This window comes from Labrenzia sp. 5N, from assembly GCF_012395805.1.
In the GTDB taxonomy this organism is placed as follows: domain Bacteria; phylum Pseudomonadota; class Alphaproteobacteria; order Rhizobiales; family Stappiaceae; genus Roseibium; species Roseibium algicola.
Window position 1 is genome coordinate 1,090,842 of sequence record NZ_JAAZTM010000020.1, and the last position, 114,093, is coordinate 1,204,934.

Sequence of the window (114,093 nt, forward strand, 5' to 3'; positions counted from 1 at the left end):
CTACATCGTCCGGCCGGTAGTACCGGCGACCTCCCCCACGCTTCAGCGGCTTGATCTGCGAGAAGCGTGTTTCCCAGAACCGCAGCACGTGCTGCGGCAGGTCAAGATCTTCTGCGACTTCGCTGATAGTACGAAAGGCGTCGGGGCTTTTTTCCTGCGAGCTCATCCGGTCTTAAAATTTTCTGGCTATTTGCTGGCCTGTCCTGTCAGCGCATCATTGATCCGCTGTTTCAATACGTTAGACGGTTTGAACACCATCACCCGGCGCGGTGAAATAGGTACTTCCTCGCCGGTCTTCGGATTGCGGCCGATGCGCTCCCCCTTGGAGCGGACCACGAAAGACCCGAAGCTTGATAATTTTACTGATTCTCCGGTCACAAGACAGTCGGAAATTTCAGAAAGTACGCGTTCGACCAATTCAGAAGACTCGGTCCGGGACAGACCAACTTTCTGATAAACGGCCTCACACAGATCAGCGCGGGTAATAGTCCGATTGCCCATAACCCCTCCTCAACGACGCCATCATCTGGCTGATTTTGCACAAGAACTCCGATGCAAGGCCATACGGTACGGCCTTGCGGCGAGCCGGTCAACCGGAACTCTTGGTGGAAATCAGATTTGTCGTAGGAAGTTAGACAGGACTTACCAGCGCAGCAGAACGGAGCCCCAGGTGAATCCGCCGCCCATTGCTTCCAGCATCACGAGATCGTTCTTTTTGACACGTCCGTCCCTGACGGCCGTATCCAGCGCAAGCGGAATGGACGCGGCAGAGGTGTTGCCGTGATGCTGGACCGTGGTCACGACCTTCTCAGGTGCGATACCGAGTTTCTTGGCGCTGGCATCGATGATGCGCTTGTTGGCCTGATGCGGAATGAACCAGTCGAGATCTTCCGATGTGGTGCCCGTTGCCTTGTAGGCATCTTCAATCACGTCGGTGATCATGCCGACCGCATGCTTGTAGACTTCACGGCCTTCCATCCGGAGATGCCCAACGGTCCCGGTCGAGGACGGTCCACCGTCGACGAAGAGCTTTTCCTTGTGTCGGCCGTCGGAGCGAAGGTGCGATGTAAGGACACCCCGGTCGGCCGTCGTGCCTTCGCCTTCCGCTGCTTCCACCACGACAGCACCAGCGCCGTCGCCGAAGAGAACGCAGGTCGTCCGGTCGGTCCAGTCCAGAATGCGTGAGAACGTCTCTGCACCGATAACCAGGCAACGCTTCGCCAAGCCTGCCCGAATATAGGCATCGGCCGTCGTAAGGGCATAGACAAAGCCCGAGCAAACGGCGTGCACATCGAATGCGGCACCGTGATAGATGCCCAGGTTGGCCTGGACGGTGACAGCCGTTGCCGGAAAGGTGTTGTCCGGTGTGGCGGTTGCTAGAATGATTGTGTCGATCTCCTGAGCATCCCGGCCGGCGCTTTGCAGCGCCCGCTTGGCAGCTTCCAGAGCAAGATCCGAGGTCATCTGGCCTTCGGCAGCAACATGGCGCTGCTGGATGCCGGTGCGCTGAACGATCCATTCGTCAGACGTGTCGACCATCTTGGAGAGATCGTCGTTGGTCAGGATTTTTTCCGGCAGGAAACTTCCGCAGCCGGTTACGGTCGAACGGATTACGCTCACAAATCACCTTCCGATGTCGGCGCGGCTTCAGCGAAGCGGCCACGATGATAATGCACAAGATCCTGGGCGATCTTGTGTGTCAGTTCGTTTTTGACCATGTCGTAGGCAAGGTCGACCGCCGAGGCATAACCCTCGGCATCCGTCCCGCCGTGACTTTTGATCACAATGCCATTCAGTCCCAGGAACACGCCGCCGTTGACCTTGCGCGGATCCATTTTCTCGCGCAGCAGATCAAAGGCGCCTTTGGCGAAGAGATAGCCGATTTTGGACATAAAGGTCCGATTCATGGCCGAACGCAAGTAACTGCCGATCTGCTTGGCTGTGCCTTCCGCGGTTTTGAGCGCGATGTTACCGGCAAAGCCTTCGGTCACGACGACATCGACAGTGCCTTTTCCAAGGTCGTCACCCTCGACGAAACCGGCGTAATGCAGCGAGCGCAGCGGCGTTTCGCGCAGAAGCCGGCCGGCGGTGCGAACCTCTTCCAGTCCCTTGACCTCTTCCACGCCGATGTTCAGCAGGCCGACGCTCGGCTTCTGGACACCGAACAGGGCCCGCGCCATGGCGCCACCGAGAATGGCGAAATCGATAAGCTGCTGTGCGTCGGCGCCAATCGTTGCACCGACATCAAGCACCACGGACTCGCCGCGCATGGTCGGCCAGATGGCCGCGATCGCCGGACGTTCGATATTGGCCATTGTCCGCAGGCAGAACTTGGACATGGCCATGAGCGCGCCCGTGTTGCCGGCAGAGACCGCAACGGATGCATCGCCTGTCTTTACCGCCTCGATGGACCGCCACATGGACGAGCGCCAGCGACCCTGACGCAGGGCCTGACTGGGCTTGGTGTCCATCGCAATGGAGACGTCGCAATGATGGAACGTCGAAGCATCGCGAACCCTTGGATACTTTTCCAGGAGTGGCAGCACGACCTTTTCATTGCCGAACAGCAGGAAACGGATGTCAGGATGGCGGACAAGCGCAATTTCCGCCCCGGGAATGACGACGTCAGCCCCATGATCGCCGCCCATGGCATCCAGAGAAATCGGAATAGTTTTCGCCATCTAGAAGGTCTTTTGACGTTTCGCTACCAAGAACAGCACCGAGTGGTGCTTCCAGACAAAGTCCTGCAGGTCCGGCAAGGGCCTAGAACGGGCGCGAACATAACGGTTTTGGCAAGACTGACAACCGTTTTCCTGATCGCGGAGAGTTCTGACGTTGAAAACCTGCATGAAGACCCAGTCCAAATCGTTCCGGCACCTGTGAATACAATGGATATCAGTTATCCGGCTGTTCCTTGAGTGCCTTCAAGGCGGCGAAGGGGGACGGTTTAGCCTCAGGCTCTTCATCGGCGCTGTCGTCGTCGCCATCGCCACCCTCGAACTCCACTCCCGGCTTGCGGGGGAACGGGTCGAGCGTAAGTGCAAGTTCCTCGCAGATCACGGCACCAAGGTCGAGAACACCGTCCAGAATGACATCGGGCGGGTCGAGCGTTTCCAGGTCGATTTCAATCTCGCCGTCCTCATTGAGATCGCTGACCTTGCGCGGCCGGCTGGACTGGGGCTCGAAGGTGCGATCGACATCGATCTTCAGCTGGCTTTCGAATGGTTCCAGTGAAACCACACAGGTCTGTTCCAGCGTTGCCGTCAGCGGACCGACCACGCGCAGTCCCGCCTTGCGATACGGTTTCAGAAGGAAATCCGCCTTGAGGTCGCGAATGCCATCGAGCTCATAGGTCTTGGCTATGGCCTTGAGCGCGGCTTCGTCCGGACTGACAGTGACGCGTTCGTCCTTGTCGACAACGCGGGCGGCGTTGAACTTGTACGAATAGGGGAAAGTTTCTTTTGTCATTTTTGTTTTTACCTTGGCACCTTTGTCGCGGTCTCTTGCACCGCCGGCTTGGCTCTCAGACCGGCAATGCCTTGAATTTTTCAGGGTCGGACCAGACGATGCTCCCGTTCATCAGTGCTTCCACCGTCTGCCCCTCGAGGCTTTCGGCAACTTCCAGCATATAGTACGCCAAACGCTTCTGTGCGACCGGCTCCGGTGCATCCGGATAGATGTTGCGGCCGAGCGCCTCTGCCAGCTCCTCAACGTTTTTTGTTTCAATCGCCGGAATATAGGCATCGGCACGACCATAAAAGGCTTCGCCCATGACTTTCACCTTCTTGGGCACGCGCGTGTCGCTGACACCCATTTCACGCAGCGATGCATCCATGTCCAGAAAGAACAGGTCAAAGACGTTCTGCGTAAACTCCGAGACCGACTTCCCCTCCCCGCGCATTCGGCGGAAATACAGCACTGCATGGGCCACGATCATGTCAAAACGGCCGTCGACACTATCGGGCACGTGAAAGTCGGTGTAAAAGACTGGCTGCCGTGCTTGAGCCACGATTTCACAATAGACCTTGTGCTCGGCATCGCGGGTCCGACGGCGGAACAGGCCAAACAGCATGGCATCTCCTTTTAAGTCAGGTGTTGCCTTGTGCCCTATCCCACGATAGTGACTTTGCCAAGCAACGAAATTCAAGAGCAGCCAGACCGGTCTGGCGAAACGGGAATTCTTAGATGAACTTCAAGGCAAGCGCCCTGATCCTTCCGCTTCTGGTCACCTTACCGCTCGGCGGCTGTTTTACCTCCACCTATACGCACGGGCACGTGATCACCAGCGACATGCTGAACCAGGTTCAGGTCGGCTCCAGCCGCGAACAGGTTGAGCTGGTCCTGGGAACCCCGTCGACAACGTCCAGCCTCAACGGCGATGCCTACTATTACATTTCGCAGAAAACCGCCACGACCGCCTTCATGGCTCCGGATATCGTCGAGCAGCGCGTCGTCGCGGTTTACTTCGATAAGGACGGCTACGTCCAGGACCTCGGCAACTACTCGCTTGAAGACGGCAAAATCGTCGACATCGTCACCCGCAAGACCCGTACGGGCGGTGCCGACTATGGCTTCCTGACGCAGATCCTGCGCGGTGCGACCAACCCGAGCCTTGGTCTCTGAGGCAAAAGTCTCAACCCTATGCAAAAAGCCCCGGCCATCGGCCGGGGCTTTCTTTTTCCGGGGCGTCAGTGCGCCAGGATCGCCAACAGCAGCAAGGCCACGATGTTGGTGATCTTGATCATCGGGTTCACGGCCGGACCGGCGGTATCCTTGTAGGGATCTCCAACCGTATCGCCTGTCACCGAGGCCTTGTGCGCCTCGCTGCCTTTCTGGTGGGTCACACCGTCCTTGTCGGTGAAACCGTCCTCGAAGGACTTCTTGGCGTTATCCCAGGCACCGCCACCGGCGGTCATGGAAATGGCCACGAAGAGCCCAGTCACGATCACGCCCAGCAGCATCGCACCAAGCGCTGCGAAGGCGTCGGCCGGAGTTGCCACGGCCTTGACCAGAAAGAACACCACGATGGGCGACAGCACCGGCAGCAGCGAGGGGATGATCATCTCCCGGATCGCCGCCTTTGTTAGCATGTCCACCGCACGGCCGTAATCCGGCCGTTCCGTGCCCTGCATGATGCCCGGCTTTTCCTTGAACTGGCGGCGGACTTCCTCCACCACCGCACCGGCAGCCCTGCCGACGGCGGTCATTGAAATGCCGCCGAAGAGATAGGGCAACAGACCGCCGAACAGGAGACCTGCAACCACATAGGGATTGGACAATGTGAACAGGGTGCCGACGTCGATGCCATAGAAGATCGACCCTTCCGCAGCATTGCTGGAGAAGAACTTCAGGTCTTCCGTATAGGCAGCAAAGAGCACCAGCGCACCTAGCCCTGCGGAGCCGATGGCATAGCCCTTGGTGACCGCCTTGGTGGTGTTCCCCACCGCATCGAGGGCGTCCGTCGTGGTACGCACTTCCGCCGGAAGATCCGCCATTTCGGCAATCCCCCCGGCGTTATCGGTCACCGGACCAAAGGCGTCGAGCGCTACCACCATGCCTGCGAGCGCCAGCATGGTCGTTACGGCAATCGCAATCCCGAAGAGGCCCGCGAAAGCGTAGGTGACCAGAATGCCCGCGATGATGATCAGCGCCGGCAGGGCCGTTGCTTCCAGTGACACGGCCAGACCCTGGATCACGTTGGTGCCATGACCGGTCACCGACGCCTGGGCGATGGATCTCACCGGACGATACTCCGTGCCGGTGTAATATTCGGTCACCCAGATGATCAGCCCGGTCACTACGAGACCTACGAGACCACAGACGAACAGATCGAACCCGGTAAAGGTCGTGCCGCCCGATGTAGTGAACTCGGTGCCGGCACCGATCCAGCCGAAGATGATGATCGCGAGGGCAACCGCGGACAGAACTGCCGTGGCAATGAAGCCCTTGTAGAGCGCCCCCATGATCGAGTTGTTGCTGCCGAGCTTGACGAAGAACGTGCCGATGATGGACGTCACCACGCAGCTAGCTCCGATCAGCAACGGCAGGTGCATCAGGTCGATGGCCTGGCTGCTCGTGAAGAAGATCGAGGCCAGAACCATCGTGGCAACGACCGTCACCGCGTAGGTTTCGAACAAATCGGCCGCCATGCCCGCACAGTCGCCGACATTGTCGCCGACGTTGTCGGCGATAGTCGCCGGGTTGCGTGGATCATCCTCCGGAATTCCGGCTTCAACCTTGCCGACCAGATCACCGCCGACGTCAGCCCCCTTGGTGAAGATACCGCCGCCGAGACGGGCGAAGATAGATATCAGGGAGGCACCGAAGCCGAGCGCGACCAGCGCGTCGATCACTGTACGGTCCGTCGGGTCGTACCCCATCATTCCGGTGAGGATGGCGAAATAGACTGCCACGCCAAGCAACGCGAGCCCGGCAACCAAAAGGCCGGTGACGGCACCGGCCTTGAACGCGATTTCCAGCCCTGCCCCGAGGCTTTGGCTGGCCGCCTGGGCGGTGCGCACATTGGCCCGGACGGAAACCATCATGCCGATGTAACCGGCAGCTCCCGAGAGGACGGCGCCGATGGCAAATCCGATTGCCGCGGTGCCGGAAAGCAATAGCCAGGCGAGCACGAAAACAACGGCCCCCACAATGGCAATAGTCGTATATTGACGATTGAGATAAGCGCTAGCCCCTTCCTGGATCGCCTCGGCGATCTCCTGCATGCGCGCGTTCCCTGCATCCGCTGCCATAACGGACTGGATGGCCCACGCCCCATAGGCAATGGACAAGAGGCCACAAATGATGACGACAAGCTCGATCATACTTCCTCCCAAAGCTGCGGCGGACTGATTTTCTTGTCGTTTTTTGCCGCCTGACGGCCCTTCACATCAATTCCTCGACGTGAGGGAGGGTAACGATAGCAGCAAAGCGGCGCGCCTCGTCAAGCTCTCACATTGTTTAATTCAAAACTTCCGTTACGGTATTGTTTGATGCAGCGCAGTAATTATGCTGCGCTGACGAAATGGAATTTCGAAGGTACTTTAAGCGGTTGTATCCGCTCTTCTTTCCGCAACTGCAAGCCAGATAAGCAAGCCGATGCAGAGCACCACAAACGGAAACACCAGAAGGGTGACCGTGTTCCAGCCGTAGACATTCAGCAAAGCACCGGACGAGAACGATGCGGCAGCAACAAAGCCGAACACCAGGAAATCGTTGACCGCCTGCACCAGGTTCCGTTCTTCGGGCCGGTAGGTATCCGTCAGCATGGCGGTGGCTCCGATGAAGCCGAAGTTCCAGCCAAGGCCGAGCAGGATCAGCGCGATCCAGAAGTTGGCAAGGTCGACCCCCATCAACGCGACCACGGAACATCCGGCCAGCAGCAGCAGGCCAATCGAGACGATCCGCTCCTTGCCGAAGCGACCGATGAGATTACCCGTGAAGAAACTCGGACCGAACATGGCAAGCACATGCCACTGAATGCCAAGCGTGGCGTCATTCTGCGACAGGCCGCAGCCGATCATGGCCAGCGGCGTGGCCGTCATCACCATGCTCATGAGTGCATAGGAGCAGATACCGCAGGCTGCCGCGACGATGAAACGGCGTTGCGACATGATCTGGCGCAGTGGACGTCCACCCGCCTGGGTATGGCTGTGCCGCTGCGGCTTTGGAATTCGGAGAAAAGCCACGAGGAAAAAGGCAATCAGGGACAAGCCCGCCTGCGCCAGATAGGTTCCGGCGAACAGGATTGGCGAGAACAGGTCCTTGGTGGCGATAACCGTTTGCGGACCAACCACCCCTGCCAGAACACCACCGGCAAGCACCCATGAGATGGCCTTCGGCTTAAAGGCGTCACTTGCCGTGTCTGCTGCAGCAAAGCGATATTGCTGCACGAATGCGCCTGCAAAACCGCTGATGCAGCACCCGAGGGCAAACATCAGAAACTCGTCCTGGAAAACCGCGAATGCCGCCAGCAGCCCGGCGATGGCCCCAAGCAAAGCTGCCCCCATGAAACCGGTCCTGCGGCCGTATCGGCGCATGATCATGCCGGCGGGAATGGTCCCGAAAGCTGTTCCCAGGACCATCGCCGACACGGGCAAGGTCGCCAGAGACTTGTCCGTATCCAGCATCGAATACCCGACCAGCGGCGCCGTTGCGATCACGATCGACGCCGAAGCCCCACCAATTGCCTGAGCCAGAGCCAATAGCAGCGCGTTTCGTTTTGCCAGACTGTCGTCGACAAAGCTATCGGGGGTCGTCACGGTCATTTGGATACTTTCAGGAAGGCAGAAGTTTGCATGGCACATAACACGCCAACAGCCGACCGCGAAAGACCAGAAGTTTCATTTGCAACTGGAGACCAGCCGAGAGCTGTAACGTGCGACACGTCACGGCCAAGCGGCAAGAAAGCGCAACACCATCGGAGGCGGGCATTCGGGCGATGGATCCGGCCTGGTAAAATTCCGGCACCTGCCCTTTGCGACAGCTAGAAGTGACTGAAGCCCGCAAAGCGACCGTAGTCGACAGGTTGCCCGGCTTCCTCAAGCCGAATTCGGCCCTCACCTGCCCGGGCATGACCGATTTGCGTGACGGCACAGCCGGCAAGATGAGCAACCCGGCAGAAGGTACCAGAAACGTCTTCCGGCACCGCCATCAGGATTTCGTAATCGTCGCCACCGTTCAGGCACCGGGCAAAGTCCTCTGGTGACTTGATCTTGAGATGGGCGAGCGCCTGTGAAAGCGGCACCTGATCCAGGTCAATCGTGAGGTCCAACGCCGAAGCGCTGGCCATATGCGCGCAGTCGGCAAACAGGCCATCTGACACGTCCATGGCAGCCGAAGCATAATCGGTCACTGCCCCGGCAAGCCTCGTGCGCGGCCTCGGCAGCAGGTAACGGTCGAGAATATGGGCTTCTTCGCTCTCTGTCAGATCATGATCGCGGCAGAAGTCGGGATTGAGGCGCGCCTGAAGACCGGCAGCGGCGTCGCCAATGGTTCCGGTAACAAACAGAAGATCGCCCGGCCGTGCCCCGGACCGCCGAACTGCGCTGCCGGTTTCAACCTCGCCTATTGCCGTAATCGACACCTGCAGACCATTGCCGGAACGAACCGTGTCACCGCCCAGAAGATGGAAATCATAGGCCGCTTGGTCAGCCGCCAGGCCGTTGCAGAACCGCTCAAGCCAGTCGACCGTCCAGTCGGACGGCAACGACAGGCCCATCAGATAGCCACGCGGACGTGCGCCCTTCGCCGCAAGGTCGGAGAGGTTGACCCTCAGTGCCTTGGCGGCTATCGCTTCCGGTGCATCTTCAGCAAAGAAATGTATATCGGCCGCCAGCACGTCCTTGGTCAGAACGAGGTCATGGCCTTCCCGTGGTGTCAGCACCGCGGCATCGTCGGTCAGACCGAGGCTGCCCGGGTCTTTTGCCAAAGGGGCAAAGAAACGCCGGATCAGCTCGAATTCGCCTGGCCGGTCAGCGCCCATGATCAGGAGGCGCCGTCCGTTTTCTTTTCCTCGAGTTCGCCGCTGCGCAGTTCATGCGCAAGACGGTCGAGCACGCCGTTGACAAGGCCGGGCTCATCATCATCGAAGAAGGCCTTGGTGACGTCGATATACTCGGAAATGATCACCTTGGCCGGAACATCCTTGCGGCGCAGCAGCTCATAGGAGCCGGAGCGGAGGATAGCCCGCAGCAGGCTGTCGATACGCTTCAGGGGCCAGTCTTCGGCCAACGCAGTGTGAATGTAGGGATCCAGAAACTTCTGGTCCTCCACAACGCCGGCAAGGATCTGCTTGAACCATTGTTCGTCGGCTTCGCGGTACTGCGCACCGTCGATTTCCTTGCCGAGGCGAAAGGCAGTGAATTCGCTGACGACACTGGTCAGCGGCGCACCGCCGACGTCCATCTGATAAAGGGCCTGAACAGCAGCAAGGCGAGCCACGCCGCGTTTGTTTGCAGGGCGCACAGTTTTTCCAGCCGGTTTTTCCGGGTCGGCCTTTCCGGTCATTCTTCTTATACTCCAAGCCGCTCGCGCAGGGCGATCATGTCGAGGGCAGCACGGGCAGCCGCGCCGCCTTTGTCCTTGTCGTCCACCTTCGCGCGGGCCCATGCCTGCTCACCGTTTTCAACGGTCAGGATACCATTTCCGACAGCCAGATCCGCATCGACGATCAAATCCATGATCACCCGGTTCGATTCATTGGCAACAATATCGTAATGGGTGGTCTCGCCGCGAATGACGACACCCAGCAGAACGAAGCCGTCGTAAAGCTCGCCGTCGTTTTCCATTGCCGTCAGAGCCATGGACAGGGCAGCCGGAATTTCCAGGACACCCGGAACAGCGATCCGGTCATAGCTTGCGCCGGCAGCCTCAATGGTCTTGATCGCGCCTTCTGCGAGAGCATCGGCCAGATCTTCGTAGAAACGGGCTTCGATGATCAGAAGTTTCGGTGCAGCGCTCATGGGTTTTCGTTCCTATGTAAGGCCGCGACAGGAACCACGTCTGCCCCGGTTTGTCCAGTCTCATTCGTAAAGGACCACGATATCCCGGTGACGAGTTCGTCCCGTGGTTAAGGCGGTAAATGATATTAGCTCTTTTCGAAGGTGTTGGGACCGTCCCCTACCCGGTCTTGGAGAATTCCGCAAGACGGGCGGCGTAGCGGGCCATCATATCCACTTCCAGGTTGATCTTGTCACCGACCTGCCGATCAGACCAGGTCGTGACTTCGAGCGTATGCGGGATCAGGAAGACGGAGAAGAGCAACCCGTCGACCTCGTTCACCGTCAGGGACGTGCCATCGAGCGCAACCGAACCTTTCTTGGCAATAAAGGGGGCTGCTTCCGCCGGTGCTTCGAACTGGAAATAGACCGAATCCGGATGGTCTTCACGCTTTGTCACCGTTGCAAGTCCATCGACATGGCCAAGCACCAGGTGCCCGCCCAGCTCCGCACCCATCGTCAGCGAGCGTTCCAGATTGAGTTTCTGCCCCACTTTCCAGGATGCGACGTTGGTCAGCGCCAGGGTTTCGGCGGCCGATTCCACTTCAAACCAGTTGCCATTGGAGCCGTTGTCCTTGGCTGTCACCGTGTGGCAGACGCCAGAACAGGAAATCGAAGCCCCGATGTCGAAGCCATTCGTATCGTAGGCGGTGCGGATCCGCGTCCGCATTCCGGCAGGGATCTTGTCGATAGCGAGGATCTCGCCGAGGTCGGTCACAATTCCGGTGAACATGTCAGGCTCCGCGCCGTCTGAGATAAACAAAACTGTCCGGACCGAAACGGCCCGCATCGACCCGCTCGAATTTGGGGTCTTTGAGAACATCTGCAAGGTCAAGACCGTGCAGAGCAGGTATGCCGCCTTCGCCGATTACGATATCCCCGGTAACGACACAAAGATCATCCACAAGGTCCGCCGCCAGGAAAGACGACGCCAGACGGGAACCACCTTCAACCATCACCCGCGTTATGCCGCGTGTTGCCAGCGCACTCAGGATGACAGAGGGCTTGATGCCGGTTTCTTCAGCGGGCACCCGGATGACATTGACACCAGCAGCCGCCAGGTCCGCCAGCTTGTCAGCATCCGCCGCATTGCCACACACAAGCCAGACAGGCACGTCAACGCAGGTTTGCACCAGTTTGGAAGTCAATGGCAGCCGGGCACACCGGTCGATGATGACCCGCACAGGAGAGCGACCAGCGAGGCCTGGAAGTCTGCAGGTCAGTTGCGGGTCATCGGCAAGCGCCGTACCTGAACCGACCAGGATGGCGTCGCATTCGGCGCGAAACCCATGGACCTTGCGCATCGACAGGGCACCGGAGATCTTGACCTGACCTTCGCCTACCCGGCCGATAAATCCATCCCTGGAAACAGCTAGCTTCAGGAACACCACCGGACGCTGTTTCAGTTGCCTGTAGGTGAACCCTCGGTACAGCGCATGCATGGCCTTTTCGCGCACACCCACTTCCACCTCGATGCCCGCATCGCGCAGCATGGCGACACCACGACCAGCGACACGCGGGTTCGGGTCCAGCATGCCGACGACCACGCGTTTCACGCCCGCCTCGATCAGAGCCTTGGCGCAAGGCGGGGTTCGGCCGTAGTGAGAACATGGCTCCAGGGTGACGTAACAGGTCGCCCCTTTCGCCCTGTCCCCTGCCTGGTTCAAGGCATTGACTTCCGCATGCGCCATGCCGGGACGGGACGTGACGCCTCTGCCCACGAGAACAGCGGCACCTGCGTCGAAACGGACGATGAGCGCAGCCACGGAAGGATTGGGCCACACACGGCCGAGACCACGACGGGCAAGGCGTTCGGCGGCCGCCATGAAACGGGCATCAAGATTGGAAAGCTCGGACATCAAGAACCGGATACTGCAGGTCAGGAGTTTTTGAGCGGCTGTCCGTCCGGATCGCTCAGCTCATCCAGAAGGGCTTCGAAATCCTTTGCCTCGCGGAAGTTCTTGTAAACGGAGGCAAAGCGGACATAGGCAACGTCATCGATGCCCTTCAGGCCTTCCATGACGTGGTTGCCGATGGTTTCCGCGGTGATTTCGGTTTCGCCCGAACTTTCGAGCTGGCGAACGATGCCGGAGACCATGCGTTCGATCTTGTCAGGATCCACGGGACGCTTGCGCACCGCGATCTGCACGGACCGCATCAGTTTTTCCCTGTCGAAGGGAACGCGGCGCCCGGAGCGTTTGAGCACCAGGAGTTCGCGCAGCTGCACGCGCTCGAAGGTGGTGAACCGGCCGCCGCAGGTATTGCAGATCCTGCGGCGGCGGATGGCTGTATTGTCCTCGGTCGGGCGGGAATCCTTGACCTGGGTTTCCTCACCCCCGCAAAACGGACATCTCATGTCTTAAAGCTCCTGAGCGAGCCCGCGATTAGCCCCCGTAGATCGGGAACCGGGCCGTCAGTGCTTCTACCTTGGCTTTGACCGCCGCTTCAACTGCCGCGTTGCCCTCTTCACTGTTTGCGGCCTTCAAACCGTCCAACACTTCCGTGATCAGCAGACCGACTTCGCGGAATTCCGCAACACCGAAGCCGCGTGTGGTCGCTGCCGGGGTGCCGAGACGAACGCCAGACGTGACAAACGGCTTTTCCGGGTCGAAGGGGATACCGTTCTTGTTGCAGGTGATGTTGGCGCGGCCGAGAGATTTTTCAGCCACCTTGCCGGTGGCGTTCTTCGGACGCAGGTCCACCAGCATCAGGTGGTTGTCGGTGCCGCCGGAAACGATATCCAGACCCTGTTCCTTCAGGACTTCAGCCAGAACCTTGGCATTTTCCTGAACGGCGCGGGCATAAGCCTTGAATTCCGGCTGCAGTGCTTCCTTGAAGGCAACGGCCTTGGCAGCAATCACATGCATCAGCGGACCACCCTGAAGACCCGGGAAGACGGCCGAATTGATCTTCTTGGCGATCGCTTCGTCGTTGCTCAGGATCATGCCGCCGCGCGGACCGCGCAGGGACTTGTGGGTGGTGGTGGTGACGACGTGGGCGTGCGGAACCGGCGACGGATGGACCCCACCTGCAACCAGACCGGCGATATGCGCCATGTCGACCATGAGATAGGCACCAATGCTGTCGGCGATTTCGCGGAAACGCTTCCAGTCCCAGATACGGGAATAGGCGGTGCCGCCGGCCAGGATCAGCTTGGGCTTGTGTTCGTTGGCAAGGCGCTCGACCTCATCCATGTCGAGAAGATGGTCGTCCTCACGCACGCCATAGGAGACGACGTTGAACCACTTGCCGGACATGTTGACCGGGGAACCGTGGGTCAGGTGACCACCGGAGTTGAGATCCAGGCCCATGAAGGTGTCGCCAGGCTGCAGAAGAGCCAGGAACACTGCCTGGTTCATCTGGCTGCCGGAGTTCGGCTGAACGTTGGCAAACTGGCAGCCGAACAGTTCCTTCGCGCGCTCGATTGCCAGCGTTTCGGCAATGTCGGCGAACTCACAACCGCCATAGTAGCGCTTGCCCGGATAACCTTCGGCATATTTGTTGGTGAAGATCGAGCCCTGTGCTTCCAGCACTGCGCGGGAAACGATGTTTTCCGAAGCAATCAGCTCGATTTCATGCTGCTGACGGCCGAGTTCCTTGCCGATCGTGTCGAAGATATCCGGATCGGCTTCAGCAAGGCTGCGGGTGAAGAAACCGGACTGCAGGGACTGATCGGAGCTTTCCATCAAAGACATAGCGCCATCCTTGTGTTCTTTTGATAGATCAGGAGCATCGGCGGCCAATGTCCGGAAGGACGCTTTCGACCGTCATGCCTGTGTGAGGCGAGGAATTAACACACCCCCCGACCAGAACCAAGGGGCATACCGACGCGTCCAGTTTGGAAAACGACACAGCTGCCAAATCTTGAACGAAACAAGTTTTCGCAACCTTGGGCCAAATCTAAACTGACAACCCAACAAGTTACACTTGCAACAGATCCGACCTTCAGCGCCGATCATTTGACCGGCACCAAAACAATACCCGGGCACAATTCAAATCTGCTCTCGCAAACCGATCTGGTGCGCCGTTCTTCTCAAAACGATTTAAATTGCTTGTTGTTTTATCGAAACCTGTTGCGGAAGCAGAGACTTAAGACAAACCATCAATAAAGGGTCGGGTCAGGCCTGTTCTGCGCAGTCAAGGCTTCCTGTTCAAGGCGGCGGCGAAGTTTTCGAACGGCAATCCGCTTCAGATCTTCCTGAGCTGCTGAAGCCGGCCCGAAGACCGACACTTCAAAACCGGTCGCCGCGTCAATGGCAGTGACCTTGACCTGCTGACCGATCGGCCGAAACTCAAGATAAATTTCACCAGGCCGCTCTTCGCGACTCATTGCCGTTCTCCTGATCCAGCACCCCATTGTCGAACAAGCATGCGAATGGAGCTAGAATCCATGAAACGCCGGCCTGATCAAGGCCGACGTTTCTGGACAGGAAACAATTGTTTGACGTTTGGCGACACCTACAGGCGTGCTTGCTCACCCGTTCCGTAGAGATCGTCCCGGTCGTAGATATCATCACGGAAATGCACCACACCGTCGGCGTTTGCCCAGGCGGTGATGTAGGTGAGATAAAGCGGAATCTGCGATTTCAGTTTCACGTCTTCACGATCACCTGTGCGGATGACACCATCGACGCGCCCCCGATCCCAGTCAGGAGTTGTCGACTGCAACAGCCAGGTCACCAGCTCTCGCACATTCTGAACGCGCACGCAGCCCGAAGAATGGAACCGGTTGGCTTCGCCAAACAGGGTCTTGGACGGCGTATCGTGCAGATAGACCTGGTGTTTGTTGTGGAAGTTGATGCGCACCGACCCGAGCGAGTTTTCCGAGCCCGGATCCTGGGTGAAGCGATACTGGGTCGCCTCATCCGTGTTCCAGTCGATCTGTTGCCAGTTCAGCTCGTTGTTGCTCCAGTCGAAGATGCGGATATTGTTCTTCGCAAGATACTGCGGATCCTCTTTCATCTTGGGGATCAGGTCCTTGCGGATGATCGACTTCGGCACCGTCCAGTACGGATTGAAGTTCAACTCGTAGATCTTGCTGTTGAGGATCGGCGTCTGGCGGTCGATCTTGCCTACAACGGCCGTGTGGCGCGAACGGACCATGCCGTTTTCAACCGCCTCGATCTCTGCTGCCGGAATGTTGACCATCACGTAGCGGTCGCCCAGGAAACCGGACATGGACCGCATACGGATCATGTTGGTTTCGAGCTGGCGCAGACGCACGTCGGCCGAAATGTTCAGCGCGGTCACGGTGCCGTCGCCCATCACACCGTCCGGAATAAGACCGTGACGAAGCTGAAAACGACGCAGGCCTGCATCCACGTAAGAATCGAAGGTGTCAGAGAGGCCGGCCTGCTGTTCAAGATCGCCGGAAACGATCAAGCGGCGGCGAAGTTCCACGACGCGCGGATCCTTGGCACCAATGCGAAGCGCCTTGCCACCAGCAGACACTGTTCCCCAGCCACCGGCCTGGACAATGCGCTGATAACGGTCGATCGCTGCCGCGATATAGTCGGCCGTCTGCGGCGACAACGTCGGAGCAGAGGATTTCACTTCCGTGATGTGATCCGTCGCGATGTCAAAGTTATCCGCCCATTCAACCTGCTGGTTCTGTGCGAATGTCATTGGGGCCGTCTGTGCCTGCGCACCAGTTGCGATCATCACTGGAGTTACGGCGCCCAGCATCATCATGCTCTTGAGCGTTTTTCCAGCAGTCCACTTCCAGTGACGCTTTATCCCGAACGGTCCGGATAAAAGGTTCATCGCCGACCCCATGTTGCAGCGCCATTCGGCGCAAATGTTCTTCAAATACGCGGGATTGAGACCAACAAAACAGGCCACCCCGGCGGTTCCTGCTCCCAGTCCTAACGGAAGGGAGTTAACAAATCGCTTGATTTTTTAACCATCTCGGATTCAGGAGCACTGCACAAAGCCATTCCAATGTGACCACAAGATGTCAACTTTGCCGCAGCAGTTAAAACTGCCTGCACCATAGCTTTGTTTCTCCGCCGTTCGAGAATTCTGGCTGTGCAAATTTGCGTGAGGTCGGCAACTTGAGGCTGAAAAACAGAAAGCACCGCCCAATGGGCGGTGCCTTGTCATCTGAATGTTCCGCGAATGTCTTACAGGCGGTAAAGGATCTGGTCGGTCCAGAACCGCTCCAGACGGCGCAGGGACTTGTTCAGTGCCACAAAGTCCTGCGGACCGATTTCGCCGACCTGTTCCACGGACAGCATGTGACGCTCGTAAAGATCGTTCACGATCTTGGCCACTTCCCGTCCCTTTTCCGTCAGGCTGACACGGACAGACCGGCGGTCCATACGCGAACGCTGATGGTGGATGTAACCGGTCTCGACCAGCTTCTTCAGGTTGTAGGAGACATTCGACCCCAGGTAGTAACCGCGTGTCCGCAGTTCACCGGCGGTCAGTTCGCTGTCGCCGATGTTGAACAGCAGCAGTGCCTGCACGCTGTTTACGTCGGACCGGCCCATGCGGTCGAATTCGTCCTTGATGACGTCGAGCAGACGCCGATGCAGTCGCTCAACGAGCGTAAGAGCCTCTAGGTAAAGCGGCTTGATCTCAAGCTCTTCCCCTTCACTCTGTGCAACAGCGTCGACTGCCCTACTTGCGGTGATCATGTGATTGCGCCTCTTTTAGTACCTGTCGTTGGACGGATATTTTTCCCGCCTTGTTTCGCAATCTAACCGAGCGATTCTAAAATCCGCTTAAGAGACACGCTGAATCATCCGTTAACTTCCAAGGGGCGTTTTAGACTTCCCTTTAACAAGTTGTTTACGATGTTCCGCGGAGGAACTTCACAATCCCTGAGAAATCCTGGGCTTCGCCACCTGTATTACAGAACAGTGAGTAGAGCGCTGCCGCTTCCGCGCCCAACGGCGTTGCCGCGCCGGCCGAATTTGCTGCTTCCTGAGCAAGTTTCAGATCCTTGAGCATCATCGCGGCTGCAAACCCAGGTTGATAATCCCGGTTCGCCGGAGACGACGGCAGCGGACCAGGCACCGGGCAGTAGGATGTCAGGGACCAGCACTGACCGGACGCCGTCGAGGAGATGTCAAACAACTTCTGCTTGTCCAGACCAAGCTTCTCGGCAAGCACGAATGCCTCCGACACGGCGATCATGGAAATGCCGAGGATCATGTTGTTGCAGATCTTTGCCGCCTGACCGGTTCCGGCGTCGCCTGCATGCACAATGGTCTTGCCCATGATGTCGAGATAGGTTTTCGCCGCTTCGAATGCCTCGGCGGATCCACCGACCATGAAGGTCAGCGTTCCACCCGCGGCGCCGGCAACACCGCCGGAGACCGGCGCGTCGACCATTTTCATGCCCCTGGCCTCTGCCGCCGCGCTGACCGCACGGGCGCTGTCGACGTCGATAGTCGAGGAATCGATCATGAGAGTGCCGGGCTTGGCGTTGTCGAGAATGCCGCCCTCGCCTTCATAGATCTGGCGGACATGCTTTCCGGCGGGCAGCATGGTGACGATCACGTCGGCAGCAGCAGCCAGGTCAGCGACACTAGCTGCCTTTTCACCACCCTCTGCTTCGTGTGCCGCCATGGCCGCATCGGACAGATCAAAGCCGAGTACCTTGTGCCCTGCCTTGACGAGATTGATCGCCATCGGTCCGCCCATGTTGCCAAGACCGATAAATCCGATAGTGCTCATGATGGTTTCCTCCCAAAGAGATTTCATGTTGATTTTGAATCTGTTGGCTGGCCGTCTTGAACTGCCGTTCCAGGCACTTCAAAAACTGATTCAACCGCCGTCAGCCAGCATTGGCCTTGTTTTCCCTGTCCATCAGGAAGGCCAGTCCGGCATAAATTGCGATTGTCAGCAGGTAGAAGGCGATTTCATATGGCCGCCGGCCGTAGAGATCGGAAAAGGCTGTGTGCATGACGATCTGGCAGAAGCAGCGGAAAATCCACATCACCGTGCCCCAGGACACGGTCAGCCAGAGGCCGGTCGCGGCCACCAGATCCAGGACGGCAAAAAAGACGATGGCTCCCTGCAGCGCCACGGGCATGTCCCAGAACCACAATCCACGCCATTCGACGATGCCGATAATGCGGGCCCAGTAGATGACGCCGCCGCCGATGAGAATGATCGCAATGCCGCGCAGATACCAGATCAGCAGCGTGCTCCAGGGTGGGCGGGAATCGATCAGGTCCTGAAAGCTGGTAATCATGTGCTGTCCGGGTCAGGTTGAGCTCAGCTGAGCGGCAGATCTCCGTCAGCAGGTTCCTCGAAATACGACGCCAGCTCGGCGCTGTCCACTTGGCCAAACTGGGCAGGCGACCATTTTGGCGCCTGATCCTTGTCGACCAGCACAGCACGAATGCCTTCGTAGAACTCCGTCCCCTGCAGAATGCGCGAGACGATGCGATATTCAAGCTTCATGCATTCATTGAAGGAAAGCTTGCGGCCTCGCTTCATTTGCTCGAAAGCAATCAGAACGCTTGTTGGTGATTTTTGCCGGATGGCGGCAGCGGCCTTCCCCGCAAATTCACTCTGCGAAGCATCCAGGCGCGACAGAATGTCTTCCACCGATGCAGCCGAAAAGATCTCGTCGATAACGTCGAGACTTTCGCAGACGGGCCCCTTCTCCGGCGTCATCAGATACGGCGCAAGCACTGCGCCGATATCGTCTGCTGATTCAAGGTCCTGTTCCAGGTCAGCAAGGCTTTCTTCCGAAACGGCGTGGGTCAGAACGCCGGTAGCCAGAGCATCGCCCTGTTTCAGCCTGCCGGAGCTAAGTGCACAGTAGACGCCGCTGTTCCTGGGCATGCGCGGCAGGAAGAATGTCCCGCCGACATCCGGAAAGAAGCCAATTCCGGTCTCGGGCATCGCAAACAACGTCTTTTCCGTGCCGATGCGATAGCTGCCATGAACCGACACCCCGACACCGCCGCCCATGACAATCCCGTTGACGAGAGCGATGTATGGCTTCGGATAGGCCTTGATCTGTGCATTGAGCATGTACTCGTCACGGAAGAAGGCACTCAGGCCGTCTGTCTGCCCGCTCATTCGGGCATCATAGATGCTGCGAATGTCGCCACCTGCGCAGAACGCCTTGTCGCCAGCACCCGTAACGACGATGTGCGCGATTTCCGGATCTTCCGCCCAGCGCGACAATTGCTCGGCCATTGCCAGGACCATTGCGTGGTTGATCGCGTTCAGTGCCTTCGGCCGGTTTAAGATGACAAACCCGGCCTTGCCGCGCTTCTGGAAAAGAATCTCGTCGCTCACTGGCGCCTCGCAAAAAGAAGAGTCGTTTCAACGGAATGGGACGGAAAACTCGATCAGTCCTTCAGCAGCTGCCGTGCAATGATCAGCCGCATGATCTCGTTTGTGCCTTCCAGGATCTGATGAACCCGCACATCGCGGAAATAACGCTCGATAGGATAGTCGCGCAGATAGCCGTAGCCGCCATGAAGCTGCAGTGCTTCGTTGACCACCTTGAAGCCAGTGTCGGTAGCAAGCCGCTTGGCCATGGCCGCAAGCTTGGTGGCGTCATGCGATTTCGCATCCACCGCCGAAGCGGCCTTGTGCAAGAGCAGACGGGCTGCTTCCAATTCGGTTGCCATATCCGCCAGGCGGAACTGAAGTGCCTGAAAGTCGGCAATCAGTCGACCAAACTGCTTGCGTTCCTGCACATAGGCCAGGGCGTGATCGAGACAGGCCTGTGCAGCCCCCATCGAGCAGGCGCCGATGTTGAGCCGACCGCCATCGAGCGCCGCCATCGCGATCTTGAAGCCCTGCCCTTCCGATCCGATCAGATTCGACTTCGGCACCCGGCAATCCTGAAAATTGACCTGAGCCGTCGGCTGGCTCTTCCAGCCGAGCTTCACCTCGTTGGCACCGAAGCTGAGACCGGGAGTCCCTTTTTCGACCAGAAGACAGGAAACGCCGGAAGGTCCCTCACCACCTGTGCGGACCATTACCGCATACAGATCACTTACGCCGCCGCCGGAGATGAATGCCTTGGAGCCGTTGAGGACATAATGGTCACCATCATCCTTGGCGCTGGTACGCAGGCTCGCTGCATCAGAACCCGAGCCCGGTTCGGTGAGACAGTAGCTGGTGAGCAGGTCCATGGTGCAGAGCCTGGGCAGATACTTCTGACGCAGGTCCTCCGAGCCATATGTATCGATGATCCAGGCGACCATGTTGTGAATGGATATATAGGCCGCCGTCGACGTACAGCCCTTGGACAGTTCCTCGAAGATCAGCGTTGCATCCAGCCGGGTGAGCGCGGAACCGCCGACATCTTCCTTCACGTAGATGCCGCCGAACCCAAGCTCGGCTGCCTTGCGCAGGGTGGGAATCGGGAAGTGGCTTTCCTCGTCCCATTCCTTGGCAAATGGCGCCAGTTCATCCCGCGAGAAACTTGCCGCCATGTCCTGAAAGGCGCGCTGATCTTCGTTCAGTGAAAAGTCCACGGGTTATCCTCCCTCAAGCGGTGGCGGCGCACTTCCTCCTCCGGAAAGGTCTGCGCCCTGTCTTCGCGGCAGCACTAAAGCACATTTGACGCGAACGTCAAACAATCTCTTTTTCTTTATTAAATTCAGTTATTTTACAGAATGTTGGATTGCGTCAATCTGCGTGATAGATTGGCGGCTCACTTCGATCAGAATACGCTTTCCAACATCTCCTAGCGAACAGTCAGGGCCGATGCCGTCAAAATCTCCCCTCCCGCCGATAACCTCCGACCACATGGACACACTGCTGGCCGGCACGCGCATGCGCCGCAACCGCCAGAGCGATTGGTCGCGCCGCCTGGTGCGCGAAAACAATCTCACGGTCGATGACCTGATCTGGCCGATTTTCCTGGTGGACGGCGAGAATATCCGTCAGTCCGTTCCGTCCATGCCGGATGTTGTGCGCCTGTCCGTGGATGAAGCCGTCCGCGACGCCGAGAAGGCGGCGAAGTTGAACATTCCGGCACTGGCACTGTTTCCCTACACCGATCCCGGTCTTCGCGATGAAACAGGTTCCGAGGCTCTCAATCCTGAAAACCTGACCTGTCGCGCCTTGCGCGCCATCAAGGCGGAAGGATTGAACCTGGGCCTGATGACGGACGTCGCCCTTGATCCCTACACCAGCCACGGTCATGACGGATTGATGGAAGGCGAGACGATCCTGAACGACGAGACCGTGGATCAGCTCTGCCGGCAGGCCCTGGTGCAGGCGGAAGCGGGATCAGACGTGATCGCCCCGTCCGACATGATGGACGGACGTATCGGCGCCATTCGACAGGCACTCGATTCTCAAGGTCATCGCGGAACCCAGATCATGGCCTATTCGGCGAAATACGCCTCCGCCTTCTATGGACCGTTCCGGGACGCTGTCGGCTCGTCGGGGACCCTGGTTGGCGATAAGCGCACTTACCAGATGGATCCGGCCAATACGGACGAAGCTCTGCGGGAAGCCGAACTGGACATTGCTGAAGGCGCCGACATGGTGATGGTCAAGCCGGGCATGCCCTACCTCGACATTGTCCGGCGGATAAAGGACGAGTTCCAGGTGCCGACCTACGCGTATCAGGTGTCAGGCGAATACGCGATGATCAAGGCTGCGGCCGGAAACGGCTGGCTGGACGGTGACAAGGCGATGCTGGAAAGTCTGCTCGCCTTCAAGCGCGCCGGCGCCGACGGCATTCTGACCTATTTCGCACCGAAGGTGGCCGAAATGCTGGCAGCTGGGAAATGACCTCCGCCGGGGCCACCACCGCTGACAACGTCACATTCGACAAGGTTCAGGAAGCGGCTGCACTTTTGAAGGGCGCCGTAATTGAGACCCCGTGCCTGCCCGCTCCGCGGCTTTCGCAGCTCACAGGGGCGGATGTCTTTGTAAAATACGAAAACATGCAGGTCACCGGCGCCTTCAAGGAACGTGGTGCGCTGGTGAAGCTCTCCAGCCTGACGGCGGATGAAAAGATGCGCGGCGTGATTGCTGTTTCGGCCGGCAACCACGCCCAGGGTGTTGCCTACCACGCCGGACGGCTTGGCATACCGGCAACCATCGTCATGCCGGTTCTGACGCCATTCGTGAAGATCTCCGCGACCCGCAACCATGGTGCAGAGGTGGTCTTGGCGGGAAACACGCTGGCCGAGGCGAAGGAAGAAGCCGACAGGCTGGCCGAACAGAACAATCTCGTCTGGGTGCATCCCTATGACGATGCCCATGTCATACACGGCCAGGGCACGATCGGCATCGAGATGCTGGCGCAGCAGCCGGATCTCGATGTCCTGGTCGTGCCGATCGGCGGCGGCGGCCTTATCGCCGGCATCGCCACGGCGGCAAAGGCTCTCAAGCCTTCCGTCGAAGTGATTGGCGTTGAAACGACGCTCTACCCCGGCATGTGGGGCGCCTTCTATGGCAAGGACGTGCGCTGCGAAGGCGCGACCATCGCAGAAGGTATCGCTGTGCGCGACATCGGCGTCCTGACGACCGAAGTCGTCAAAAGGGTCGTCGATGATATCCTGCTTGTTTCGGAAAGCAGCATCGAGCGGGCGATCAACGCCTATCTGACCTTGCAACGGACCATTGCGGAAGGCGCAGGCGCCGCCGGTCTCGCGGCCTTGCTGACCGAACCCGAGCGATTTGCCGGCAAGAGGGTTGGCCTGGTTCTTTGCGGCGGCAATATCGATCCGAGATTGCTCTCCAAGATCGTGGTCCGCGAACTTGCACGCGATGGCAAACTGGTCTCGATCCGGATCGACACGCCTGACCGCCCCGGCGTTCTGGGCGAAATCGCAACCGTGATCGGTGACATGCAGGGCAACGTGGTCGACGTTGAACACCATCGCCTGTTCCTCAATGTTCCCGCAAAAGGGGCAACGCTGGACGTGACCTTCGAGGCCTTTGACCGCCCGCATGGCGAGCGTATCGTCGCCGCTCTGCGCGAACGTGCCTTCGTGGTGCGTTACCTGGAAATCGGCGAGCGGATGGACTGAAGGGCTGCCACCTCAGTCCTTCATTACACGGGTATTGATGCGGACACTCCACACACCGACCTCATCCTGAGGAGGACCGGAGGACCGTCTCGAAGGATGGGCTCCTTGCTCCGGAGTGTGCCGCCCATCCTTCGATACAGCGCTCCGCGCTTCCTCAGGATGAGGGGTTGGTGTGGATTACCCGCGGAACGGTTCGGTTTCACCCGGCAAATGATTTGCGAAACTCGGCCCCAATCACCACATGTTGATCATCGAACCCAAGGGAGCCGAACCATGTCAGCTGAAACCACCTCCGATTATGCCCGTCAGGACGTTTTCGATCCTGTGAGCAATCCGGAGCTGTTTTCCGGCGTGCGCAGCCGGCGCATCTTTGCCTTCTTCATCGATCTGATCGTGATCACGTTGTTCACCTTCGGTGCCGGCATCGTGGTGTTCTTCCTGGGTGTCTTTACGCTGGGTCTCGGCTTCCTGCTTTACGGCATCCTGCCGACGGCGGTTGCGCTGCTCTATGTCGCCTTCACCCTTGGTGGCCCGCAGGCGTCAACCCTGGGCATGCGTGCGATGGGACTGGAAATGCGCCTCTGGTATGGCGCAAAGCCCTACCCGCTTCTGGCAGCTGTCCATGTCATCCTGTTCTGGTTTTCGGTCTCTTTGCTGACGCCGCTTGTTTTGCTGGTGTCACTGTTTTCCGACCGTAAACGCCTGCTGCACGACCTCGTACTGGGAACGGTAGTGATCAACTCGGCCTCCCATCAAGGCTATGTGCGCGGCCAGGTCTAAGGTCAGTTCAAGAGAGCCAGCGACAGGTTCAATATTCCGGCAAAGCAGGTCCAGAGCGCATAGGGAATGAACAGCTGCGCGGACAAACGATCGGTTTGCCAGCTTCCACCGATAAAGTTCAGGATCAGGTAGAGCATCACCGCGATCACGGCAAAAGCCGTCCACATGAAGTGGAGCGTGAAGAAGAGTGGCGACCAGATCCAGTTGAGAACCATCTGCCCGTACCAGATTTTCATCAAGCGGCTATCGGGTGCCCGAAGGAATGTCCGCCAGCCGGCAATCGCTATCAGAATGTAAAGAATGGTCCAGGCAGGCGCGAACACCCAGTTGGGTGGATTGAACGGCGGCTTCTGCAAGCCCTCGTACCAGGCGCCAGGGGTGTTCAAAACGCCGATCGTGATGCCGACACCCAAAACAACTGCCAGAAACAAGACCAGCGAGGGCAGGTCTTTCGGGAACGAAGGCGAAATTGGGTTCTCTGATTTCATGACTTCTTCAACGCGGATCGCCAGTCCGGGTTCCCATTAATCGGATCAAATCGCGGTAACGGCACATGAACTTTGACAATGTCATTGCCTCAAAGGAATATATCAACGGCAATATTATCTTAAGGCTCTTCCATTGCCGGGACCGCCTGCTTTAAAGTGCAGGTTCGTGAAATTGGCCAAGGTGGCTTTGGGCAGGTGAATGGACTCAGTTGATATTGCAATGGCGCTGACCTTCGTGGTGATCGCGTCCACTGTCGTCCTGTACGCCGTCGAGCGGTACGCGATTGAAACAATAGCTCTCGGGTCCGTTTCCGCCTTCATTGTCATCTTTTCGGTTTTTCCGGTCGAGCGACCGGACGGTTCGCTTATCACCACTGGCGACTTCCTGTCCGGCTTCTCAAATCCGGCGCTGATAACGGTCATCTGCCTCCTGATCATCGGCCAGGGACTGTTCCAGACGGACGCGCTGGAAGCACCGGCAAAGGCGATCGTCAAGATGACGCGCGGACGGTCGCTGCGGGCTGCAATCCCTGTTCTCCTGACTGTCGCGGCGCTCAGCGCATTCTTGAACAACACCCCTGTTGTGGTGATGTTTCTGCCGATCCTGACTGCTGTTGCCGCCACGGTCGGCCAGTCGCCGGCCCGTGTTCTGATGCCCCTGTCTTTCCTCGCGATCCTTGGCGGCATGACGACGTTGATCGGCTCGTCGACCAACCTGCTGGTAGCAAATTTCGCGGCGCAAAGTTCCGATCTCAAACTGACCTTTTTCAGCTTCACGCCAATCGGACTGATCATCGCCGGTGTTGGCTCGATCTATGTGCTGTTCATCATGCCGAAGCTGCTTCCGGTGCGCAAAACCATGGCGGAAGAGTTCCAGAGTTCCTCCGGCAAGCAGTTTATCGCCCAGATCGAAATCACCTATGGTCATCCGCTGGTGGGCGTGGAATCCGTATCCGGCATGTTCCCGCAATTGAAGGACATGACGGTTAGACTGGTTCAGCGAGGCCAGAAGCCAATCCTGCCCCCGTTTGAAAACGTGGTGCTCTCTCCCGGCGATACGGTGATCGTGGCGGCGACGCGTGCAGCCCTTGCCAATGCTCTGGCTCGCCGGCAGCCGCTGATGGAAGCTGATTCAGATACCAGCAACTCCGGCCGCGAGACCCAGGCACCTGCCGGCACGATCAGCCTGGCGGAAGTGGTGGTGGCCCCCGCCTCCCGCCTGATGGGACGCACCTTGCCCCAGTCGGGCTTTTACACCGACACCGGCTGTCTGGTGATGGGCATCCAGCGCCGCAGCCGCATGCCGCGCATGGCGATGAACGACATTCGCCTGGAAGCGGGTGACGTGCTTCTTGTGGCCGGCAGCGAAGAGGCGATCGCGCGCCTGCGCGGTAATCGCGACGTGCTGCTGCTGGACTGGTCAATGGCCGAAGTGCCGCGCAAACGCTACGCGCCAAGGGCGCTTGTCATCTTCGCTCTTGTTGTCGCGCTGGCTGCCAGCGGTCTTATTCCCATTGTCACCACCGCCGTGGCAGGGACCTTCGCCATGATTGTGTCGGGTTGTCTCAACATCCGCCAGGCCATGCGCGCCATCGACAGCCGCATCTTCATGCTGGTGGGCGCTTCGCTTGCGGCTGCCGTTGCACTGGAGGGAACCGGCGGCGCCAATGCGATTGCCACCGGACTGGTTCATTTGCTCGCCGGAGCATCGCCGACCGTGATGCTCTCGGCCTTGTTCTTCATCGTGATGATCCTGACGAACTTCCTGTCGAACAACGCGGCGGCTGTCCTGTTCACACCGATTGCGATCAATCTGGCAAATCAGATCGGTGCGAGCCCCGAAGCCTTCGTCGTCTGCCTGATCATTGCGGCCAACTCGTCGTTTGCGACGCCGATCGGCTATCAGACCAACCTGATCGTGATGGGTCCGGGTCACTACAAGTTCAACGACTTTGTGCGGGCTGGAACACCGCTTGCGCTCATTTTATGGTTGACCTTCTCTCTGGTCGCGCCATGGTATTACGGACTATAGGACCGGGAATAGAAAACAAATCTAAAGGTTTCGCGGGACAAAACGGTGACACGGCACCCCACAGATCATCCGCAGTTCTACCTTACGGCGCCAGCGCCTTGCCCTTATCTTGAGGGAAAACAAGAGCGCAAGGTCTTCACCCATCTTGTCGGCCATGGCGCTCCCGCTCTCAACGAGGTGCTGACGCAGGGCGGTTTCCGGCGCAGTCAGAATATCGCCTACCGCCCGGCCTGCGAACGGTGCCAGGCCTGCATCTCGGTTCGCGTCCGCGTCGACGATTTCAAGTGGAGCAAGTCGTTCAAGCGGGTCTGGAAATCCGGATCGGACATCGTCGGCGCCCGTCTGCCGCCCAGCCCGTCTGCCGAACAATACGATCTCTTCCGCGATTATCTTCAGGCCCGACACGAGAACGGCGGCATGACGGAAATGAGTGTCCTCGACTACGCTATGATGGTCGAAGACACACATGTCGAAACGATTGTCCTGGAGTATCGCCAACGCGGTCCGAACAGCTTCATCACCGGAGCCGGCGAAGGCCCGTTGTTGGGCGTTGCCCTTTCCGACCAGCTCTCGGACGGGCTGTCGATGGTCTATTCCTTCTACGACCCCGACTACACCAAGACCCCGCTCGGCACCTACATGATCCTGGATCACATAGAGCGGGCCCGGAAAATGAACCTGCCCTACGTTTATCTTGGCTATTGGGTCAACGGCTCCCAGAAGATGGCCTACAAGGCCCGCTTCAAACCACAGGAACATCTTGGCCCCAACGGCTGGCTCGTTGTCGACGCTGAGGCCTATCAAACGGAACCGCATTCAGAGGAATGACTGTGTGGAAGGCGGCGCACGCCTGCCCTCTCCTCTACATTGCGGAAGCTCCCACCCCAACACCTCATCCTGAGGAAGCGCGTCAGCGCTGTCTCGAAGGATGGGCGAAACACACTTGAGCAAGTGGCCCATCCTTCGAGACGGACCTGACGATCCTCCTCAGGATGAGGTTGGAAGGGGGTGCTGCGCTCGGGAAACGGCTGATATTTTTATCGACATCACCGAACTGCGACGAGAGCGTTAAACCGTCGTGTTCCTAAGGAATAAACGAGCGGATCTGCCTGAAGACCGAGTGGAACATTTCCTCGGTGAGGCGGCCTGTGTTGGTGTTGTAGCGAGAGCAGTGATAACTGTCGAAAAGCGTCAGTCCCGTTCCGGGAAGCTCGTGCCGTGCGCCGTGGGCAAAGGCGAAAGATGCCCGACGCTGATCCAGGGCCGACAGAAATGTCTCATGCGCGATCCGGCCGAGAGCAAGCACAGCCTTGATCGACGGATTGGCGTCCAGCGTCGACAAAAGATACGGGCGGCAGGTCTTGATTTCCGCGCCGGTTGGCTTGTTCTGCGGCGGCAGGCAGCGCACCGCGTTGGTGATCATCGCATCCTTCAACTGCAGACCGTCGTCCGGCCGGGCCTTATAGGTCCCTTCGGCAAAACCGAATTCGATCATGGTCTGGTAGAGGAGATCTCCCGCATAGTCCCCTGTAAAGGGGCGGCCCGTGCAGTTCGCCCCTTTCATGCCCGGGGCCAGGCCGATGATCAGAAGACGCGGCGCGTCGGCTCCGAATGACGGAACCGGCGCGTTGTGCCAGTCGGGATAGGCAGCTTTCAGCTCTTCACGCAGGGCAACAAGGCGGGGACAGGCCGGACAATCTGATGGGGGATCGACTGGCCCATGGTCTGCGATATAGTCGGACATTGCCCGATCAAGCCTCAGTAGTCGTCATCCTCGTCGTCTTCATCGACTTGCGCGGGGGTCTGCGGACGGGCGGGACGTTCGGACGGATCACGGCCGATCTTGTTGGCAAGGCTGGCCAGATCGATGAAGTGGTCGGCCTGGCGACGCAGGTCGTCAGCGATCATCGGCGGCTGGGTCTTCAAGGTCGAAACCACGCTCACCTTGCGGCCCTTGCGCTGCAGCGCCTCAACCAGGGAGCGGAAATCGCCGTCGCCTGAGAACAGCACCACGTGATCAACGGACTCGACCAGTTCCATGGCATCGACGGCAAGTTCAATGTCCATGTTGCCTTTCACCTTGCGGCGACCGGCACTGTCGACAAATTCCTTCACCGGTTTGGTGATGACCTTGTAGCCGTTATAGTCAAGCCAATCGATCAGCGGACGGATGGAGGAATACTCCTGATCTTCGATCAGTGCGGTGTAATAGTACGCCCGCAGGAGATACGCCTGTCCCTGGAACTCTTTCAGCAAACGTTTGTAGTCGATGTCAAAACCAATTGCCTTGGCCGTTGAGTACAAGTTCGCTCCATCAATGAACAAAGCAACTTTTTCTCGAGCGTCAAACATCTTATTTGAAACCTTTCCGAGTCATACACGTCGCTCTTGCAATTTGGCGTAGAAGGAACTGGCTTCCCGCGACCAATTCCACGCACACTCTATAAGGCGACGTATATTTTGCTGTAAGTTTACCGCGTATTCCGTGGCGTCACACAGCTTATCGTTTTGTTTTGTCAACGGCCTTCTGATTCTGAAAAGGGCCGTTACTAGTGGCCTACACCATTATATTGGAGTGCCGCAATGCAAAAGCGAGTAGCCTGCACCAAATCAGACAAAAAAACCGCGGATTCTTTGCCTATGCGTTCCGGGATCTGACCTCCTCCTCTCAAATTTGACAAGGGGTTGCTTTTTGGAAACGTGAACACTATACGCTGGTTCTTCAAGTTCCTTAAGCCTATGGAGACGTCGAATGGCGCGCGTGACCGTCGAGGACTGCATCGACAAGGTCGAAAACCGGTTTGAGCTGGTGCTGCTTGCTGCGCATCGCGCTCGCATGATCTCGAGCGGCTCGCCGCTGACCATTGACCGTGACAACGACAAGAACCCCGTTGTTGCGCTGCGCGAGATTGCCGAGCAGACCGTCAGCCCGGAAGACATGAAAGAGGACCTGATCCACTCGCTGCAGAAATATGTGGAAGTGGATGAGCCCGAGGCCGAAGCCGTGCCGATGGTTCCGTCCTCGAACCAGCATCAGATGACGCAGGTCAACAACGTTGACGACAGTGCGGTTGAATTCGACCGCATGTCGGAAGAAGACCTTCTGCGCGGCCTCGAAGGCCTCGTTCCGCCGGAGCGGACCGACGACGTCTGATTTGAGTTCACAAGTTCGTCTGAAGCGCGACGGGGTTTCCTCGGCGCTTCGGGCGATTTTTGTCTGTCCCGCTGATGTCTCAGCCGTTTGCCAGGGTCGGTTGCGGCCATGATGCGTCAATACGAACTCGTTGAACGAGTTACGCGCTACAATCCGGACGCCGACGAAGCCTTGCTCAACAAGGCTTACGTCTATGCCATGCAAAAGCATGGTACCCAGACGCGTGCGTCTGGCGACCCCTATTTCTCCCATCCGCTTGAAGTTGCCGCGATCCTCACGGACCTGCGCCTGGACGACGCGACCATTGCCGTTGCCTTGCTGCATGACACGATCGAGGACACCGACGCGACCCGGGCCGAGATCGACTCCCTGTTCGGCGAGGAAATCGGCAAGCTGGTCGAAGGCCTGACAAAGATCAAGCGCCTGGACCTGGTTTCCCAGAAGGCCAAGCAGGCAGAAAACTTCCGCAAGCTTCTGCTTGCGATTGCCGATGACGTCCGCGTGCTTCTGGTCAAGCTGGCTGACCGTCTGCACAACATGCGCACGCTCCACCACATGCCGGAGCACAAGCGTGGACGGATCGCGGAAGAAACGATGGAAATCTATGCGCCGCTCGCCGGACGCATGGGCATGCACGATATGCGCGAAGAGCTGGAAGACATTGCCTTCCATACGCTCAACCCCGAAGCTTATGAAACCATCACCGATCGTCTGGTCGATCTGCGCGAACGCAACCGCGATCTGATCCTGGACATCGAGACAACGCTGACCGAACGCCTTAGCGAACGGGGAATGGCCGCCCTCGTGAAGGGCCGAGAAAAACGCCCCTACTCCATCTTTCGCAAGATGCAGCGAAAGGCTATCGGCTTCGAGCAGCTGTCCGATATCTACGGGTTCCGCGTCACTGTCGGCACCGTGGAAGCCTGCTACCGCGTGCTGGGTGTCATTCACACGACCTGGCCGACCGTTCCCGGCCGGTTCAAGGACTATATCTCCACGCCCAAGCAGAACGACTACAAGTCGATCCACACCACGATTGTCGGACCGTCCCGCCAGCGTGTGGAACTGCAGATCCGGACCATTTCCATGGACCGGGTGGCGGAATACGGTATCGCCGCACATGCGCTTTACAAGGACGGCGAATTCGGCGGACGCAATATTGCCCGGCATACGGAAGACTGCCGCGCCTTCGAATGGCTGCGCCGCACGACTGAACTGCTGGCTCAGGGCGACACGCCGGAAGAATTCCTGGAAAACACCAAGCTGGAACTTTTCCATGACCAGGTTTTCTGCTTCAGCCCAAAGGGCCGTCTGATCGCCCTGCCCCGCGGCGCGACGCCGATCGATTTCGCCTATGCGGTTCATACCGGTATCGGCAACACATGTGTCGGCTGCAAGATCAACGGCAAGATCATGCCGCTGGTGACCGAGCTGCATAACGGCGACGAGGTCGAAATCATCCGTTCGCCCGCGCAGACCCCGCCACCGGCCTGGGAAGCGATTGCCGTTACCGGCAAGGCCCGCGCCGCGATCCGCCGCGCCACCAGGGAATCCGTGCGCAAGCAATATGGAGCCCTTGGCGAACATATTCTGAAGCGCGCATTCGCCAGAGCCGAAAAAGCCTATTCGGAAGACCTGCTGGAAGCGATCCTCGATCTCCTGCACCAGGCCAGCGTCGCCGACTTGCTGGCTGCCGTCGGACGCGGGGATCTTTCCGCCCAACTGGTTCTGAAATCGGCTCACCCGGACTATCAGGACGAGCGCGTTGCCATTTCCGGCCCGCCACTGGAAGAAGGCTGGTTCGGCCTGAAACAGGGTCACGGACTGAAGTTCCGCATTCCGCCCGGCGAACTGGATGCAGACAAGGCAGCTGCCGGCGAGAGTGGCGAGCCTGAAGAAGGTCCTGCCCTTCCCATTCGTGGTCTGTCCGGCGACATCCCGGTTACTTTTGCTCCCGATGGCGGTGCTGTTCCCGGCGACCGTATCGTCGGCATCTTGACCCCGTCCGAAGGACTGACCATCTATCCAATACAATCGCCGTCCCTGAAGGAATTCGACGACCAGACGGAGCGCTGGGTCGACGTTCGCTGGGACATCGACGTCAACAATCCGGAACGGTTCCCAGCACGTCTGGACATTTCGGCTGCAAACGAACCTGGTTCCCTGGCAACCATCGCGCAGGTGATCGGCGAAAACAGCGGCAACATCGACAACGTCAAGATGATGCAGCGAGCCTCGGACTTCCATCAGATGATCATCGATCTTGAAGTCTGGGACCTGAAACACCTGAACAGGATCATAAATCAGCTGCGAACCAAGCCTAATGTTTCCAGCGTCAGCCGTGTGAACGGCTAGATTACAAACGGTAGCAGGCACATAAGGACAAGGCGGCTTGCCGGTGAGTGACACAGCCGCTTGACCATGGAAGACCCGCCGCCGCCAAAGAATTTGAGGGGATCTGATAATGACACGCGATGAAGTTCTGGCCGTATTCCGCGAGGCCGGCGCCTTTCTGGAGGGGCACTTCATTCTGACCTCCGGTCTGCGCAGCCCGGTATTTCTGCAGAAGGCCCGCGTGTTCATGTATCCGGACAAGACGGAAAAGCTCTGCAAGGCACTCGCCGACAAGATCCGCGCCTCCGGCCTGGGTCAGATCGACTACATCGTATCTCCGGCGCTCGGTGGTCTTATTCCGGGCTACGAAACCGCCCGCCATCTTGGCGTTCCCGCCATGTGGGTGGAGCGTGAGGACGGGGAGTTTCGACTGCGCCGCTTCGAAATGCCGCAAGGCGCCCGTGTCATTGTTGTAGAGGATATTGTCACGACCGGCCTATCGAGTCGGGAAACGGTAACCTCGTTGAAAGCTCTTGGTGCTGAAGTCCTCGGTGTTGCCTGCTTGATCGACCGCTCCGGCGGCGAGGCTGACGCCTCGGTTCCGGTGATTGCTCTGGCAGAATACAAGGTTCCGGCCTATGAACCTGACAACCTGCCGCCGGAACTTGCCGCCTTGCCAGCTGTCAAACCTGGCAGCCGCGGACTGAGCTGAACGATAAAAGACGGGAACGAACCTTAGACCATGCTGTTTCGCCGGAGAAATAGGCCAACACGGATTGAGCGACTGCGCGTTGCCGTCTGGCCCCGGAACAGCTGGGCGCGGTCGACCCGCTATTTCGGCAAGCGCGTCTTGCGCCTCACGGCGACACCCCACGCGATTGCCCTTGGCTTTGCCGCGGGTGCCTTCGCTTCATGCACGCCTCTTGTCGGCTTCCATTTCCTGACCGCTTTCGCACTTGCCTACCTGGTGCGCGGCAACATGATAGCAGCAGCGCTTGGAACGTCCGTCGGCAATCCACTGACGTTCCCGTTCATTTGGGCCTTCACCTTCAAAATCGGGCAGTGGATCATCCACGGGCGCGCTCCAAAGGCGGACCCGCATCAGGTTCACCAGCAGTTTCAGCAAGGTCTTTTCGAAAAATCTCTCGACGCGCTCTGGCCAATGCTCAAACCGATGTTCATCGGTGCGGTTCCTCTTGGATTGATCGTTGGAACGGTCTCCTATGTGGTCGTTTACAAGAGCGTCGAGGTCTACCAGCGCCGCCGCAGAAACAAGCTGGCCGACAAGGGCGCCGGCAAACATGGCCGTTTGTTCCCTGCCCCGGGCAACACTGTCGAAGAAGACGGCAGCGCTTGATTTTCGAGGACCACCTGTCCAACTAAGACCGGGACCAAGAACCCATCCCGCCGCAACCTGGAAAGCAAGGCCATGATCCTTGGAATTGGCAGCGATCTGATCGATATCCGCCGGATCGAGAAAACACTCGAAAGATTCGGCGAGCGCTTTACCAACCGGGTCTTCACCGAAATCGAGCGGACAAAATCTGACAAGCGCGCCGAGCGCGCTGCATCCTATGCAAAACGGTTTGCGGCCAAGGAAGCCTGCTCGAAGGCACTTGGCAGCGGCATTCGCATGGGAGTCGCCTGGCGGGAAATGGGCGTGGTGAACCTTCCTTCCGGCAAACCCACCATTGCCCTGACCGGTGGCGCTGCCGAACGATTGCAGGCAATGGCGCCTGCCGGTTTCAGGACCACCATTGATCTGACCATTACGGATGATTATCCGCTTGCGCAGGCATTTGTCGTGATTTCAGCCTGGCCTACCGACTGGCCCGAGCCGCAAAAGGCGGATTCCCCCTGAAAGCCCTGCCTTAAGGGCCTTCCTCTCATTGCGTCGGCAGGCGCTAGCGGATAAGAGTCCGGCTGTGAAAGGCGCTGCCGAACAGAACGCCGGACGATTTTGATCAAGGGACAAGATGAGCGTGACGGAAAACAAGAAGGATAAGGACAGCGGCCTCGCCGAAACCATCAAGGTTGTTGTCCAGGCGCTGTTGCTTGCCCTGATCGTGCGAACATTCCTGTTCCAGCCGTTCAACATTCCGTCCGGCTCGATGAAGGACACCTTGCTGGTTGGCGACTATCTGTTCGTCTCCAAATACAGCTACGGATACTCACGCTTTTCCTTCCCCTTCGGCCTGGGCCCCTTCAGCGGCCGGATCTGGTCCGCCGAGCCAGAGCGGGGAGATGTCGCCGTTTTCAAGCTGCCGACCGATACGTCCATTGACTACATCAAGCGCGTGATCGGCCTGCCGGGCGATACCATCCAGGTCATCGAGGGCGTGGTGCATATCAACGGCGAACCGGTCAAACGCGAGCGGATCGACGACTACATCGAACAATCGCCCTCTGGTCTCGTGCGCCGGGTGCCGCGCTACCGGGAAACCCTGCCGAACGGCGTTTCCTACGAAACCCTGGACCTGACCACGCGCGGAGAGGTGGACAACACCCGCGAGTACAAGGTGCCCGAAGGCCATTACTTCATGATGGGCGACAACCGCGACAACTCCATCGACAGCCGTTATCTGAACAGGGTCGGCTACGTTCCGTTCGAAAACTTCATGGGTCGTGCCGAAATCCTGTTCTTCTCCGTCAAGGACGGAACTCCTGCCTGGCATATCTGGTCCTGGCCGTGGAGCGTTCGCTGGGAACGGATTGGCCGGACACTCTAACCGGGGCTTTGGCGGAACGCCGCCGAAGCAGGCTGCATGAAAAGACAACTGCATCAACCAGGTCCGATTTCGGCCCTGAAAACGGCACTGCAATATGAGTTTCAGGACCTGGAACTCCTGCGGGTCGCGCTGACCCATGCCAGTGCCCTTGCACCGTCTGAAACAGTGTCGGGCAGTTATCAGCGTCTGGAATTCCTTGGAGACCGTGTTCTCGGCCTCGTGATAGCTTCCATGCTGCACAAGCATTTTCCCAAGGCTGACGAAGGTGAGTTGGCGCGGCGTTTCAACCACATGGTCAAGCGCGAAACCTGCGCGGAAATTGCCCAGGAACTTGGTGTCGGCGATGCGATGCGCATCGGGCTTGCAGAAGCACAGACCGGGGGCCGGAAGAAAACTGCCCTGCTCGCCGATATTTGCGAGTCGGTCATTGCCGCGATTTACCTGGACGGCGGGTTTGAGGCGGCCGAAAGCTTCATTACGCGCCTTTGGGAGCCGCGTATGCTATCCTGGTCGGGTCCACTGCGCGACGCCAAGACAACGCTGCAGGAATGGGCACAATCGAAGAGCCTGCCGACACCGCGATATGATGTAACAGGCCGGGACGGACCGGACCACGCACCGAATTTCACCGTGTCGGTGACCGTTCAGGGACTGCCGCCAGGCGAAGGCAAGGGTGGCTCCAAACGGATTGCGGAACAGAATGCGGCAGAGGCCGTATTGCGCCGGGAAGGCGTCTGGAAGGAATAAGACAGCTTGAACGATAACACGACCAACGATGGTCCGATGGACGAAGATGACGACAACGGCTTTCAGGCCCCCACCGGCCGATTTGACATGCCGCTGCCCGAGCCGCTGCCGGAGATGCCTGCTGATACCAGGGCGGGTTTCATTGCCCTGATAGGCGCGCCCAATGCCGGCAAATCGACGCTGATCAATCAGCTTGTCGGCACCAAGGTCTCCATCGTTACGCACAAGGTGCAGACAACACGCACCATTGTGCGTGGCGTGGCCATGCACGGCGCGGCACAGCTGGTGTTCATCGACACGCCGGGCATTTTCAAGCCCAAGCGCCGGCTCGATCGCGCCATGGTCGACACCGCCTGGGGCGGTGCGCGCGATGCCGACCTGATCGCGCTTCTGGTCGATGCCCGCAAAGGCCTGACCGAGGAAGTGGAGAACATCCTCAAGCGCCTGTCCAGCCAGCAGGCACCGAAGGTTCTGATCCTCAACAAGACCGATGTCGCCAAGCGTGAAAAACTTCTTCAGCTGGCGCAGAAGATCAACGAATTCGTCTCTTTTGAAGAAACCTTCATGGTATCGGCTCTGACCGGCGACGGCACCGAGACCATCCTGGACTATTTCGCGTCCAAGGTTCCGGACGGCCCCTGGCTCTTTCCGGAAGACCAGCCGTCGGACCTGCCCCTGCGCATTCTTGCGGCCGAAATCACCCGCGAAAAGCTGTTCGAGCGCCTGCATGAGGAACTGCCCTATATCTCCACCGTGGAGACGGAACAGTGGCAGGCCCGCAAGGACGGGTCGGCCCGGATCGAACAGACCATCTACGTGGAGCGGGACAGCCAGAAGTCCATCGTGCTCGGTAAACGCGGACAGACGATCAAGGCGATTTCACAGTCAGCGCGCGAAGAGCTCTCGGAAATCATCGAAGCTCCCGTTCATCTGTTCCTGTTCGTGAAGGTTCGGGAGAACTGGGCGGACGATCCGGAGCGTTACCGGGAAATGGGACTGGAATTTCCGAAATAATTTGCGCGGATCGCCGAATCCGCCAAACTCCCGGCCTGACATGAAACGGGAAACGGCCCTTGGAATGGAGCGGACGCGGCGTGGTGCTGACCACCCGCAAACACGGCGAAAACGATGTCATTCTGGAGACCATGACGCTGGATCATGGCCGCCACCTCGGCCTTGTGCGTGGTGGTCGTTCCCGGCGGCACCGGCCTGTCCTGCAGCCCGGCAACGAGCTAACCCTCACCTGGAAGGCGCGCCTTTCCGACCATCTTGGTCAGTATCACATAGAGCCGGAAACCCTGCGAGCGGGTGACCTCATGACCAGCAGTCTCGGTCTGGCCGCGCTTCAGCATCTGGCCTTTCTGCTTCGCCTCCTGCCCGAAAGACATGCCTACCCGAGACTGTTCAATGCGCTGACCGTGGTTCTGGACCATCTGGAGGCTTCGGACGCGGCAGCCGCGCTTCTGATCCGTTTCGAGCTTGAGGTGTTGCGCGACCTCGGCATCGGTCTCGATCTTTCGTCCTGCGCCGCCACCGGCAGCAACGAAGACCTTGCCTATGTCTCACCAAAATCCGCCCGTGCGGTCTGCCGGGAAGCCGGCACGCCCTACCATGACCGCCTGCTGCCCCTGCCCGGCTTTCTTCTTGAGGGGCAACGACAGGCCGGCAGTGAGCTAACCTGGGCCGATGTTACCCAGGGGTTCGACCTGACAAGCTTTTTTCTGAACAGATACCTGCAGGAACATGGCACCAGGGACGGCGGCACGCGAAGCCAGGTGCTGACCGCCCTTGAAAAGCGTTACCGAACCGATTTTCCCTGGAATTTCTGAAACTCCAGAAACACGCCCTAATTTGCTTCCGGCTGCTGCGGCTGCCACAGCGAACTGCCCTCGCCTTTCGGAAGAAGGATCATCTCAACGACACCGAAGACCCCACTCAGCGGTACATACCCGATGTAGTCTGTAAAACGACTATCGACGGAGTTGTCTCGATTGTCGCCCATTACAAACAGATGACCGTCGGGCACGACATATTCTCTTGTCGTGTCCATTTCTCCTTGCGGATCGAGATCCAGAACTTCGTAACTTCTGCCGTTCGGCAAAGTTTCCCTAAATCGCGGAGCAGAGATCTCTGAGCCGTCTCGATGCTCGTAGCGATAGTCTGCAAGGGCCTGACGTGGAACAGGCACATCATTGATCAGCACCACGCCGTCCTGAAGCCGTATGCGCTCGCCAGGCAAGCCGATGACCCTTTTCATATAATCGTTCGCTCTTTTGGCGGCGATAGTGAAAACGATTACGTCTCCGCGGACTGGCTCATAGTGCTCGCCCATTGAGGGGAAGATTTTGTCGGAAGAACAACTTCATCGACCTCCAGGGTCGGACGCATGTTGCTTGAAAGATTGGAATAGGTTTTCAGGCGCAGCAGGTAAAAATCGTTCCAGGACACCGCGACCGCGACCAGAACCAGCGCTACCAAACCGACCAAGAGCCAGCGAAAAGATTTGCGTTTGGAAGCCATGCCCCCCCCCAGCAAAGGAACCACACGATTGGCAGTGCGGCTGAATAAACCTTTCAACGGTCTAAGGGACGGTGCTGATTCCTACAATCCTTTCCTGCAACCAAAGGTATTTAGACGACGCGCCTTCATCCTGCCTGGGCAGCCTCCAAAGCAACCGGAGGGTCGTCCGATTGCATTGTGCCGCTGGAAAGGGTCATGCCTTTGGTAAACAGGCGTCCAAGATCCGCTTCGGAAAGCGGCCTGGAAAACAGGTAGCCCTGCACTTCGCTTGTGCCGAGACTTTTTAGAACGGACAGTTCTTCTTCCGTTTCAACGCCTTCGACAACGCAGGCAATGCCCATGTCGCGGCTGAGGGCCAACAGCGACTTGACGATGCCATATCCGGCTGTATCCGGCCGAATACCGTGGACGAAACTTCGATCGACCTTGATGCAGTCGAGGGGCAGCTTGTGAACATGGGAAAGGCTCGAATAACCGGTGCCGAAATCGTCGAGTGACAGACGGATCCCGGTTTCCTTCAAGGCGAGGATCGCCCGGCACGCTTCCTTGAAATCCCACATCACGGAAGTTTCCGTCACTTCGCAATGCAGTCGCCCTGGCTCAAATCCGAAGCTCTCCAACAGGTCGAGTATCTCCTGCACGAAACCACGGGACGACAGGTTGCTTGCCGACAGGTTGAAAGACAGCTTCAGATCGGCTGGCCAGTGACGAGCGGCTTCAAGCGCCTTGCGCAACAAGACCAGCGTCAGCCTGTTGATCACTCCGCAACGTTCGGCAATGGGGATGAACTCACCTGGCGGCACATTGCCCAGCAACGGACTGTTCCAACGGGCAAGACATTCCACACCCGTAATCCGATTGTGTGCCACATCCACGATCGGTTGAAAGGCAACCGACAATTCGGCTTCAATATCCGCCGACTGCAGCGCCTGGGTAACTCTGGCGTGGGACAGCATCTGTTCGCTGTGGCGCGGTCCGAAGACGGCAACCGGCTCGTTCCGATTGAGTTTTGCTTCCTGGAGAACGTAGACGGCGTGTTCCAGCAGGTCCGTCGGTGACAGAACGCTTTCATCCAGATGAGCTATACCGGCGGCATAGTTCAGCTTCATGCTGGCTTCCGGCAGTTGGCAACTCTCTGCAAACAGTTCGTCAAAGAAACTGCTGACGTCCGAAAAGGCTGCTTCGTCCCCAACGGCTAATAGAGCGAATTCGTCACCGGCAATCCGGGCCACGAACATTTGCGGTGCGAGCTTGGATTTCAGCCGCCGCACGACCTCAAGAAGGATCTGATCTCCGGTGTTGAGCCCATAGATGTTGTTGATGGCCCTGAGGCCTCCCAGATCGAATACACATAACGACAGCGGTTCTCCCGACTGGCGAGCCAACCTGAAGCTTTGGTCCAGTTCCAGAAGAAAGCAACGCCGGTTCGGCAGACCGGTCATGTGATCGTGGTTCGCGATGTAGTAGTTCAGATCACTCAGTTTCTGGGTTTCATCCTGCTTGTGTTCCAGTTCCTCGGAATGACGTTTCAGATCCCTGCCCGTGCGGATCAGTTTGATGAAGCCGCGATAGTGGTTGTTCAGGATGAAGAAGGCCCCCATGGAAGCCGCTATTCCATAGAGCGCGAAATAGGTGAAGACATTCTCGCCTGCGATGGCAAAGTATATAAAATACAAGGTGTTGGCGCAGAAGGCGTTGATGAGGGCAACCGCGCGAAAATGGATCAGGCAGAAAAGCAGCACCAGATTGGCGACGGCAATCGTGAAGACCACCTGAACCTGCAGGTATGGCCCGCCATAGGGAAAAAGCGACAGAACCCAGATCGAGAAAATCGCAGGCGAAACCACCGCCAGGACCTTGGCCTGCTTCTGCCAGGCAAGAATTTCAGCGTGGCTCGGCGTTTCTTTCTGGCGCCTGCGAACCGTCACGATCCGCTGCACGGCGAAGGCGGTCACGAGTAGCGGCACCACAAGCGTCAGAGCGATCGGAGCAACCGACCAGTGCGTCACCGATAAACCCCAACCGCCAGCCAGGCTCATCATGTAGAGGAACGGTGTCTGGCGCTGGATGAACTGATATTGCGCAAGGGCAACGTCCGGATCGCCACTATCACCAGCAACCCACGTTTTGAAAGCCGTCAAGGCCGACGTCAACCAGTTTGAACCCATTCAGGCATGTTCCAAAGTTTAACCGGGCATCGGTAAAATCCGCAGCCTTTCTTGGATTAATACCGGTCTCTCCTTGACATGACATTAAGGAAGCTTCGCAGTTTTCGATATTTTACTTCGAGTTTTTCTTTGAATGGACTTCTTGCTCGCACGCCTTCCGTACTCTCCTACCCTCGCCTGCGGTGGATAGAAATTCACCCACAGACGTGTGAAATCCGTTGAAAATCCGCTGTTCCCGGCCATTCGAGGCAGTTAGCGAATTGCACCTCGTGCCTGAAACAGCTAGCAAGCAAGTATGGGAAAAGAGACGACACCGCCGCCAAGCGGCATTGAGAGCATCAATCTCAAGAATGCGCTGGAAGAGCGCTATCTGGCCTATGCCTTGTCGACCATCATGCACAGAGCCTTGCCGGATGTGCGCGACGGTTTGAAACCGGTGCACAGGCGCTTGCTTTACGCGATGCGCCTTTTGAAACTGGACCCTGGGTCCGGCTTCAAGAAATGTGCCCGTGTTGTTGGTGACGTGATCGGTAAATATCACCCGCACGGCGACCAGGCGGTCTACGATGCCCTCGTTCGTCTCGCCCAGGACTTCGCACAGCGCTATCCGCTGATCGACGGACAGGGCAACTTCGGCAACGTTGACGGCGATAACGCGGCTGCCATGCGTTATACCGAAGCGCGCATGACCGACACGGCCAAACGGCTGCTGGACGGCCTGGACGAGAACGCCGTTGATTTCCGTGAGACCTATGACGGTGAGGACAAGGAGCCGATCGTTCTGCCGGGCGGTTTCCCGAACCTTCTCGGCAACGGTTCGTCGGGCATTGCCGTTGGCATGGCGACCTCCATTCCGCCGCACAATGCGTTCGAGCTCTGTGAAGCCTGCCAACACCTGATCAAGAACCCGAATGCGGAAACCGGCGAGCTGCTGGAGTACATCAAGGGCCCGGATTTCCCGACCGGCGGCCTTCTGGTGTCGGACCAGGGGTCCATTCGCGAGGCCTATGAAACCGGACGCGGCAGTTTCCGCGTTCGTGCCCGCTGGGAAGTGGAAGATCTCGGCCGCGGACAATGGGCAATCGTCGTCACCGAGATCCCCTATCAGGTGCAGAAATCACGCCTGATCGAAAAGATCGCCGAACTGCTGACGGCGCGCAAGCTGCCGCTTCTGGACGATATCCGCGATGAATCTGCCGAAGACATCCGCATCGTCCTGGTGCCGCGTTCGCGCAATGTCGACGCAAATATCCTCATGGAATCCCTGTTCAAGCTGACGGACCTGGAAAACCGGTTCTCCTTGAACATGAATGTCCTTTCCATGGGCAAGGTGCCGATGGTCATGGGCCTGAAACAGGTCCTGCGCGAATGGCTGGATCACCGCAAGGAAGTGCTGATCCGCCGTTCGGAGTACCGTCTCGGCCAGATCAACCATCGTCTGGAAGTTCTGGAAGGCTATCTTGTTGCCTATCTGAACCTTGACGAGGTCATCCGCATCATCCGTGAAGAGGACGAACCCAAAGCCGAACTGATGCGGACTTTCGAGCTGTCGGACGTTCAGGCGGAAGCCATCCTCAACATGCGCCTGCGCTCCTTGCGCAAGCTTGAAGAAATGGAAATCCGCAAGGAACACGACAAGCTGTCGGCCGAGAAGGACGACCTGACCAAACTGCTCGGTTCCGATGCGCGTCAGTGGACCAAAATCTCCAAGGAAATTGCGGAAATCTCCAAGGTCTATGGCCCTGAAACCGAAATCGGCAAGCGCCGGACCGACAAGTCCGAAGCTCCGGAAACGGACCTGATCGACATCCAGCAGGCAATGATCGAAAAGGAACCCATCACCGTCATCATTTCCGAAAAGGGCTGGATCCGGGCGATGAAAGGTCACCAGACGGACCTTTCCGGTGTTGCGTTCAAGCAGGGCGACAAACTGAAACTGTCACTCCACGCCGAGACGACGGACAAGATCCTGCTGTTTTCCACCGGAGGCAAGTTCTTCACGCTTGGTGCCGACCGCCTGCCTGGCGGACGAGGCCATGGCGAGCCGATACGCCTGATGGTGGAAATGGACGAAGCACAGGACGTGGTCAACGCCTTCGTTCACAAACCTGGCCGAAACCTGCTTCTGGCAACCACCGAAGCGCGTGGTTTTGTCGTCAGCGAGGACGACGTCGTTGCCAACACGCGCAAGGGCAAGCAGGTTCTCAACCTCAGCGCTCCGGCGGAAGCCTCGATCTGTGTCGAGGCATCGGGTGACCAGGTGGCCATCATCGGTGAAAACCGGAAACTGCTGGTATTCCCGATGGCACAGATCCCGCAAATGGGTCGCGGCCGCGGCGTGCGCCTGCAGCGCTACCGGGACGGCAACATCTCGGACATTCGGGTCTTCAAGGGCGAAGACGGCCTGACCTGGACCGATAGTTCCGGCCGCAGTTTTACCCGGACAATGGAAGAGCTTGCGGACTGGCGCGGCGAACGCGGTCAGGCCGGTCGCCTGCCGCCCACGGGCTTCCCCCGGTCGAACAAGTTCGGGCCCAGCAAGCTTTAAGGCAAAACCCCCGGTCGTTTTCCGATCGGGCTAAGCCATGCTGGCGGCGCAAAGCTGCCGCCAGTGACCGGGTGTCATCCCGAATGTTCGCTTGAAGTGACGTGTCAGATGACTTTGATCCGCAAAGCCGCTGGCAAAGGCCGCGTCGGCAAGTGACGCTCCCTGATGCAGCTCGGTCTTGGCCTTCTCAAGACGCCGCATGACGAGATATCGGTGCGGGCTCGTTCCAAAGACCTTTCGAAACTGCCGCGACAGGGAAAACCTGTCCATCTGCGCCAGGTCCTCCAGTTCCTCCATGGCTATACGGTCTGCACAGCCTTCTCTCAAGTACTCGGCGCAGGCCTTCAGGGACGGCCAGTTCAATGAGGAGACACCTGCCATGCGGTCATCGGCATGACGAGCCAGGCAAGCTGCCAGATCCGCAATCAGGCAGTCGCGCCGGAAAGGCCCCATCTCGTGATCGATATCGGTCAGGGCGTCCGCCAGATCTTTCCTGAAGCCTGCGTCGGAGATGACGGGTGAGCCGATAAACGGCAGGCGCGCGTTGCCCGAGGCAGCCAGGGTTTCACAAATCAGCTCCGGTGGAATGTAGATCATGCGGTAGCGGAGCCCGCGTTCAGACCCTGCACCACCATCATGCAGTTCGTCCGGATGAATGACGATCACCTGCCCCGGCAGCGAAGCACGTTTCTCACCGCGATAACTGAAGGTCTGTACGCCGCTCAGGGTCAAACCGATGGCGTAGGTGTCGTGCCGGTGAGGTGTAAAGCCGTTGCCGTGAAACCGGGCGTCAATGCGCTCGATCCCCTCTTCCGGTGGCGCTACCTGGATCCTGTCCACTTCCACTTCGCACAAACGTTCAAGACCACTCGGCTTCGGCTCCGCTAGGTCCTTGCTTTCGCCTTCAAGATGAAATCCCCGCGTGGAGTTGAAAGTCATGTTCGAAACCAAGTTCGTCGTTGTTGTCCGAGAAGATCTCGCTGTCTGGCAGAAGCTGAATGTGACTGCTTTCCTGTCAACCGGCGTTGCCGCTGCAAAGCCCGGCATAATCGGCGAACCCTATAGCGATGCGGCGACCAATGTCTATCACCCGATGAGTGTTCAGCCGATCATCGTCCTGAGTGCCGACGCGGAAACACTCGGCAAGATCCACAGGCGGACGCTGGACCGTTCAGTTCCGGCAAGTCTTTACATCGAGGAAATGTTCTCCACGGGCCATGACAGTGCGAACCGGGAGGTCTTTTCGCGCTTTGGCCCGGATGATGCGAAGGTGGTCGGCATTGCCTTTCATGCGGACAAGAAGGTCGCAGACAAAATTTCCAAGGGCGCGAAGATGCATGCCTGAACACCTTCAGACTTTGCAGGCCTCGAAAATTACCCCCTCCCGCCTTCTTCAAAAGTCGGATCAATCTTCACTCGACTGCGCATGTCTTTTCCGGGCACTGTGGGGCAAAGAAAACCCGGGAGGACTCATGATAGGGGCGTTCACGTTCAACACCAGTCAGCGCATCGTCTTCGAAAATGGAGCCGCTGCGAACCTGGCAAGCCACGCGGCTTCCTTTCTGGGGCCGCGCCCCTTTCTGGTAACGGATCCCGGCATTGTTTCCCTCGGCCTGCAGGCGTCCTGCGAGGCATCCCTGGTCGGAGCAGGGCATGAAATCGCCCGGTTCAGTGACGTCGTCGCCGATCCGCCGCGGTCCCTGGTCGATGCCGCCGTGGACGCGGCCCGCTCGCACGGCGCAACGTCGATCATCGGGTACGGCGGAGGTTCCTCCCTGGATGTCGCAAAGCTTGTCGCGCTGCTGCTGGGCAGCAACGAGGACCTGGACGAAGCCTGGGGCATCGGAAACGCCAAGGGGCCACGACTGCCCCTGATCCTCGTTCCGACCACAGCAGGAACCGGCTCCGAGGTCACTCCGATCTCTATCATTACAGTCGGGGATGAGGAAAAGCGCGGCGTCGTGTCTCCTTTCCTTCTTCCCGACCTTGCGATCCTCGACCCACTGCTCACACTTGGCCTGCCGGGCCCTGTCACTGCGGCAACGGGGATAGATGCCATGGTCCACGCGATCGAGGGATACGCCTCGAAATCCGTGAACAACAACCCCGTCTCCCGAACGCTTGCCGTTGAAGCCTTGAAGCTGCTTGGCGCCAACATTGAAAAGGCCGTATTCACACCGGACGACAGGGACGCACGTGGCGCAATGTTGCTCGGCTCCATGCTTGCCGGCATGGCCTTTGCCAATTCACCGGTGGCCGCGGTTCATGCGCTTGCCTATCCCATCGGCGGCACGTTTCATGTCCCTCACGGGCTATCCAACGCGCTGGTTCTGCCCCATGTCCTGAAGTTCAATAACACCGTTGCTTCAGAAACTTATGCCGAGATTGCGCCAATTGTTTTCCCTGCACTTGCCGAGGTAAGCGACGCCAGGGCGCGCTCTGATCTGTTCGCAGATAACCTGGCAGACCTGGCAGTAAAACTGGGCCTTCAAACACGCCTGCGCGATGTCGGTATCAGCGAGACCGATCTGCCCAAAATGGCGAGCGACGCCATGAAGCAAACCCGCCTGCTGGTCAACAACCCGCGGGAACTTGGCGAAACGGACGCGCTTGAAATCTACAGGGTGGCGCTATGAACTTCACAGCTCCTCCACAAGCGGCCAGACCGGAACCTCTAAACAAGTCCGAATTCAAAGTTTTTCAACATATCCCCACAAGGTGGATGGATGTGGACATCTACGGGCACGTCAACAACGTTCAGTATTTGAGCTTTTTCGATACGGCTGTTAACAGCTGGTACGTGGATAAGAAACTGCTCGACCCGCTAAAGAGCCCCGAGATCTTTCTGGTGGTGGAAACCGGCTGCCATTACTTCGCCGAACTAACCTTTCCCGCCATCATATCCGCAGGACTGAAGGTTGAAAAACTTGGCTCAACTTCTGTAATTTTCAGGGTTGGATTGTTTGCCGGCGAAAGCGAGACGACAGCAGCTCACGGCCGCTTTGTCCATGTCCACGTGGCCCGTGAAACACGCAGACCCTGCCCTATTCCAGACTGGAAACGGGAAATCCTGGAAGGTTTGACGGCTTAGATACCGGACAAGTCAGGCGAGACGGTTACGCTGTGAATGATCACAGGCAATCCACGGGAAAAGTCCGGGATGGGCGTTTCCACTACCCACAGGCACTGCACAGCTCTTCCACACGTTATGCGCAAGCTTTCAACAGGTTACGCACAGTCATGGAATTGTCACGCAGCGCCGCTGTGGATAGCGAAAATCAGCTGAAGTTCTTCATCAAGCGGGACTTTTCGCGCTGCCAATCGCGTTTCTTCTCAGTCTCGCGCTTGTCATGCAGCTTTTTACCCCGGGCAAGGGCCAATTCCAGCTTTGCCCGGCCCTGCTCATTGAAATAGAGCTTGAGTGGGACAATCGTCTTGCCGTCCTTCTGGACGGCACCAGCCAACTTGCCGATCTCGCGCTTGTGCAACAGCAATTTTCGCGGACGGCGCGGTTCGTGATTGAACCGATTGGCCTGCAGGTATTCCGGAATATAGACGTTGTAGATCCAGATCTCGCCCTTATGTTCGGCGGCGTAGGATTCTGCAATATTCGCCTTGCCGTTGCGCAGCGATTTGACCTCGGTGCCCTTCAGCTCGATGCCTGCTTCCAGCGTATCTTCGATTTCGAAATTGAACCGGGCTTTCCGGTTGTCGGAAATGATTGTCCGCCCCGGATCGCCCCCTTTTCTCGGAGCCATTTTTTTCCTTCCGGCGCCAGCGCCTTGAAGTTCGGTTCGTCTCGAAAAGACAAACAATCGAGACGAACGTCAGTTCCCGGCAGCCAGTGCCATTCCTTTTCCGGTCAGTTGATCAGCCCTGCGTGTGCCATTGCAGCGCGGATCTCGGCTTGTGCTGCTTCCGTCACCGGCAGAAGAGGCAGCCGCAGCTCTTCGTCCACCTTGCCAAGCAGGGAAAGCGCATATTTTGCGCCGCCCGGGCTCGGCTCCAGGAACATGGCCCGGTGTAGCGGCGCAAGCCGGTCCTGGTATTCCAGCGCCTTTTTGTAGTCACCGGCAAGCGTGGCAGCCTGGAATTCGGCACACAGGCGCGGCGCAACGTTTGCGGTCACCGAAATGCACCCGACACCGCCGTGAGCATTGAAAGCAAGTGCGGAGATATCTTCACCGGACAGCTGGACGAAATCCGGTCCACACAGATGGCGCTGACGGCTGGCCTTTGCCATGTCAGCCGTTGCATCCTTGACACCCTTGATGTTCTCGCAGGTTTCAAACAGCTCTGCCATCGTTTCCGGCAGCATGTCGACAATCGACCGGCCAGGAATGTTGTAGATGAAGATCGGGATGCCGACGGCATCGTTGACGGCCTTGAAATGGGCCTTCATGCCAGCCTGGTTCGGCTTGTTGTAGTAAGGCGTCACGACCAACAGGGCATTGGCGCCGGCCTTTTCGGCGTGTTGCGCGAAGTCGATTGCTTCGATCGTATTGTTGGAACCTGCGCCCGCCATGACGGGAACGCGGCCCGCGGCCGCTTCTACACACAGTTCGACAACCCGCTTGTGTTCATCATGGGTCAGCGTCGGGCTTTCGCCGGTCGTGCCCACGGGCACGAGACCGGAGGAACCTTCAGCGATCTGCCAGTCCACGAACTCCTGAAACCGTTTCTCATCAAGCGCTCCGTCCTTGAACGGGGTAATCAGCGCTGGAATTGAACCTTTAAACATCTCGGTTTCCTCTTGGATGACTGTCGTGGTTCCGACGGGCGGAAGGGCATCTGTTTCAGATGGAGGCGCAACATACTCATCTGCCGAACAAGGAGCAATGGTTCCAATGCTATAGAACTGCTGCTTTTCGACTTTTCTTGCCTTAACTGCGCTCTTCCAGCGACACCTGGCCTCATCTTTTCAATGCCTGATACGAAGTCTTCCTATTGGCACCCGCCCGCAATCCACTCTATCTTTGAAAAAAACAACTTTTGGATGGAAACGTTACGGGAGACACCCATGACTTCTGCGCCGCAAGAAGCGCTTGTCAGCTCCAGCACCGCCCCGATGCCCCCAGTAGTAGACTTTACCTGGAAAAGCCCGGATGGCCTTACCTTGTCAGGCTGCGAGTGGCCGTCTGCCAAACCGGATTCGGAAGGGGCAGCGTCGCCAATTCCCGTTCTCTGCCTGCCGGGGCTTTCCAGAAATACACGAGATTTCAATGAGATCGCGCGTTTCCTTCAAACTTGCGGCCACAGGGTCATCGCCCTCGACTACAGGGGACGAGGCAAGAGCGACTGGGATCCCGATTGGCGCAATTACGCCTTGACCGTTGAAGACAAGGACATCGATGCTGCCATTGCGGAACTTGGACTGGACCGTTTTGCCGTTCTTGGAACTTCACGGGGTGGCTTGCATGCCCTGGCAATGGGCTTGCGTTATCCCGCATCCCGAATGGCGGCCGTGATCTTCAATGACATTGGTCCGCATATCGAGATGCGCGCGATCCACCGGATAGCCGCAACACTCGGCCACCACATGAAATGCGCCTCCCATGAAGACGTCGCAGCCAACCTGGAACACACGCTCGGATATCAATTCCCTGCCTTCGTAAAGGCTGACTGGCTCAAGCTGGCCGGCCAGCTTGCGAGCGAGCAGGACGGACATGTGATGATGGACTACGACCCCGCCCTCGCCCATCAATTGGCAAGTCTCGATGATGCCACGCCCACACCCGACCTCTGGCCTCTTTACGAAAAGCTGACCGACAGACCGGTTCTGGTGCTTCGCGGCGAACATTCGGATCTGCTGAGCCCGGAAACATGTCGGCGGATGACGGACAACCACCCGAACGCCACAGCAAAAACCATTCCCGGCCAAGGACATGCCCCTGTTCTGTGGGATGGCGAGACGCACAAGACGATTTCGGATTTTCTGAAAAGCGTTTGAATCTGGCGGCCACCTGGCCTTGTTCCGCTTAGCTCTTCTGAGCTTTTGAGCTTTTGAGCTTTTGAGCTTTTGAGCTTTTGAGCTACAGCGACACTCTGTGCGTCGCATTTTACAGTTCTTTTTGCCCGACAAGACAAAAGAAAACCCGGCGTTTCCGCCGGGTTTTCCATCAAACCTCGAGTGAGGATTGATTAGAAGGTGCGCTGCATACGAACACCGAAGAGGAGTTCGTCAACGTCAGACGCAGAGCTCGGGTCGGTGTTGGCGTAACCAACGTCAGCACCCATTACGAAGCCAGAGACCGGCTCCCACTGTACGGAACCGTCGATTGCCCAACGGGTCAGGTCGGTTGCGCCGTTCGGCTGATCGATGTCCATGTAGGAACCGTCGAGAGCAAGACCGATCGTGGAAGTTGCCTGGATGTAAGCACCAGCCGACAGGGAGTAGCCGGTGGAGGTGCCGCTGGTCGGGCCGTAATCGGAGACTGCTACGCCGCCAACGGTGCTGCCTGCGCCGATGTAGGACAGAGCGCCGTCTGCGTAGAAGCCCTGGAAGAAGATGTTGGAGCCCGGGGAAGCCATCGGGATGTTGACAGCAACACCACCGCCGATTGCCCAACCGAAGGAATCGTCAGCACCGTTGTTGGTTGCGCCGGTCTGGTGTGCGTTTGCACGATCCGGGTAAACCTGGTGCAGAGCACCGGACAGCTGTGCAGAACCCCAGCCCTGGGAAACGCCGAGAGCAGCGACCAGGTCCGGTGCACGAGTGCCGCCGTAGGTGCCAACTTCACGATGCGAACGATCTTCCAGAGCGATCGTAGCGGAGAAGCCGTTGCCGAAAGCTGCGGTGTAAGCGATCTGGTTGACCGTCTGGTCGGACCAGTTACGGCTGACAACACCCATGAAGGTCTGACCGGTGAAGATGTCGAAGTTCGAGGTCAGAAGACCTGCGGTCAGGCCGCCCCACTGGATGTAGGCGTTATCGAGGCTGGCAGAGTTAACTGCGTTCGTAACGGTCGAGTACATGGAGACATATGCACGCAGGGTACCGAATTCGGTTGCAGTGCGAGCGTCCAGGTACAGGTAGCCGCGAGACAGCCAGGAGTAGCCGTCGGAATCACGGTTGCCCCAAGCGCCGTTGTCCAGCGTGTTGTTGACGATTACCTGGGTACGAACACGGCCGCCAACGCGGAGGCAGGTTTCGGTGCCCGGGATGTAGTAGAAGCGTGCGCCGTAAGCGTCACAGACGCGAACGTAATCAACCGGCTCCGGAGCAACCGGAAGATCGGCTGCCTGTGCGGTGGTGGCAGCAGCAGCAGCTGCAGCGCCGAGCATCAAGCTCTTGAGTTTCATATCTGACCTCCAATCAGTCATTTCAATTGGCACCAAAGAAAAGCGCCATTGTCCCCGCGAATTGTTTCTGAGTTTGCCACCGACCGGAGGTTGGACGTCCGAGGCAGACAAATCAGTGCGGCTCGAAGCCGCTCGCAAGGATGACCATACGCATCCAATTTCCCGGTTCAATACAGAATACGGTTTGCACCTACCGCAGCGGCTGTTTTCAAAAACCGGTGTTGCGCGAATGTCACAAAATCAGATCGGAAATTTAGAAACTGTTAGGAAACTCGGCAAAATCGCCGGTTTGACCGGCACTTGACCGGGAGGCTAGAGGCCTCGCCCCATGCGGATTCTCGGGGAATCAAAATGGGGACGGCCCGGCAGATTGAAGCCTGCCGGGCCGCGTGACTGACTGGAGTTCAGAGGATCACAGCCAGAAATCTAATCAGATGATTAGAAAGTGCGCTGCATACGAACACCGAAGAGGAGTTCGTCAACGTCAGATGCGTTGTCCGGGTCGGTGTTGGCGTAACCAACGTCAGCACCCATTACGAAGCCAGAGACCGGCTCCCACTGTACGGAACCGTCGATTGCCCAACGGGACAGGTCGGTTGCGCCGTTCGGCTGATCGATGTCCATGTAGGAACCGTCGAGAGCAAGACCGATCGTGGAAGTTGCCTGGATGTAAGCACCAGCCGACAGGGAGTAGCCGGTGGAGGTGCCGCTGGTCGGGCCGTAATCGGAGACTGCTACGCCGCCAACGGTGCTGCCTGCGCCGATGTAGGACAGAGCGCCGTCTGCGTAGAAGCCCTGGAAGAAGATGTTGGAGCCCGGGGAAGCCATCGGGATGTTGACAGCAACACCACCGCCGATTGCCCAACCGAGGGAATCGTCAGCACCGTTGTTGGTTGCGCCGGTCTGGTGTGCGTTTGCACGATCCGGGTAAACCTGGTGCAGAGCACCGGACAGCTGTGCAGAACCCCAGCCCTGAGAAACGCCGAGAGCAGCGACCAGGTCCGGTGCACGAGTGCCGCCGTAGGTGCCAACTTCACGATGCGAACGATCTTCCAGAGCGATCGTAGCGGAGAAGCCGTTGCCGAAAGCTGCGGTGTAAGCGATCTGGTTGACCGTCTGGTCGGACCAGTTACGGCTAACAACACCCATGAAGGTCTGACCGGTGAAGATGTCGAAGTTCGAGGTCAGAAGACCTGCGGTCAGGCCGCCCCACTGGATGTAGGCGTTATCGAGGCTAGCAGAGTTCGCACCGTTGGTGACGGTGGAGTACATGGAGACGTATGCACGCAGGGTACCGAATTCGGTTGCAGTGCGAGCGTCCAGGTACAGGTAGCCGCGAGACAGCCAGGAGTAACCGTCAGAATCACGGTTGCCCCAAGCGCCGTTGTCCAGCGTGTTGTTGACGATTACCTGGGTACGAACACGGCCGCCAACGCGGAGGCAGGTTTCGGTGCCCGGGATGTAGTAGAAGCGTGCGCCGTAAGCGTCACAGACGCGAACGTAATCAACCGGCTCCGGAGCAACCGGAAGATCGGCTGCCTGTGCGGTGGTGGCAGCAGCAGCAGCTGCAGCGCCGAGCATCAAGCTCTTGAGTTTCATATCTGACCTCCAAAAGTCAATTTTCATTGGAACCGAACCTGACCCTCAAGGACCTGGCGGGCTCCATCCCCGCGATTTCGTACAAAAACAATTCAGTCGAAAAAGTCCGAACTATTTTTTCTGGCGATTACTCGCCGTCGCAGGGCTTAAGAACCAAACTCGAGTTGGCACAGCAAGTCCAAACTGCTGACTGGCAGCACTGTCAGGCAGCTGTGTGTTTTTTCTGCAACATGCTGTTTTGCAACCATTTTTCCATTACCCAAGGGAACCATCAAACAAAAATTCGCGGAAAATCCCGGGAAAATCACTATTTCGCGATGAGACACCCCAACCCCACTCCTCCGAAACACAGCACAGAAAAACAAAGAACTTCTATCTAAAAAGATAATACTCAATCAAAAAATAGATCATACTTCTAAAATAGAATATACATGTCTTTCTTATTTAAGATATTTTCTTAATTTATACTTTATTAACACCTGAAAACAAGTTCAATAGAGAATTTCAACACCATTCCCTTAAGGAAAATACGACACCACTCAGACGAGTAGAGAAAATCCGCTAAAACCGCATCAAGGTAGGCGTTTCTTGTCTTCCACATACTTTGTCGCGGGATTCGATGCTGAAAGATTCGCCCCACAGCGATGAAAACCGCATGTTTTTCGGAAGATTCGCTCAATCCATGCGAACTCTCGCAAAACAAGCGGATGCGCAGGCGGGGCGTGTCGATCCGCGTCTTTGATGCAGACCGGTCGGCAGGCCTTTACGCGATGCCGACAATGAAAGGGTTCGATTTGGCGCGCTGTTGTGCGATTAGCGCAAGAGAACCGTTATTCCTGCACTGTTGCCGTTGGCATCGAGCACCGTCACATCCGCAAAACCGGGCGTGTCCGGCTGCCAGACAAGTTGCCTTTCCCGCTGCCCTGTATGGAGGGGGCGTCCGTTGACAAGGAAGGAGAACGGCCCTGCACCGCCCTTGAACTTGACGACCAGCGGCTGCGCAGACTGTTCCAACGAACTGTCCCCTGCAAACCCAAGATCCAGCTCGGCTCCGTCCGGCGGATAGGATATCTGCAAGGTGTCACCCGTGCGAACCGTGCCGCGGTTTTGTGGCAAGCGGGCAAAGCGAAGCGGTTCGGGAACCTGTTGCCCGGCGACACTCATGGCTTCCGCCGGACCGTCCGGAAGCGGAACCCTGTCGGGTCCCAGGATCTGAAACGCCTCGAAGAGAATAGGTACGGCGACCAAAGCTCCCGTCGCCCCGGGCACTGGCGTGCCATCCGGGCGCCCCGACCAGATCGCCACCACATTACGACCGTCATAACCGACAGCCCAGGCATCACGATAACCGTAGGCTGTGCCCGTCTTGTAGGCGACGTGGTGAGTTTCTGCACTTTGCGGCTGCGGCAATCCGGAAAGAATATCGCCCACCATCCAGGAGGCCTTTTCCGAAAGGACGCGGGCTGAAGACACCGGCGCCGTACCCTCTTCGCAGTCTTTGCGGCACACGGACAGGGCTACCGGTTCGCCACCTCGAGCCATTGCGGCGTAGGCCTGGGTCAGGTCCCGCAAGGTCATGCCGAGACCGCCAAGGCTGATGGCAAGCCCCGGTGCGATGCCTTTCTCCATGACGGGATTGGCACCGGCACGTTTCAGCCGGGCAATCAGCCGTGCCGGCCCGACCGCTTCCAGCAACTTCACGGCCGGTGTATTGAGCGACAACTGAAGGGCTTCGCGCAGGGTGACCGTGCCCTGGTAGGACTGGTCGAAGTTCGTCGGCTGGTAGCCACCAATGTTGGTCGCCCGGTCTTCAATGAAACTTTCCGGCAGACCGACACCTTCTTCAAAGGCAAGACCATAGATGAACGGCTTCAGCGTTGATCCGGGCGAACGTGTGGCGCGGGTCATGTCGACATGCCCCTGGCGGCGCGTGTCCAGAAGGTTCGGCGCGCCAACGCTTGCCAGAATTTCTCCGCTCTGGTGATCGGCGACCAGAATGGCCAGGGAAACTGGCGATGGCATCGTCTCGCTCTTCCGTCTCGCCAGGGATTCGATCGCACGCTGAAGCTCAAGGTCGATCGTCAACCGGTGGACAGGCAAAAGAGGCGCATCGGCACGCGCCTGCCGGCTTTCGTGCGGCGCCAGGAATGGCATTGCATAACGTATCGTCCGGACCGGTTCATTCGCGGCCGAAGCCGCATCCTCTTTACCGAGGACACCAGACACTGCTGCGCGGCGCAACACACGGTTGCGGGCCTTGCGCGCCTGCTCTGGAAAACGGTCCGGCCGCCGCGCCTCCGGGCTTTGCGGCAATGCCACCAGCAGCGCAGCTTCCGCCGGCGTGAGACGCCCAGGTTCCTTGCCGAACCAGGTAAGGCTTGCCGCCCGAACCCCCTCCAGGTTGCCGCCAAACGGCGCCCTGAGAGCATAAAGCCGCAAGATATCTTCTTTCGAAAACTCCGCTTCCAGCTGAACAGCCCTGAGTAGCTGCTCGTATTTACGCTCAAGCGACTTCGTCGGCTGCTCTTCCAGCAAACGCGCAACCTGCATGGTCAGCGTCGAACCACCGGAAACTATGCGGCCGTTCCTGAGACTTTGCAGGGCAGAGCGAGCAAGCGCCAGCGCGTCAAACCCGCCGTGTTCGTAAAACCGCTTGTCTTCGAACGCCAGCAACATCCGGAAATAAAGCGGATCTATTTCTGGTAGCTCCACCGGCAAGCGCCATTTGTCGTCCTGGCTGGTGAAAGCCCGCAGAAGGCGGTCGTTCCGGTCCAGAACGACAACCGACAGAGGCAGGTCGCCGACACGGGGCGGCGCGGACAGCGACGCATAGTCGTGCCCGACCTTTGTAATCAGGCAGACAGACAGTGCGGCGGCACCAAGACCGGCGGCAGCGAACCACCGCCGGATCATGAGCCAATTCCGCCGCGCCAACGTTTTCATCGTACGGTCGCCTTACCGCGTCGGGCCGAGAACAACCAACCTGCCGGTTGCCGTAATGGCGCGACGGTCCGGACGGTACATATCCTCTACCGACGCTGGCGGATGCGAATAGTCGCCCGGGGTTGCAGCCCGTGCAAGATAGGCAAAGGTCAGTTCCTTGCTGCTCCAACGGGTCTGGTCCACGGCCACTTCGAAACGGTCCCTGTAGAACGCCGAATGTTCCGGCTGATCAACCGTATCGAGGAACGATAGGCCACCGATATCGCCGGAACGCACAAGCCGCGGATTGTCGATCACCAGGCCGGCAGGCAGGCGGTCAACGACCATCAACCGGCCAGGATGATCCGTCAGGACCCGTACGGTAACGACCACCGCAAGCCGGGTGTTGACCGGAACGGCGGCCGGATCGATCGGATTGCCGTCAAGGTCGTAGACCGTGCGTTCAACCGCATAGTCCTTGCCACCTGCGGGCTCGGGAACCAGCGGCTGGCCGGCCACCGAAACAAGAAGCTCCGTTCCAGCGTCACCGTTGTTCTTCACCTCCACCGGGAAGTCGGCAACCTCGCGTCCGGCCAGCGACCAGGCGAGCCGTCCGGGCGTTACTTCACCACGAACGGAGATCCGGGCGTCTTGCGCGGATTCGTTGAGCGCATTCGCTGCCAGGAGCATCCAGGCCATATCCTGTGTCGACCGGTATGGCTTGTTGGCCTGGGCCGTTTTCAGGAAGTCGATGGCTTCCGTCTTCAGACTGTCTTCCATGGACGCCGAAACGACATAGTCCGTCACGCCCGCGCTGTCGCGCAGGACGGAGCCGTAGTCGTCGCGATAGTACTTCGGAGCCTCCTTCGGCAGAGCGGCAAGAGCTGCCCTGAAACCGGTGGCCGCCCGGTCACGCTCGCCATAAAGGGCAAGCCCGGCAGCAACCTGTGCCTTGGCAAGCGGTGTTGCGAAGTTCTGTAGCTTGGCATCCAGGTAGTAGCGAAGATCGCCCATGGAGGCGCGGCCGTTGCGGGCCAGCACGTAGAGCGCATAGGCGATGTCTTCGCCGCCATCCTGGAAGTCGGAGGAATAGGCCAACCTGTTTTCCAGATTGTCCAGTGCCGAAGTGAACGCAAGATCAGGCACCAGATATCCCTTTTCGCGTGCACTGGTCAGGAAGTCGGTGACATAGGCATCCAACCAGGTATCACCGCCGCCGTAGCTGTTCCAGAGACCGAAATCGCCGGAAGAGGACTGGTTTGATAGGATCTTGGCAATAGCCTTGACCACCCGTTCCCGAATGGCGCTATCGCCGCCAAGCCCCGCAGCCTCAGCAACTTCACTGAGGTAAAGCAGCGGCAAGGCACGACTGGTCGTCTGCTCGGTGCAGCCATAAGGATAGCGGTCAAGTGCGGCCAGCAGGCCGGCGACATCGATGCTTGCAGCACCACCCGCAGACAAGGTGATGTCAACCGTATCCGCCCGCAGGCCGTCGAAGGTGTCCGCATCCAGCGAGAGGCTGTCTCCGGATGCCAGTGAGAAGCTGGACTGACGGACAACTTCAGGCTGGGTATCTTCAACCTCGAGGCTGAAACGCTTGACGAAAACTTCGCCCTGCGGCCCGGTCAGCGACGCCACGACTTCCGACTTCGTCAGCATGTCTTCTGCCGAAACCGAGAGCAGCACCAGGGCTTTCTTGCCGTTTTCCAGATCCAGCGTACGCGACTGATCCGTGCTGCCGCCTTCCAGCCGAAGGCCGTCAGCGACCGAAACTTCCAGCGCATAAGAGCCGGAAGGGCCATCGACGTTGTCGATTTCCAGGGAAATTCGCGACTGGTCTCCCGGTGCAAGGAAGGCGGGTGCGCTTGCCGTCATCACGACTGGTGAACGCACTTCCACTTCCTGGTCGGCATGACCGACGCCATCCCTTGTCCAGGCAACCGCCATCAGTTTGACGGCGCCGTTGAAGGCCGGGATATCGAAGGAGACGGTTGCTTCGCCAGTATCGCCCACGGTTACAAGTCCCGAGAACAGGGCAAGCGGTTCTTCATCCGGCGGAGGTGCATCGAGCCGCATGCCTGCGGCATCTCCTCCGGAACGGACGCGCCCGCGGGTTCCAGCCATCCGGTCGATCAACTGGCCGTAAAGATCACGGAAATCGGTGCCGAGACGCCGCTGGCCGAAGTACCATTTCTCCGGATCCGGTGTCTTGAAGCCGGTCAGGTTCAAAATGCCGACGTCAACCGCGGCAATCGTCAGATACGCCTGGTCTCCCGCTTTCAGGTTCGCGAGTTTCACCGGAACGTCCAGTGTCGTCTCGGGCAGAATTCGGTCAGGCGCAGACAACTGCACGTCAAGCGCCCGGTCACCCGGGTCGACCTGAAGCCAGGACAGGCCGACTGCCCGTGACGGCATTCGCTTCTGGTCCAGGTCCATCGGTCGGTAGAGGCTGGCCGTGATATAGGCCCCTGCCCCCCAATCATCGCTGACAGGAATCTCGACCTCGGTTTCCTCGGCAGTCACTTCAACGGTCTTACTGGCCAGCAATCCGCCGGAAACAACATTGACCACGGCAATCCCGGCCATTTGTGGCTTGAGGCGCAGCTTGGCGGTGTCGCCAGGCCGGTAGCTGGTCTTGTCGAGGCCAACGTCCAGATAATCAGGCGTATCGGAGGAGGCATCGGCAGAATACCAGCCGGCATTGAAGGTGACGCGCGTCGAGGTCTGCAGCGTTCCGCTGCCTTCAACGTCGAGACGGTACTCACCCCATTCGACCGGAAGGGACAGCTGTGCCGGCTGTCCAGAAGTCACCTGCACAGTGCCGGTGGCAACACGGCGGGTGGTGGTGATCGGCTCATAGGACCAGTTGCCGTCATAGCGGTACCATTGATACCGACGATCGACCTTGGACAGGGTCCAGCCGATGTCCGCTCCGTCGACTTCCTTGCCGTCTTCATCGATGACGATTACGGAGAAATCTGCCGGACCGCCTTCATCGACACCGCCGTCGAAGGCGGGTTTCACGCCAATGCGTGGTCCGTCGATGGCAACAGGCAGGTCCATGTCCCGTTCAACGTAGCGGCCACCCGCCTCCACCAGGCGTGCGATCAGCTCGCCGGTATAAAGCATGGTCGTCTCGGGAAGTTCGGGCATGAAGACGTCGAAGGTAAGCTTGCCATCTTCATCGGTCTTCAGGCCCGACGACAGGGAGCCACGCTGTGTGTAGGCATCCGCATCGGCAATGCCGAACTGATAGCCCGGGTGGGCTTCAAGCGTGCGGATAGGCCGCACGATGACATCACCTTCCAGCGTCTGGCCGCTGGCCGGAGAGCCGTAGAGATACTTGGCGTCCAGCGATACTTCTGTCGGTCCGGTACGGTTGAAGGCCTTTGCATCTGTTTCAAGTTCGAAATCGACTCGCTCGGGCTGATAGTCCTCCACCAGGAAGGTCTGCTCGGTGAGAGCCCTGCCCTTCGGATCGGCGAAAACCTGCCAGGACCAGATACCCTGCTGAGCCGACGCCGCCAGCGTCACATCCTGAAGGTGACCGCCGAGCCCGCCGTCGTTCACTGTAAAGCGGGCGTGCTCCACACCGTCAGGCCGATTGAAGATGAAGGTGAGCGGAAAATCTTCCTGTGCGGTTGCACTTGCATTGCGCAGCAGAGCCTGTGCGTGAACGGTTTCGCCGGCCTTGTAGATACCGCGATCCGTCCAGGCAAAAACGTCTAGCGGTCCCGGTGCTGCACGTCCTTCGACACCCCGGTCGGACAGATCGAACGCCGGTTTGCGCAGGTCGAGGAAGGAATAGTCGCCTTCGGACGTTTCAGCCACGAGGATACCTGGGGCCTGACCGCCTCTGCCGCGGGTAAGGCCGACGGCAAATTCCGCAAAACCTTCCGCGTTGCTGACTGCTTCACCGAGAATGTCGTTGTTGACGGCCAACAGGCGTACGGTCACGCCCTCCAATGCCTCTGCGCTTGTGAGAGACCGGATATTGGCAGCAATGCCGTTATCGCCTGAAAGGGCCGTCAGGCCCAGATCGGACACAAGGAACCATTGCGTTGCCAGCGTGCCCCAGCGGTTCTTCTGATCGAGCTTGGACCGCGCAGTCATGGCATAGACGCCGGGTTTCAGCTCGATGCCAGTTTCCGAAATCGGTATGGCGGTCGTGATGTCCTGGTTCAGGTCGTTGCCGGTCTCGACAATTCCGGACCAGACCTTCTGACCCAGTTCGTCCTCGATCTGGTCTGCCCGCCAGCTGTCGAGCTGCCGCAGGAAGCGGTTGTCACGCAGAATATCGGCGATGGAGCGGTTGCCGATGCGGTAGATCGAGGTCTCGACTTCTGAGGTGTTCACGGAAACGATCGGAATGGTGGGGTCGCCACCAGCAGGAAGAACGTAGGAACGGCTCAGAAAGCTGACGGAAGGAGACCGGTCTTTCACATAGACAGTCAGGTCCGCGGTCTTTTCCAGCTTCTCGCCATCGGCTGCCGGCAAGCCGCTGCGTGCGGTGATCTGATAGCGGCCGCCATGCTTGAGACCATCCGCACAGATTTGGCTGCCTTCCGCCTCGATCGCGAAAGTACCCTCGCCGCTTACGCTGACATAAGGGCTCATGTCTTCGCCAAGCGGCAGTTTTTGCGAGAAGACCAGACAGATCCGTGGCGACGCGCTGTCGGAATCGACTTCGTGATCAACGATCCGGAAGCCGTGCTCGGCAACCAGATCCGCGTATTGCCGACGGACGCTGGAATTTTCCTCGACCGCCAACGATGCCCGCAAGGCCTTGATCGCGGTCTTGTATTCGCTGCTGCGGGTCATCGCGCGGCCCACAAGTTCAAGCGCCAAGGCGCGCTCAGGTGCGCTGACGGACCGCAGATAGGCATTGATCGAGGCTGATATCGCGTTCTTGCGCTTGGTTTCCCTGTCCTGCCAGTTGTCTGGATCCTGCAGCAGCAGGGCGGTGGTGAGCTGGGTCCAGGCATCAAATTCACCCGGTTCCAGCTTGATCAGCTGCAGGAAGTCGGCTTCTGCAAGTGCGCCGTTACGCTCGCCGAGTGCGTCCTGACCGTTCCGGCGCAGCTGATCCGCAGTCTGCCCGTTCGGGCGCACCGAATTTGCAATGCTGAGGGAATAGGTCTGTGCGCTTTCCAGCTGGGATTTGGGAATAAAAACCAGCTCCGCCTTTCGGTCTGCGCTCTGGTCGGCGCGTGGCGCCTTGACTTCAACGACCCGTCCGGCGATCGCACCGGCAAAACTCTGCAGTTCGCCATAGTCGGTCTTCAGAAAACACCAGCCCGCAGAGGTGTTGAAGGTGAAGGCGCGGCATTGATTGTCGCTGAGGCAGACGGATTTGCACCCGTCCAGATCCACGTCTTTCACGGTGCGATAGTCACCACCGAAGAAATCCGCATCATCGATGGTGACGATACGCCGGTCCTGCGCGCCTGCTGCGGTGGCCAAGACACCGGCGAAACCGGCGCTTGCCACAAGAAGCAGCGTGCTTTTGGCAACCTTCTTGAAACGATGCTTGAAATTGAGGGAAAGCTTTTGGGAAACAAACGAAAAAACGAACATGGCCAATCCTCCGGGGCCTATAATCTCCCCTATCAAGTCACTGGATCGTGACAAGGACAAGGCAAAATAGTTTTTAGAGTGAACTCTCCTGACACAAGGGCGTGGTCTCGCACATGCAGACGAGATGGTCTGAGAGCTCAGCCGATCCTGCTGACCAGTTCCTCGATCAGCAGCGCAACTTCCTGGGCCGCCTTGCTCGATGGTGCGTCCTCGGTCACGGCGCGGCCTCTGCCCATTGCAGAGGCAAAGACGGTCCGGTTGCCCAGGCGGGCATTGAGCGCGTCATATCCCGAAGCGGCAATGGCGTCCGCCATCTCGCCTGTCAGGGACGCGCGGGGCGGCACGCGGTTGAGCACCAGAAGTGCGGGAGTATCTTCACGCGCAGCCATCTCGATCGTCTGCGAGGTTGCCCAGAGATCGACCGGCGTCGGCTGGATCGGAACGATCACGAAGTCAGCGGCGTCGATTGCCGGCTTGGCATCACTGTCGGTCTTGGGCGGTGTATCGATGACAACGTAACCATGGGACTTTGCGAGCGAACGCGCCTCACGCCTTGCGCCCCAGCCTGACGCGGTGCGGAATTCAAGACCGGTATTGTCTTCGCCAAAGTTGTCTTCGCGTGCCTCGAACCAGGTCCCCAAAGAGCCTTGCGGATCCACGTCGAGGATTGCCACCGGTTCGCCGGACTTTTTGGCAAGCGCAACGGCAAGATGGGCCGCAAGGGTTGTCTTCCCCGACCCGCCTTTTTGCTGTGCAACCGTCAGAATCCGCCCGGACATGCCTAAACCTCCAGAATTTCGCCAATATATTGCGCTGATGTTTTTCGCAACGCAACAAATCTATGTCTTATCCAAATGAATTTACGTTGCGTTTCCGGAATTATGGCTATGATCACCAGTGGTATTTTTTAAAAACTGCCGTCAAGGGAGGCGCACCTGAAGGAACTGCAAGAGCGAAGCTGGGCCTTGCGATGGCGCAATCCGGCGTTCTGCAAACGCCTTTTGTATGACGCGCTGAAACGGCAGCCGGAACCGGATCCCGGCAACCGTCCCCTTCAGTTCAATCTTGCATGGCTGGAGCGTTGGTCCGGTCATTTCGATGCGGCGGCAAAGCTTGCAGACAAAGCCTTCTCGATGATGGATCCCAGGCAGGATCCGGAAGGCTGGTCCGAGCTTCTGGTCATCAAGTCGGTTTGCGTCTACAGCCTCGGTGAACTCAGCCAGGCCGATGCCATTCTGGGAGAAAGCCTGGAGATCCTCGGGGCGGCAACTCACGGACGCGCCGGTATCGAGCCGCTGACCGTGCTCGCCAACATGTGCGCCTATTATCATGACTACGAAAAGGCACAGTCCAAGCTTCAGGAAGCCATGGACATCGCCGATCGGCTGGGCCTTGTTTACGAGCGTTCGCACATCCTGCAAACCCTATCGCGCACCGAATTGCGGTGTGGCAGTCCCGAGGCAGCCGTCGAAGCGGCAAAGGCGTGCCTGGAAGATGCCCTGGAGCATCGCAACGCCGTGAACCTGCCTTATGCCTATGAAGTGCTGGGAGCGGCGCTGGTGGAAACCGGCTCATTGAAGGAGGCACGCGCCTGCGCCGCCAAGGGCCTGGCAGCGGCACAGTTCAGCCAGGATCACCGGGTCGCCTGCCACCTTTACTACGTGCTCGGATTGAGCCTTTTCGAAGAGAAACGCTATGACGAAGCGCGCGTCGAACTGGAAAACGGTCTGCTGAACGCTGCCGGTGCCGACTATCACCACTGGACGCGAAACTTCTACCTCAAGCTCTCCCAGACCCACGAAGCCCTGGAAGAGCACCGCAGTGCACTCGACTATCTGAAGGCCTATGTGAAACTTCAAAAGAAGATGTTCACCGAGGAAACGGAACGCCAGAGCAACGATTTCCGGAACCGTCTGGAATTCCGGCTTGCACACAGCAAGGCTGATTACGAGAGGGAATTGCGCACCAGAACCGAAACCTTGAACACGGAATTGCAGGAGGCAAACACGAGCCTTCTTGAACTCAACGCCCAGATCGAATTCAACGCACTGCACGACGCGCTGACAGGTGTCGGCAATCGGCGCATGATGTCGAAATTCTTCGAAACGACCCGGCTCACCGTGGGCCCCGGCGTCAAAGTTGCCGCCATTCTGATCGATCTGGACAGGTTCAAGACCGTCAACGATCACCATGGCCATTCGGTCGGTGATCAGGTCATCAAGGCAGTGGCCGAACGGTTGTCGGATTTGCTGCAACAAGATGAGACGATCATCCGGATGGGCGGCGACGAATTCCTGATCCTGTCGACACGGCGCACTGACGCGGACAGTCTATCTGCCCTGGCAGACAGGATCGTTTACGACATCAACCTGCCGATCCCGATCAAAGGGGCGGTCGACAGGACGGTCGGCGCAAGCGTCGGGGTCTCGGTTCAGGCGAACGGCCCGGACCTCGAATATGAGCTTCTCAGGACCGCGGACGAGGCCATGTATCAAGCCAAGAAAACGGGCAGAAACAGAAGCTGCCTTCATTCCAGTGTGCCGCTTTCCATTCCCCAGAACGCTTCCTGAGCGGCACCTGTCAAGCAGGGTTCACCCTATTTCAGCCGGTTGCCCGTGGGCTATTTCCCCCCCAGCACCGAGTACACATTCCAGGACGGACGTCCTGTTACCGGGAGGCCGTGGCGTGCCTCGGCCTTGCGGATGCCTTCACGTGTGGCCGGGCCGACTTTCCCGTCCGGTTCACCGACGTTGAAGCCGTTGCGGTTGAGAAGCTTCTGCAGCTCCACACGCTGAGCACGGGAAAGACCGGGGTTGTCCGTCGGCCAGGGTGTCTTGAACGGATCGCCGCCTGATACGAGTTCCGACAAAAGGGCGATCGCCAGACCGTAGGACGTTGATGCGTTGTAGGAGCGCAGGGCCCGGAAGTTGCGGGTCACCAGGAAGGACGGGCCACCCGCTCCTGCCGGCTGGATCAGCGCTGCATCCAGATTGCCGGAAAGACCGCCGCCGTCGATTTTGGTGAAGCCTCTTTTGGCCCAGGTCGACAGGGAGGAATAGTTCTTCAGACCCGACGGCCCACTGTAACTCTTCGGTGCCTTGACCTCGTATCCCCAGGGTCGGCTGTTGCTCCATCCGGCATTTTTCAGAAAGTTTGCCGTTGAAGCCAGGGCATCGGGGACGGAATTCACCAGATCCTTGCGGCCGTCGCCGTCAAAGTCGACCGCGAGACTGTTGTAGGTGCTTGGCATGAACTGGGTTTGCCCGAAAGCCCCTGCCCAGGAGCCGACGAAGTCTTTGGCCGGTACATCCCCTCGTGAAGCAATCTGCATGGTCTTGATCAGTTCGCCCTGGAAGTATTTCTGGCGCCGTTTGCCGGCGCAAACCAGATTGGCCAAAGCATGTGGGGTGTAGAAATCGCCGCGGAAGTTGCCGTAGTCACTCTCGATGCCCCAGACCGCCAGAACCACGTGCCGGTCGACACCGTACCGCTTTTCGATGGAGGTGAGTGTGCTGTTGTGTTTTTTCAGGTTTGCCTTGCCGTCCTGGATCCGCTGCGCGTCGACCAGAAAGGCCATGTAATCCCAGATTTCGGTCTTGTGCTCGGGCTGGGACGTCGAGAACCGGATGACCTTCTCGTCAAAGGTTGCACCTGACAGCATGCGCTCGGCGATGTCCGGCCGGACGCCTGCGGCAACAGCCTGTTTCTTCAGGGATGCAACACAGCTTTCGATCGCAAAGGCCGATCCTGCCATGGCCATCATGGACAGACCGGTTCCGAACGCAACATTCACAAGATGATTTCGCATGCCCTGGCGCACAGCCCCCTCCGCAGCTTCGAAGCAATTTCCGAACGCTGACACGCTAGCGCGACATAAATGCGGCAAAAAAGGGGGTACCTGCAGTTATCAAGATAAACCCGGTGCCGTTACCGCGCCGGGTTTATCACTTTCAGGTCAGACGGACCTATTTGCCTTCAATCAGCTTCCGGCGCAGCCAACCTGAGGTCTGATCCATCAGGATCACGACAATGATTGTCAGGATGATGATGTAGCTGGTGTTTTCCCAATCGCGCGAGGTCTTCATGGTTTCGACCAGCAAGAGACCGATCCCCCCTGCCCCGAGAGCACCGATGACCGTGGCTGACCGGGTGTTCGATTCCAGGTAGTAGAGGACCTGGGAAACGAAGACCGGCAGGATCTGCGGGATCACACCGTAGCGATACCGCTGAATCTGATTGGCGCCGGTCGCCCTCACGCCCTCGACCTGCTTGTTGTCGATGTTCTCCAGCGCTTCGGAAAACAGTTTGCCGAGCGAACCGGTATCGGTGAAGGCAATTGCCAGAGCTCCTGTCAGCGGCCCGAGACCGAAGGCGCGAATGAAGATCAGCGACCAGATCAGCATGTCGATGCCGCGCAGGAAATCGAAGAGGCGGCGTGTTCCGAACCGAAGCAGCTTCGACGGCGTGAAGTTGCGAGCTGCAAGAAACGCCAGCGGCAATCCGAAGAATGCGGCCGTGAGAGTGCCGAGAACGGCCATCATGATGGTTTCGAACAAGGCGGTAAGAACCTTGCCGTGCTGCCAGTCAGGGTTTTCCAGAAACTCGTTCACGATAAACCAGATGTTCGACGTTTCCGGATCCATTCGGTCCGAGCTCAAAGCCAACGCATAAAGCTGGCTGAAGGACATGCCGTAAAGTGGTGAGCGGAACGGAAACCAGAAGTTCTCCCAACCGCCGAAATAGTTGTGAACCTCGATCTTCGTCTTGGTGACCTGAAGGCGCCGATCAAGGGTCGGGCGCACATCGAGCTTGCGCGGATCGATCTTGATCCAGTCCGGTGCCGGCCCTGCCGGCAGAACCGTTTCGACACCATCGGCAGTCGCGGTGCCCTCCACCACGCCATAGCCCGGGATGGTGAACAGGGCTGTCCTGCCATCGATCTCGACCTTGTAGCCATCGCCGAGGTCAACCACACTATTTTCGCCGCTGAGCTGCACCCAGTCAGGTACCTTGGCGTTGTCGTAGGTAGCGGTGCGCTCGCCTTCGATCGCAACTTCGAACTCGTTGTCCCGGAAGCTCTTTGTGACGTGAACTTTGTAGGCGACGCTATCCGTTGCCAGGATCACCGCCCGTTCCGGCTGGGCACGAGAGAGCAGTTCCGGCACCCCGAAGGCGAACCACGTGTAAACGAGGTAGGTGAAGATCGCGAGCGGTACGACGACCGTGAGCCATGCGCGCCGGCGGACCTGGTTCCAGACCAGAGCCTGGGTGACGGGTGTTTCGAGCGTATCGACGGTCATGAGATTTCCCCTCAATGCGCCCGGCCGGACCCGACCAGCTTGCCGCGCAGATAGGACGACAGTTGGTCGATGGCCATGATGGTTATGAACAGAAGGACGAAGATAGCGGCGGTTTCATCGCCTGCACCCTTGCCCCAGCCGATCGTGCGGCGAAGTTCCTGGCCGATGCCGCCAGCGCCAACGAAGCCGAGAATGGCAGAAGCACGCACATTGATTTCAAGGCGCAGCAGGAAATAGCTGAGATAGTTCGGCGCCACCTGGGGCAGCACCGCAAACCGGATGCGTTGCAGCCAGCTGGCCCCACAGGCCGACAGGCCCTCGATTGGCTTGCGGTCGATGTTCTCGTTCACTTCGGAAAAGAGTTTGCCGAGCGCACCGGCGGTATGAAACGCGACGGCGATCATGGCTGGTACAGGGCTGGAGCCGAGTACGAAAATCAGGAACAGGGCAATGATCAGTTCGGGAAAGGCACGTGTAATGTCCATGATGCGGCGAACCACCGGGATCAACGGTCCCCAGCTGTCGACATTGCGTGTAGAGGCCATGGCCAGCACCACCGCCATCGCGCCGCCCAGAAGGGTCGCAACCGCGGCAATGTTCAAGGTTTCCAGCATGGCCGGAACGAACTGCAGCATCAGCGAGAAAAAGGCCGGACCGGCTTCAAAGGCTTCTACGACGATCTCGCCCGGATAGTCGAAGAATTTGGAAAGACCCTGAATAAATCCACCGGAATTCATCGAATTGGATTTCGAATAACCGGAGACCAGAACCGCTACGACCAGCAGCAACCCTATCAACGAATAGAGCTGGCGGCGTTTGCGCATGGACAGGATTTCCTGCTCGAGTGCGGCAACAGCCATTGTTTGGGACCTTTACTTGATGCTCACTTCATCCGAAGCGGGGTGGCTTGGCTGGATCAACTCTTCGAAACCTGGCGATCCTCGCCCTGTGGAGCCACTTCTGGCGGAAAGTCGATTCCGCTGGCCGATACTTGAGAAAACGCGGGCCGGAGACCGGCCCGCGCGGAGATCGGAACTTCCGATTACTCGCTCTTTGCCTTGCGGGCAGCGACGATGGATTCGTAAGCCGCATGGGTGATCGGTTCGAAGCCGCGTGCTTCACCGGCCATCACGCCGTAACCACATTCCTTGTCTTCCTTGACGAGGTTGGCCATCAACTCGGTCATCTTTGCCTTGATGTCGTCCGGCAGCTTCTTGGACAGGACGACCGGACCTTCCGGGATCACCGGCGAACGCCAGATTTCCTTGATCTCGGTCATGTCGACCAGACCCGCATCGGTTGCCTTGCGCAGAGCGCCGGAATTGTAGCCGTCTTCCCATTCGCCAAGACCGTCAGCCCAGGTCACGCCGCCTGCGATGTCGCCGTTGAATACGGCAACGATGGTCTGCTCGTGACCGCCAGTGAAGACGACGTCGGAGAAATACTCACCCGGCTTCATGGAGTAACCGAGTTTCGGGATTTCGATGGACGGGATCAGGTAACCGGACGTGGAGTTTGGGTCGCCGAAGCCGAAGGTCTTGCCCTTCATGTCTTCCAGGGAGTTGATCTCGCTGTCGACGCGGGCAAACCCGATGGAGTAGTAGCCGTAGCTGCCGTCGTTGTTGACCTTGACCAGAACCGGCTCAACGGCTTCCGGGTCGGTCAGGAAGACTTTTGCGTAGCCGGAAGCACCGAGCCAGGCCATGTCGAGGTTACCGCCGAGCAGGCCTTCGATAACGCCGTTGTAGTCTGCCGGAGCAAACAGCTTTGTCGGAACGCCGAGCAGTTCCTCGGTCTTTTCGCGCAGGCATTCGTTGGCACGCAGACGGTCGGAGGCATTTTCGCCGCCGAGCAGGCCGATACGGAATTCCGTGATTTCCGCAGCACCGGCAACAGAAGCGTTCAAAGCGATTATGCTGACGGCAGCAAGCGCAGCAACTTTAGCAACGAGTTTCATTTGGGACACTCCCCGAGAGTTCTCAATTTTGATGACGTTAAGCGGGTGCGCAGCCGGATCAGACCGCTGCTGCCGCCGGGGTCATCGCACCGGCGGATTCTCTGGAACCGGGCTGGCCGGCATCGATGGCGGTGGATGTCGCCGCCTCGTTGAAGCTTTCATCGGCACCGTAGATTTCGCGTGCGACAGCCGTGGTCAGCGCTTCCGGCGCCCCGTCGAACACGAGGAAACCGTCGCGCATGCCAATCACCCGGTCGCAATAGGTCCGGGCAGTGTCGAGCGTGTGCAGGTTGCAGATGACGATCTTGTTGTCGCGCTCGTGAATTTCACGCAGCGCATCCATGACGATCTTGGCATTCATCGGATCGAGCGAGGCAATCGGCTCGTCCGCCAGGATCATGTGCGGGTCCTGCATAAGAGCGCGGGCAATCGCAACACGCTGCTGCTGACCACCGGACAGCTCCTCGGCCCGCTTGGTGGCTTCCTGGGCAATGCCCAGTCTGTCGAGCGCACCAAGCGCGGAATTGACGTCTTCCTGGCTGAAGATGTTGAAGAGGCTCTTCAAGGTGCCGTGACCGTTGAGGCGCCCCAACATGACGTTGGTGACAACATCCAGGCGCGGCACCAGGTTGAACTGCTGGAACACCATGGCGCAGTCGCGCTGCCAGCGGCGCATCATGCCGCCTTTCAGGCTGAGAATGTCCCGGCCATCGAACAGGATCTGTCCGGCGCTGGCGGGGGTCAGCCGGTTGATCATGCGCAGCAAGGTTGACTTGCCGGCACCGGACCGACCGATGATCCCGACCATCTGCGGTATTTCGATATTAAAACTTACTTTGTTGACCGCGGTCCGAGACCCGAAGGTCTTGGTGACTTCCTGAAATTGAATCACGCGCCAGCCCTGTCCGTTGTGTTCGTCGTGCTGCGCGACAAGAGCCACCGGACCATTACAGAAAAATGACATTCCTTTGTCGGGGAGCCCAAAATTTTATGACAAATCAATGACATCCCTGCCTGAAGCATTGGCAGAACAACCATCTCCGGCGGGAATTCCGCAGCGCTCTCAGCGCTTTCCGGGCCCCCTCGGCGTCACACATGCCTGGCTGAAATTCACTCGGAAATCAGTGCTCAAATACAAGGCTTCTACCCGCCAAATGCCGTTTTCACCGCTGTGGATGCATGCAAAAAAAGTGACGGGAGTCACGCCAGTGTCATCAAAGCGTCACGACCGGTGCCAGCAACACGGCTACAAACCGTTTCCGCACTCCTTCCAACGCTATATGGAGCATCCATGTCCGCCCCGACCCAGAAGCCTTCCCTGACCGAAGCCCCAAACATTCACCCGGAGGCCAGGGTGCTGAATTGTGATCTCGGCATCTGGACCGAGGTTGGCGCACGCACGGAAATGCGCGAAAGCAGCATGGGGGACTATTCCTATATCGTGCAGGAAGGCGATGTCGTCTGGTCGACCATCGGCAAGTTCTGTTCCATCGCCCGTCGCGTCCGCATCAATCCGGGAAACCACGCAACCTGGCGCGCCTCTCAGCACCACTTCACCTACCGCGCTGCTGCCTATGACCTTGGCGAAGACGACGCGGATTTCTTCCAGTGGCGCAAGGACGACTGGGTCACCATTGGCCATGATGTGTGGATCGGCCACAACGTCACGGTGCTTGCCGGCGTCTCGATCGGCACCGGAGCTATTGTTGCAGCCGGGGCAGTCGTCTCCAAGGATGTCGCCCCTTACACCGTTGTTGGCGGTGTGGCCGCCAGGGAAATCAAACGGCGTTTCACCGAACAGCAGGAACAGGCGCTGATCGATATCTCCTGGTGGGACTGGTCCCATGAAGAGCTGAAGCAACGGCTACCCGATTTTCGCAAGTTGTCGATCGACGCGTTCATCGAGAAGTATCGCTGATCCCGCAGGTGGCGCGGGCACCTGCTCTGGTGAGCCGTGCCCTCTTTTCCCGCTGCACAAAATTCCCGGGACGCGTTACACTTGCACCATGCAAACAGAAACCGCCGTTCTTGAAAGCAGTCTTGGACCGTCGCTGCGGCGCTGGCGCGTTCTGAACCGGGTCAAGCAAGAAGCTCTGGCGCATGAACTCGGCGTCTCGCAGACGAGGATATCGCGCTGGGAGAGTGGCATGTCGCAGCCGGACGACAGCGACAGGGCGAAGATCACCCGTCTGCTGAGGGCACGTCCGGAGAGCGCCGCCGACAAGGCCCTGCTTGATCTTGTCTCCCGGTCCGCAGTTCCCGTGCATCTGGTCTGCGACCTCACACACAGGCTGCTGGCCATGTCCGTACCGCGTGCCTGCGAATGGCGCGCACCGGTGAACGAGTTTCTGAACCGGCCCCTGTGGCGTTTTGCGTCCGAAGGCATCCGGGCAACGGAGCACAGACTGACCGACTATGGCTGGTTCGAGCCGGATTCTCCGGACATTGTCTACCGAACAGAACACGTTGATTTTCCGGAAATGACCATCCCGGAGAGCATCATCCGGATTTCGCGCCTGCCGCTGTCAGACGGACGGTTTGCGCGGCTGGTCCGTGAAGAACAGGATTCCGCATAAATTATGCGGTAACTCGTCTGGCGCGGTGGCCCGCAATAATCTGGCCACCATGACAAAGACGCCCCCTTCCCTCGATCTTCCTGAAATTCCCCACACCAGACTGACGGGCCTGCTGGACTTCCTTCAGGCTGCAGAGCAGCTGAAAGACACGCTTCGCTCGGGAACGACAACCGGCGGCAGGCCGGAGAGCACTGCCGAACATAGCTGGCGACTGGCCTTGATGGTTCTGTTGTTCGAACCAGAGCTGAAAGAAGTCGACTTGCTCAAACTCCTGAAGCTGACGCTTGTGCATGACCTGGGCGAAGCCATCTCCGGAGATGTCCCCGCTCCACTCCAGACGCCGGGTGACGACCGGCAGGAACGCGAGAGGCGGGACTTCCTGACCTTGTGTGAACCGCTGCCGGGTGACGTGGCTGGGGAGCTAACCTCTCTCTGGGATGAGTATGCAGCGGCACGAACCGTCGAAGCCCGACTTGCCAAGGCGTTCGACAAGCTGGAGACCATGCTTCAGCACGTTCTGATGCCAAGGCAAGCGCCTTCATTTTATGAGTTCAACCTGGGTTACGGCCGTGATCGTACCGATTGCAGTGCTCTCACGCGCCAGTTGCGGGACGAAGTCGACGAGCTGACCCGCACCATGATGACGGGCGCCGGACGGGAAATCGCCTGATTGCACCAGAGACTTTGCCGCTCAAGGGTGCCTGGTGCCTTGCCGGGTGGTCAGCAAAAAAGGTCATGCAGGTTCTTATTTTTCGTGTTTGGGTTTACCCTTCTGGTTGTGCCGTCCAGTCACTGCCGGAGGAACCAGCATGTACACCATTCTGCCCCGCAGCCAGGGTGCCGTTCTCGGTGTCGAGATTTCCGGAAAAATCGATATTGATCAGGAAAAGAAACTGATCGCCAAGGCCGAGGAGATGATTGAAGATCAGGGCAAGATCAGCGTTCTGGTCGTTCTTTGTGATCATGTCGGCGTTTCCTTCGAAGCCGCCAAGGCGGACATCCGGTGGGTGCTTGCCAACATGCAGCATCTCAACAAGATCGCCATCGTTACGGACAGCAAGCTGCTTGCCGCCCTCGTTGCGATCGACGCCACGTTTGCACGGATGGTCGGCATTCAGGAAAAGCACTTCGACCGGGATGAAATCGATATCGCCTGGCACTGGATCGAAACGCCAGTCTGAGGTCAAGCCCTTGGCGATTTCTGCCACTGAGGCTGCCGTCCAGCCTCATCTGGCAAATCAGTGCTGGCAGGTCAGTGCGGAAACTCAGGCGTCGGCGAGCTGTTCATCACTCAGGAAGGCAACCTGGTTCACCTTGCCGTCCCTGACCTCGATCATCTGGCCCTGAGGCACTTCCATCCAGCATCCGCGGGCTTCATCCAGCGGTTCGGACACCACCATCACACCGTCGTCATACACCCGGTAATAGAGCGTCGGCGCCAGGTTGTCCGAAGCATAGCGGGCGGCATAGAGCGTTTCACCATCAGACCAGCCGGCAGCAAAACGCATGTGCGGCGTCGTTCCGGCGTATTTGGACAGGGCTTCTGCTTCGAACACAGCTCTCGCCATGGCCGCGCGCGGGTGCAGATTGAGTCCATAGGCGAGCGCGACCAGAAACAGACTTTCGCTGTCGGTGCCGCCAATGCGGTCGCGGTAAAGGTCGTCCGGGATCATGTTGTCGAGGCGGCGCTTCACCTTGTCGTAGCCGCCGACCTGACCGTTATGCATGAAGGTCCAGCGCTGGAACGTGAAAGGATGGCAGTTGTCCCGCGTAGTCGCCGTTCCGGTTGAGGCGCGCACATGTGCCAGGAAGTGGCGAGACCGGATGTGCTTGGAAATCTGCAACAGGTTTGGATCCGACCAGGCGGGCCGGACGTCCTTGTAGACACAAGGGGTGTCCCGGTCGCCGTACCAGGCAACGCCGAACCCGTCGGCATTGACCGATGTCTTGCAGGACAGCGCGTTGCGGCTCTGGTCGATCAGCGAATGCGCCGGATCGCAAATGACTTCTTCCAGGTATTTGGGAGCTCCGCTCCAGGCAGCCCAGCGGCACATGTCGACTTGGTGTCCTTCAAGCAGCGTCTTGCATGGCCTTGAACCGGGCCGTGGTTTCATCGCACGCGTAGTAATCCGCGGCCGGATAAGGATGCAGCGCCAGATCTTCGACGGCGGCAATGATCCTGTCCGCCTTGTCTACTGTCATGAGCACTGAAAAATTGAGCCGTGTCCAGCCGGGTTTCTTCAGTTCTTCACCGGAAAGAATACCGGCCCTCAACGCTTCGGACTGTTCCGGACCGATATCCAGCAACCGATGGGCATAGGGCCCGGCACAGGCGCAGCCACCACGGGCCTGGATGCCATAGATGTCCGATAGCATGCGGGTGACGAGCTGCTGGTGCACATAGCCTCCGCGTTCCAGATCCTTCACACGGAACGAGAACACGGGTAGCACGTGACGGGCCTTGTCGTTTCCGAGGATCTCGATCGCCGGATTGTCACGCCAGACCGCCAGCGCCTTGGCGCGCCAGGCGGCGTTCCGCTCGTCCATGAGCCGCTGCCCAATGGCTTCCTTGACCAGAAAGGCGAGCGCCGCCCGGATATCGCCGATCACGTTCGGCGTACCGGCTTCCTCGCGGGCTGAAAGATTGTCTGAATAATCGTGAGCCCAGGGCGAGACGAAGCGTACCGTTCCTCCGCCCGGAAAGACCGGTGTCGCCTTGCTGACAGCTTCCTTGCGCACGATCATGACGCCTGACGCGGCTGGCCCACCGATGAACTTGTGCGGCGAGACAACAACCGCATCTTTCTGGGCATCCGTGCCGGCTTTCATATCTACCGGGAGGTAAGGGCCGGAACCCGCGCAATCCCAAACGCTGAGTGCGCCGTAACGCTTCAGAACGCGTGTGACCGCCACGTCGTCGGTAACGATGCCGGTTACGTTGGACATCAGCGAGAATGCTCCAACAATCAGCCGGCCGGCCCCCGCCTTGCGCAAGACAACCTCGAGCTCCGCAAGATCAGGACCACCAGTCTCCGCTTCGTCTATCTCGATCACCTCCGCTCCGCTCTCGCGCCAGGGCAGAATGTCTGAGTGATGTTCATAGGGACCGATCACAACAAGTGGCTGTTCTCCCCGCTCTGCGGCGGCCGAAACACCAAGAAGATGTACAAGCCGGTTAAGGCCTGCGGTTGCCCCCGAGCCGCAAAAGACCGTCGCGTAGCCCTGGTCAGCCCCACAAATGCGGGCGATTTCAGATCGCGCAGCCTCCCGCATTCGTGTCATTGCGCTGCCGCAGTAGGAGGCCTCGGTGTGGCTGTTCGCGTAGACCGGCAGGATTTCTTCCAGAACGAATTCCTCGACCTGACGCAGAGCCCGCCCGGAGGCGACGTAGTCGGCATAGATCAGCTCGCGCTCGCCGAACGGACCTGAAATGGTTGCCCCCTCGCCGATCAATCCCGCGCGTAGGCGGGAAATCAGGTCCGGAGATTTCAGTTCCTCGATGAAATGATCGAGTGCCGTGCCTGTTTTTTGGGTCATTTTGTGCTCCGAAACGCCTTTTTCGGATCATACGACCCCTTTCACTGGGATATCTTCACCTCATTCGATTGTTTTAGGCTCCAGATCGTGTCAATTGATCGAACATGGAGAAAAAATTCGATCATATTGATCGCGCGCTGCTGCGCGCCCTGCAACGCGACGCACGTCTTTCGCAAAGAGACCTTGCCGACAAGGTCGGTCTTTCCCAGAATGCCTGCTGGCGCCGGTTGAAAACGCTGTACGACAGTGGATTGATTGAAGGACATACGATCCGGCTGGACCCGGCGCAGCTCGGGTTGAACCTCACGGTCTTCGTGATGATCCGGACCCGGCACCATTCCAAGGAGTGGCTGGAAAGGTTCAGGGGCGAAGTGGTGGCCATTCCGAACGTGATCGATTTCTACCGGATTGCCGGAGACTACGACTACATGCTGAAAGTGGTGGCCGAAGACATGAATGCCTTCGACCGCGTCTATCAGCGCCTGATCGAGAAAGTTGATCTGGATACGGTCACGTCGTACATGACCATGGAATCGATCGCGGATGCCCGCGACCTTCCAATCTAGGTTTTCTCAGCGGCGGCGTCCGCCGCCTCCCCTGCGCGCACCGCCGCCGCCGCCATGACGTTGCGGGCGTGCCTGCGGACGTGAGCGCTGAACGTTGCGCTGCCGATTGACCTGCCGGTTGCCTGCAGTTCTCGCCCGGTTGTCCCTGCTCAGGTGTGCAGGCGCCTGGGGCCGGGCCGCCGGACGTGTGGCAGGGCGGGTCGCCGGTCGCTGCACATTCGGTTTCTGGATATTCGGGCGTTGCACATTGGGGCGCTGAACGTTGGGCCGCTGCGCCGGGCGTTGGACGTTTGGGCGCTCCACATTCGGCTTTTGAACATTCGGGCGTTGGACGTTGGGACGCTCGATATTCGGACGCTGGCCAGCAGGCAGGTTGGTCGGGCGTTGAACATTCGGCCGGTTCTGGATCTTGTCGCCAAGGGGGCGGTTGGCAAGGGCTGTTCCTGCGCCGGCGCCGATCGCTCCCCCGGCCAGTCCGGCACCAATGTCACCCATGCGGTCCTGGATTGCCTCGCGGGAGGGCGCAGCGACTTCGCCCCAACGACCACCCTCGAATTTCTGCCATTTCTCACCATCGCGGCGATAGACGCTACCATCCCGGCCGGCAAAGACGTCACCACGGCGATCAAGATTTGCCACACGGCCCAGATTGCCGTCCTGCTTCCAGCGCTGCACGGCGCCAGCCTGGATATCGCGCGTGCGTGACCATTCCGGCCCGCTTACGACCTTGCCACCCCAGGAGCCGTAAATGCCCCGGGCTCCGCCAACCACGACACGATTGCCGGTCCGCGGATTATAGGCGCTGATGAAGCCTGCACTGCCGAGCGGGCCGCTGATGGCGGCACCGCGAATGTAGCCGCCCGTACGCGGATTATAGATGCCACCGCCGGCGATGCCGCGCAGCGGACCGTAGGCATAGCCATAGCGTCCGAAAGTGCCACGGACCGGATTGTAGAAGGCACCGATCCCGTAGCTCACCGGACGCGGGAAGTAGATCGGGCGCAGCCCCGGACGGTACCAGGGCCGATAATAATAGCCTGTGCCGTAAACGAAGACGCCCCAGGACAGGAACCCAGCCAGATAGCCCATCGTGTAGCCGTACCAGACCGCTCCCGGTTCGCTGTCGTAGATGCGCACATAGGTGGTGTTGTAGACCGGGGAAGACGGCGGAATGGTGTAGATCTCGTCAGGAACCGCCGTGGCAACCGTAAATGGTCCTTCCGGGCTGTCTCCGACAAACCAGACACCGTCCTGCAGCACGTAGTATTTCGCACCGACCTGGATCACCTGGTCGCTGGTATTGACCGCGTAGGACATCGACGTGCCGTCGATCTTCTCGAATTCCGGATCGCCGGCATAGGAGACATCCGCACTGACGGAACCGACCTCAACGCGAGCCGTTGTCGGAATGCTGGCTTTCAGCCGTGCCTGCGAGGCTTCAGAAGTGCCTGGAATGGACGAACGGACCGAATAGTAAGGCGCGTCTTCCGGCAGGTTCTGAAAATCGGAGGGCATGTCCGGAGTGGTGAAAGTCCACGGCCCGTCGAGCGAGGTCGACTTGAACCAGCGGCCGGATACCAGAATGTACCAGGTGGACGTCGATTTCAGGAAGAACACGTCGCTTTCGGTGTTGGACGCCCATTCCAGATCGGTGCCATCCACCGGTTCCAGAGCCGGTTCGCCGTCAAAGACGATCATTTCGGCCGGTGTGTCTGAATAGATCACCTTCGGCGGAGTATTGTCCGCGAACGGTTCCCCCGGGATCGCTTCCCGGGTTTCCTTCCAGTTATCGTCATCTGGAAGAGACCCGATCAGATCCGGCAGCTTGTCGACCGCTTCCCACCCTGCCGAGACGTCCTTGGTTTTCATCCAGGATTTTTCATCGCGCAGATAGAGTTCGCCGCTCTCGTCGATTTTCAGAATGTCCCAGTTGCTGTTGACCACGAAGCTGAGCCCCTGATCACCCTTGACTGGCGCAAAGATCGGCGTGCCTTCGGTCTGCACGAGAATGGACGGCTCGGTCGAGACATAGATAGGTGGTGCTTCCGAACTCAGGCCCTGGACATCCTCCATGCGCTGGTATTCGGCAAGGCCTGCGGTGATCCGATCCTCTTTCACGGTGATCGTACCTGTCGGCATGATCTTGCCGACCTGAAGCGACAGGTCAGTGAGGGATTCCCGGTCCAAGGCCGAAAAGTTCAGTTCCGTTACCTGGATCTGGTTGATGTCAACTTCGCTCTTGTCGGTGTCGGCCACGGTCGCGCCGCTGACACCGATCACACCAAAGACAGGCTTGGCATCCTTGTCCTTGATGTATTCCGCTGCCACCATCGCCTTCAGGGTCTTGAAGTTGTCCCACTCGGTGAATTGCGGCTGGTAGAGCACCAGCGTCGCCCCGGCGTCGGTCTGGAAAGACCGCGGCCAGCCGGTCGTCTGTTCCGGTTCGCTAAGCTGAAGATACTGTCCGCTGACAAACCCGTTCTGGCCGTTGTAGCTGATTGAACACCAGGCCCCGCTGTCATCGCAGTTCTCCATTTCGACCTGCGTGCCGGACGGCACCGTTCCCAGTGAGCCGAAGTTCGTTCCCGGGCCTTGTCGGAAATTCACGTTGGCGGTCGTCAGGGCCGGCGCGGCAAGCACGCCGTTTACGAAAACCGTTTGCAAAATCAAAGTGGAAGACAAAAGAACGGAAAGAGACTTACGCATTGGGACCTCCCGGGGGCCGGTTCAACCAACCCTGTCGATGTCGGTGCATGTGTCTGTGCACGTGACGGGAACCTGTGCGTTCCCGAGGCAAGCTAAATTTCGTCGTCACGCCTATTCCCTGTGAGGGGCGTCACGGGTAAATCTTACGTGGAGTGATATTCTGTCCGCAAGATCACGTTGAAAAAAACTGCATTTCGACCAGGAGTTTAAGGGAATGGTGAAGCGTTACGCTCTGGCAGCCGTATTGGCGGGCTTGGTCTCGATCGGCTCTTTCCCGCTCGCTGCTCCGCAGAAAGCCTGGGCAGAAATATTTTATTGCCAGAGCACGCGCACACCCAACGGCAGCGAGCCCTACTGCAACTTTATGCTTTTCGACAAGGCCTTCACCCGCCACATGCAGGTAATCGTCGCCCAGGGCGCGCGGCGGGACGTGGCCGTGAACGGCCGCTACGACGTCTTCTGCGTCCTTGTACAAAACCACAGGAACGTGCCGGACAATTTCGCCTACCGGAAACAGCAGTGCAAGAAGTCGGACACGGGCCGAGAATACCAGGTGCCGATCCGCGCCATCAACCTGCGGCGCGGACGGGATGGCTTCAGTTCCAACAACGTGCAGTCCCTGTTGCCAAAGGAACGCTGGTAGCCCTTTCTCGCCTGCCGGACTGGCAAGAAAAAAGCCGGCACGACAAATGTCGTACCGGCCAGGTTTCCAGAGGAAAATCGTCTTGTCAGCAGGCGACGGAGGAAAGCGCCTGAGATCGTAGCGTCACGGACTGACCCGTACGGGCAGACTGCTGTGCCGCCAGCCCCATTTCCACAGCCCGCCATCCGTCTTCAAGCGTCACTTCAGGTGTCGACTTTTCACCGCGTACGACAGCCACGAAGCCTTCGTGCTGATAGAATGTCGAGCCATTGTGGTCGCCTGCATCGAGGATCATCGGGTCAACCGGAATATCGATCTGGCGCGGTCCCTTCGGGTACCTGGGCGACACGACAAGCTGGGGCACCGGCGGCTCGCCGAGGTGTTCTGGCCAGAAGCGTCCGGGACCCGGCACGAAGGCTTCGATCTTGCCTTCCGGGCCAACGGCCGACACTTCTTCCTGGTAGCGCGAGCCTTCGGCAAACATGCAAAGTTCCAGCATGGCCCGAGCACCGTTTTCGAAGTCGACGATCACATAGCCATTGTCGAGTATGTCCGGCTGCTCGCCATTGTAGACCTCGTCCTTGTGGTTGGCATCCTGGCCGGCCGACGCCATCACGCGGACTGGTTCGCATTGCATGATCAGCCGCATGAGATCGAAGAAATGGCAACACTTTTCAACGAATGTACCACCGGAGTAGCGGTTGAACCGGTTCCATGCGCCGACCTTGTCGAGGAAGGGAAAACGGTGTTCGCGGATGGTCAGCATCTTGATGCCGCCAGTGGCTGCTTCCGCCTGCTCGATCAACGCCGCGATCGGCGGCATGTAGCGGTACTCCATCGCTACCCACACGGGCGCCGGATAGGACGCCTTGAAAGCCTCCAGCTCGGCAACATCCTTGGGATCGGTGAAGAGAGGTTTTTCGACGAGAAGCGGCAACGGGCGCTTGCGGCGAATTTCTTCCATCTGCGGCACATGGCAGTGGTTCGGACTGGCAATCAGGATGCAGTCCAGTTCGTCCACTTCCAGCAGTTCCGAAACGGAATTGGCAAATCGCGCAAGAGGCGCAAATCTTGCGGCCGCTTCCGCCATTCCGGCGTCCGGCTCGAAGATCACCGTTACTTCGGTGTCCGGCAGGAGTGCGATGTTGCGCAGGTGCTCCTGCCCCATCATCCCACAGCCAATGACACCATATCTTACCTTTGCAGGCATTCAGTCCTCCATGCGCGGTGGCATTTCTCGTCCACCTATTTCAAGCGCTGCACGTAATGCGCCCGGTCCGTGTCGAACCAGGTTCGCGAATATTCGACCGGCTTGGGGCGATCCGCCCAGCTGAACCGTTCGACAAAGCCTGTGAGAGTGCCCGGCGTCTTCTGAAAGAGTTCCGGCGTCCAATCCGGCAGCGCACGGATGGTCACTCGGTCTTCTGCACGCACGATCCAGAACCCGAGGTGTTTCTGGTAAAAGCGGTAAAGCGAGTCCGACAGAAGCTCGCGCCGCACGAATCCCGCGTCGCCGTCGAGCCAGATTTCCTCCACCGCGATCATCACGTCGTTGAGAAACCTCAGCCGGCGGATACGGGTGCCTTCGGCGCTGGTACCGAAAAGCGGCAGATCGTCCGGCTTGTCCAGGCGCTTTACGTCCAGAATATCCGCGCGAGGCAGACCACCTCCTGTCAGGAGTTCCAGACGGAACATGGCGTAGACGCTCTCATGCGTACCGCCCTGCCGTATGTAGTTTCCCGACCCCTGGATCCGCTCGAGTAAGCCTTTTTGCGTAAGGTCGGCGAGTGCCTTGCGAAGGGTTCCGATGGAGATGCCAAGCTCCTCTGCCATGTCCCTTTCAGGCGGCAGCCGCTCCCCGTCGATCAGCCGCCCGGCCGCGATATCCCTGATCAAAAGCTCGCTTATCTGCACATATAACGGCAGCGCGGTAGAGGTTTGCGAGGCGGTTGGCATGGCGGTTCGAAGGTCTCGTTTTCAAAATTGATACACTATTGATTTACATCAAAACGGGTGATATGCAAGAAGAAATCGAAGGCAGAATGAAGCCATTCGAAAACAAACGAAAATAGCGAAACCTCAATCGCACCCATGTCGGCGCATGCGGGTTTCGGTATTCTACAAGATGGTCCAAGGGAGGCACTTCATGACCGTAGTCCCAGTCACGTCACCGGATCTTGATGCAGCGGAGGTATCCTGGTTCGCCGCATTGTGTTCCGACGACTATCAGTTTCTGGGCGTACCCGAAGGCCATCTGCGTTCCTCCTGGGAGCATTGCTCTTCGATCGTGAAAACAGCCGAGCAGCAGGGCTTCCGCAACATCCTGTGCCCGTCGTCCTATCAGGTGGGCCAGGACACCCTGTCCTTCGTCGCCGGCTGCGCGCCGATCACCGACAAGATCAACCTGCTGGCAGCGGTTCGCTGCGGCGAGATGCAGCCGATCATGCTGGCGCGGACCATTGCCACGCTGGATCACATGCTCGAGGGCCGGTTGACGGTCAACATCATCTCGTCCGACTTTCCTGGCGAGCAGGCCGACAGCAACTATCGCTACCAGCGTTCGCGGGAAGTGGTGGAGATCCTGAAGCAGGCCTGGACGCAGGACGAAATCAATTACGAAGGCCAGGTCTATAACTTCAAGGGCCTGACCACGGACCCCGCCCGGCCTTACCAGACCGGTGGCCCCCTGCTCTATTTCGGGGGTTATTCTCCGGATGCGCTGGACCTTTGCGGTCAGCATTGCGACGTCTACCTGATGTGGCCGGAAAAGATCGAGGAACTGGAAGGCCGCATGAAGGCGGTCAACGCAGTCGCCGAGAAATACAACCGTACACTCGACTATGGCCTGCGCGTGCACATGATCGTGCGCGACACGGAAAAGGAAGCGCAGGAATACGCGGACTATATCGTCTCCAAACTTGACGAGACCCAGGGAACCGCCATTCGCGAACGGGCACTGGATGCCAAGTCGCTGGGGGTGAGCCACCAGGCAAAGAACCGCGAGATCGCCGATGAATTCGGTTACATCGAACCGAACCTGTGGACGGGTGTTGGCCGGGCGCGGTCCGGTTGCGGGGCAGCGCTGGTCGGGTCAACCGATCAGGTGATGTCCAAGATCGAGGCCTATCAGAAGATGGGCATTCGTGCCTTCATCTTCTCCGGCTATCCGCACCTGGAAGAAGCCAGGCATTTCGGGTCCAGGGTCCTGCCGAATCTGAAGACATGTTCCCTGCCGCACGCCTATGGTCGTGTACCGGCTCAAACGCCGGCAACCCCACTTGGCCAAGGAGTGCGCCGCTAATGGACCGCGTGAAACTTTCTGAAACCCTGGACTTCTCCCGGCTGATCTATGGCATGTGGCGCATCGGCGACGACAGCGACACGTCCCCCGCTTACGTGGAACGCAAGATCCAGACCTGTCTCGACCAGGGCATCACAACCTTCGATCAGGCTGACATTTACGGCGGTTATGCCGCAGAGGCCGTGCTTGGCGGGGCGCTGAAGGCCAATCCGGCCCTGCGTGGTCAGATGGAAATCGTCACCAAATGCGACATTGTCGCGCCGATGGGACGGTACTCGGATGCCAGGGTGAAATACTACGACACGTCCCGATCTCACATCGAGAAGTCGGTCGAGTTCTCCCTCACGGAGATGGGCATCGAGACCATCGACCTGCTGCTGATCCATCGCCCGGACCCGCTGATGGATCATCACGAGACCGGCGCCGCGCTCGATGACCTGGTCAAGAGCGGCAAGGTGCGGAATGTCGGTGTCTCCAATTTCCGCCCGTGGGACTGGGAGCTGCTGCAGTCGGCGATGTCGAACCGGCTTATGACCAACCAGATCGAGATATCACTGAAGGAAATAGCGCCGTTCACCAATGGCGACCTCGCGTTCCACCAGCGCCTCGGCACCCGGTTGATGGCATGGTCTCCCCTCGGCGGCGGCTCGCTGATTTCCGAACGTGGCAAACTTGGCACCGTGATGGACGAAATCGCTGCAGAGGCCGGTGTAGACCGGTCCGCAGTCGCGGTCGCCTTCCTTCTGGCTCATCCGGCGCAACTTTTGCCGGTCATGGGCACGAACAATCTGGAGCGCATTGCCCAGATCTCCGACGCGCTGAAAGTCAGCCTGGATCGCGAAACCTGGTACCGTCTTTACGAAGCGGCGCTTGGAACAGAGGTGCCCTGATGACCATGCAGAATGCCAATCATACCGTGACCTTCGAACCGGACGCCGAAAACACCCGCCTCTTGCGGGATGCGTTCGGTCGATTTGCCACCGGTGTTACGGTGGTGACCACCGGCTCGGCCGACGGCCCCGTCGGCATTACAGCCAACAGCTTCTCATCCGTCTCCCTGGAACCGGCACTTGTCCTGTGGATGCCGGATAAGGGATCGCGAAGGTTCAGGTATTTCGAAACGGCCGAACATTACGCCATTCACGTGCTCAGCAACGAACAGGCTGAAGTCTGCAACGGTTTCGTGCGCAATGCCCATGCTTTCGATCAGCTCACCTATACGATCGACGACAACGGCGTGCCCCTGATCGAAAACTGTCTCGCCCGCTTCGAGTGCAAGCGCTTCACCGCCTATGAGGGCGGCGATCATCTGATCGTTCTTGGGCAGGTGTTGCAGGCCGAGATGCGTTCAGGCGAGGCCCTGACGTTTTATGCAGGCAAACTCGGACAAATCGCTCCAAAATAAGGGCGGAAAACGGGGCGGCGACCGGCCCGTTCTGGAGGAAAGTGAGGAGCCTTCTGTCTCAGGAGAACGCAGAAGACCGCTTCACCACTTTTTACATGATCAGCTTCACGGTTCTCATGTTCGCGCACATGACGGCCGGTTGATCCAGGGAGGAGCCCGAATGGGCATTTTGCTGGCGGTTCTTGCACCGCTCGACTTCGTCAATTCGCTGCTGTTGCGAATTGGCCGGGGCATCGGCATCGTTGCCGTCGCCCTGATGGTGATCGCGATCCTGGTTCAGGTCGTGTTCCGCTATGTCTTCAACAATGCCCTGCCCTGGCCGGACGAAGCAGCCCGTTTCTGCATGCTCTGGATGACAGGTCTTATGGCACCAACGGCGTTCCGCAGAGGCGGTTTCGTTGCCATCGACATGTTCACCCATTCCCTGCCTCGCCTGCTGGGAAGCGCCATATCCCTGCTCCTTCTGCTTATTTCACTTGTGGTGCTCGTCGTTGCCCTGAAGATCGGCTTTTCGGAAGTCACCGGTTTCGGAGGCCGTTTCGCAACCGCCTCGCTTTATGTTCCGGGCAACCTTTCCTTCAGCGAATGGATCCGCGTGCCGCGCAGCTGGATGATGGCTTCCATCCTCGTCGGCGTATTCCTGCTGACGCTCGTCAACATCGAGCTGATCCTGCGCAACATCATCGCCAGCTTCGGTGGCGCCGACCGCATGCCGGTCATTCCCGATCCCGACATGGCAGGAGCTGACTGATGCTGATCTGGTTCCTTCCCGTTTTCCTCGTCTTCCTGCTGATCGGACTGCCTGTCTTCTTCGGCCTTCTGGCGGCCCCTGGCCTGTTGCTCTGGCTGAACGGCCAGGAAAAAGACATCACGCTGCTTTACCGCAACGTCTACAACGGCATGGACAGTTTTCCTCTGATGGCGATTCCGTTTTTCATGCTCGCAGGCGAGCTGATGAACAAGGGCGGCATCACCATGCGGCTGGTCGAGTTCAGCCAGGCCCTGATGGGACATCTGCGCGGCGGCCTTGCTCATGTGAACATCCTGTCGTCGATGCTGTTTGCAGGCTTGTCCGGTTCCGCTGTTGCCGACACCTCCGCTCTTGGATCCATGCTGATCCCGGCAATGGAGAAGCAGGGTTACACAAGGCGTTTTGCTGCGGCAATCACCGCGGCGAGTTCCGTCATCGGGCCGATCATTCCGCCGTCGGGCATCATGATCATCTATGCCTATGTAATGGGCGAGAGCGTTGCTGCGCTGTTCCTGGCCGGTATCGTACCCGGCATCATGGTCGGCATCGGCCTGATGCTGATGGTCAAGGTCATGGCCAACAAGTACGACCTTCCCAAAGCACAGAGGATCGTCAACCCCGGCCAGACCATGGCACCGGTGGAATACTGGTTCTCCTTTGTCGTGCTGAGGGCAAACCTGGCTGCCCTGTTCACGGTGATCGCGGACCTTGTGATCAATCTGACCGGGTTCGCTTCCCTTTCAACGACGACTTCCTTCATCCTGTTCGCGGTCTTCCTGGCGGTTTCCCATGTACTCTTGTGGAAACTCAGAAGTGCTGTCTCGGAAGATTTTCGGGTCGTGTGCAAGAAAGCAGTTGCTCCGCTTCAGACGCCGATCATCATTCTCGGCGGCATTCTGCTGGGGGTCTTCACGCCGACGGAAGCGGCCGCGGTCGCAGTTGCCTACGCGCTGGTTATCGGCTTCTTCGTTCTGCACTCCATCAAGGTCTCCGAGATCCCGGGTGTCCTGAACAGGGCTGGTATAACCTCTGCAGTGGTGCTTCTCCTGGTCGGTGCGGCGATGGCCTTCAAGACCGTCGTCAGCCTAAGCCACGCTCCCGAAATCATGGCCGAGTTCGTTCTCACCCTGTCGGAGAACCCGCTGATCCTGCTGTTCCTGATCAACCTGCTGCTCTTCGTTGTCGGCATGTTCCTGGATGCAGGCCCTGCCATCATCATTCTCGGCCCCATTCTCGGACCGATCTTCGTCAACCTTGGCGTCGATCCGATCCATTTCGCCATCATCATGAGCGTCAACCTGACCATCGGCCTGGCTACGCCACCCATGGGACTGGTGCTCTTCGTTGCGGCTTCGGTTTCAAGGGAACGGGTTGAAACCATTGCCAAAGCCATCCTGCCGTTTCTGGCGGTGGAAATCGCGGTGATCTTCCTGATCACCTACATTCCGGCACTTTCGATGACGATCCCGCGTCTGACCGGATTTGCCAACTGATACTGAGCTTTCTAAGGGAGGAACCTAATGCTCAAAACTGCACTGAAAACGCTCACCGTCGCGGCGATGCTTGCCGGATCGTCGCTGAGCGCGCTTGCCGCGGACTACACGCTGCGCGCAACCGCCAATTCCAACGAAAACGACGAAGACTACGACGGTCTTGTCGTTTTCAAGAACTTCGTTGAGGCCGCTTCCAACGGTGCCATAGAGGTCGAACTGTTCATCGGCACGCAGCTTTGCTCCAACGGCGCTGAATGCCTTCAGGGCATTTCCGACGGTGCAATCGACATCTACATCTCCACCTCCGGCGGCGCGGCGGGCATCTTCCCGTATGTCCAGGTTCTCGACCTGCCCTACATGATGAGCGACGACCGGATTGCGGAGCATGTCCTGTCCGGCGAGTTCACCCGCACTATGCGCACGATGGCACTGGAAGATTCCGGTGACACCATCCGCCTGATGACCATTGGCAACACCGGTGGCTGGCGCAACTTCGCCAACACCAAGCATCGCGTCGCCAAGCCGGAAGACCTCAAGGGCCTGAAGATCCGCACCGTGGTGGCCGACCTGCCGCAGGAACTGGTCAAGGCACTTGGTGCTGCTCCGACGCCGATCCCGTGGCCGGAACTGTTCACCTCGCTGCAGACCGGCGTTGTCGAAGGTTCCAAGAACGGCATCACCGACATCATGGGCATGAAGTTCCCCGATGCCGGTCTTCAGTATGTCACCCTCGACGGGCATGCCTACATGGGCGCGCTGTGGTGGATGAACAACGAGAAGTTCCTGTCGATGCCGGAAGACCTTCGCCGCGTCGTGGTGGACGGTTTCTATGCCCTGCAGCAGGCAACCTTCGCCTCACCGAAGCGCAAGTCGATCAAGGCTTATGAGGACTTCGTTGCCGGTGGCGGCGATCTCTACGTCCCGACCCCGGAAGAAAAGGCAGCCTTCAAGGAAGCAGCCGCTCCGGTCTATGACTGGTTCAAAGGCAATGTCGGACGCGGCGGCGAGATCTTCGGCGCCCTGGAAGAAGCCGTGGCTGCGGCCGAAGCCGACATCAACGCCAATCGCTCTGCCGATCTGAACTGACGAAACACCGTGTCACGCCTTGCCACTGCAGGGCGTGACACATCCCAGCACATGCACCGGTCCGGAATCGTGCCTGCCGTAAACTGGACAGGGATCGGCACACGTCCCATGGTGAAGCCGTGGGAGACCCGGGAGAGCCAGAACTCAATGGTCCGGCCCGCCCAGCACTCGATCACGCGAGTTCTGCGCCGATCAGGAACGAACCACCGGCTTTCAATTGAACGGATACATCCAGACCTTGTAATCACCGACCAGGATATGCGCCTTCTCAATTTCGTCTTTGGTCATCTTCTTGACCACCTCTTCCAGAGAGATCGCGGCGTCGGGGTCCCCCCCGATGGCGGAGAGCGTGTACCACATGTAAGCCCTCACGAGATCCGGAGCCGGCATGCCCCGGCCCACCTCATAGTACCAGCCGACACCGGACTGGGCACCCGGATGCCCCTTCATCGCGCTTCTGAGATACCACTCGAACGCCCGCTGGTCGTCGCGCTCGACGCCCAGACCCATAGCGTACATTACACCGATCAGTTCTTCCGCATCCGCGTTGCCGGAACGTGCCGCCGGCCAAAGTTCCTTCATCGCCTCTTCGTAGCGATTGGCCTCCATCAGGTCGCGCGCGGCTTCGATTTCCGCCTGAGCAGAACTCGTGCACAACACAAGAGCAAAAAGAGCGGCGGTCAGCGTGGTTTTCATGTGTTGCGGTTGCTCCCTCTGGTCTTCGGCTTGTCGGCACCGGCGATTGCTTCCGAATTGCCACCGCCCTTGAAGGAAGACGATTTCATCGCCTTCGACAGAAAGCAGGCAGCCCTCGGCCAGTTGCTTTTTTACGACAAGATCCTCTCCGGCAACAGGAATATTGCTTGCGCCACATGCCACCACCCGACCCTTGGCACCGGGGACCGGTTGTCGCTCGGCATCGGCGAAGGTGGCGAAGGGTTGGGGCTCATGCGGATTGCCGGAACCGGTGACAGCCGCATTAAGAAACGGATTCCGCGAAACGCTCCAGGTCTCTGGAATTTGGGAGCAAAAGAGCTCCACGTCCTGTTTCATGACGGCCGCCTGTCGATTGCCGACACCTTCGAGAATGGCTTCAACTCTCCGGCGGAAGAATGGCTGCCCACGGGCTTCAATTCTCTGCTCGCCGCCCAGGCTGTCTTTCCGGTGACGGCCCAGTTCGAGATGGCGGGCAATCCGAAGGAAAACGAGATCGCCGGGGCCATCTACGATCGCATCGACAACGCCTGGCCGATCCTTGCCAAACGCGTCCGCATCATTCCGGAATATGGCCGCCTGTTTGTCGAGGCGTTCGATCATATCGACGCTCCGGAAGCGGTCACGATCGTTGAAATCGCAAATGCGCTGGCAGCTTTCCAGGCAATTGAATGGCAGAGCTTCGACAGCCCGTTCGACGCGTATCTCACCGGCGACGAAAGCGCTCTGGATCCGGCCCAGAAGCGGGGTCTCGAACTCTTCTACGGCAAGGCCGGGTGCTCCTCCTGTCATTCGGGCAAACTGCTCAGCGATCAGAAGTTCCACGCCCTGGGCCTGCCCCCCTTTGGTCCGGGCCGCACCCGCAGCTTCGATCCGATGGTGCGCGATGTCGGCGTGATGGGAGAAACCGACCGCCTGGAAGATGCCTACCGGTTCCGGACCCCGATGCTGCGCAATGTCGAGCTGACCGCCCCTTACGGGCACAATGGCGCCTACCCCACGCTGGAGGGGATCATCCGGCATCATCTCGACCCCGATGGAATGCTGAAAGCCTGGACAACGGACACCGCAGCCCTTCCACAAGCACCCTGGCTGCAGGCGATCGATTTTGTGGTCTGGAATGACGCTCGTGAGATGGCGCGTCAGGCCCGATTCAGGGATATTGAACCTCTCCCCCTTTCGGATGCGGAGATTGCCGATCTGGAGGCTTTCCTGAAAAGCCTGACCGGCACGCAGTCCGTCACGGCTCCGCCCTTCGGCATCCCTGCCACTGTCCCGAGCGGCCTTCCCGTCGACCGGTAAACATCAACAAGGACAAAGAACGTTTCATGGTTGCTCCATTGAAAGACCGGGCTAACCGGCTGTTCCCGGGTATTGCGATTGCCGGGCTTGTCGCCATCGCCGCGCAATTCCTCAACGAGCACTACGGGGCACCGGCCATGTTGATGGCCATCCTGCTTGGCATGCCGCTGAACTTCCTTTCGGAGGAACAGCGCACGGGCGAAGGCATTGCCTTTGCAGCCCGCACGCTGCTTCGTGTCGGCGTTGCCCTGCTCGGTGTCCGCATCAGTGTGGAAATGGTGCAGCAGCTGGGTCTGCCGTTTCTGCTTCTGGTGATCCTCGGCGTCCTGGTTACCATCGGTTTTTCCCTCTTGATCGGCGGGCTGTTCGGACGAGACAGGTTGTTTTCGTTTCTGACCGGTGGCGCGGTCGCCATTTGCGGAGCCTCCGCGGCCATGGCCATCGGCTCCATCCTGCCGAAACGCGAACATGCCGAACGCGATCTCGCCTTTACGGTGATTACCGTGACCGTCCTGTCCACACTGGCGATGATCTTCTACCCGATCCTCACCTCCTCCCTCGGCCTTTCCATGGACGCGACCGGTGTCTTCCTTGGCGGCACGATCCACGATGTTGCCCAGGTTGTCGGGGCCGGCTTCTCGATCTCCGAGGAAACCGGAGACCTTTCGACGCTGGTGAAACTGATCCGCGTCACCATGCTGGCGCCCATCGTTCTGGTCGCGGCGCTCATCCTGCGCAAGAGTTCGGAGCCGGGCAGCGCCCGTCCTCCGATCATGCCGGCGTTTGTTGTCGCCTTCCTGGTGCTTGCCGCACTCAATTCCTTCGGCCTTATTCCGGACGTTGCCAAGGAGGCGGCCGGACACGTTTCCCGCTGGGCGTTGCTGGCCGCAATTGCGGCAGTGGGCATGAAAACCTCGATCCCGAAACTGCTGGAAGTCGGCGGCCCGGCCATCTGGATGCTGGTCACGCAGACAGCGTTTCTGGCGCTCTTCGTTCTGGGCGGCATCTGGCTGATCGGCTGACCTTTCAATCGGCCTTGCCGCACCCCATATAACGAAGCAGAACCCCGGTCTTTTCAAAGGCCGGGGCTTTTCTTGTGCGGGCGAGTATGGAATATAGCTCGCACCTCTTTAGGCGGAACGGCAGATGCGCCGCAACAGGCCGGACCGGACTTGTTTCCGCCCAAACATTTCGAAAGCGTTTGGATGAAAAGCTACATCACCACCCCGATCTACTACGTCAACGGTTCTCCGCATATCGGTCACGCCTTCACCTCCGTGATGGCCGATATCCTGAAACGCAACCGACAGGCGCTGGGGTATGACATGATGCTGTCCACCGGCGTGGACGAGCACGGACAGAAGAACCAGGAAGCAGCGGAAAAAGAGGGAATGTCGGTTGAAGACTACCTCAACATGCGCTGTGCAGAATTCCGCGATGTCTTCGACCGTCTGGACGTGGCTTACGACTATTTCGTGCGCACCAGCCGCGAGGGCCACAAGACGGCCGTCGCTGGAATGGAGCAGTCGATCTTTGACAAGGATCTGATCGTCAAGAAGAACTACACCGGCACCTACTGCAAGGGCTGCGAGGAGTTCAAGAAGGAATCCGATCTGACCGAAGAGGGCCAGTGCCCGCTGCACCCGACAATGAAGGTGGAGCAGACGGAGGAAACCAACTACTTCCTGAAGATGGAACCGTTCCGCGAGCGCCTTCTGCAGCACATCGCCGAAAATCCGGACTTCGTGCAGCCTGAAGCGTTCAAGAACGAACTGAAGCAGATGCTGTCCGAACCGCTGGAAGATCTCTGTATCTCCCGGCCGAAGGCCCGTGTAACCCTGGGCATCGAACTGCCTTTCGACACCGACTTCGTCACCTACGTCTGGTTCGATGCGCTGGCGAACTACCTCACCAACATCAACTGGCCGGAAGCAGGCTACGAGAGCTGGTGGGCGGAATGCGAGCACCTGATCGGCAAGGATATCCTCAAGCCGCATGGCGTTTACTGGCCGATCATGCTGATGGCCGCCGGACTGCCGTTGCCGAAGAAACTGTCCGTTCACAGCCACTGGGTTGGTGCGGGCGGCGTCAAGATGTCGAAGTCCATCGGCAACGTTGTTGATCCGATCGAGGTCATCGAGAAGCTGGGCGTCGACGCCTTGCGCTGGTACCTCGCCCGGCACATGCGTGCGGACAGCGACAGCCAGATTTCGGTCGACTTCATCACCCAGTCCTACAACACGGAACTGGGTAACAAGATCGGCAACCTGCTGTCGCGGGCGGCCAAGTTCTCCAAGGCCCGTTTTGACGGCAAACTGCCGGCACCGGGTCCGCTGTCAGCCGAAGACGAAGCGATCCGCAAGTCCGTGCTTGAAGCCACCAAAGGCATGGGCGAATGGGTCAACCTTGCTGAAATCCCGGCTCGCATGCAGTCGATCATCACCGTCGCCGACGAGATGAACAACTACTTCGCCGAGCAGGCTCCCTGGGATCTCATCAAGAACGAGGAGACCCGCGAGCGTTGCCAGACGGTGATCTACGTGACACTGGACTGCCTGCGCGTCGTGATGGAAGCGCTGACACAGGTCATCCCTGCATCTGCCGGGAAGGCTCTTGCCATGCTGAACGCACCGGCTGTCGCCTGCCCGTGGAAGCCGGAACTTGACCGGCTGGAAGGCAATAGCGAACTCGGCGAAATCGAGACGCTTTTTCCGCGGGTTCAGTAAGCCCGTCACGGCTTGATCAAAAAAATGAAGCGCCCCGAGCCGGGGCGCTTCAGATAACCAATCGCGCGGAAAGCGATTTGCAGCCACAAAGTGTACGGCGAACGAGCAGAGGCTCTAGAGCAGACCGGCGATTTCCATGGCTTTGTCGATCTCGCGACGGGTTGCCTCAGTCACCGGTGTCAGCGGCAAGCGGACATCTTCGTGGCAAAGCCCCAGTCTGGACAGGCCGTATTTGGCGCAGGCTGCGGGTGGCTCGAGGAACATCGCGGAGTGGAGCGGCAACAGGCGGTCCTGATACTCCCGGGCAAGTTCGAGGTTTTCTGCAAGTGATGCGCTCTGGAACTCGGCACAAAGGCCTGGAGCCACGTTGGCGGTCACTGAAATGCACCCCTGCCCGCCATGGGCGTTGAAACCCAGTGCGGCGGCGTCCTCTGCACTGAACTGCATGAAAGCCTTGCCGCAAAGTGCCCTTTGCTTGCTGACCCGCTCCATGCTGCCGGTGGCATCCTTCACGCCGATAATCCGCGGCCAGCGTGCCATCTCGGCCATGGTTTCCGGCAATATGTCGATCACACACCGGCCCGGAATATTGTAGAGGATGATCGGGATCGCGCTGTTGTCGTGGAGAACCTGGTAGTGGCTGAGCAGGCCTGCCTGGTTGGGCTTGTTGTAATAGGGCGTCACGACCAGCGCCGCATCTGCGCCAACGGCTTCAGCGTGCTGAAGCATGTCGAGGGATTGTGCCGTTGCGTTGGAGCCAGTGCCGGCAACAACCGGAATGCGGCCGGCCACGAGATCGACGACCCGCTTGATGACGTCCTTATGCTCGATCTTGGAGACAGTCGGGCTTTCGCCCGTTGTCCCGACAGCAACCAGCCCGTCGCTGCCCTGGGCAATGTGCCACTCAACGAGGCGTTCCAGCGCTTCGATGTCAACGCTTCCGTCCCTGAACGGTGTGACAAGGGCGGGAATGGATCCCTTGAGTTCGAGCATGTGGCGTCCTCCCGGATCCGCGCTGTCTGAAAGCGCGGTCCCATGTCCATCGATAGTCATTCCAGATCGATGTGCCACCAAAAACCCGTCACTGGCAACCTGCCCCGTCCCTCATGAACATCTTACTGCATCGTGATCCGCGATCAGGCAGCCAAAAACTCCAGGCGATCATCAAGCCGCGCAGGTGTTATTTCCAGAATTTCGGCCGTCACGACACCTTCAGTAACGAAAGGGTCTTCGGCAACAAATCCTTCAAGTTTTTCCAGGCTAGCGCCGTGCGCAATAATCCCGCCACCACGGTTCGGCTGCAGGCTGCCGACCATCAGGAAATATCCTTGCTCGAACCCGCGTTGGATCCAGGCCTTGTGGCCTTCCATGAGTTCGCCTGCCCGGGATTTGTCAGCAAAGGTGAGTGTCACGACAAACATGTCATTCTCCATGTAGGTTTTTACGAAAGGCAAAGGCGAGTTACTGGATCTTGTTCTGCTGTGTCCCGGCAATGACGCCGTCCAGCCAGCTCAGGATTTTCGAGACTTCACGCTCGACATAGGCCTTGTCCTTGAATGCCTGGGCAAGTGTCGCGACGCCCTGGCTCCAGCCAAGGACATGCATCGCATTGTCCCGCGAATTCTCACCGCAGCCGATTTCGCGAAACTGTGTTTCAAGCCAGTCGCCGAACAGGGCCATGATCTCGTTGGCCTTGCCCCGTGAAGGATGATCGATCTTTGCCAGCTCCGTCGTCAGCGTACCGACGGGACAGCCGTAAGCCATGATCTTCGTCTGATTGACGATGACAATCCGGATAAAACATTCAATCCGTTTCCGTGCTTCATCCGCCGTCTCGTCCCATTTGGCGAGCAGCTCTCTTCGATCCGACAAACGCTTGTCGATCACGGCATCGAGGATCTCGTCCTTGGTCTTGAAATGATAATAGAAGTTGCCGCGCGAGATTTTCACCGCTGCGGCAATGTCCGCGAAGGACGTCTGCGTAAAACCTTGGGCATAGAAAAGGCTGTCCGCCGCATCCACGATCTGACGCCGTGTCTCGCCTGCCGCAACCATATCCATCTCCCTTCGTATTTCCGCATAATTCATTAGGACAAGTGACCTATTGACGAATTAGGACGGTCGTCCGAATAAGTCAAGTGAAGTTCATCAGGAAAACACGGAGGCCGCCCGAGACAGGCAGTGCGGCGCTGCTGCGAAGGGCCATTTCAAGCTGACGCGAAACGATTTTCGCTTCCCTCACATCAATGTGAACTCTGGTTGCAGCAACTCCTGACACACCCTGTCAGTAGCTGTTTTTTAGGATGGGTTTCGACGGTCACACCTGATCTGCGGGAAGGCAAAACGCAAAACTTCCATCACTCTCAACGACTTGGTGACTTTCCGCACCCGATCCAACCGATTGAAGATCAATCTCAACATTGTTCTTTTTTATCAATAATACGCAACCAAGTGCCTTGATCGCGCATTTGTGCACAGGACCGGTGCAATTTCCGACATTGGAATGCCCCGTTCGGTGCCTACCTAGAAGTCGCTTGGTGGCAGACACAGGTCCGGCTGGAGGCACAGCAGCCGGTTCCCGCGTGGAGGGATTTAAATGACATTGCTGGATGAGCGGACGCATGAAGCGCCTCTTTCCGCCGTTGCCGACCTGTTCGATCGGGTCAGGGCACAGACACTTGCTCTCGCCGCCCCCCTCAGTCCGGAGGATATGGGGTTGCAATCCATGGAGGATGCCAGCCCGCCCAAGTGGCACATGGCACACACCACTTGGTTCTTCGAAGAATTCATCCTGAAGCCTTCGCTGCCTGGCTATCAGCCACGCGATGATCGTTTCGCCGTGCTCTTCAATTCGTACTACGTACAAGCCGGCCCGAGGCATACCCGGTCGAGACGGGGCCTGCTTTCGCGGCCCAGCGCCACCGACGTGCTTGACTACCGCTCACACGTCGAAGACGCCCTGCGTGAAGGAGTTGCCCGAAACGCCTTTTCGCTCGAACAGGACAAGCTTGAAGAGCTGATTACCCTCGGCTGTCATCATGAGATGCAGCATCAGGAACTGCTGGTCACCGATCTCCTCCATGCGTTTTCCTTCAATCCGCTGCTGCCCGCCTATATCGAGCCAAAACCGGCACCGGTCAGCGCGGTTGAAACCGCCGAATGGGTTTCCTACGACGGTGGTCTTCTCGAAATCGGCCACGACGGGACCGGCTTTGCTTATGACTGCGAAGGGCCACGTCACAAGGTCTGGCTGGAGCCCTATCGTCTTTCGGATCGTCCCGTAACAAACGGCGAGTGGATCGCCTTCATGGAAGATGGTGGTTACTCAGCCCAAACGCTCTGGCTGATGGAAGGCTGGGCCGTGCGAGAGAAGAACGGTTGGGACAGCCCCCTCTACTGGTGGCAGCAGGACGGTCAATGGTGGACCTATACCTTGCAGGGTCCAAGACCGGTTGATCTTGCGGCACCGGTTGTCCACGTCAGTTACTACGAAGCGGAAGCCTTTGCCCGCTGGGCAGGTCGCCGGTTGCCGACGGAAGCAGAGTGGGAAGCCGCTGCAGAGCCGACCCCGATCGAAGGCAATTTCCTGGAAAGCGGAGCCTTTCAGCCTGTTGGCCGCAGGCCCGGTCTTTGGGGCGATGTCTGGCAATGGACCAGCAGCGCTTTCAGCCCCTATCCGGGCTTCAGACCACCCGAGGGGGCCATTGGCGAATACAATGGCAAGTTCATGGTCAACCAGATGGTGCTGCGCGGCGGGTCCTGCGCGACCCCGAAGGAACAGTTGCGGTCGTCGTACCGCACCTTCTTCTATCCACACCAACGCTGGCAGATGCTCGGCCTGAGGCTGGCGGGAGATCAATGATGACCAAGCATGTTTCTCCCGAGAACCAAACGGACGAGAACCAGTCGGATATGTTTCGCGACGACATTCTCTCCGGTCTCCTCAAGGACCAGAAGGCGATCAGCAGCAAATGGCTCTACGACGATGTCGGGTCACATCTGTTCGAAGCGATCACCGAACTGGATGCCTATTACCCCACCAGAACGGAGATCTCGATCCTCGCCCAGAATGCCAGGAAATATCGCCGTCTACCGGGCGCACGCGGAGCGATGGTCGAACTGGGCAGCGGGTCCAGCCGCAAGACAGACCTGTTGCTGAATGCCTTTCCAGACCTGTCCGTCTACATGCCGATCGACATTTCAGCCAATCATCTGAAAGCTGCTGCCGAACGGGTGCGCCGCGCATACCCGTCATTGGCGGTAATCCCGGTTGCTGCCGATTTCACACAGCCCTTCGGACAACTGCCGTTGCTGCCCGAGTTGCCAGTGCTGATCTTCTTTCCCGGTTCCACGATCGGCAACTTCGAGAAAACCGAGGCAGCGGCACTCCTGTCGAACATTCGCTCAGCCATGCCGGAGGCCAGCCTAGTTATCGGTGTGGACCGGCCAAAGGATGCAAAAGTCCTGCAGGAAGCCTATGACGATCCAGCCGGGATTACAGCAGCCTTCAACCAGAACCTTTTGCAGCGGATCAACAGGGAACTGGATGGCGATTTCGACCTCGCCGCCTTCGCACACAAAGCCATCTGGAACGACGGCGAAAGCCGTATCGAGATGCATCTGGAAAGCCTGGTTCGGCAGCAGGTCTCCATCGCCGGGGAAACCGTCGCATTCGCAAAGGGCGAGACAATCCACACGGAAAACTCACACAAATACAACGAGGAAGCGTTCGAAGGCATCGCCCGCGAGGGTGGATGGCAGATCACGGACGTCGACAGCGACGAGAACAAATGGTTCTCGGTCTATACGTTGCAGGCTGCCTAAAGCCCTTCGACTTGGGTCACCTAACAGATGCGGGTGAGGCAGAGTTTCAAGGCCTCACCCGCCACTTACTCAAAGGTTCAGCCTGAAGCTTATTCGATCTGTGCGATGAATCCGGCCAGCACCCTGTTGAACCGGTCGGGATACTCCCAGAACATCATATGGCCACCAAAGGCCTGCACCGAGCTGTTGGGCGTATGGACGGCAAGGTAGGCCTTGGCACTGTCGGACCAGTGATCGGCGATCACGAAGGCCGACGGCAGCTTCGCGTCGACCTCCTTGGCCGTCTCCAGGTAATTGCTGAAATTTCCGGCTGCCAGATAAGCCGCGGCCACGAATGGTGGCGACTTGGTCGACTGGTCAACAATCCAGCGGGACAGTTCCGGCGTGTAGTCCTGTTCGATCATGACCTCGTCGGCATACCAGTTGATGACGTTGCGTTGGCCTTCAGCTGACTGAATGCCGCTGTAAAGTTCCGCAATTTCCGCGACACTTCCCTCAGCCCAGTCGCCGTCGTTACCGGTTAGCGGTGTCGGCGAAAGATCGATGCACATATGGGCGGACGCAGCATCCACAGACCTTGTCTTGATGAATTCCCAAGTGGTCAGGCAACCGAATGACCACCCCACCAGCACCGGCTTTTCGACCTTGAGATGATCAAGCAACTTTGCAAGGTCAGCCCCCTGGGTAACGTAGTTATTGCCTTCCAGTGTCAGCGTCGAGCGGCCGTGGCTTCGAGGATCGAAGGTGATGACCCGGTGGTCTTTCGCAAAGGCCTCGATCTGATGTTCGAAAACCTGTGTGGTGAAGGTCCAACCGGGAACAAACACGATCGGAAGTCCCGATCCGTGATCCTCGTAATAGAGATCGACCCCGGGCTCGACTTCAAAGAAGTCACCGGCAATTGCCGGAGCTGCCATTGCAAGTGCCAACAGCACCGACCGGGCACATGTGGCCAAAGTTCTCGATGTGTAGTCAGTCATGTCTCTCTCCCCTTATGGTCACAGGAAAAGTGCAATGCCCCCAAGGGATTATATCATTAACAAAACCTTAACGTGTAAAAAATTTCAAAAATCTATTTATACGTGTATTTTTACCAGTGACGTTTTGAGCAGGTTCCGAGAACCGTCATCGCCGCGTCAAACCACTTGGACAGGGACATTTTACTGCCTTGCGAGTGCGGGCAGGACGGGCAAAACCGTAGGGATTTCCGGTAGAAAGGGAGGGATCGTTTTCAACGCGAAACATTTGTTTCACAAATTGACAATGTAAAAAACAAATGGAACAGTAACCGGATGGAAACCATTTCGCCGCCCCATCTTCGCACAGCAATTTCGGCCAATTATGCCGACCTGAGCGATGCATTGCGTACGGCAGCGGATTACATTGCGGAAAACCAGGTGGAAATCGCCACCCGCAGCCTGAGGTCGGTCGCATCGGCCAGTGGCGTTTCGCCGGCGAGCTACACCCGACTTGCAAGGGCACTGGGTTTTTCAGATTACGAAGCGTTGCGCGAACAGGCCCGGAACGAGTTGAGCCACCGTGGGCGGGACACGTTTCAGGACAAGGCCAGGAAGCTGCGCTCGGATGCCGACCTGCCTTTGCTGCCACGGCAGGTCTCCGCTTGCATCGACAACATCAAGGCACTGGTGGACGACATTGACCCGGCCGTTCTGGATGCTGCCGTCGACCGGCTCAGCCAGTCCCGCAAGATCATCCTGATAGGAGCCCTCGCCTCAGCAGGTTTTACCGACTATTTCGCCTATCTGGCCAAGTGGTTCGATGACAGGTGGGTCGTTGCCGGGCGCAATGGTGCCACTCTGGGCAGCACACTTGCCGGCATTACATCGGCCGACACGGTCATCGTCCTGTCCAAGCACCCTTATGCCCACCGTTCGGTACGCGCGGCAAAAGTGGCGGCAGGAAATGGTGCACAGGTGATCGTCCTGACCGACAGCCACGCCTTTCCAGGGTTGCAATTCGCGAATTACCACTTCATACAACGCACTGAAAGTCCACACTTTTTTTCGTCTTACGCAGCCACGCTTGTGCTTATCGAAACCATTACAGGCATGCTGGTTGCGCGGGCCGGAGCCGAGGCGGAAGCCCGGATCCAGGAGGTCGACAGACACAATCGTCTGCTCGACGAATTTGAAAACGTCTAGCGTGGATCGCCATGCCGGACACAAGAATTCAAACAAAGGGAAGCCAAGTCAAATGATGATGAAACTGAACCTTGCGGGCGCCGTCATGGCGACCAGCATCGCATTCACCGGCGCAGCCTCTGCAGAGCAATTCATCACCATCGGCACTGGTGGTGTGACTGGCGTTTACTATCCGACCGGCGGAGCCATTTGCCGGCTCGTCAACAAGGGCCGCAAGGACCATGGCATTCGTTGCTCCGTGGAATCTACCGGCGGGTCCGTCTACAACATCAACACGGTGCGTGAAGGCGAACTGGAGTTTGGTGTTGCGCAGTCCGATTGGCAGTATCACGCTTACAACGGCACCTCGCAGTTCGAGGAAAAAGGCCCGTTCGAAGACCTGCGAGCCGTTTTCTCCGTGCACCCCGAGCCGTTCACCGTCGTTGCCCGCGCCGATAGCGGCGTCACGTCCTTCGAGGACCTGAAAGGCAAGCGGGTCAACATCGGCAACCCGGGTTCCGGTCAGCGCGGCACCATGGAAGTTCTGATGGAAGCAATGGGCTGGTCCACGGATGACTTCGCGCAGGCGACCGAGCTGAAGGCTGCAGAACAGTCTGCCGCCCTCTGCGACAACCAGATCGATGCCATGGTTTACACGGTCGGCCACCCGTCCGGTTCCATTCAGGAAGCAACCACGGCGTGCGATTCCAAACTCGTGAACGTTGACGGCCCGGTTGTCGGAAAGCTGATCGAAGACAACAGCTACTACCGCAAGGCCACTATCCCGGGCGGCATGTATCGCGGCAATGACGAAGACGTCACCACCTTCGGTGTCGGCGCGACCTTCATCACGTCCGCCAAGGTAGACGATGAAGTCGTCTACACGCTGGTCAAGTCAGTGTTCGAGAACTTCGATGCCTTCAAGAAGCTGCATCCTGCCTTTGCCAACCTGAAGCCGGAAGAAATGGTGAAGGACGGCCTGTCCGCACCGCTTCATCCGGGTGCTGCGAAGTACTACCAGGAACAGGGCTGGATCAACTAATCCTTGCCAACATTTCGGGTCCGGACCATGTCCGGGCCCGTTTCTCTGCTGCGGCCCATTGAACGACACTTTGGCCAAGGCATTTATTGAATGAATTAACAGATGCCACGGGCTGCGTGGCTGTCGGGTGCCAGCCGAGCGCAATGCCGACGTTGCGCTTCAGCCGGAAGACCGGGGGAACTTCATGTCTGAACAGAACCAGCCGAACGGACGGGACCAACGACAGGGACTATCCGAAGAAGAACTTCAGGAACTCGTCGCCTCCTCCGATTCCGGGTCCAGGAACCCTGCCGGATCCGTCGGGATGATGATCGCCACCGTGGCCCTGATCTGGTCCTGCTTCCAGGTTCTGCTCGCCTCCCCCATCGTCTACTACGTCCTGCCGTCGGACATCATCAACAACAGCCGACAGGTGCATCTGGCGTTTGCGATGTTCCTGGCATTCATGGCCTACCCCGCACTGTCGAGCAGTCCGAGACACCGCGTGCCGATCCAGGACTGGGCCCTGGCGTTTTTCGGCGCCTTCATTTCGCTTTACGGCTTCTTCTTCTACGACAAGATCGTTGCCAACGGCGGTCTGGCCGACGACACCGACAAGTGGTTCGCCCTTGCCGGTATCGTGGTCCTGTTTGAAGCCGCGCGCCGGGCACTCGGCCCGGCCATGGCCATCGTCGCAACCGTATTCCTGCTCTACGTCTTCTTCGGCTCCTCAGAATGGGTCCCGGAGGTCATCCGCTGGAAGGGCGCTTCGCTGCAAAAGGCGATGAGCCACATGTGGATCACGTCGGAGGGTGTCTTCGGTATCGCGCTCGGTGTCTCCACCAAGTTCGTCTTCCTGTTCGTGCTCTTTGGCGCCTTGCTGGACAAGGCGGGCGCGGGCAACTACTTCATCAAGATGGCCTTCGGCGCGCTCGGTCACCTGAAAGGTGGCCCGGCCAAGGCAGCCGTTGTCGGCTCTGCAGCCACCGGCCTCATCTCCGGCTCGTCCATCGCAAACGTCGTTACCACGGGCACATTCACCATTCCGCTGATGAAGCGCGTCGGCTTTACCTCTGAACAAGCGGGATCGGTCGAGGTCGCATCATCCGTGAACGGCCAGATCATGCCGCCGGTGATGGGCGCCGCCGCCTTTCTGATGGTCGAATATGTCGGCATTTCCTATGTCGACGTGATCACTCACGCCTTTCTGCCGGCCGTGATTTCCTACATCGCGCTGGTCTATATCGTGCACCTTGAAGCCGTTAAGCGGAACATGCCAACCATCGGGCACAAGACCGTTTCAACCCTGCGCACGATCATCGGAATGTTCGTGTTTTTCGCGGCCTTTGCCGCTCTTTGCTATGGGGTGCAATACCCGGTCGGCTGGATTGTCGCCCTGGTACCGGAAGGCGCGTCGTGGATCCTCGCGCTACTGGTTTTCCTTGCCTATATCGCTCTGTTGAAACTGGCTGCCAGCGTCGATGACCTTCATCCGGACGACCCCAATGCCAAGGAGATCACGCTTCCGGATATTTCCCAGATCTACAAGGCTGGTCTCTACTACCTGCTCCCGATCGTCGTGCTCGTCTACTTCCTGATGATCGAGCAGAAGTCACCGGGCCTTTCAGCCTTCTGGGCAACGGCTCTGCTCTTCGCGATCCTTTTGACCCAGCGTCCGATCAAAGCGATTTTCCGGGGCGAGAACGAGACGGTCGAAGCCTTCAAGGAGGGCGTCAACGACCTCGTCCACGGCATGATCGACGGTGCCCGCAACATGATCGGCATCGGCCTTGCGACTGCGACAGCCGGCATCATCGTCGGCACAGTCACCCTGACCGGCATCGGCCAGGTGATGGCAGATCTCGTCGAGTTCGTATCCGGTGGCAATCTGGTGCTGATGCTGGTCTTCGTTGGCGTCCTGTCGCTGATACTTGGCATGGGTTTGCCAACAACGGCCAACTACATCGTGGTGTCTTCACTGATGGCCGGGGTCGTGGTCGAACTTGGCGCGCAATCCGGACTGATAGTTCCGCTCATCGCCGTGCACCTGTTCGTCTTCTATTTCGGCATCATGGCGGACGTAACGCCACCCGTGGGTCTAGCCTCCTTTGCCGCGGCGGCGGTGTCAGGAGGCGATGCCATAAAGACCGGGTTCACGGCATTCTTCTATTCTCTGCGGACGGTCGCCCTGCCCTTCGTCTTCATCTTCAACACCGATCTTCTCCTGATCGACGTCACGGTGACCCAGGGCATACTCGTCTTCATCATGGCGACGATTGCCATCCTTGTGTTTACCGCAGGCACCATGGGCTATTTCCTGACCAAGAACAGGATCTATGAAAGCGTCGCGCTTGTGCTGATCGCCTTCGTGCTGTTCCGTCCGGATTTCTTCATGAACCGGATCCAGCCTCCGTTCGAGATCGTCTCGCCGGACCGTTTCGTCCAGGCAGTTGGCGATGCACCTGCAGGCAGCGAGATCCGTCTGGTGCTGAGTGGTCCGGACTTCGACACCGGCAACACGATGGAAACGCGCATTGCGATCACGCCCGGAAGCGAAGACGGGGGCGAAGCCAGATTGCAGGCGCTTGGCCTGACGACCCTCGAAGAAGACGGTGTTCTGAAGCTGGAGGAACCCTTCCCGGGGACGCCCTACTTCGAACAGCTGGGAACGTTCGACTTCTACGGCGACGAACCCGTGGTCGTTAAAGAAGCTCGCCTCGAGGCGGATCAGTTGCCGAAGGAGCTGATCTATATTCCGGGGCTTCTGCTTCTGGCCCTTGTCTTCATGCTCCAGCGCGCCCGCGCAGGCCGGACCAACCGTGAAGAAGGAGTAGCGGCATGACGAAATCCATCTTGTGCGCCGTTGACGTCCAGCAGGTCGACGACACCAAGGTTCTGGAAACGGCCGACAAGCTCGCCCGTCTGGACGGTGCCCAACTCGATGTAATCACGGTCGTCCCGAGCGCCGGCATCAATCTTGTCGCTTCCTATTTCGACGAGAACTTCCAGGGTCAGATGGTGGCGGAAACCCAGAAAAAGCTGGTCGAGAAGGTCTCAAGCGTCCTCGGGGCGGAAAGAAACAGCGAAATCCGGCATCTGGTCGCCACCGGCTCCATTTACGAGGAAATCCTGGAAGTCGCGAAAAAGACCGGGGCAGACCTCATTGTCATTGGCGCCCACCAGCCGCATCTGAGCGAATTCCTGCTCGGACCAAACGCAGCTCGGGTCGTCCGTCACTCGAAATGTTCGGTCTATGTGGTGAGGAACTGACGCCTCAGCCGGCTTCCAGCAGCGCGGATTTCAGTCGCTCGGCCTCCGTGCCGAGCGGCCGCATGTTTGGCCAGGCGATGTAATAGCCCATTCCCGTCTTGAGCGTAGCGCCGTCCAGCGGCACGAGCCTTCCTGAAGAAATCTCTTCCCGCAACAATGGCAAGGCGCCAAGCGCAATGCCGAGCCCCTTCAAGGCCCGCCCTATAGACTGGTTATAGCTTGCACATGACTGAACAGGCCAATCTTTCAGATCCAATCTCCCTGTCCGCTGGATCCAGCCAGTCCAGTCGATCCAGTTCGGAGCAAGACGCGGGTAGTTGAGAAGCGCCGGCTGTTTACCGCCACCTCCTGACCGCAGGGCGTCAATAATTTCCGGCATGCCGACAGGTGTCAGGACCTCCGGAAACAATAATTCCGACTGCCAGCCCGGAAATCGGCCGTCCCCGTGCAGGATGACAAGGTCGTGCTCTGGTTTGAGCAGGTCTCCCAGATCGTCTGCTGTTGCCAGATTGAACAGGCAGGCTTCGTCTGACAGTGCAAATTCCTTGAGCTTAGGCTGGAGCCAGAAGGCAGCAAGTGCCGTCACAGACGCAATCCGCACGACGGGCCTCTCCGGCACTTTCAGCGCACTCAGCGCCTGCGTCAGATAATCCAGCGTCATGCCGGTCTTCTCGGCAAGATATGTTCCTGCTTCCGTTAGCTGAAGCCTGCGGCCGGACCGCTCGAACAGGTCGACGCCCAGCCAGTCTTCCAGCTGCCGGATGCGTTTGGAAACGGCTGCCTGGGTCACGAAGAGTTCTTCGGCAGCCTCTGTAAAGTTCAGATGACGCATGGCGGCTTCAAAGAAGACCAATGTGTCGAGCGGCGGGAGTGATTTTCGATAGGCTTGCATTACTGGAGGTTATCCAATGACCCGATTTTTTCCAGTCTTTTAAAAAATCGAAGCTCGCCCGATATTCCATCCAGTTGAACTGGAGACGATGACAAATGGCGGAACTGGACTGGCACGCGGAGCGCAGCGACCTTCAGGGACTGGCGCAGCTTGACCGCGCACCCGAGGTGGAAGGGATCGATCTGGTGGCCGTGCGCACATACCGGCAGCAGCGTGTGCGGCAGAAGATGGCCGAATATGGTGTTGATGCGGTAATTCTCTCCGACCCGGTCAACATCCGCTATGCGACCGGCACGCGGAACATGCAGGTTTTTTCCATGCGCAATGCCCCGTCGCGCTACCTGCTGCTGACCCAGAACCGCTCCATTCTTTTCGAGTTCACCGGCTGTCTTCATCTTAGTGAGGGCTATGAAACCGTCGATGAGGTCCGCCCCTCCAAAACCGCGAGCTTTGTCGCTGCCGGTCCTCATATTGCAGAGCGCGAACGCGCCTGGGCGGCGGAGATGGCCGATACCATTCGTGAGCTGACAGGCTTGAAGGACGCCACGGTGGGGCTGGAACGGCTTAATGCGGGAACAGCCATCGCGCTGAAAGAAGCCGGGCTCAACGTGGTCGACGCGCAACAACCCGTGGAGATGGCGCGCGCGATCAAATCGCCGGAAGAAATGAAATGCGTGATTGCTTCGTTGCGCGCAACGGAAGTAGGCGTCGGCAAGCTGCGTGAAGCAATTCGCCCGGGGCTTACCGAAGCCGAACTCTGGTCAGTGCTGCACAAGTCGATCATCGCGCAGAACGGCGACTATGTTGAAACGAGGCTGCTGAATGCTGGCGCGCGCACCAATCCATGGTTCCAGGAAACATCTGACAACGTCATCGGCGCGAACGAGCTGATAGCCCTCGATACGGATGTTGTCGGCTGCCACGGTTATTATGCCGACTTTTCTCGCACCTTCCACTCCGGCCCGGACCGGCCGACGGACATCCAGCGCGAACTTTACAAGGTCGCCTACGAACAGGTTCACTACAACATGGGCATTCTGAAGCCCGGAATGAGCTTCCGGGAATATGCCGACCGGGCGTGGAACATCCCCGACCGCTACTATGCCAACCGTTACTATCTGTCTGCCCATGGCTGCGGCATGACCGGCGAATACCCCTACCTCTATCACCATGGCGACTTTCCGGACGCCGGTTATGACGGTGTCGTGGAACCGGGCATGACACTGTGTGTCGAAAGCTACATTGGCGAGGATGGTGCCAAGGAAGGCGTCAAGCTGGAGCAGCAGGTCCTGATCACCGAAACCGGCATCGAGACCCTGTCCAGGTTTCCGTTCGAGGCACATCTGCTGACCTGATGAGCAGCTCAGCTCCGGAGCGCCAGGACAAGGGCAAACAAGCCGACGAAAACGAGGCTGGCTGCCCAGACCCTGTCCAGGTTGAACCACGCCTTTTGCAGGAACCGCAGGCCTAGCCAGAAATAGACGCCGATGGCCAGCAGGCCACCGGCAAGCGCCATGGCGAGCGTGTGGACCGCGGCCACGAGCAACGCCATCCTCAAATCTGCCCCCATGAGAGTTCCGGCCGCCGCGTGGCCTGCCTCCTGCTCCATTGCGCAGATACCCAGGTAGATCGGCACCAGCATGAGCCCTGCCCCATGGGCAATCGCCACCAGAAAGGACCAGAGGCCAAGCTTCGCCGGTGAAATACGGGCCAGAAAGCGCGGATGGCGATCAGCGATCAGCAGGTACAGCCCCATGCCGATCACCAGACAGGCGGCGCCAATGCGGATTTCCCGTTCCAGGGAAACCAGCGTGATCATTGCCGAAAAAGGCAAGAGAATAACCAGCATTGCCGCCAGATGCCCGACCGCCAGCAGCAACAAAGCACGCGGCAGGGCCAACGCGCGTTGTTCCATCAAGGCAGCCGACACCGCCAGCGGCCACCCCATGCCCGGGTTCACGCCGTGATAGAGACCAGACGCAATGACGGCCCACCAGAGAGCCGACAAACTCGCCTCTTCCAAAACCTAGACCGACGGGAAGCAGAAACTGTCGGTAGAGCAGTCCCCGCCTTCAAGCCGGATCTGGTGCGACCTGTAGCCCGCCGGGAATTCGACCCAGAAATCCGGATCGAGCGTCAATCCGCCACCCGCTCCAACACGGGCCATCACCATCGCGGCGCCGCGCTCGCCCGGATAGAACTGTTCGTCCCAGGTGGAATAGAGCGAGTTGGTCCAATAGACGCGCTGACCATCCCGGCTGATCTCGACCATTTGCGGTCCGTAACCGAAGTCCTTGCCGTTCGGATGTTTCGTCTTCTTCACGATCCCGCCGATCTCGACCTTGCCAGCGAGCGTCGGGTTCATTGGGTCGGAGACATCATACTGATGCATTTCACCGGTGCCCCAGCATGCGACATAGAGATATTTGTCATCGAGACTCAGGTCGATGTCGGTCACCAGCGGTGGAACAGCGGAAAACCCCTTCAGCATTTCAGGCAGGTCTGCGGGATCGGCCGGCTGCGGGTCGATGGTGATGGTCTTCCTGGCTTCAAACGTGCCATCGTCCTTGCGCCACCAGGTGAAGATCGCCCCTTGCAGGTTGGTTGTGTCGACGACAACGCCACAAAAGCCGTATTGTTTGGCGGGATCATGGGCAGGGCGAACCTCGAGCGCCATCTGGTGGTTTTCACCCAGATCGATGGTCTGGATGTTCTTTCTCCCTCGCAGATCCCAGAAATGAAGGCTGTGGCCGTATTTATTGGACAGAAGGTCTTCTGCAACGAGACCGTTCTCGAACTGCGGCGGCAGTCCCCACTCCGACGACACCATGTAGTCGCGCGGCAGGTTCCACCAGAAATCATAGTGTTTGTCCTGGATGCCACGATCCATTTCATACCGGCCGAGAATGTCGAAGGTCTCGCAGTCCATGATAAAGATGCCCGGAGGCCCGTCGGTGCCGTCCGCACCGCCTCCCCCAAGGGTCGAGACATAGATGCCTTCCGGCCCGCAATGAATGGTGTGCGGACGGGAATAGCCTGTCTTGGCGAAGACTTCTTCCGGTTCGATGATCTTGTGAATTTTCGCTTGAAGCGGCTCTTTCACGTCAACGACGTAGATGCGCGACGACCGGATGCCCGGGATGATCAGGTAACGGCGCTCGAGAAAGGCATGCCCTGTCAGCGGCGACAGCGCCGAGGAACAGGCGTTCCACCCGAAATGGTGGAATTCGTCTCCTTTGTTCGGCATGAAGACGGTATGCACGATCTTGCCGTAGTCAGGACTTTGCGGATCGACATTGACGACAGCCAGACCATCGGGTTGAGAGAAATCTGGACTGAGCATCAAGGTGAAAGCCAGCTTCTCAACCGGCGCTTCCATAGCCATGCGCGGCGTCGGATAAAAACTCGGATCGGGCCTTAAATTCATGTCGTCCTCCCTAAACGTGATGACATTCAAGACGGGATGTCCGCATTCCTTTTCTTGTTGTTACCGACCTCCCGAATTCGTCTCCTATGCTGCTTGTCCTGCATTTTGCAGCCGGGCCGCGCCAATGATCACGGTGCCGACCATTGGCATTTCCAAATGCGACTTTAGTACAATGCCTGAAATACGATAAGGGGTCGATGGCGAAAACGCATCCTAACTTTGACAAGGAGAAAAGAACAGAAAACCTCGAAACGGGAACTTATCGCGACCCGGTTTCAGCCAGGCTCGATTTTGCGCAATAATTTGCCTCAGAACAAAAATCGACCCTAGGCAATCCTGCCATTGCCGCCTATTTAATCGTAAGATTGCGATGGATCGAACCAACCTTGGCTCCGATCCACGCCTTCCTTTACTGCCCGACCCGTTCCGGAGACCCTTTCACATGAGTGACCCGACCTACACCCCGCCCAAAGTCTGGACCTGGGAACAGCCGAGCGGCGGCCAGTTCGCCAATATCAACCGGCCGATTTCCGGTTCAACCCACGAAAAGGACCGGCCTGTCGGCAAGCATCCGCTTCAGCTTTATTCTCTGGCGACCCCGAACGGCGTCAAGGTGACGGTGATGCTCGAGGAGTTGCTCGCACTCGGTCACAAGGGCGCTGAATATGATGCCTGGCTGATCAAGATCAACGAAGGCGATCAATTCTCCAGTGGCTTCGTGGAAGCCAATCCCAATTCCAAGATCCCGGCCCTTGTCGACCACTCGACCGAAACCCCGACGCGCGTGTTCGAATCCGGTTCCATTCTGCTGTATTTGGCCGAGAAATTCGGTGAATTCCTGCCCAAGGATCCGGCGAAGCGCACCGAAACGCTAAACTGGCTGTTCTGGCAGATGGGATCCGCCCCTTATCTTGGCGGCGGCTTCGGCCATTTCTACGCCTATGCGCCGGAAAAGTACCAATACCCCATCGATCGCTTCGCAATGGAAGCCAAGCGCCAGCTTGACGTCCTCGACAAGGCGCTGGCTGATCGCCCTTACATCGCCGGTGACGACTACACCATCGCCGACATGGCGATCTTCCCCTGGTATGGCGGAATGGTTCTTGGCCGCGCCTATGATGCGGCGGAATTCCTCTCCGTTCACGAATACAAGAATCTCCTGGCCTGGGCCCAGAAGATCGATGCCCGCCCGGCGGTTGTTCGCGGGCGCAAGGTGAACCGGACCTGGGGAGAAGATCACGAGCAGCTTCCGGAGCGTCATGATGCCGCGGATCTGGACGCAAAAGCCGCGCTGGACCCTGCTGCAGAATAAATTTTCGTCCGGCAGCGGCTCTTTCCCCAGGAACCGCTGCCGGGGTTTTACGCACGACCAGTCTTTGGTCATTTTGCCTTGATATGTGTATAGGGCCGGGAAAATTTACTAATTCCGGGCCCTATTTGAGTATTCCGACTGCCGAATGCCCTCGCCCACAGTTTCCGATACCCCTATTTTGTAAATCCCGTGAAATTTATATCGCGCTGCTCTCACTGTGCAGTGCGGTAATACCCTCCAAATTCAATCGCAAGACACCTTGTCATAAGTAATATTTTCGTTTCTAAATTCGCAGCACGTTTGTGAGGGACAGGACGCACGGGGGGAGTTTGTTAGCCAATCCGGCCAACTTGCCCTTACCTGAGGCCAATTCCTCGACACTTGCTGGAGAGACGTATGCCAGAAGCCCTAAAGATCGGCACACCAAAGGAAACCTTCCCCGGGGAGAACCGTGTGGCGATGACACCCGAATCCGCAAAGCAGCTGCAGAAGCTTGGCTTCTCCTGCCTTGTGCAAAGCGGAGCCGGGACCGCCGCCGGATTTTCCGACCAGGCTTATGAAGAAGCCGGCGTTGAAATCGTCAAGACTGCCGCAAGTCTTTGGAAGAAATCGGACATCGTAACCAAGGTCCGGCAGCCCGATGACAAGGAATTGGGCTATCTGACAAAGGACAAGACCCTGATTTCCTTCTTCAACCCGGGTGGGAACACCGACGGGCTGGAAAAGGCGAAGGAATCGGGCGCCAGCGTCATTGCCATGGAGATGGTGCCGCGTATCTCGCGTGCCCAGAAGATGGATGCTCTCAGCTCCATGGCCAACATCGCCGGATATCGCGCCGTTATCGAGGCGGGCAACAATTTCGGCCGCTTCTTCACCGGCCAGATCACTGCTGCAGGCAAGGTACCGCCTGCGAAGGTACTGGTCGTGGGAGCAGGCGTCGCGGGTCTTGCGGCCATCGGCACATCCACGTCGCTCGGCGCGATCACCTATGCATTCGACGTGCGCCCGGAAGTGGCCGAGCAGGTCGAATCGATGGGCGCTGAATTCGTTTATCTGGATTTTGAAGAAGAACAGCAGGATGGCGCTGCGACCGGCGGTTATGCCAGCGTTTCCTCACCAGAGTTCCGCGAAGCCCAGCTCGCAAAATTCCGGGAACTGGCTCCGGAGATGGACATTGTCATCACCACGGCTCTGATCCCGAACAGGGACGCACCGAAGCTGTGGCTGGAAGACATGGTCAAGGCCATGAAGCCGGGCTCGGTCATCGTCGATCTTGCCGCCGAACGCGGCGGCAACGCGGAAGGAACGGTCAAGGACGAGAAGGTCGTCACCGAGAATGGTGTCACGATCATCGGCTATACCGACTTCCCCTCGCGCATGGCCGCTCAATCGTCCACGCTTTATGCCACCAACATCCGCCATATGCTGACCGACCTGACGCCCGAGAAGGATGGTCAGATCGTTCACAACATGGAAGACGACGTCATCCGTGGCGCGACCGTGACCCATGAGGGCGAGATCACCTTCCCACCGCCGCCTCCCAAGGTGCAGGCAATCGCGGCGAAATCGAAGGAAAAGCCGAAGGAACTGACGGCGGAAGAAAAGCGTGCGCAGGAAACTGCCGCCTTCAAGGCGCAGACCAAGCAGCAGGTGACCCTGCTGGCGGTCGGTGGCCTGCTTCTGATGCTGGTGGGCCTCATCGCCCCGGCCAGCTTCATGCAGCATTTCATCGTTTTCGTGCTCTCGGTATTCGTCGGTTTCCAGGTGATCTGGAACGTCAGTCACTCGCTGCACACGCCGCTGATGGCTGTCACCAACGCCATTTCGTCGATCATCATTCTCGGTGCGCTGATGCAGATCGGATCCGGATCGTTCCTGGTCATCCTGCTGGCAGGCCTGTCCGTCTTCATGGCCGGGATCAACATCTTCGGCGGTTTCCTCGTCACCCGGCGCATGCTCGCCATGTTCCAGAAATCCTAAGGAGGCCGGCAGATGGAATTCGGTTTCACGACCGCCGTTTACGTTGTTGCGGCTGTTCTGTTCATCCTGTCTCTGGGAGGCCTTTCCGGCCAGGAAAGCGCCAAGCGCGCCATCTGGTACGGTATCGCCGGCATGGGACTGGCCGTTGTCGCCACCCTGATCGGTCCGGGCTCCGGCCTGTGGCTCCTGTCCCTCATCCTGATCGCTGCCGGCGGCATCATCGGTTATTTCGTGGCGCAGCGCGTCCAGATGACCGAAATGCCCCAGCTGGTCGCCGCCATGCACTCGCTCGTGGGTCTGGCTGCCGTGTTCGTCGGCTACAATGCCTATATCGAGCTCGGCAACGTGCTGGCGATGGGCGAGGAAGAGCGCAATGCGCTTGAGGGCTTCGCCGCCATCCTGGCGCACAAGACCCCGATCGAACAGTCGATCCTGAAGGTTGAAGTGTTCCTTGGCGTCTTCATCGGTGCCGTCACGTTCACCGGCTCTGTCGTCGCTTTCGGCAAGCTGGCCGGCAAGCTGACCTCCAAGGCGGAAAAACTGCCTGGTGGCCACATGCTGAACGCAGGTGCGGCAGCCCTCAGCGTCATCTTGTTGCTGATGTTCCTGAACGGGGCCGGCATCTGGACGCTGGTTCTGATGACGCTGCTGGCGTTCTTCATCGGTTACCACCTGATCATGGGCATCGGCGGCGCCGACATGCCTGTTGTGGTGTCGATGCTGAACTCCTATTCGGGCTGGGCCGCGGCCGCCATCGGCTTCTCGCTTGGCAACGATCTGCTGATCGTCGTCGGCGCGCTCGTCGGTTCTTCCGGTGCGATCCTGTCCTACATCATGTGCAAGGCGATGAACCGCTCGTTCGTCTCCGTTATCCTCGGCGGCTTCGGCAACACCACCGGTCCGGCCATGGAAGTGGAAGGCGAACAGATCGCCATCGACAGCGATGGTGTTGTTGCGGCGCTTGAAGATGCCGACAGCGTCATCATCGTTCCGGGCTATGGCATGGCAGTTGCCCAGGCACAGCAGTCGGTCAGCGAACTGACCAAGCGCCTGCGCTCCAAGGGCAAGGAAGTGCGCTTCGCGATCCACCCGGTCGCAGGTCGTCTTCCCGGCCACATGAACGTGCTCCTGGCCGAAGCCAAGGTGCCGTATGACATCGTTCTGGAAATGGACGAGATCAACGAGGACTTCCCGTCAACGGATGTCGTGATCGTCATTGGTTCCAACGACATCGTCAATCCGGCTGCCCAGGAAGACCCGAACTCGCCTATCGCCGGCATGCCGGTTCTGGAAGTCTGGAAAGCGAAGCAGGTCTTCGTTTCCAAGCGCGGCCAGGGTACCGGTTACTCCGGCATCGAGAACCCGCTGTTCTACAAGGAGAACACGCGCATGTTCTACGGCGACGCCAAGGCCAGCCTCGACAAGCTGCTAACCCAGATCGGCTAAGTCTGAGTAACGAGATATCGAGAAGCCGTCCCGGGAGACCGGGGCGGCTTTTTTGATGACAGAGCCACGCCCCTCAACCGTCATTCCGGACAAGTGCAACCGCTGTTGCACGCCGATCCGGAATCCAGACGTAAGTGTGAGCGCAGCGAACACCGTTGCTTTTTCAAGCTCGGTGTGCCGTTGGCACGAGTATGTCTGGATTCCGGATCGGCGTTCGGCTTTGCCTCACTTGTCCGGAATGACGGCCCCAAAAAACAAAGGCCACCTAAAATCACCAGGTGGCCTTTGTGTTGTTTCTAAAAGAAGTGCCCTATCCGCGAAGCCGGGCGCCGTCCTTGTCGAAATAGAACGACTTGCCTTCCGCGATGCCGAAGCTCAACTCAGCACCCGGCTTGATGTCGTGCTGGCCGAAGAGCCGTGCAGTGATCTGCTGGTCTTGCACCTTCGCGATCACGTTGGTGTCGCCGCCGAGCTGTTCCACATGCTGCACAGACGCTTTCAGTTGCCCCTGGTTGCTGAGGAACAGGTCTTCCGGGCGCACTCCCAACGTGCGGGCATCGCCTTCACTGACCAGGCTTGCAGGCATGAAATTCATAGCCGGCGAACCGAGGAAACCCGCCACGAACTGGTTGACCGGGTTGTTGTAAAGCTCCATCGGGCTGCCGATCTGCTCGACGCGGCCAGCGCGCAGAACCACGATCTTGTCGGCCAGCGTCATGGCTTCGGACTGGTCATGTGTCACATAGATCATTGAGGTCTTGAGTTGCTGATGCAGGTTGGCGATCTCCAGCCTTGTGTTCATGCGCAGCGCTGCATCAAGGTTCGACAGTGGTTCGTCGAACAGGAACAGTTTCGGATGGCGCACGATGGCCCGGCCGATCGCGACACGCTGGCGCTGGCCACCGGAGAGTTCCGACGGATAGCGATCGAGATAGTCCTCCAGGTTCAGCATGCGGGTCGCCTCTGCAACGCGCTGGTCGATCACCTGCTTGCTCTGCTTTTCCTGCTTGAGCGCCAGTGTCATGTTGTTGCGCACGTTCAAATGCGGATAAAGCGCGTAGCTCTGGAACACCATGGCAATGCCGCGTTTGGACGGCGGCGTCGTGTTCACGATCTCCCCGCCGATGCTGACCTCGCCGGAGGAGACGTCTTCAAGACCTGCGATCACCCGCAACAAGGTGGACTTGCCACATCCTGACGGTCCGACGAAGACGACAAACTCGCCGTCTTCCACTTCGAGATTGATGTCCCTCAGGACATGGACGTTGCCGAACGACTTGTTGACGTTGGTCAGGGTTAGCGCCGTCATGGCGTTAGCTCCTTTAGCATGACTGAGTGACCGGTGCGGATGCTTTCGTCGGCGGCAAGGCAAATTGCCAGCGACCGGACGGCATCCAGCATGTGCCGGTTGAGATCGATGTTTTCCGAAATCGCACGAAGCATGAAAGCCTGCTCGGCGTCGCAAAGTTCCTGATGGCCGGGTTCACCCGGCAGATCGATGCGCCGGTCACCTTCCGGGCGATGGACCAGAAGCCCGCCGACCCTGGTGTGGCCGTCAACATCAGCGGATGCGCCCTTGTCGTCCTCGACTATCGAAACGGAGCCTGCGGGCGAAACGACATCCTTCACGAAGAAGGCGGTCTCGGACATCATCGGCCCCCACCCGGCTTCGTACCAGCCGACCGAGCCATCGTCGAAGAAGACCTGAAACTGGCCGTAGTTGTACATGTCCGGGCCGATTTCGTCGGACAGTCGCAGCCCCATGCCGTGCACCTTCACGGGTTCGGCGTCGGTAATCTGGCACCAGACATCGACATAATGCACACCGCAATCGACGATGGGAGCAGTCGTCTGCATCAAGGCCTTGTGGGTTTCCCACTCCGCTCCCGAGCTCTGCTGATTGAGGTTCATGCGGAAGACATATGGCCCACCGAGCCCCCGTGCCTCCTCAATCAGCCGTACCCAGGACGGATGATGCCGCAGGATATAGCCGACCGCGAGTTTGCGGCCGGTTTCCCCGGCGCAAGCGACCACCCGCTTTGCATCGGCCACGGTTGTCGCCAGCGGTTTTTCGACAAATACATGAGCGCCTGCCTGCATCGCCGCAACCGCATAATCCGCATGGGTATCGGAATAGGTGGAGATCACCACCAGGTCGGGTTTGGAGGTGTCCAGTGCCTGCGCGTAATCCGTGAACACCGGATAGCCGGCAAGATCCGGATGGGTCACCCGGCCGGAACGGTTGACGAGACCGACGATCTCGGCGTCTGCATGTTTGTGGTGAGCCAGGGCGTGGGAAAGTCCCATGTTGCCAAGGCCGACGATCAGAACCCGGATCATTTGACAGCTCCCGAGGTGATGCCGCGAATGAGCTGGCGTGAGAAGATGACGTAAAGAACGAGCACCGGCAGGATCGCCATCGAAAGCGCGGACAGGACCGCATTCCAGTCGGTAACGAACTGGCCGATGAACACCTGACTGCCAAGGGTCAGGGTCTTGGTTTCTTCAGCAGGCGCCAGGATCAGCGGGAACCACAGATCATTCCAGATCGGGATCATGTTGAAGACGGCGACCGTCGCCATCGCCGGGCGCACGAGCGGTAGCACAAGGCGGAAGAAGATCGTGTATTCCGAGAGCCCGTCGATACGTCCCGCGTTCTTCAGATCGTCTGACACCTGCCGCATGAACTCGCTCAGGATAAAGACCGCCAGCGGCAGCCCCTGCGCCGTATAGACCAGGATCAGCGCCATCAGCGAGTTGACCAGACCGGTGGCAACCATCATTTCCAGAATGGCCACGGTGCCGATCCGGATCGGGATCATGATACCGAGTGCCAGATAAAGGCCCATCAGCATGTTGCCCTTGAAGCGGTATTCGCTCAGGGCAAAGGCCGCCATTGCCCCGAACAGCAGGATGAAGGTCAAGGACACCACAGTGACGATCATGGAGTTCTGGAAGTAGAGGAAAAAATCCCCCTGCTTCATGACCGTCTGGTAGCCGATCATCGAGAAGCTTTCGGCATCCGGCAGCGCCAGCGGTTCCCTGAAGATCGCCTTGCGGGTCTTGAAGCTGTTGACCAGGATCACGAAGACCGGGAACAGCGCGATCAGCGTATAGAGGATCAGGGCGCCGTGCATGGCGGCGGTGTTGAGCGGGTTGGTACGCGCCTTGTTCATGTGACGACCTCCCTTACAGCTGATATCTGCGCATCCGGGTCTGGATGCCGAAGAGGTAGAGACAGACGCCGATCAGGATGATCGCGAACATGGCGCTTGCGATTGCCGAGCCCATGTAGGGATCGCCCAGCTGAAGCTGGAATCCGAAGAACGTGCGGTACATGAAGG

Annotated in this window: 104 protein-coding genes (2 of these 104 running past the window's edge); 46 read left to right on the plus strand and 58 right to left on the minus strand. The window is 58.6% G+C overall.

Annotated features, from left to right (window positions below; all coding sequences use genetic code 11):
- The 6 genes from HEP89_RS25445 to HEP89_RS25470 form a co-directional block, all read right to left on the minus strand.
- Positions 1 to 166, minus strand: partial view of a MerR family transcriptional regulator gene (locus HEP89_RS25445; protein WP_168693332.1) — the 5' end (the start) only. The gene continues 434 nt to the left of window position 1, outside the view; the window shows 166 of its 600 coding nt (coding positions 1–166); it begins with the start codon at positions 164 to 166; its stop codon lies beyond the left edge, outside the window.
- A 20-nt stretch (positions 167 to 186) separates the two neighbouring features.
- Positions 187 to 501 (minus strand): integration host factor subunit alpha, encoded by a 315-nt coding sequence (locus HEP89_RS25450; protein WP_023003819.1) that lies wholly within the window; start codon positions 499 to 501, stop codon positions 187 to 189.
- A gap of 141 nt (positions 502 to 642) precedes the next feature.
- The gene (locus HEP89_RS25455; protein WP_062489136.1) at positions 643 to 1,620 is read right to left on the minus strand and encodes a beta-ketoacyl-ACP synthase III; all 978 of its coding nucleotides are present in this window, start codon (positions 1,618 to 1,620) and stop codon (positions 643 to 645) included.
- Positions 1,617 to 2,681: a phosphate acyltransferase PlsX gene (gene plsX, locus HEP89_RS25460; protein WP_062489137.1), complete on the minus strand. Its 1,065-nt coding sequence runs from the start codon at positions 2,679 to 2,681 to the stop codon at positions 1,617 to 1,619. The genes HEP89_RS25455 and plsX overlap by 4 nt, the downstream gene beginning before the upstream one ends.
- Before the next feature lie 214 nt (positions 2,682 to 2,895).
- Positions 2,896 to 3,468 carry a DUF177 domain-containing protein gene (locus HEP89_RS25465; RefSeq protein ID WP_077290260.1) on the minus strand — a complete coding sequence of 191 codons (573 nt, stop codon included), beginning with the start codon at positions 3,466 to 3,468 and terminating at the stop codon, positions 2,896 to 2,898.
- 55 nt (positions 3,469 to 3,523) lie between these two features.
- Positions 3,524 to 4,072, minus strand: a complete 549-nt coding sequence (locus HEP89_RS25470) for a ubiquinol-cytochrome C chaperone family protein (protein WP_077290261.1) — start codon at positions 4,070 to 4,072, stop codon at positions 3,524 to 3,526.
- 113 nt (positions 4,073 to 4,185) lie between these two features.
- Here HEP89_RS25470 and bamE point away from each other — a divergent pair, with 113 nt between their 5' ends.
- On the plus strand, positions 4,186 to 4,623 hold the full coding sequence (gene bamE / locus HEP89_RS25475) for an outer membrane protein assembly factor BamE (protein WP_006931570.1): 438 nt from the start codon (positions 4,186 to 4,188) through the stop codon (positions 4,621 to 4,623).
- Positions 4,624 to 4,688: 65 nt separating this feature from the next.
- Here the strand turns inward: bamE and HEP89_RS25480 are convergent, their stop codons facing one another.
- The 16 genes from HEP89_RS25480 to HEP89_RS25555 form a co-directional block, all read right to left on the minus strand.
- On the minus strand, positions 4,689 to 6,824 hold the full coding sequence (locus HEP89_RS25480) for a sodium-translocating pyrophosphatase (RefSeq protein WP_023003813.1): 2,136 nt from the start codon (positions 6,822 to 6,824) through the stop codon (positions 4,689 to 4,691).
- A 219-nt stretch (positions 6,825 to 7,043) separates the two neighbouring features.
- Positions 7,044 to 8,267, minus strand: a complete 1,224-nt coding sequence (locus tag HEP89_RS25485) for an MFS transporter (protein ID WP_031270647.1) — start codon at positions 8,265 to 8,267, stop codon at positions 7,044 to 7,046.
- A gap of 218 nt (positions 8,268 to 8,485) precedes the next feature.
- Positions 8,486 to 9,484 (minus strand): thiamine-phosphate kinase, encoded by a 999-nt coding sequence (thiL, locus tag HEP89_RS25490; protein WP_077290262.1) that lies wholly within the window; start codon positions 9,482 to 9,484, stop codon positions 8,486 to 8,488.
- A gap of 2 nt (positions 9,485 to 9,486) precedes the next feature.
- Positions 9,487 to 10,008: a transcription antitermination factor NusB gene (nusB, locus tag HEP89_RS25495; RefSeq protein WP_023003810.1), complete on the minus strand. Its 522-nt coding sequence runs from the start codon at positions 10,006 to 10,008 to the stop codon at positions 9,487 to 9,489.
- A 5-nt stretch (positions 10,009 to 10,013) separates the two neighbouring features.
- Positions 10,014 to 10,463 (minus strand): 6,7-dimethyl-8-ribityllumazine synthase, encoded by a 450-nt coding sequence (gene ribH / locus HEP89_RS25500; RefSeq protein WP_023003809.1) that lies wholly within the window; start codon positions 10,461 to 10,463, stop codon positions 10,014 to 10,016.
- 157 nt (positions 10,464 to 10,620) lie between these two features.
- Positions 10,621 to 11,232 (minus strand): riboflavin synthase, encoded by a 612-nt coding sequence (locus HEP89_RS25505; RefSeq protein ID WP_055653455.1) that lies wholly within the window; start codon positions 11,230 to 11,232, stop codon positions 10,621 to 10,623.
- 1 nt (position 11,233) lies between these two features.
- The gene (ribD, locus tag HEP89_RS25510; RefSeq protein ID WP_077290263.1) at positions 11,234 to 12,358 is read right to left on the minus strand and encodes a bifunctional diaminohydroxyphosphoribosylaminopyrimidine deaminase/5-amino-6-(5-phosphoribosylamino)uracil reductase RibD; all 1,125 of its coding nucleotides are present in this window, start codon (positions 12,356 to 12,358) and stop codon (positions 11,234 to 11,236) included.
- A gap of 20 nt (positions 12,359 to 12,378) precedes the next feature.
- A complete protein-coding gene (nrdR, locus tag HEP89_RS25515) occupies positions 12,379 to 12,855 on the minus strand; it encodes a transcriptional regulator NrdR (RefSeq protein WP_023003806.1) in 477 nt (158 codons plus the stop codon).
- Between the two features lie 28 nt (positions 12,856 to 12,883).
- Positions 12,884 to 14,194, minus strand: coding sequence for a serine hydroxymethyltransferase (gene glyA / locus HEP89_RS25520; protein WP_031270645.1), 1,311 nt, complete (start codon positions 14,192 to 14,194; stop codon positions 12,884 to 12,886).
- Positions 14,195 to 14,601: 407 nt separating this feature from the next.
- Complete coding sequence (locus HEP89_RS25525; RefSeq protein WP_152507022.1) at positions 14,602 to 14,829, minus strand: serine hydroxymethyltransferase; 228 nt, start codon at positions 14,827 to 14,829, stop codon at positions 14,602 to 14,604.
- Positions 14,830 to 14,957: 128 nt separating this feature from the next.
- Positions 14,958 to 16,262: a L,D-transpeptidase family protein gene (locus HEP89_RS25530; protein ID WP_168693333.1), complete on the minus strand. Its 1,305-nt coding sequence runs from the start codon at positions 16,260 to 16,262 to the stop codon at positions 14,958 to 14,960.
- Between the two features lie 359 nt (positions 16,263 to 16,621).
- Positions 16,622 to 17,137: a winged helix DNA-binding protein gene (locus tag HEP89_RS25535; protein WP_023003802.1), complete on the minus strand. Its 516-nt coding sequence runs from the start codon at positions 17,135 to 17,137 to the stop codon at positions 16,622 to 16,624.
- A gap of 154 nt (positions 17,138 to 17,291) precedes the next feature.
- Complete coding sequence (mmsB, locus tag HEP89_RS25540) at positions 17,292 to 18,209, minus strand: 3-hydroxyisobutyrate dehydrogenase (protein ID WP_286201074.1); 918 nt, start codon at positions 18,207 to 18,209, stop codon at positions 17,292 to 17,294.
- Positions 18,210 to 18,282: 73 nt separating this feature from the next.
- The gene (locus tag HEP89_RS25545) at positions 18,283 to 18,702 is read right to left on the minus strand and encodes a DUF6163 family protein (protein ID WP_023003800.1); all 420 of its coding nucleotides are present in this window, start codon (positions 18,700 to 18,702) and stop codon (positions 18,283 to 18,285) included.
- A gap of 23 nt (positions 18,703 to 18,725) precedes the next feature.
- Entirely contained in the window at positions 18,726 to 19,763 is a 1,038-nt protein-coding gene (locus HEP89_RS25550; RefSeq protein ID WP_168693335.1) for an enoyl-CoA hydratase/isomerase family protein, read from the minus strand.
- Positions 19,764 to 19,816: 53 nt separating this feature from the next.
- Positions 19,817 to 20,956, minus strand: coding sequence for an isobutyryl-CoA dehydrogenase (locus HEP89_RS25555; protein ID WP_168693336.1), 1,140 nt, complete (start codon positions 20,954 to 20,956; stop codon positions 19,817 to 19,819).
- 274 nt (positions 20,957 to 21,230) lie between these two features.
- Here HEP89_RS25555 and hemB point away from each other — a divergent pair, with 274 nt between their 5' ends.
- The 3 genes from hemB (at position 21,231) to HEP89_RS25570 (ending at position 24,253) form a co-directional block, all read left to right on the plus strand.
- Positions 21,231 to 22,226 (plus strand): porphobilinogen synthase, encoded by a 996-nt coding sequence (gene hemB, locus HEP89_RS25560; protein ID WP_023003797.1) that lies wholly within the window; start codon positions 21,231 to 21,233, stop codon positions 22,224 to 22,226.
- Entirely contained in the window at positions 22,223 to 23,473 is a 1,251-nt protein-coding gene (locus tag HEP89_RS25565; protein ID WP_168693337.1) for a threonine ammonia-lyase, read from the plus strand. The genes hemB and HEP89_RS25565 overlap by 4 nt, the downstream gene beginning before the upstream one ends.
- 273 nt (positions 23,474 to 23,746) lie before the next feature.
- Positions 23,747 to 24,253, plus strand: coding sequence for an RDD family protein (locus HEP89_RS25570; RefSeq protein WP_023003795.1), 507 nt, complete (start codon positions 23,747 to 23,749; stop codon positions 24,251 to 24,253).
- Between the two features lie 2 nt (positions 24,254 to 24,255).
- On the opposite strand, the gene HEP89_RS25575 is transcribed toward HEP89_RS25570, so the two are convergent.
- Positions 24,256 to 24,741: a TspO/MBR family protein gene (locus HEP89_RS25575; protein WP_168693338.1), complete on the minus strand. Its 486-nt coding sequence runs from the start codon at positions 24,739 to 24,741 to the stop codon at positions 24,256 to 24,258.
- Positions 24,742 to 24,940: 199 nt separating this feature from the next.
- Between HEP89_RS25575 and HEP89_RS25580 the strand changes: the two genes are divergently transcribed.
- Positions 24,941 to 26,773, plus strand: coding sequence for an SLC13 family permease (locus HEP89_RS25580; protein ID WP_168693339.1), 1,833 nt, complete (start codon positions 24,941 to 24,943; stop codon positions 26,771 to 26,773).
- Positions 26,774 to 26,818: 45 nt separating this feature from the next.
- Positions 26,819 to 27,601, plus strand: a complete 783-nt coding sequence (locus tag HEP89_RS25585; protein WP_023014479.1) for an arginyltransferase — start codon at positions 26,819 to 26,821, stop codon at positions 27,599 to 27,601.
- Between the two features lie 256 nt (positions 27,602 to 27,857).
- Here HEP89_RS25585 and HEP89_RS25590 read toward each other — a convergent pair whose 3' ends face one another.
- The gene (locus tag HEP89_RS25590; RefSeq protein WP_023003791.1) at positions 27,858 to 28,517 is read right to left on the minus strand and encodes a uracil-DNA glycosylase; all 660 of its coding nucleotides are present in this window, start codon (positions 28,515 to 28,517) and stop codon (positions 27,858 to 27,860) included.
- 14 nt (positions 28,518 to 28,531) lie between these two features.
- Positions 28,532 to 29,125 carry an NYN domain-containing protein gene (locus HEP89_RS25595; RefSeq protein WP_023003790.1) on the minus strand — a complete coding sequence of 198 codons (594 nt, stop codon included), beginning with the start codon at positions 29,123 to 29,125 and terminating at the stop codon, positions 28,532 to 28,534.
- Between the two features lie 400 nt (positions 29,126 to 29,525).
- Here HEP89_RS25595 and rpoZ point away from each other — a divergent pair, with 400 nt between their 5' ends.
- From rpoZ to recO, 9 genes are all read left to right on the plus strand, one after another.
- Entirely contained in the window at positions 29,526 to 29,927 is a 402-nt protein-coding gene (gene rpoZ, locus HEP89_RS25600) for a DNA-directed RNA polymerase subunit omega (RefSeq protein WP_023003789.1), read from the plus strand.
- Positions 29,928 to 30,035: 108 nt separating this feature from the next.
- A complete protein-coding gene (locus HEP89_RS25605; RefSeq protein ID WP_023003788.1) occupies positions 30,036 to 32,282 on the plus strand; it encodes a bifunctional (p)ppGpp synthetase/guanosine-3',5'-bis(diphosphate) 3'-pyrophosphohydrolase in 2,247 nt (748 codons plus the stop codon).
- Positions 32,283 to 32,391: 109 nt separating this feature from the next.
- A complete protein-coding gene (gene pyrE / locus HEP89_RS25610; protein ID WP_023003787.1) occupies positions 32,392 to 32,973 on the plus strand; it encodes an orotate phosphoribosyltransferase in 582 nt (193 codons plus the stop codon).
- Positions 32,974 to 33,003: 30 nt separating this feature from the next.
- Positions 33,004 to 33,618 carry a DUF2062 domain-containing protein gene (locus HEP89_RS25615; protein WP_031270631.1) on the plus strand — a complete coding sequence of 205 codons (615 nt, stop codon included), beginning with the start codon at positions 33,004 to 33,006 and terminating at the stop codon, positions 33,616 to 33,618.
- Between the two features lie 72 nt (positions 33,619 to 33,690).
- Complete coding sequence (gene acpS / locus HEP89_RS25620) at positions 33,691 to 34,122, plus strand: holo-ACP synthase (protein WP_062489162.1); 432 nt, start codon at positions 33,691 to 33,693, stop codon at positions 34,120 to 34,122.
- Positions 34,123 to 34,237: 115 nt separating this feature from the next.
- Entirely contained in the window at positions 34,238 to 34,990 is a 753-nt protein-coding gene (gene lepB, locus HEP89_RS25625; protein ID WP_168693340.1) for a signal peptidase I, read from the plus strand.
- Positions 34,991 to 35,026: 36 nt separating this feature from the next.
- Entirely contained in the window at positions 35,027 to 35,737 is a 711-nt protein-coding gene (gene rnc, locus HEP89_RS25630; protein WP_023003783.1) for a ribonuclease III, read from the plus strand.
- An 87-nt stretch (positions 35,738 to 35,824) separates the two neighbouring features.
- Positions 35,825 to 36,751 (plus strand): GTPase Era, encoded by a 927-nt coding sequence (gene era / locus HEP89_RS25635; RefSeq protein ID WP_197923311.1) that lies wholly within the window; start codon positions 35,825 to 35,827, stop codon positions 36,749 to 36,751.
- A 59-nt stretch (positions 36,752 to 36,810) separates the two neighbouring features.
- Positions 36,811 to 37,566 (plus strand): DNA repair protein RecO, encoded by a 756-nt coding sequence (recO, locus tag HEP89_RS25640; protein WP_168693341.1) that lies wholly within the window; start codon positions 36,811 to 36,813, stop codon positions 37,564 to 37,566.
- Positions 37,567 to 37,583: 17 nt separating this feature from the next.
- Here recO and lepB (HEP89_RS25645) read toward each other — a convergent pair whose 3' ends face one another.
- The 3 genes from lepB (HEP89_RS25645) to HEP89_RS25655 form a co-directional block, all read right to left on the minus strand.
- Complete coding sequence (gene lepB, locus HEP89_RS25645; RefSeq protein WP_168693342.1) at positions 37,584 to 38,069, minus strand: signal peptidase I; 486 nt, start codon at positions 38,067 to 38,069, stop codon at positions 37,584 to 37,586.
- Positions 38,033 to 38,257, minus strand: coding sequence for a hypothetical protein (locus HEP89_RS25650; protein WP_168693343.1), 225 nt, complete (start codon positions 38,255 to 38,257; stop codon positions 38,033 to 38,035). The genes lepB (HEP89_RS25645) and HEP89_RS25650 overlap by 37 nt, the downstream gene beginning before the upstream one ends.
- A gap of 125 nt (positions 38,258 to 38,382) precedes the next feature.
- On the minus strand, positions 38,383 to 40,398 hold the full coding sequence (locus tag HEP89_RS25655; RefSeq protein ID WP_168693344.1) for an EAL domain-containing protein: 2,016 nt from the start codon (positions 40,396 to 40,398) through the stop codon (positions 38,383 to 38,385).
- Positions 40,399 to 40,720: 322 nt separating this feature from the next.
- Between HEP89_RS25655 and parC the strand changes: the two genes are divergently transcribed.
- Entirely contained in the window at positions 40,721 to 42,973 is a 2,253-nt protein-coding gene (gene parC, locus HEP89_RS25660) for a DNA topoisomerase IV subunit A (protein WP_062489170.1), read from the plus strand.
- 30 nt (positions 42,974 to 43,003) lie between these two features.
- Here parC and HEP89_RS25665 read toward each other — a convergent pair whose 3' ends face one another.
- Entirely contained in the window at positions 43,004 to 43,912 is a 909-nt protein-coding gene (locus tag HEP89_RS25665) for an AraC family transcriptional regulator (RefSeq protein ID WP_168693345.1), read from the minus strand.
- Between HEP89_RS25665 and HEP89_RS25670 the strand changes: the two genes are divergently transcribed.
- The 3 genes from HEP89_RS25670 (at position 43,911) to HEP89_RS25680 (ending at position 46,064) form a co-directional block, all read left to right on the plus strand.
- Complete coding sequence (locus HEP89_RS25670; protein ID WP_168693346.1) at positions 43,911 to 44,318, plus strand: DUF2000 family protein; 408 nt, start codon at positions 43,911 to 43,913, stop codon at positions 44,316 to 44,318. The two genes, HEP89_RS25665 and HEP89_RS25670, sit on opposite strands and share 2 nt — an antisense overlap.
- Positions 44,319 to 44,445: 127 nt before the next feature.
- Positions 44,446 to 45,609: an iron-containing alcohol dehydrogenase gene (locus HEP89_RS25675; RefSeq protein ID WP_197923290.1), complete on the plus strand. Its 1,164-nt coding sequence runs from the start codon at positions 44,446 to 44,448 to the stop codon at positions 45,607 to 45,609.
- The gene (locus tag HEP89_RS25680; protein ID WP_168693347.1) at positions 45,606 to 46,064 is read left to right on the plus strand and encodes a thioesterase family protein; all 459 of its coding nucleotides are present in this window, start codon (positions 45,606 to 45,608) and stop codon (positions 46,062 to 46,064) included. The genes HEP89_RS25675 and HEP89_RS25680 overlap by 4 nt, the downstream gene beginning before the upstream one ends.
- 187 nt (positions 46,065 to 46,251) lie before the next feature.
- Here HEP89_RS25680 and smpB read toward each other — a convergent pair whose 3' ends face one another.
- Positions 46,252 to 46,731: an SsrA-binding protein SmpB gene (gene smpB / locus HEP89_RS25685; protein ID WP_023003773.1), complete on the minus strand. Its 480-nt coding sequence runs from the start codon at positions 46,729 to 46,731 to the stop codon at positions 46,252 to 46,254.
- A gap of 104 nt (positions 46,732 to 46,835) precedes the next feature.
- Entirely contained in the window at positions 46,836 to 47,714 is an 879-nt protein-coding gene (gene dapA / locus HEP89_RS25690) for a 4-hydroxy-tetrahydrodipicolinate synthase (protein WP_023003772.1), read from the minus strand.
- A gap of 279 nt (positions 47,715 to 47,993) precedes the next feature.
- On the opposite strand from dapA (HEP89_RS25690), the gene HEP89_RS25695 reads away from it, so the two are divergent.
- A complete protein-coding gene (locus HEP89_RS25695) occupies positions 47,994 to 48,923 on the plus strand; it encodes an alpha/beta hydrolase (protein ID WP_168693348.1) in 930 nt (309 codons plus the stop codon).
- 191 nt (positions 48,924 to 49,114) lie between these two features.
- Here the strand turns inward: HEP89_RS25695 and HEP89_RS25700 are convergent, their stop codons facing one another.
- From HEP89_RS25700 to parA, 5 genes are all read right to left on the minus strand, one after another.
- Positions 49,115 to 50,275: a porin gene (locus tag HEP89_RS25700; protein WP_168693349.1), complete on the minus strand. Its 1,161-nt coding sequence runs from the start codon at positions 50,273 to 50,275 to the stop codon at positions 49,115 to 49,117.
- A 438-nt stretch (positions 50,276 to 50,713) separates the two neighbouring features.
- The gene (locus HEP89_RS25705) at positions 50,714 to 51,874 is read right to left on the minus strand and encodes a porin (protein ID WP_077290282.1); all 1,161 of its coding nucleotides are present in this window, start codon (positions 51,872 to 51,874) and stop codon (positions 50,714 to 50,716) included.
- Between the two features lie 813 nt (positions 51,875 to 52,687).
- Positions 52,688 to 54,787: a penicillin-binding protein 1C gene (gene pbpC, locus HEP89_RS25710; protein WP_209014824.1), complete on the minus strand. Its 2,100-nt coding sequence runs from the start codon at positions 54,785 to 54,787 to the stop codon at positions 52,688 to 52,690.
- 42 nt (positions 54,788 to 54,829) lie between these two features.
- The gene (locus tag HEP89_RS25715; RefSeq protein WP_168693351.1) at positions 54,830 to 60,373 is read right to left on the minus strand and encodes an alpha-2-macroglobulin family protein; all 5,544 of its coding nucleotides are present in this window, start codon (positions 60,371 to 60,373) and stop codon (positions 54,830 to 54,832) included.
- A 137-nt stretch (positions 60,374 to 60,510) separates the two neighbouring features.
- On the minus strand, positions 60,511 to 61,152 hold the full coding sequence (parA, locus tag HEP89_RS25720; RefSeq protein WP_023000188.1) for a ParA family partition ATPase: 642 nt from the start codon (positions 61,150 to 61,152) through the stop codon (positions 60,511 to 60,513).
- Positions 61,153 to 61,338: 186 nt separating this feature from the next.
- Here parA and HEP89_RS25725 point away from each other — a divergent pair, with 186 nt between their 5' ends.
- Entirely contained in the window at positions 61,339 to 62,943 is a 1,605-nt protein-coding gene (locus tag HEP89_RS25725) for a tetratricopeptide repeat-containing diguanylate cyclase (protein WP_168693352.1), read from the plus strand.
- A 50-nt stretch (positions 62,944 to 62,993) separates the two neighbouring features.
- Here HEP89_RS25725 and HEP89_RS25730 read toward each other — a convergent pair whose 3' ends face one another.
- The 5 genes from HEP89_RS25730 to phnC all read right to left on the minus strand — a co-directional run bounded on the left by HEP89_RS25730 (position 62,994) and on the right by phnC (position 68,522).
- Positions 62,994 to 64,181 carry a lytic murein transglycosylase gene (locus HEP89_RS25730; protein ID WP_055659212.1) on the minus strand — a complete coding sequence of 396 codons (1,188 nt, stop codon included), beginning with the start codon at positions 64,179 to 64,181 and terminating at the stop codon, positions 62,994 to 62,996.
- A 157-nt stretch (positions 64,182 to 64,338) separates the two neighbouring features.
- Positions 64,339 to 65,673, minus strand: coding sequence for a phosphonate ABC transporter, permease protein PhnE (gene phnE / locus HEP89_RS25735; RefSeq protein WP_168693353.1), 1,335 nt, complete (start codon positions 65,671 to 65,673; stop codon positions 64,339 to 64,341).
- An 11-nt stretch (positions 65,674 to 65,684) separates the two neighbouring features.
- Positions 65,685 to 66,533, minus strand: a complete 849-nt coding sequence (gene phnE / locus HEP89_RS25740; protein ID WP_023000192.1) for a phosphonate ABC transporter, permease protein PhnE — start codon at positions 66,531 to 66,533, stop codon at positions 65,685 to 65,687.
- 182 nt (positions 66,534 to 66,715) lie between these two features.
- Positions 66,716 to 67,630 (minus strand): phosphonate ABC transporter substrate-binding protein, encoded by a 915-nt coding sequence (gene phnD, locus HEP89_RS25745; protein WP_077290287.1) that lies wholly within the window; start codon positions 67,628 to 67,630, stop codon positions 66,716 to 66,718.
- Positions 67,631 to 67,688: 58 nt separating this feature from the next.
- Positions 67,689 to 68,522 carry a phosphonate ABC transporter ATP-binding protein gene (gene phnC / locus HEP89_RS25750; protein WP_077293107.1) on the minus strand — a complete coding sequence of 278 codons (834 nt, stop codon included), beginning with the start codon at positions 68,520 to 68,522 and terminating at the stop codon, positions 67,689 to 67,691.
- 399 nt (positions 68,523 to 68,921) lie between these two features.
- Here phnC and HEP89_RS25755 point away from each other — a divergent pair, with 399 nt between their 5' ends.
- The 4 genes from HEP89_RS25755 (at position 68,922) to HEP89_RS25770 (ending at position 71,387) form a co-directional block, all read left to right on the plus strand.
- The gene (locus HEP89_RS25755) at positions 68,922 to 69,548 is read left to right on the plus strand and encodes a DapH/DapD/GlmU-related protein (protein WP_055659209.1); all 627 of its coding nucleotides are present in this window, start codon (positions 68,922 to 68,924) and stop codon (positions 69,546 to 69,548) included.
- A gap of 88 nt (positions 69,549 to 69,636) precedes the next feature.
- Complete coding sequence (locus HEP89_RS25760) at positions 69,637 to 70,206, plus strand: helix-turn-helix transcriptional regulator (protein WP_077290288.1); 570 nt, start codon at positions 69,637 to 69,639, stop codon at positions 70,204 to 70,206.
- Between the two features lie 49 nt (positions 70,207 to 70,255).
- Entirely contained in the window at positions 70,256 to 70,876 is a 621-nt protein-coding gene (locus tag HEP89_RS25765) for an HD domain-containing protein (RefSeq protein ID WP_077293108.1), read from the plus strand.
- A gap of 139 nt (positions 70,877 to 71,015) precedes the next feature.
- Positions 71,016 to 71,387 (plus strand): STAS/SEC14 domain-containing protein, encoded by a 372-nt coding sequence (locus tag HEP89_RS25770; RefSeq protein ID WP_077290289.1) that lies wholly within the window; start codon positions 71,016 to 71,018, stop codon positions 71,385 to 71,387.
- An 84-nt stretch (positions 71,388 to 71,471) separates the two neighbouring features.
- On the opposite strand, the gene HEP89_RS25775 is transcribed toward HEP89_RS25770, so the two are convergent.
- Entirely contained in the window at positions 71,472 to 72,260 is a 789-nt protein-coding gene (locus HEP89_RS25775) for a class II glutamine amidotransferase (RefSeq protein WP_023000199.1), read from the minus strand.
- A gap of 16 nt (positions 72,261 to 72,276) precedes the next feature.
- Complete coding sequence (locus HEP89_RS25780) at positions 72,277 to 73,743, minus strand: aminotransferase class V-fold PLP-dependent enzyme (protein ID WP_077290290.1); 1,467 nt, start codon at positions 73,741 to 73,743, stop codon at positions 72,277 to 72,279.
- A gap of 104 nt (positions 73,744 to 73,847) precedes the next feature.
- On the opposite strand from HEP89_RS25780, the gene HEP89_RS25785 reads away from it, so the two are divergent.
- Positions 73,848 to 74,309, plus strand: a complete 462-nt coding sequence (locus HEP89_RS25785) for an Lrp/AsnC family transcriptional regulator (protein ID WP_023000201.1) — start codon at positions 73,848 to 73,850, stop codon at positions 74,307 to 74,309.
- A gap of 6 nt (positions 74,310 to 74,315) precedes the next feature.
- Here HEP89_RS25785 and HEP89_RS25790 read toward each other — a convergent pair whose 3' ends face one another.
- On the minus strand, positions 74,316 to 77,015 hold the full coding sequence (locus HEP89_RS25790) for an SH3 domain-containing protein (protein WP_077290291.1): 2,700 nt from the start codon (positions 77,013 to 77,015) through the stop codon (positions 74,316 to 74,318).
- Positions 77,016 to 77,229: 214 nt separating this feature from the next.
- Between HEP89_RS25790 and HEP89_RS25795 the strand changes: the two genes are divergently transcribed.
- Complete coding sequence (locus HEP89_RS25795) at positions 77,230 to 77,658, plus strand: hypothetical protein (protein ID WP_023000203.1); 429 nt, start codon at positions 77,230 to 77,232, stop codon at positions 77,656 to 77,658.
- A gap of 85 nt (positions 77,659 to 77,743) precedes the next feature.
- On the opposite strand, the gene HEP89_RS25800 is transcribed toward HEP89_RS25795, so the two are convergent.
- Entirely contained in the window at positions 77,744 to 78,868 is a 1,125-nt protein-coding gene (locus HEP89_RS25800; RefSeq protein WP_077290293.1) for a Gfo/Idh/MocA family oxidoreductase, read from the minus strand.
- A 35-nt stretch (positions 78,869 to 78,903) separates the two neighbouring features.
- Complete coding sequence (locus HEP89_RS25805) at positions 78,904 to 79,614, minus strand: GntR family transcriptional regulator (RefSeq protein ID WP_055659191.1); 711 nt, start codon at positions 79,612 to 79,614, stop codon at positions 78,904 to 78,906.
- 190 nt (positions 79,615 to 79,804) lie between these two features.
- Between HEP89_RS25805 and HEP89_RS25810 the strand changes: the two genes are divergently transcribed.
- From HEP89_RS25810 to dctP, 6 genes are all read left to right on the plus strand, one after another.
- Positions 79,805 to 80,959, plus strand: a complete 1,155-nt coding sequence (locus HEP89_RS25810) for an LLM class flavin-dependent oxidoreductase (protein ID WP_077293109.1) — start codon at positions 79,805 to 79,807, stop codon at positions 80,957 to 80,959.
- Positions 80,959 to 81,849 carry an aldo/keto reductase gene (locus HEP89_RS25815; protein ID WP_077290294.1) on the plus strand — a complete coding sequence of 297 codons (891 nt, stop codon included), beginning with the start codon at positions 80,959 to 80,961 and terminating at the stop codon, positions 81,847 to 81,849. The genes HEP89_RS25810 and HEP89_RS25815 overlap by 1 nt, the downstream gene beginning before the upstream one ends.
- Positions 81,849 to 82,364, plus strand: a complete 516-nt coding sequence (locus HEP89_RS25820) for a flavin reductase family protein (protein ID WP_062489207.1) — start codon at positions 81,849 to 81,851, stop codon at positions 82,362 to 82,364. The genes HEP89_RS25815 and HEP89_RS25820 overlap by 1 nt, the downstream gene beginning before the upstream one ends.
- Before the next feature lie 160 nt (positions 82,365 to 82,524).
- On the plus strand, positions 82,525 to 83,115 hold the full coding sequence (locus HEP89_RS25825) for a TRAP transporter small permease (RefSeq protein ID WP_023000211.1): 591 nt from the start codon (positions 82,525 to 82,527) through the stop codon (positions 83,113 to 83,115).
- Positions 83,115 to 84,608, plus strand: coding sequence for a TRAP transporter large permease (locus HEP89_RS25830; RefSeq protein WP_055659183.1), 1,494 nt, complete (start codon positions 83,115 to 83,117; stop codon positions 84,606 to 84,608). The genes HEP89_RS25825 and HEP89_RS25830 overlap by 1 nt, the downstream gene beginning before the upstream one ends.
- A gap of 27 nt (positions 84,609 to 84,635) precedes the next feature.
- Positions 84,636 to 85,694 (plus strand): TRAP transporter substrate-binding protein DctP, encoded by a 1,059-nt coding sequence (gene dctP, locus HEP89_RS25835; RefSeq protein ID WP_055659181.1) that lies wholly within the window; start codon positions 84,636 to 84,638, stop codon positions 85,692 to 85,694.
- A gap of 213 nt (positions 85,695 to 85,907) precedes the next feature.
- Here the strand turns inward: dctP and HEP89_RS25840 are convergent, their stop codons facing one another.
- Entirely contained in the window at positions 85,908 to 86,390 is a 483-nt protein-coding gene (locus HEP89_RS25840; protein ID WP_023000214.1) for a tetratricopeptide repeat protein, read from the minus strand.
- On the opposite strand from HEP89_RS25840, the gene HEP89_RS25845 reads away from it, so the two are divergent.
- The 3 genes from HEP89_RS25845 (at position 86,391) to HEP89_RS25855 (ending at position 90,436) form a co-directional block, all read left to right on the plus strand.
- On the plus strand, positions 86,391 to 87,710 hold the full coding sequence (locus HEP89_RS25845) for a cytochrome c peroxidase (protein WP_209014825.1): 1,320 nt from the start codon (positions 86,391 to 86,393) through the stop codon (positions 87,708 to 87,710).
- Positions 87,711 to 87,736: 26 nt separating this feature from the next.
- Positions 87,737 to 88,732: a YeiH family protein gene (locus HEP89_RS25850; RefSeq protein WP_023000216.1), complete on the plus strand. Its 996-nt coding sequence runs from the start codon at positions 87,737 to 87,739 to the stop codon at positions 88,730 to 88,732.
- A gap of 183 nt (positions 88,733 to 88,915) precedes the next feature.
- On the plus strand, positions 88,916 to 90,436 hold the full coding sequence (locus HEP89_RS25855; protein ID WP_168693354.1) for a class I tRNA ligase family protein: 1,521 nt from the start codon (positions 88,916 to 88,918) through the stop codon (positions 90,434 to 90,436).
- Between the two features lie 114 nt (positions 90,437 to 90,550).
- Here the strand turns inward: HEP89_RS25855 and dapA (HEP89_RS25860) are convergent, their stop codons facing one another.
- The 3 genes from dapA (HEP89_RS25860) to HEP89_RS25870 form a co-directional block, all read right to left on the minus strand.
- Positions 90,551 to 91,429: a 4-hydroxy-tetrahydrodipicolinate synthase gene (gene dapA / locus HEP89_RS25860; RefSeq protein ID WP_168693355.1), complete on the minus strand. Its 879-nt coding sequence runs from the start codon at positions 91,427 to 91,429 to the stop codon at positions 90,551 to 90,553.
- 143 nt (positions 91,430 to 91,572) lie between these two features.
- On the minus strand, positions 91,573 to 91,857 hold the full coding sequence (locus HEP89_RS25865) for a YciI family protein (protein ID WP_168693356.1): 285 nt from the start codon (positions 91,855 to 91,857) through the stop codon (positions 91,573 to 91,575).
- Between the two features lie 40 nt (positions 91,858 to 91,897).
- Positions 91,898 to 92,491 carry a TetR/AcrR family transcriptional regulator gene (locus tag HEP89_RS25870; protein ID WP_168693357.1) on the minus strand — a complete coding sequence of 198 codons (594 nt, stop codon included), beginning with the start codon at positions 92,489 to 92,491 and terminating at the stop codon, positions 91,898 to 91,900.
- Positions 92,492 to 93,032: 541 nt separating this feature from the next.
- Between HEP89_RS25870 and egtB the strand changes: the two genes are divergently transcribed.
- Both egtB and egtD read left to right on the plus strand, forming a co-directional pair.
- Positions 93,033 to 94,298: an ergothioneine biosynthesis protein EgtB gene (egtB, locus tag HEP89_RS25875; RefSeq protein WP_156912329.1), complete on the plus strand. Its 1,266-nt coding sequence runs from the start codon at positions 93,033 to 93,035 to the stop codon at positions 94,296 to 94,298.
- A complete protein-coding gene (gene egtD / locus HEP89_RS25880; protein ID WP_168693358.1) occupies positions 94,298 to 95,260 on the plus strand; it encodes an L-histidine N(alpha)-methyltransferase in 963 nt (320 codons plus the stop codon). Before egtB ends, egtD begins: the two co-directional genes overlap by 1 nt.
- Positions 95,261 to 95,349: 89 nt before the next feature.
- On the opposite strand, the gene HEP89_RS25885 is transcribed toward egtD, so the two are convergent.
- Entirely contained in the window at positions 95,350 to 96,240 is an 891-nt protein-coding gene (locus HEP89_RS25885; RefSeq protein ID WP_168693359.1) for an alpha/beta hydrolase, read from the minus strand.
- A gap of 312 nt (positions 96,241 to 96,552) precedes the next feature.
- Between HEP89_RS25885 and HEP89_RS25890 the strand changes: the two genes are divergently transcribed.
- The 4 genes from HEP89_RS25890 (at position 96,553) to HEP89_RS25905 (ending at position 101,692) form a co-directional block, all read left to right on the plus strand.
- A complete protein-coding gene (locus tag HEP89_RS25890; protein ID WP_055659167.1) occupies positions 96,553 to 97,422 on the plus strand; it encodes a MurR/RpiR family transcriptional regulator in 870 nt (289 codons plus the stop codon).
- 52 nt (positions 97,423 to 97,474) lie between these two features.
- Positions 97,475 to 98,443 carry a TAXI family TRAP transporter solute-binding subunit gene (locus tag HEP89_RS25895; protein WP_023000225.1) on the plus strand — a complete coding sequence of 323 codons (969 nt, stop codon included), beginning with the start codon at positions 97,475 to 97,477 and terminating at the stop codon, positions 98,441 to 98,443.
- A gap of 184 nt (positions 98,444 to 98,627) precedes the next feature.
- A complete protein-coding gene (locus HEP89_RS25900) occupies positions 98,628 to 101,264 on the plus strand; it encodes a TRAP transporter permease (RefSeq protein WP_077290301.1) in 2,637 nt (878 codons plus the stop codon).
- The gene (locus tag HEP89_RS25905) at positions 101,261 to 101,692 is read left to right on the plus strand and encodes a universal stress protein (RefSeq protein WP_023000227.1); all 432 of its coding nucleotides are present in this window, start codon (positions 101,261 to 101,263) and stop codon (positions 101,690 to 101,692) included. Before HEP89_RS25900 ends, HEP89_RS25905 begins: the two co-directional genes overlap by 4 nt.
- A 4-nt stretch (positions 101,693 to 101,696) precedes the next feature.
- On the opposite strand, the gene HEP89_RS25910 is transcribed toward HEP89_RS25905, so the two are convergent.
- The gene (locus HEP89_RS25910) at positions 101,697 to 102,584 is read right to left on the minus strand and encodes a LysR family transcriptional regulator (protein WP_077290302.1); all 888 of its coding nucleotides are present in this window, start codon (positions 102,582 to 102,584) and stop codon (positions 101,697 to 101,699) included.
- A gap of 95 nt (positions 102,585 to 102,679) precedes the next feature.
- Here HEP89_RS25910 and HEP89_RS25915 point away from each other — a divergent pair, with 95 nt between their 5' ends.
- A complete protein-coding gene (locus HEP89_RS25915) occupies positions 102,680 to 103,939 on the plus strand; it encodes a Xaa-Pro peptidase family protein (RefSeq protein WP_168693360.1) in 1,260 nt (419 codons plus the stop codon).
- 8 nt (positions 103,940 to 103,947) lie between these two features.
- Here the strand turns inward: HEP89_RS25915 and HEP89_RS25920 are convergent, their stop codons facing one another.
- Together HEP89_RS25920 and HEP89_RS25925 are read right to left on the minus strand one after the other, a co-directional pair.
- Positions 103,948 to 104,532, minus strand: a complete 585-nt coding sequence (locus HEP89_RS25920) for a hypothetical protein (protein WP_228866677.1) — start codon at positions 104,530 to 104,532, stop codon at positions 103,948 to 103,950.
- Positions 104,533 to 104,610: 78 nt separating this feature from the next.
- Positions 104,611 to 106,011, minus strand: coding sequence for a selenium-binding protein SBP56-related protein (locus HEP89_RS25925; RefSeq protein WP_031269032.1), 1,401 nt, complete (start codon positions 106,009 to 106,011; stop codon positions 104,611 to 104,613).
- A 442-nt stretch (positions 106,012 to 106,453) separates the two neighbouring features.
- Between HEP89_RS25925 and yghU the strand changes: the two genes are divergently transcribed.
- The 3 genes from yghU to HEP89_RS25940 all read left to right on the plus strand — a co-directional run bounded on the left by yghU (position 106,454) and on the right by HEP89_RS25940 (position 110,749).
- On the plus strand, positions 106,454 to 107,323 hold the full coding sequence (gene yghU, locus HEP89_RS25930; RefSeq protein WP_062489222.1) for a glutathione-dependent disulfide-bond oxidoreductase: 870 nt from the start codon (positions 106,454 to 106,456) through the stop codon (positions 107,321 to 107,323).
- Between the two features lie 396 nt (positions 107,324 to 107,719).
- Positions 107,720 to 109,303, plus strand: a complete 1,584-nt coding sequence (locus HEP89_RS25935) for a Re/Si-specific NAD(P)(+) transhydrogenase subunit alpha (protein WP_168693361.1) — start codon at positions 107,720 to 107,722, stop codon at positions 109,301 to 109,303.
- 12 nt (positions 109,304 to 109,315) lie between these two features.
- A complete protein-coding gene (locus HEP89_RS25940; RefSeq protein ID WP_023000234.1) occupies positions 109,316 to 110,749 on the plus strand; it encodes an NAD(P)(+) transhydrogenase (Re/Si-specific) subunit beta in 1,434 nt (477 codons plus the stop codon).
- Between the two features lie 310 nt (positions 110,750 to 111,059).
- Here HEP89_RS25940 and HEP89_RS25945 read toward each other — a convergent pair whose 3' ends face one another.
- The 4 genes in view from HEP89_RS25945 to HEP89_RS25960 are tightly spaced (at most 13 nt apart) and all read right to left on the minus strand, a layout consistent with a single transcriptional unit that may run on beyond the window.
- Positions 111,060 to 112,058 (minus strand): ABC transporter ATP-binding protein, encoded by a 999-nt coding sequence (locus HEP89_RS25945; RefSeq protein WP_168693362.1) that lies wholly within the window; start codon positions 112,056 to 112,058, stop codon positions 111,060 to 111,062.
- Positions 112,055 to 113,089 (minus strand): Gfo/Idh/MocA family oxidoreductase, encoded by a 1,035-nt coding sequence (locus tag HEP89_RS25950; protein ID WP_082444664.1) that lies wholly within the window; start codon positions 113,087 to 113,089, stop codon positions 112,055 to 112,057. The genes HEP89_RS25945 and HEP89_RS25950 overlap by 4 nt, the downstream gene beginning before the upstream one ends.
- The gene (locus tag HEP89_RS25955; RefSeq protein WP_023000237.1) at positions 113,086 to 113,925 is read right to left on the minus strand and encodes a carbohydrate ABC transporter permease; all 840 of its coding nucleotides are present in this window, start codon (positions 113,923 to 113,925) and stop codon (positions 113,086 to 113,088) included. The genes HEP89_RS25950 and HEP89_RS25955 overlap by 4 nt, the downstream gene beginning before the upstream one ends.
- 13 nt (positions 113,926 to 113,938) lie before the next feature.
- Positions 113,939 to 114,093, minus strand: partial view of a sugar ABC transporter permease gene (locus tag HEP89_RS25960; RefSeq protein ID WP_023000238.1) — the 3' portion only. It continues 760 nt past the right edge of the window; 155 of the gene's 915 nt are visible here — the last part of the coding sequence; its start codon lies off the right edge, out of view; its stop codon occupies positions 113,939 to 113,941.

Excerpts from the sequence above, each read along its gene's own strand:
- HEP89_RS25680 (WP_168693347.1), top strand. The coding sequence starts at position 45,606 with ATGAACTTCACAGCTCCTCCACAAGCGGCCAGACCGGAACCTCTAAAC.
- yghU (WP_062489222.1), top strand. The coding sequence starts at position 106,454 with ATGAGTGACCCGACCTACACCCCGCCCAAAGTCTGGACCTGGGAACAG.
- nrdR (WP_023003806.1), bottom strand. The coding sequence starts at position 12,855 with ATGAGATGTCCGTTTTGCGGGGGTGAGGAAACCCAGGTCAAGGATTCC.
- HEP89_RS25780 (WP_077290290.1), bottom strand. The coding sequence starts at position 73,743 with ATGACCCAAAAAACAGGCACGGCACTCGATCATTTCATCGAGGAACTG.
- HEP89_RS25850 (WP_023000216.1), top strand. The coding sequence starts at position 87,737 with ATGGTTGCTCCATTGAAAGACCGGGCTAACCGGCTGTTCCCGGGTATT.
- parC (WP_062489170.1), top strand. The coding sequence starts at position 40,721 with ATGGGAAAAGAGACGACACCGCCGCCAAGCGGCATTGAGAGCATCAAT.
- HEP89_RS25760 (WP_077290288.1), top strand. The coding sequence starts at position 69,637 with ATGCAAACAGAAACCGCCGTTCTTGAAAGCAGTCTTGGACCGTCGCTG.
- rpoZ (WP_023003789.1), top strand. The coding sequence starts at position 29,526 with ATGGCGCGCGTGACCGTCGAGGACTGCATCGACAAGGTCGAAAACCGG.
- HEP89_RS25940 (WP_023000234.1), top strand. The coding sequence starts at position 109,316 with ATGGAATTCGGTTTCACGACCGCCGTTTACGTTGTTGCGGCTGTTCTG.
- HEP89_RS25765 (WP_077293108.1), top strand. The coding sequence starts at position 70,256 with ATGACAAAGACGCCCCCTTCCCTCGATCTTCCTGAAATTCCCCACACC.
- HEP89_RS25675 (WP_197923290.1), top strand. The coding sequence starts at position 44,446 with ATGATAGGGGCGTTCACGTTCAACACCAGTCAGCGCATCGTCTTCGAA.
- lepB (WP_168693342.1), bottom strand. The coding sequence starts at position 38,069 with ATGGGCGAGCACTATGAGCCAGTCCGCGGAGACGTAATCGTTTTCACT.
- HEP89_RS25915 (WP_168693360.1), top strand. The coding sequence starts at position 102,680 with ATGGCGGAACTGGACTGGCACGCGGAGCGCAGCGACCTTCAGGGACTG.
- HEP89_RS25480 (WP_023003813.1), bottom strand. The coding sequence starts at position 6,824 with ATGATCGAGCTTGTCGTCATCATTTGTGGCCTCTTGTCCATTGCCTAT.
- parA (WP_023000188.1), bottom strand. The coding sequence starts at position 61,152 with ATGTCCGGGCGGATTCTGACGGTTGCACAGCAAAAAGGCGGGTCGGGG.
- phnE (WP_023000192.1), bottom strand. The coding sequence starts at position 66,533 with ATGGCTGTTGCCGCACTCGAGCAGGAAATCCTGTCCATGCGCAAACGC.
- HEP89_RS25895 (WP_023000225.1), top strand. The coding sequence starts at position 97,475 with ATGATGATGAAACTGAACCTTGCGGGCGCCGTCATGGCGACCAGCATC.
- HEP89_RS25905 (WP_023000227.1), top strand. The coding sequence starts at position 101,261 with ATGACGAAATCCATCTTGTGCGCCGTTGACGTCCAGCAGGTCGACGAC.
- HEP89_RS25890 (WP_055659167.1), top strand. The coding sequence starts at position 96,553 with ATGGAAACCATTTCGCCGCCCCATCTTCGCACAGCAATTTCGGCCAAT.
- HEP89_RS25485 (WP_031270647.1), bottom strand. The coding sequence starts at position 8,267 with ATGACCGTGACGACCCCCGATAGCTTTGTCGACGACAGTCTGGCAAAA.
- HEP89_RS25705 (WP_077290282.1), bottom strand. The coding sequence starts at position 51,874 with ATGAAACTCAAGAGCTTGATGCTCGGCGCTGCAGCTGCTGCTGCTGCC.
- HEP89_RS25900 (WP_077290301.1), top strand. The coding sequence starts at position 98,628 with ATGTCTGAACAGAACCAGCCGAACGGACGGGACCAACGACAGGGACTA.
- HEP89_RS25820 (WP_062489207.1), top strand. The coding sequence starts at position 81,849 with ATGACCATGCAGAATGCCAATCATACCGTGACCTTCGAACCGGACGCC.
- HEP89_RS25785 (WP_023000201.1), top strand. The coding sequence starts at position 73,848 with ATGGAGAAAAAATTCGATCATATTGATCGCGCGCTGCTGCGCGCCCTG.
- hemB (WP_023003797.1), top strand. The coding sequence starts at position 21,231 with ATGGACACACTGCTGGCCGGCACGCGCATGCGCCGCAACCGCCAGAGC.
- HEP89_RS25755 (WP_055659209.1), top strand. The coding sequence starts at position 68,922 with ATGTCCGCCCCGACCCAGAAGCCTTCCCTGACCGAAGCCCCAAACATT.
- HEP89_RS25670 (WP_168693346.1), top strand. The coding sequence starts at position 43,911 with ATGTTCGAAACCAAGTTCGTCGTTGTTGTCCGAGAAGATCTCGCTGTC.
- HEP89_RS25695 (WP_168693348.1), top strand. The coding sequence starts at position 47,994 with ATGACTTCTGCGCCGCAAGAAGCGCTTGTCAGCTCCAGCACCGCCCCG.
- HEP89_RS25810 (WP_077293109.1), top strand. The coding sequence starts at position 79,805 with ATGACCGTAGTCCCAGTCACGTCACCGGATCTTGATGCAGCGGAGGTA.
- HEP89_RS25920 (WP_228866677.1), bottom strand. The coding sequence starts at position 104,532 with ATGGGGTGGCCGCTGGCGGTGTCGGCTGCCTTGATGGAACAACGCGCG.
- phnD (WP_077290287.1), bottom strand. The coding sequence starts at position 67,630 with ATGAAACTCGTTGCTAAAGTTGCTGCGCTTGCTGCCGTCAGCATAATC.
- HEP89_RS25715 (WP_168693351.1), bottom strand. The coding sequence starts at position 60,373 with ATGTTCGTTTTTTCGTTTGTTTCCCAAAAGCTTTCCCTCAATTTCAAG.
- HEP89_RS25545 (WP_023003800.1), bottom strand. The coding sequence starts at position 18,702 with ATGATTACCAGCTTTCAGGACCTGATCGATTCCCGCCCACCCTGGAGC.
- HEP89_RS25565 (WP_168693337.1), top strand. The coding sequence starts at position 22,223 with ATGACCTCCGCCGGGGCCACCACCGCTGACAACGTCACATTCGACAAG.
- thiL (WP_077290262.1), bottom strand. The coding sequence starts at position 9,484 with ATGGGCGCTGACCGGCCAGGCGAATTCGAGCTGATCCGGCGTTTCTTT.
- HEP89_RS25805 (WP_055659191.1), bottom strand. The coding sequence starts at position 79,614 with ATGCCAACCGCCTCGCAAACCTCTACCGCGCTGCCGTTATATGTGCAG.
- HEP89_RS25870 (WP_168693357.1), bottom strand. The coding sequence starts at position 92,491 with ATGGTTGCGGCAGGCGAGACACGGCGTCAGATCGTGGATGCGGCGGAC.
- HEP89_RS25885 (WP_168693359.1), bottom strand. The coding sequence starts at position 96,240 with ATGACTGACTACACATCGAGAACTTTGGCCACATGTGCCCGGTCGGTG.
- plsX (WP_062489137.1), bottom strand. The coding sequence starts at position 2,681 with ATGGCGAAAACTATTCCGATTTCTCTGGATGCCATGGGCGGCGATCAT.
- lepB (WP_168693340.1), top strand. The coding sequence starts at position 34,238 with ATGAGCGTGACGGAAAACAAGAAGGATAAGGACAGCGGCCTCGCCGAA.
- acpS (WP_062489162.1), top strand. The coding sequence starts at position 33,691 with ATGATCCTTGGAATTGGCAGCGATCTGATCGATATCCGCCGGATCGAG.
- HEP89_RS25575 (WP_168693338.1), bottom strand. The coding sequence starts at position 24,741 with ATGAAATCAGAGAACCCAATTTCGCCTTCGTTCCCGAAAGACCTGCCC.
- HEP89_RS25840 (WP_023000214.1), bottom strand. The coding sequence starts at position 86,390 with ATGAAAACCACGCTGACCGCCGCTCTTTTTGCTCTTGTGTTGTGCACG.
- HEP89_RS25700 (WP_168693349.1), bottom strand. The coding sequence starts at position 50,275 with ATGAAACTCAAGAGCTTGATGCTCGGCGCTGCAGCTGCTGCTGCTGCC.
- HEP89_RS25530 (WP_168693333.1), bottom strand. The coding sequence starts at position 16,262 with ATGAACCTTTTATCCGGACCGTTCGGGATAAAGCGTCACTGGAAGTGG.
- HEP89_RS25615 (WP_031270631.1), top strand. The coding sequence starts at position 33,004 with ATGCTGTTTCGCCGGAGAAATAGGCCAACACGGATTGAGCGACTGCGC.
- egtD (WP_168693358.1), top strand. The coding sequence starts at position 94,298 with ATGACCAAGCATGTTTCTCCCGAGAACCAAACGGACGAGAACCAGTCG.
- HEP89_RS25505 (WP_055653455.1), bottom strand. The coding sequence starts at position 11,232 with ATGTTCACCGGAATTGTGACCGACCTCGGCGAGATCCTCGCTATCGAC.
- mmsB (WP_286201074.1), bottom strand. The coding sequence starts at position 18,209 with ATGAAATCTCTTTGGGAGGAAACCATCATGAGCACTATCGGATTTATC.
- HEP89_RS25910 (WP_077290302.1), bottom strand. The coding sequence starts at position 102,584 with ATGCAAGCCTATCGAAAATCACTCCCGCCGCTCGACACATTGGTCTTC.
- pbpC (WP_209014824.1), bottom strand. The coding sequence starts at position 54,787 with ATGATCCGGCGGTGGTTCGCTGCCGCCGGTCTTGGTGCCGCCGCACTG.
- dapA (WP_023003772.1), bottom strand. The coding sequence starts at position 47,714 with ATGTTTAAAGGTTCAATTCCAGCGCTGATTACCCCGTTCAAGGACGGA.
- HEP89_RS25775 (WP_023000199.1), bottom strand. The coding sequence starts at position 72,260 with ATGTGCCGCTGGGCTGCCTGGAGCGGAGCTCCCAAATACCTGGAAGAA.
- HEP89_RS25825 (WP_023000211.1), top strand. The coding sequence starts at position 82,525 with ATGGGCATTTTGCTGGCGGTTCTTGCACCGCTCGACTTCGTCAATTCG.
- HEP89_RS25855 (WP_168693354.1), top strand. The coding sequence starts at position 88,916 with ATGAAAAGCTACATCACCACCCCGATCTACTACGTCAACGGTTCTCCG.
- HEP89_RS25465 (WP_077290260.1), bottom strand. The coding sequence starts at position 3,468 with ATGACAAAAGAAACTTTCCCCTATTCGTACAAGTTCAACGCCGCCCGC.
- HEP89_RS25945 (WP_168693362.1), bottom strand. The coding sequence starts at position 112,058 with ATGACGGCGCTAACCCTGACCAACGTCAACAAGTCGTTCGGCAACGTC.
- HEP89_RS25470 (WP_077290261.1), bottom strand. The coding sequence starts at position 4,072 with ATGCTGTTTGGCCTGTTCCGCCGTCGGACCCGCGATGCCGAGCACAAG.
- HEP89_RS25580 (WP_168693339.1), top strand. The coding sequence starts at position 24,941 with ATGGACTCAGTTGATATTGCAATGGCGCTGACCTTCGTGGTGATCGCG.
- ribH (WP_023003809.1), bottom strand. The coding sequence starts at position 10,463 with ATGAGCGCTGCACCGAAACTTCTGATCATCGAAGCCCGTTTCTACGAA.
- HEP89_RS25955 (WP_023000237.1), bottom strand. The coding sequence starts at position 113,925 with ATGAACAAGGCGCGTACCAACCCGCTCAACACCGCCGCCATGCACGGC.
- HEP89_RS25665 (WP_168693345.1), bottom strand. The coding sequence starts at position 43,912 with ATGACTTTCAACTCCACGCGGGGATTTCATCTTGAAGGCGAAAGCAAG.
- glyA (WP_031270645.1), bottom strand. The coding sequence starts at position 14,194 with ATGTCTTTGATGGAAAGCTCCGATCAGTCCCTGCAGTCCGGTTTCTTC.
- HEP89_RS25730 (WP_055659212.1), bottom strand. The coding sequence starts at position 64,181 with ATGCGAAATCATCTTGTGAATGTTGCGTTCGGAACCGGTCTGTCCATG.
- HEP89_RS25925 (WP_031269032.1), bottom strand. The coding sequence starts at position 106,011 with ATGAATTTAAGGCCCGATCCGAGTTTTTATCCGACGCCGCGCATGGCT.
- HEP89_RS25535 (WP_023003802.1), bottom strand. The coding sequence starts at position 17,137 with ATGATCACCGCAAGTAGGGCAGTCGACGCTGTTGCACAGAGTGAAGGG.
- smpB (WP_023003773.1), bottom strand. The coding sequence starts at position 46,731 with ATGGCTCCGAGAAAAGGGGGCGATCCGGGGCGGACAATCATTTCCGAC.
- HEP89_RS25450 (WP_023003819.1), bottom strand. The coding sequence starts at position 501 with ATGGGCAATCGGACTATTACCCGCGCTGATCTGTGTGAGGCCGTTTAT.
- HEP89_RS25605 (WP_023003788.1), top strand. The coding sequence starts at position 30,036 with ATGATGCGTCAATACGAACTCGTTGAACGAGTTACGCGCTACAATCCG.
- HEP89_RS25590 (WP_023003791.1), bottom strand. The coding sequence starts at position 28,517 with ATGTCCGACTATATCGCAGACCATGGGCCAGTCGATCCCCCATCAGAT.
- HEP89_RS25815 (WP_077290294.1), top strand. The coding sequence starts at position 80,959 with ATGGACCGCGTGAAACTTTCTGAAACCCTGGACTTCTCCCGGCTGATC.
- bamE (WP_006931570.1), top strand. The coding sequence starts at position 4,186 with ATGAACTTCAAGGCAAGCGCCCTGATCCTTCCGCTTCTGGTCACCTTA.
- nusB (WP_023003810.1), bottom strand. The coding sequence starts at position 10,008 with ATGACCGGAAAGGCCGACCCGGAAAAACCGGCTGGAAAAACTGTGCGC.
- pyrE (WP_023003787.1), top strand. The coding sequence starts at position 32,392 with ATGACACGCGATGAAGTTCTGGCCGTATTCCGCGAGGCCGGCGCCTTT.
- rnc (WP_023003783.1), top strand. The coding sequence starts at position 35,027 with ATGAAAAGACAACTGCATCAACCAGGTCCGATTTCGGCCCTGAAAACG.
- HEP89_RS25595 (WP_023003790.1), bottom strand. The coding sequence starts at position 29,125 with ATGTTTGACGCTCGAGAAAAAGTTGCTTTGTTCATTGATGGAGCGAAC.
- HEP89_RS25770 (WP_077290289.1), top strand. The coding sequence starts at position 71,016 with ATGTACACCATTCTGCCCCGCAGCCAGGGTGCCGTTCTCGGTGTCGAG.
- egtB (WP_156912329.1), top strand. The coding sequence starts at position 93,033 with ATGACATTGCTGGATGAGCGGACGCATGAAGCGCCTCTTTCCGCCGTT.
- HEP89_RS25830 (WP_055659183.1), top strand. The coding sequence starts at position 83,115 with ATGCTGATCTGGTTCCTTCCCGTTTTCCTCGTCTTCCTGCTGATCGGA.
- HEP89_RS25790 (WP_077290291.1), bottom strand. The coding sequence starts at position 77,015 with ATGCGTAAGTCTCTTTCCGTTCTTTTGTCTTCCACTTTGATTTTGCAA.
- HEP89_RS25865 (WP_168693356.1), bottom strand. The coding sequence starts at position 91,857 with ATGTTTGTCGTGACACTCACCTTTGCTGACAAATCCCGGGCAGGCGAA.
- HEP89_RS25800 (WP_077290293.1), bottom strand. The coding sequence starts at position 78,868 with ATGCCTGCAAAGGTAAGATATGGTGTCATTGGCTGTGGGATGATGGGG.
- HEP89_RS25795 (WP_023000203.1), top strand. The coding sequence starts at position 77,230 with ATGGTGAAGCGTTACGCTCTGGCAGCCGTATTGGCGGGCTTGGTCTCG.
- dapA (WP_168693355.1), bottom strand. The coding sequence starts at position 91,429 with ATGCTCGAACTCAAGGGATCCATTCCCGCCCTTGTCACACCGTTCAGG.
- ribD (WP_077290263.1), bottom strand. The coding sequence starts at position 12,358 with ATGTCCGAGCTTTCCAATCTTGATGCCCGTTTCATGGCGGCCGCCGAA.
- HEP89_RS25525 (WP_152507022.1), bottom strand. The coding sequence starts at position 14,829 with ATGAGTCGCGAAGAGCGGCCTGGTGAAATTTATCTTGAGTTTCGGCCG.
- phnE (WP_168693353.1), bottom strand. The coding sequence starts at position 65,673 with ATGACCGTCGATACGCTCGAAACACCCGTCACCCAGGCTCTGGTCTGG.
- HEP89_RS25570 (WP_023003795.1), top strand. The coding sequence starts at position 23,747 with ATGTCAGCTGAAACCACCTCCGATTATGCCCGTCAGGACGTTTTCGAT.
- HEP89_RS25935 (WP_168693361.1), top strand. The coding sequence starts at position 107,720 with ATGCCAGAAGCCCTAAAGATCGGCACACCAAAGGAAACCTTCCCCGGG.
- HEP89_RS25950 (WP_082444664.1), bottom strand. The coding sequence starts at position 113,089 with ATGATCCGGGTTCTGATCGTCGGCCTTGGCAACATGGGACTTTCCCAC.
- dctP (WP_055659181.1), top strand. The coding sequence starts at position 84,636 with ATGCTCAAAACTGCACTGAAAACGCTCACCGTCGCGGCGATGCTTGCC.
- era (WP_197923311.1), top strand. The coding sequence starts at position 35,825 with ATGCCGCTGCCCGAGCCGCTGCCGGAGATGCCTGCTGATACCAGGGCG.
- HEP89_RS25650 (WP_168693343.1), bottom strand. The coding sequence starts at position 38,257 with ATGGCTTCCAAACGCAAATCTTTTCGCTGGCTCTTGGTCGGTTTGGTA.